Here is a 115,343-nt window from a genome sequence, read left to right on the forward strand (position 1 = left end):
TCGTCATTTCTCGCAAAAAGAGACTCCGCCCCGGCGGGGTCTCTTTTTTTATCGCGCCCGGGCAGACCTCGAAACTGGCGCGGTACTTTGTTAACAAATCAAACAAAATAAACCACCTGAAAGGGTTTTCATTGAGGTGAAAACCCTTTCACTCATGAAATTTTATTTCATTTTGGTAATTATTATTCTGTGGTTGTCTGGGATTAAGCCGATAAATGGCCGTAATCCCCTGAAATAAGAAAATGTTTTCAAAACTTTCTGGAAGGAAATACGTAATTGCATTTCAAAAATGCGAGTTGCGTCATGTGAGCTGTTTACCGCTTGGGATAATATTCACCTCGCACACAATGCTCTTACAGCGCGGAACTAAAACAAGGAAAGGCTCATGAAAATGAAATTGCTGTCATCCCTGATCGGTCTGGCCACTCTTGGCGTCGCTTGCTCTGCTACTGCTGCCATCGATGAAGGTCAGCTGACCATCTGGATCAACGGTGACAAGGGATACAACGGTCTGGCTGAAGTGGGTAAGAAGTTTGAAGCAGAAACCGGCATCAAGGTTACTGTGGCTCACCCGGATCAGGTTGAAGTGAAATTCCAGCAAGCCGCCGCCACTGGCAACGGCCCGGACATCTTCTTCTGGGCTCACGACCGTTACGGTGAGTGGGTCAAAGCCGGTTTGCTGGTTCCGGTAACGCCGAACGCTGCCACCAAAGGCAAATTTGAACCGCTGGCATGGGATGCCATGACTGTTGATGGCAAAACCTATGGCTACCCGGTTGCCATGGAAGCGGTCAGCCTGATCTATAACAAAGACCTGCTGCCAGAGCCGCCGAAAACCTTCGAAGAGATCGCCAAGATTGACGAGACTCTGAAGAAAAACGGCAAGCGCGCCATCATGTGGGCTTATGACACCCCGTACTTCAGCTATCCGCTGGTGGCTGCCAACGGTGGTTACGCCTTCAAGAAAACCGCTACCGGTTATGACGTCAAAGATACCGGCGTGAACAACGCAGGTGCCAAGATGGGCGTGGGCTACATCTCCGAGATGATCAAGTCCGGTCACCTGGAAAAAGGCATCGACTACGGTGTGATGGACGCCAAGTTCAACAAGGGCGAAGTGGCCATGATGATCAACGGTCCCTGGGCCTGGAGCAACCTGGACAAGAGCGGCATCAAGTACGGCGTAGCGCCGCTGCCGACCCTGAACGGCAAGCCGGCCAAAGCCTTCGTTGGCGTACTGGGTGCTACCATCAACGCCGCCAGCCCGAACAAGGATCTGGCTATCGAGTTCCTGGAAAACTACCTGCTGACCGATGCCGGTCTGGCGCCGGTTAACGCCGACAAGCCGCTGGGTGCCGTTGCGCTGAAATCCTTCCAGAAGACCCTGGAATCCGATCCGCACATCAAGGCCACCATGCTGAACGCCCAGGCTGGCGAGCCGATGCCATCCGTTCCCGAGATGAGCCGTTTCTGGTCTTCCTTCGAAACTGCCCTCAAGAACGTGACCTCCGGTCGTCAGGGTGTTGACGAAGCTCTGGATACCGCTGCCAAGCGTATCGTTCAGTAAGCACGCACTACCCGGGAGGCCGTCATGGCCTCCCACTCTCTCAAATCTCTCTTGGCGTTATAAAGGTTAATTGGCATGGAAGTAGTACCTTCTGTTGAGTCCTATGCCGGTCCGAAGGATAAGCACACCTGGCTTAAGTGGACCATAGCGGCCCTGGTTGCCATCCTCAACGGCTACGCAGCCGTGATGATGTACGCCAGTGGCGAGTGGGTATTCGCGCTGCTGGATCTGGTGGTGGTTTCCGTCGGTCTGTATGTCTTCATGAACAAGAAGACCTATGCCCATCGCTACATCTTTCCGGGTGTTGCGGGCATGGTTGTGTTTATCATCTTCCCTCTTGCCTACACCATTGGCATTGCCTTCACCAACTATTCGGGGTCCAACTTGCTCTCCGTGGAGCAGGCGCGGGACTACCACCTGAAGAAAACCTACAAGGTGGCGGGCGGTGAATTCGATTTTACCCTGCTGGATGGCGACAACGGCCAGTTCCAGCTGCTGCTGACACAGGATGATCAATCCTTTATCAGCCAACCTGTTTCCCTGATGACCAACAAGGCCCGTGAGCTGGCGTCCCGCGAGGGCCGTGTGCAGAACACCCAGCAAGTGGTCGAACTGCAGCCCTTCACTGGCGAAGCGGCCAGCAAGGCCGCACCGATCCGCGCCATTGTTGAGCATCGTACTCACCTGAGTGACCTTGATCTGGTGCTGCCGGATGGCGGTACCCACCTGACCCTGAGCAGCCTGCGCAAGTTTGCCGCCCAGAAGCAGCACTACACCCGTCTGATGGATGGTGCCGTGCTCAAGTCCGGCGTGGTGATCAAAGACAGCAACCTGCTGCGTGATACCCAGAATGGCGAACTGATGCTGCCCAATGGCGAGACCGGCTTCTATCAGTACATCGACGAACAGGGTCAGTTTGTCGGCAAGGGGATTGCTCCGGGCTTTGTGGTGAGCGTCGGTTGGAAGAACTTCGCGCGCATCGTCACCGATCCGGGCATCCAGTCACCCTTCCTGCAGATCTTCATCTGGACCGTGATCTTCTCAACCTGTTCTGTCGCCTTCACCCTGGCCATCGGCATGGTGCTGGCCTGTCTGGTGCAGTGGGAAGAGCTCAAGGGGCGCGGTTTCTATCGGGTCATGTTGATCCTGCCCTATGCGATCCCGGCGTTTATCTCCATCCTGGTGTTCAAGGGGTTGTTCAACCAGAACTTCGGTGAGATCAACATGTTCCTGGAAGCGGCGTTTGGCATCAAACCGGACTGGTATACCAACCCCTTCCTGGCCAAGGTGATGATCCTGATAGTCAACACCTGGCTCGGCTACCCCTACATGATGATCCTCTGCATGGGCCTGCTCAAAGCCATTCCGGAAGATCTCTATGAAGCGTCAGCCATGGACGGTGCCGGTCCGGTGCAGAACTTCTTCAAGATCACCGTGCCGCTGCTGATGAAGCCGCTGACACCGCTGTTGATTGCCTCGTTTGCCTTCAACTTCAACAACTTCGTGCTTATCCAGTTGTTGACCAACGGTGCGCCCGACATCATCGGCGCCAGCACCCCGGCCGGTACCACCGACTTGCTGGTGAGTTATACCTACCGGATTGCGTTCCAGGGATCGGGTGGTCAGGACTACGGTCTGGCCAGTGCCATCGCCACAGCCATCTTCCTCATCGTGGGTGCGCTGGCGCTGCTCAACCTGAAATTGTCCAAAGCCGACAAGCAGCTGTAAGGAGGCTTCAACATGGCAATCGTACAACCCAAATCAGTCAAATACCGGGTGTGGGCAACCCACCTGGTCATGTGGGGCTTCCTGGCGCTGATCATCTTCCCGTTGATCATGGTTATCGCCATCTCGTTCCGTAACGGTAACTTCGCGGTAGGGGAGATCATCCCCTCCAATCCGACGCTGGATCACTGGAAGCTGGCGCTGGGCATGTCCATCACCAACGCCGACGGCAGCATCACGCCGCCGCCGTTCCCGGTGCTGACCTGGTTGTGGAACTCCATCAAGATCGCCGGCATCACTGCCCTGATGATCGTGACGCTCTCCACCACCTGTGCCTACGCCTTTGCCCGCCTGCGTTTTCGTGGCAAGTCCACCATCCTGCAGGGCATGCTGATTTTCCAGATGTTCCCGGCAGTGCTGGCACTGGTAGCCATCTACGCGCTCTTTAACAAGATTGGTGACTACATCCCCTGGCTGGGTCTCAATACCCACGGTGGCCTGATCCTGGCGTACATGGGTGGTATCGCCCTCCACGTCTGGACCATCAAGGGCTACTTCGAGACCATCGACTCCTCCCTGGAGGAGGCGGCGGCCATCGACGGTGCGACCCCGTGGCAGGCATTCCGTCTGATCCTGTTGCCCCTGTCGGTGCCCATCCTGGCGGTAGTATTTATTCTGGCCTTTATCGGTTCCATTACCGAGGTGCCCATGGCCTCCATCCTGCTGCAGGATGTGAACAATCTGACCCTGGCGGTCGGGGCCCAGCAGTACCTCTATCCGCAGAACTATCTGTGGGGTGATTTCGCGGCGGCCGCAGTGCTCTCCGGTTTCCCCATCACAGTGGTGTTCCTGCTGGCACAGCGCTGGTTGGTTGGCGGTCTGACTGCTGGTGGTGTGAAAGGTTAAGTTTATGGCCGGGGGAGCTGACTCCCCCCGCTATCACGATTTGCAAAGATTCAAGAGCGGAGCTCGTCATGGCTGAAGTAGTACTCAACAACGTTCGCAAAAATTACGATCCGGCTGTTCACAAGGACACCCTGCGCAACATCAACCTCTCCATCAAGGAAGGCGAATTCATCGTCTTCGTCGGCCCGTCCGGCTGCGGTAAATCCACCCTGCTGCGGATGATCGCGGGTCTGGAAGACATCACCAGCGGTGAGCTGACCATCGGCGGTCGCTACATGAACGACGTGCCGCCGGTAGAGCGCAACGTCGGCATGGTGTTCCAGTCCTACGCCCTTTATCCGCATATGAACATCTACGAGAACATGGCCTTTGGTCTGAAGCTCAAGAAGATGGACAAGGAGAACATCCACAAGCGGGTGATGCGCGCCGCCGAGATCCTGGGTCTTGAGCCGCTGCTGGACAGAAAGCCCAAGGCGCTCTCCGGTGGTCAGCGTCAGCGTGTCGCCATCGGTCGCTCCATCGTGCAGCAGCCGCAGGTGTTCCTGTTTGACGAACCGCTCTCCAACCTGGATGCCGCGCTGCGGGTCAAGATGCGGATCGAGATCGCCAAGCTGCACAAAGAGCTTAACTCCACCATCATCTACGTGACCCACGATCAGGTGGAAGCGATGACCCTGGCCGACAAGATTGTTGTGCTGAGCCCGCTCAAGGCCGAAGCTGCCACCAACCTGGAGCAGTTCGGTTCACCGCTGGATCTCTACCACAACCCGGACAACAAGTTCGTGGCGGGCTTTATCGGCTCTCCCAAGATGAACTTCCTGGCGGGCGAGTTGCTGGAGATTGGCGAGCAGGAGTGCCTGGTCAAGCTGACCTCTGGCGATACCGTGCGTGCCCGGGTCGATGCCCGCAGTGGCGCTGTGGGTGACAAGGTGGAGCTGGGTATTCGCCCCGAGCATCTGATGCCGCTGGATCACCCCCATGCGCACAGCAAGGTGAGCGGGATCGTGCAGGTGGCCGAGCACCTGGGTGCCGAGTCTTTCGTTTATATGGATGTGGATGGTCACGACTTTACCGTCAAGGCCACCTCGGATGTGGATGTGGCGACCGGTCAGACCTACAGCGTGGGTATCCCGGCCGAAGCCTGCTACCTGTTCGATGCCAAGGAGCAGGCGTTCCCCCGTACTGCCAAATATATCCGTACCTGATTTTTTGTTGTGCTGGTTTTCCTTTCTTAATAATCAATGCCTTTTTGCCGGTCGTCAGACCGGCTTTTTATTGCCTGCGATCTGAACATGCAGATAGGCAAGGTAACCCGGTTCAGGCCTCGAGTTCGGCGGTAATATCGGGCACAAAGGTCTGGCTGGCCAGCGGCGGGCGCTCATACCCTTCGGTCTTGATGGGGGGAAGCTTGATAGGCTCGTAGTGGATCGCCTCGTAGGGCACCTTGCTCAGCAGATGTGCGATGCAGTTGAGGCGGGCACGGCGTTTGTCATCTGCCTCCACCACGAACCAGGGGCAATCCTCGGTGTCGGTGTAGGTGAACATGTCATCCTTGGCGCGGGAGTACTCCACCCAGCGTGACCGGGATTGCAAATCCATCGGGCTGAATTTCCAGCGCTTGATGGGGGTGTTGATCCGCTCCTTGAAGCGCTTCTCCTGCTCCTCGTCGCTGACCGAGAACCAGTATTTGATCAAGGTGATGCCGGAGCGGATCAGCATCCGCTCAAACTCGGGGCAGGCGCGCAGAAACTCGCGATACTCGGCGTCGCTGCAAAATCCAATCACCCGCTCGACTCCGGCCCGGTTGTACCAGGAGCGGTCAAACAGCACCATCTCGCCAGCGGCGGGCAGGTGGGCGACATAACGCTGAAAGTACCACTGGGAGCGCTCACGATCGGAGGGAGCGGGCAGCGCCGTGACCCGGCAGACCCGGGGGTTAAGCGGTTCGGTGATCGCCTTGATGACGCCCCCTTTACCGGCGGCGTCCCGTCCTTCGAACAGTACCACTACCTTTAACCCCTCCTGCTTGACCCACTCCTGCAGCTTGACCAGCTCCTCCTGCAGATGGGCAAGGTGGTGCTCGTAGCACTTCTTGTCCAGACGCGGCCGCTTCTTGCTCTTCTCCTTCGCCATAGGCTTCTCCTTTTGGCATCCTTTCATGGGTGACTTCTTTGAGTCACTGTCAGCTTGCACCAGGGAGGCGTCACCTGCCAAGGGGGACGTGATACACTGCCCGCCCATCGCTGGCAACAGGAGATAACATGAAGCATTTTATGGAGATAGCGGGCCGCCGGATGGCCTATCTGGATGAAGGACAAGGGCCGGTACTGCTGTTTGGTCACAGCTATCTGTGGGACAGCGCCATGTGGGCGCCGCAAATTGAGGCGCTCAAGGGCAGCTATCGCTGCATCGTTCCCGAGCTGTGGGGCCACGGTGATTCCGACCTGCTCCCCGAAGGTGGCTGCACCCTGGCGACGCTGGCGCGGGATCACCTGGCGCTGCTCGATGCCCTCGGGGTTGACGAGTTCGTACTGGTGGGCCTCTCCATCGGCGGCATGTGGGGGGTTGAGCTGGCGCGCATGGTGCCAAACCGCCTCAAGGGTCTGGTGCTGATGGACAGTTTTGTCGGCCTGGAACCGCAGATCACCTGCGAGCGCTACCTCGGCATGCTCGCTGCGATCGAGCAGCTTGGTTCAATTCCTGCACCCATCATCGAACAGGTGGCGCCTATCTTCTTTGCCAACCAGCCCGATGCCGACTTGCTGGCCGATTTCAAGGCGCGTCTGGCCGCCTGGCCAAACGAGAAGATTGCCGCCATGGTGGCGGTGGGCCGCAGCTTTGTGACCCGCGAAGATCGTATCGAGTGGCTGGAGGAGATCACCACTCCCGCACTGGTGATGACCGGCTGCGAAGACAAGGCCCGTCCGGTGCTGGAGGGCTATCTGATGGCCGAGGTGCTGGGTTGCCCGTTCAAGGAGATCCCGATGGCTGGCCATATCTCGTCGCTGGAAAATCCGGCCTTCGTCAATCAGCAGCTGGCCGGGTTTCTGGCGGCGCTGTAAGCCTGAATTGGCGGCCTGAGCAGGCTGTACTACCAGCCTGATGATGGCCGTGAAAAAGGGAGCCAAGGGCTCCCTTTTGTTTGGTCGTGTCTCACGGTTCAAGACTCATAACTGTTACCAGATATAGCCCAGCGCAAAACCCGCATAAAGTTCGCCATCGTGCTGGACGATGGGGCTGTTTTTGATGTCCCGATCATACCATTCGTAGTTCATGGCAAACATGCCAATCCAGTTGGGGCTGAAGCGGTAACTGGTGATGAGGGCCGTCATCGGGGAGAGGGTGGTACCGGTATCCCAAGCAGGCCGCTGGGCAGTCGCCTCGCTCTCGGAGATGCCGCCGAAATAGTAGTTGGCCATCTTGTCGCTGCGCAGCATCAGCCCCATCCCCGGCATGATCAGCAGGTTGTCACGCAGGATGGGGAAATCGGCCCACAGCAGCAGCTCCTGTCCCTTGCTGCGGCCGGTGACATCGCTGTTGGCCCGCAAGGTCAGCAGGGCATAGGGGGTGATGATGTTGCCACCGATCCCGCCTTCCAGCTGCCATTTTCGCTGCTCCATGCCAGTAAAGGCCGGAGAGTCCTCGGGATCCAGATTGCCAAAACGGACCCGGCCATAGCCGTAGAGGGCCACGTTCTCATCCTTGTGGAAGTAGTAGCGGGCCCGATCTCCCAGAAACATAAAGTCGTCGCCGAAGTAGATAAAGCCCGGGATGGCGTAGAGGGCGTTGTCCTGCGCTTCATAGCGGGCTTGTCCCCCGATGAGCGCCGCTCCGGCGACAAAGCCCTGTGGCACCGGGCTGGTAGGGCTGTCGCTGGTGAGCAGATCCATGGCGCCAAGATCGATATCGGCACGCGCTGGCATGGCGGCAGCGAGGAGCAGGGCCGTCAGCCCTGCCGCTCTGATTTGACGAAAAAAGGTCATGGACACTCCGTTGTCACGATTGCAGGAGAAGCAGGTTATTTTGCGGCACTGGGCATCTCTTCACGTTTTGGCCAGGCATTGATCACCGCCTTGACCAGGGTGGCGAGGGGAATGGCGAAGAAGACTCCCCAGAATCCCCACAAGCCGCCGAAGACCAGCACGGCAATGATGATGGCCACCGGATGGAGATTGACCGCTTCCGAGAAAAGCACCGGCACCAGCAGGTTGCCATCGAGGGCCTGAATGACCAGATAGGCCACCATCAGCCAGGCGAACTCCGGGGTGAGCCCCCACTGGAACAGGGCGACCATGGCGACCGGTACGGTCACCACGGCGGCGCCGATATAGGGGATCAGCACCGAGAAGCCGACCGCGACCGCCAGCAGCACCGAGTAGCGCAGTCCCATCAGGGCGAAGGGAACATAGGTGGCGATACCGACGATGAGGATCTCGATCACCTTGCCGCGGATGTAGTTGATGATCTGGTTGTTCATCTCGACCCACACCCGGTTGACCAGGGTGCGGTTGCGCGGCAGGAAGCGGCGCAGGCTACCCATCAGTACCCGCTTGTCTTTGAGCATAAAGAAGACCATCAGCGGCACCAGAATGAGGTAGATCATGATGGCGACCACGTTGACCAGCGAACTGAGGGAGGCGCTCACCAGATGCTCGCCGCCACTGAGGATGCGCTGGCGAATATTGTCGATGACGGTCTCCACCAGACTGACGTCGATGAGCTCGGGGTATTTGTCCGGCAGGGTGCGCACATAATCCTGAGCGTGGGTCAGCATAGCCGGCGCCTCTTTGGCCAGATTGATCCCCTGACTGACCAGCGTCGGGATAAGACCCAGCAAGGAGGCGACTGCTACCGCAATAAAGAGGATCAGAATGACGCTGGTGGCCAGGGTGCGCGACAGCCCCGCTTTTTGCAGCCGGGCGACCGGCCACTCCAGCAGATAGGCCATTACCAGCGCCACCAGCAGGGGGGCCAGCAGATCGCCAAACAGCCAGATGATGGTGAAGCAGAACACCAGCAACAGAAAAAGGGTAACGGCATCGGGATCGGAAAAACGGGTCTGATACCAGCGCTTCAATACTTCTAACATGACGGCATCCTTACATCACTGGGGCTCAAGATGGTTGTTTCGCCCCGACAACCAACTGCAAAGAGAGGGTTTTGTCCGCTTCTTGCTGCACCTCGACATGGTGGCCCTGACGGTGCAGATAGGCCGGAATATCCTGCCGGGAGCCCGCATCGGCCAGCCGGATGGTGACGGTTTGACCGCTTTTGGCCTCCCTTAACCAGAGCTTGAGCCGGATCAGCGGCTCGGGGCAGCGCCAGGGGGTCAGGTCGAGAATTTCCATGGGGGCTCCATCAGGCAGGTGGCCGCTATTATGGCCGTGATAAGAGCATGAAACAACGCTTGTAGCCCTTGATGGGCAAGGGTATTCTGCCGAGGCCCTTTCTGATGGAGATAGAGATAACGTGGCACGTTTTTCCCCCCTGATGGCATCGCTTCCCCTGCTGGCTTCCCTGATGGGCGCCACGTTTCATGCCGAGGCCAACAATCAGCTTCCCGACATCGGCACGGCCGGGGTTGCTGCCCTGCCCATCGAGCAGGAAGTGCGTTACGGCAACGCTTTTATGCGCTTTGCCCGTGCGGGTCTGCCGATCATCGATGATCCGGTGCTGAGCCAGTACATTGATGATCTGGGTCAGCGATTGCTGACCAACGCCGATGGGGTGCGTTTCCCGTTTACCTTCTTCCTCATCAATGATCCCAGCATTAACGCGGCCGCCTTCCTCGGCGGGCGAGTCAAGGTGCACACTGGTCTATTCCTCTACGCCGACAGCGAGAGCGAGCTCGCCTCGGTACTGGCCCACGAAATCACCCACGTGACCCAGCGCCATATCGCCCGTTATATGGAGGCGCAGGCGAGCAGCTCGGCGGTGACCCTGGCCGGTCTGGTGGGCTCCATCGCGCTGGCCGTGATCAACCCGACTGCCGGTATCGCCGCGCTGCAGACCACGCTGGGCCTCTCCATGCAGTCTGCCATCAACTACACCCGCGACAACGAATATGAAGCGGATCGCATCGGCATGAAGACCCTCTATGATGCCGGTTTCGACCCCATGGGGATGGCCAACTTCTTCCAGAAACTGGCTGCCGAATACCGTTACGCCAGCAAGCCGCCGGAAATGCTGCTCACTCACCCGCTGCCGGAGACCCGGATTAGCGAGGCCCGCGCTCGGGCGGGCAGCTATGGTCGCCGCGACTTGCCGCCCAGTCTCGACTTCTGGCTGGCCAAGGTGCGGATTCAGGTGCGTTTTGGTACCGATACCCCTCAGGGGCTGCTGAGCTACTTCGATAGCCGGATCCAGAAGGGGGATTACCCGCTCAAGGATGCCGCCATCTATGGCAAGGCACTGGCGCTGATCCAGCTCAAGCGCACTGACGAGGCGGATACCCTGATGCAGGAGCTGGCGGCCCGTCATCCGGAAGATCTCTTTATCGTCGATGCCCAGACCGACATCGATCTGGCCAAGGGGCGCAGTGCCCAGGCCATCGCGCGCCTCGAGAAGTTCCGCAGCCGGATGCCGGATAACGAAGTGGTGGTGGTCAATCTCGGCAACGCCTACCTCGAGAGCGGCAACTACAAGAAGTCCATCGCCATCCTCGACCCCTATGCCCGTGCCCATGAGGAGAACAATCTGGCCTGGAACCTGCTGGCCGATGCCTATCGCAAGGCGGGCAGAATGACCGAGCTGCATATGGCGCGGGCCGAGATGCTCGCACTGCGCGGGGATTATCAGGCGGCCATCGACGAGCTGATCGTGGCACGCGGTACCACCAGCGATCGGATGACCCTGGCTCGTCTGGAGGCGCGCATCACCGAGCTGGAGCGGGCCAAGAAGGATCTCGACAGCCTCAAGGGCTAACGAAACCTATCAAACAAGGGCGCACTATGGTGCGCCCTTGTTGTTTATGGCGGTGGCGTTGATGTCGGTGAGGTTGATGCTGGTGAGGTTGATAGAGCGACGGGCTAGTGACTCATGCTGCTGGCGGTCGCCTTGAGCATCTCGATCTGCTGCTGGTCGAGCTCACCGACCAGCGTCTGCTTGAGCTTGCCCTCGCTATCGAGCAGATAGCTGGTGGGCAGGCCGCTTGGGCGAGGGAAGGGGAGCCAGGCATCTTCATTGGCAATAAGGAGCGGCACCTTGATGTGATACTGCGCAGCCAGCTTGTCCAGCTCTGCTGGCGTGGTCGGGTCGTAGTTGATGGCCAGCACTGTGATCTGGCCCTCCGCTGCCAGCCTGTTGAGGCGCGGCATCTCCCGCAGGCAGGGAGCGCACCAGGGGGCGAAGTAGTTGACCAGGATCGGCTTGCCGGCAAAGTGGCGCAGGCTGACCGACTTCCCTGTTGCATCGGTAAATTCGGGGGCGGGTGTGCAGGCGCCCAGCAGGCCAGCCACAATCAGCCAACAAATTCGTTTCAATTCCTTTCCACTGCCGCTTACCCTGACCATCACTTTCCCCTACAATAGCGCCGTTTCTAATCCCATCTTGCGATTAATCAGGGAGTTACCATGAGCGAGACCCAAATCTACCACAATCCGCGCTGCTCCAAGAGTCGCGAAACCCTGGCCCTGCTGGAACAGCACGGGATCGCCCCTGATGTGGTGCTCTATCTGGAGCAGGCCCCGAGCGAAGATGAGATCCGCAACCTGCTCTCTCTGCTTGGTTTTAACGATCCCCGCCAGCTGATGCGCACCAAGGAGGAGCTCTACAAGGAGCTGGGATTGGCCGATGTCAGCGGTGATGCCCTCATCCGCGCCATGCACCAGCATCCCAAGCTGATCGAGCGCCCCATCGTCATCAAGAATGGTCAGGCCCGTATTGGTCGCCCGCCGGAGCAGGTGCTGGAGATCCTCAAGTGAGCACCCGCTTCGCACGTTGGCTGACTCTGGTCGGCTTCTTCGGCCTGCTGGGCTGGGTCATCCTCTGGCATCTGTGGCTGTCACCCCACCCGGACCTCAACCCCTGGCTGCTGCCGGTGATCTGGACGGTGCCGCTGCTCTTCCCTCTCAAGGGGATAGTGCAGGGCAATCCCTACACCCACGCCTGGGGCAACTTCGTGTTGATGCCCTATTTCCTCCACGCCCTCACCCTGATCACCACGGATGAGGGGGAGCGGTGGCTGGCGGTGGTGGAGCTGGTCTTCACCACTCTCGCCTTTGTCGGCACCATCTATTACGCCCGACTGCGTGGTCGGGAGCTGGGCTTAAGCATTCGCAAAAAGAAAGACGAAGCCAACTGATGACAAATGCCCCGCAAGGGGCTTTTTTTATGGGGAAGCTGCTTTATCCAGAGGGATCACTGTGCCCCTTGGGCTGCCCGATATTGGGCCAGCTGCTGCTGGCTAAAGTCCATCAGCTGGGGATAGAAGCGCAGAAATCCCGCCTCGCATGTTTGCCACTGCGACTCATCGAGGGTCAGCAGCGCCTCTCCCAGTTGTACCGGGCGGCGCAGTCGGCGGCCGATGCCATTTAGCGCTTGCCCCAGCCCCTCCCTGTGGCGGTAGGAGGCGATCCAGTTCTGCTCGGCCATCCGTTTGAGGGGGAGTGGCAGTCCATCCGGCAGGCGTGGGTGATCCGCCAATAGCTGCTCATAACTGCGTTGCAGGAAGCGGGGCAGGGGCTCGGTGCTGAACAGTCCCCAGTGCAGGCTCAGCCAGTGGTCGTAGATCATATCAACCACTATGCCGCCAAAGCGGCGCCAGGGGGCCTCGAAACAGGCGACGGCCGCCTTGTGCTCGGGGTGGCCGTCGGTGAAAGCGTCAATTTTGCGGTGCAACCAGATCCCCTCATCGAAGTGGGCGGCAAGCCCCGTGGGCAGCGTGCCTTTGACGAAATCGCCGAGCAGATTGCCGGTGAGGGAGCTTCGGGTATGGGCAGCCAGATGGAGATGGGCCAGAAAATTCATCGGTCGCTGTGGGTCTGTTATGGGATGGCAAGGTGCTTCGAGCCTAACGGATCCCGCCCGCCTTGACCATGATCGGGATTTTGCTACTGCCCTGCGGCTGCCTCTTGCCGGGCAAAATTCGGGCGTGCTAAGGTGATTGCCATCTTTGTCACAGGACGCGACAAACTACCATGATGCGCAAAGCCAGAGGCTTTTTTCTGGCCTTCTACTTTAAGCCTTTCTATCTCTCCGAGTGGTTCGACGAATAGATCGAACCTCTGGAGCAGTTCACTGACGCCCGCTCGGGCGTGATCTCACTCATCCAGATTTTGCCGCTTTTGGTCATCGCATGTATTCGCCTGCGATGCCTTGTCCGCGCCTGTGCGCTTTTTATGTAATGGAGTACTCATGATGAAGATCAGACTGACCCTCTCAGCCCTGTTTGTTGCCAGCCTGCTGGCCACCCCCGCCATGGCCAAGGAGTGGAAAACCGTGCGCTTCGGGGTGGAGGGGGCCTACCCGCCCTTCTCCTGGACCGATGCGTCGGGCGAGATCAAGGGGTTTGATATCGACCTCGCCAACGCCCTTTGTAAGCAGATGGCGGTCAAGTGCGAGTTGGTGGCGCAGGATTGGGACGGCATGATCCCGGCCCTGCTGTCGCGTAAATACGACGCAATCATCGCCGCCATGTCGATCACCGACGAGCGGCGCCAGAAGGTCGATTTCACCGAGAAATATGCCCATATTCCCAATCGCTTTGTGGCGGCCAAGGGGACAGAGCTGACGCTGACCCCGGAAGGCATGGCGGGCAAGCGCATCGGTGTGCAGCGTGCCACCACCCACGACAAGTACCTGACCGACAATTTTGGCTCGAATGTCACCATCGTCCGCTACGGCAATGCCGATGAGGCCTATCTCGATCTGAAAGCGGGTCGGGTGCTGGCCCTGTTGGCCGATGCCTCTGCCATTGAGCAGGGGCTCCTTGGCAAAGAGGGGGGCGACCAGTTCGACTATGTGGGGCCCGCCCTGACCGATCGCCAGTGGTTTGGTGATGGCATGGGGATCGCCGTGCGCAAGAGCGATAAGGAGCTCAAGGGCAAGCTGGACGAGGCGATCAAGGCCCTGCGTGCCAACGGCACCTATCAGCAGATCAACCAGAAGTACTTCAAGTACGATATATATGGTGGTTGACGGGGGGAGGGAGCTTGCTCCCTCTCTTTTCATTGGGCAAGCGACAATCGTGCAAGGAGGATCGCCATGTTGACCCTGATCGAGGGGGCCGAGATCTTCAGCCCCTCCCACCTTGGCCAGCAGGATCTGCTGGTGGCTGATGGCCGTATCGCCTGGATGGGCAAGGGGTTGACGGTGCCCACAAACTGGCCGCTGCATCGGGTCGATGGTCGTGGCCGCTATCTGGTACCCGGGCTGGTGGATCCGCTGGCCCATATCACCGGCGGTGGCGGTGAGGGGGGCTTTGCTTTTCGCACCCCGGAACTGGCGGCGAGCGAGGCGCTCAAGGCCGGCGTCACCACCCTGGTGGCGGCGCTTGGCACCGACAGCCTGACCCGCACTCCCGCGCAGGTGCTCGGCAAGGTGCGCGAGTTTCGCGCCGCCGGGGTGAGCGCTTTTATGTATACCGGCTCCTACCATCTGCCGGTCAAGACCCTGACCGGCACGGTGGAGTCGGACATCATCCTGATCCCCGAGGTATTGGGGGTGGGGGAGGTGGCCATCAGTGACCACAGATCCAGCGCGCCGACCCACGATGAGCTGGCCAGGCTTGCCAGCGAGGCGCGAGTAGCCGGGCTGCTTGCGGGCAAGAGCGGGATCAGCTTCTTTCATGTCGGGGATGGCAAGGGGGCATTGGCCCCCCTGAGGGCTCTTCGCGATGAGACCGATATTCCGCTGCGCCAGCTCTATCCCACTCACTGCAACCGCAACCCCTGGCTCTTTGCCGAGGCCATCGAGTGGGGCAAGGCGGGAGGTTGGGTCGACCTCACCACCTCGAGCTTTCCCGATCTGCTGGAGGATGGCGAGCGGCTTGCCGCCGATGCGTTTCTCGAGCTGCTGGCTGCCAACGTGCCTGCCGATCGCATCACCTTCAGCTCGGATGCCAACGCCAGCCTGCCGCGCTTTGATGGCGAAGGGCGGCTAATCGAGATGCGCTGTGGTCAGATTGTCAGCCTGTGGCTGCAGTGTGTGCGCGCGACCCGGCTCGGTGTCTCGCTGGAGAGGGCGTTGGCCGCGGTGACGAGCAATCCGGCACAGGCGCTGGGGCTTGGCAGCAAGGGGCGTATCGGGGTCGGGCAGGATGCGGATCTGCTGCTGGTGCACGACCGGACGTTTGCTATCGAAAGGGTGATGAGCGGCGGCCTGTGGCGCGAATAAGGCTGCGGGCAATATCGCAGCCAGTGCGAGTGCGTGGTTGCTCCAAACAGCAAAAGCCCGACAACAAGGTCGGGCTTTTTTATCTGCAATGTGGGAATCAGGCTTAGAGCGCCAGAAACCCGAGGATCAGGATGGGGCCGAGCAGGCTCAGGATAAAGCCGGAGACAATGGCCACCGGCACCACCTGAATGCCCCCTGATTTCTGGATGACCGGCAGGGTGAAGTCCAGCGCCGTGGCGCCGCCATAACCGATGGCTGCCGAGGGGTGGCGTCGCATCAGGACCGGGATGATCAGAATGGCGATAAGCTCACGCCCAAGATCGTTGATAAAGGCAGCAGAACCGAGCACCGGCCCCAGTTTGTCGGCCACCAGAATGCCGGAGAGCGAATACCAGCCGAAGCTCGAGCTCATCGCCAGACCATGGGCAAAGGGCATCCCCAGCAATTGGGCCGCTAGCAGGCTGCCCAGCCAGCTGCTGAGGATGACGGTGGCGGCGATTTTCATCCCCCAGGGGTTGAGCAGGATCTGGCGCAGCCGCATGCCGGAGTTGCGCATCTGCACCCCGATGAGAAACAGCAGCAGCATCAGGGCCCACTCACTCCACTTGTCGATGGGCAGTGCGCGCAGATCCACCAGTAGACCCAGCAGCACGCCGCCGAGCACCACAAAGCAGAGCTGCAGGGATTCCCACAACAGGTGCAACTTGCCCGGCATCTTGGCATCGCTCGCCTCGTGGGTCGGCGGCGTGCGTTTGTCGAGCCACCAGAGGGCCAGCAGGTTGCAGACCGTGATCGCGGTGAGCATCACCCCGGCGACCTTGAAGATCACCGCCAGATTGCTGCCCAGGTTCTCCACATAGGCAAGCCCGAGCCCCATCAGAAACAGAATGAGGTAGACCATCTTGCCCAGACTCTGGTTGACCAGCTTGATCAGTCGGGCAGAGGAGAGGGTAACCAGATAGCCGATTGCCAGTGGCAACAGGATCAGCAACACATTGAGCAGCATCGAGGCCTCGATCACAAAAACTGATAAAAACACCACCTTATCATTACTTATTGGCTCTGTGTCACATATCTATCGCTTTCATGGCCGAAAACAGCCCTTTTGGGGGCAGATTGTTACTTTTTTGCCACAACCTCTCTGTTTGATAAGGTGCTGTGCGAGCCCGAGTGCACCAATGAAATCAAGTTGATCCAATCGGGGGGCCGATATTTCGCTCGGCAAGGGGGTGCATAAAGCCATTTTGGTGCCGGTTTGGCACACATCACGCTTTTCTCTTGCCACTGATATGATTGGGGTATAAAAAGGCGGTATCGGAACAGCCATTGAAACGGCTGTTTATGCAAACAAAGTGCTGAAAAATACGCAAAGGGCGAATAAAAATAGAGCGAATCCCCTGAAGACCCTCGTTCTGTATTGTTTTTTCACTATCCGGGTGATATTTTCGCTGAAGGTTGCCATCGGTTAACTTTTTGTTAAATGGACGATGGTTGAGTCACGCCCCCTGCGGCGTCTAGGGACAGACAAGGTTGTAATGGATGAGCGACGTTGCCGCACTGGAAGTACGTGATCTGCACAAATATTTTGGCACCCACGAAGTGCTCAAGGGCATCGACATGACCGCCCACAAGGGGGATGTGATCTCCCTTATCGGCTCCTCGGGCTCGGGGAAGTCGACCTTTCTTCGCTGTATCAATCTGCTCGAAACCCCCTCATCCGGCACCGTCTCGCTCCATGGCGAGTTGATCCGGATGAAAACCAGCCGTGCAGGCGAGCGGTTGCCCGAGGATATGCGTCAGGTTGAGCGGATCCGCAGCCGACTGGCCATGGTGTTTCAAAGTTTCAATCTCTGGTCACACATGACCATCATGCAGAACATCATCGAAGTGCCAATCCAGGTGCTCAAGGTGCCTCGCGCCGAAGCACTGGCCAAGGCAGAGCAACTGCTCAACCGGGTTGGACTCTGGGAGCGGCGCGACTACTATCCCGGCCACCTCTCCGGTGGTCAGCAGCAGCGGGCCGCCATTGCCCGTGCGCTGGCGGTAGAGCCCGAGGTGATGTTGTTCGATGAACCCACCTCGGCGCTGGATCCCGAGCTGGTAGGGGAGGTGCTCGGCCTGATGCGTGAGCTGGCCGAAGAGGGGCGCACCATGCTGGTGGTGACCCACGAGATGTCGTTTGCCCGGGATGTATCTAACAAGGTGATGTTTCTGCATCAGGGGCGCGTGGAAGAGGAGGGCAACCCCAAGGAGATTTTCGCCCATCCCAAATCCGAGCGGTTCAAGCAATTCATCTCCTCCATCTACTGATGGCGGGATGCCTGGTTACCCAATCAACTGTTTTATCAAGGAGAGATACATGAACAAGCTGATGCTGGCGACAGCCGTAGTTACTGCCCTCGCGTCCGGTAGCCTGATGGCCAAGGAGTGGAAAGAGGTCCGGATCGGGGTTGAGGGTGCCTATCCCCCCTTCTCCTGGACCGAGCCCAGTGGCGAGGTGAAAGGTTTTGATATCGACATCGCCAACGCCCTGTGCGAAGAGATGAAAGTGAAGTGCACCCTGGTCAAGCAGGACTGGGACGGCATCATTCCGGCGCTGTTGTCGCGCAAGTTTGACGCCATCATCGCCACCATGGACATCACCGAAGAGCGCAAGAAGAAGGTGGACTTCACCCAGAAGTACCAGCACATTCCTGCCCGCTTTGCCGCCAAGAAGGGCACTGATGTGCAGCTCGACAAAGCCTTTATGGAAGGCAAGTCCGTCGCGGTGCAGCGTGCAACCTCCATGGATACCTTTATTACCGACAACTTCCCCAATGCCACCATCAAGCGTTACGGCACCGCCGATGAAGCCTATCTCGATCTGAAATCCGGTCGTGTGGACTATGTGCTGGCCGACTCTGCCGCCATCACCGACGGTCTGCTGAAGAAAGAGGGGGGTGATGCCTTCGAATTCGTCGGCCCGAAACTGACTGATCCCAAGTGGTTTGGCGAGGGTGCCGGTATTGCGGTGCGCAAGGCTGACAAGGATCTGAAAGAGAAATTCAACGCCGCCATTCTGGCGCTGCGTGCCAACGGCAAGTACAAGGAAATCAACGACAAGTACTTCGAGTTCGACGTTTACGGAGAGTAAAACAAAGAGACGTTTACGGCGAGTAAGTCCAAAGACGTCTACGGCAAGTAACGACAGGTTGATCCCGTCAGTAGTCATCGGGCCCGTCACCTCCCTGAGGGAGTTTACGGGCCCGCATTGATTGCAATGGAGCTGCACATATTTCATTCGGACTGCTATGGAGCCTTCTGGTTAGCAGGTACGTGAAGATTCAGTGGCGATGGAGCTGCATATGTTTGATTTGAAAGGATACGAAGCCTCGCTGCTGGAGGGCGCCTGGGTCACCCTGGAAGTGGCGCTGGCCTCCCTGCTGCTGGCGTTGCTGCTGGGGATGCTGGGGGCGCTGGCCAAACTCTCTCCCTACAAGTGGGCCCGGGCCATCGCCACCGGCTACACCACCATTATTCGCGGTATCCCCGATCTGGTGCTGATGATGCTGCTCTTCTTTGGCGGCCAGGTGCTGATCAACGGCATCTGCACCTGGGTCAACGAGACTTACAACAGCTGGTTGCTGGAGAGTAATCCCAATCAGGAGTGGGTCTCCCTGCTGCCGGACTATATCGACATCAGCCCCTTTGTGGCCGGTGTCGCGACCATCGGTTTTATCTTCGGCGCCTACATGACCGAGACCTTTCGCGGCGCCATTCTGGCAGTGGACAAAGGCGAACTGGAGGCCGCACGGGCCTTTGGCATGCGGGCAACCCAGGTGTTTGTGCGGATCCTCTTCCCCCAGATGATGCGCCACGCCCTGCCGGGGTTTGGCAACAACTGGCTGGTACTGCTGAAAACCACCGCGCTGGTCTCCATCATCGGCCTCGATGACATGGTGCGCAAAGCCTCGCTGGCGGCGGGCTCGACCCAGCAACCCTTCACCTTCTACATGGCGGTGGCGTTAATCTTCCTGATCTTCACCGCAGTCTCCACCTCGGCGCTCAAGTGGGCCGAGCGTCATTACGCCATCAAGACGAGGTAAGCCATGGATTTCTCAATCATTCTCAAAGAGTGGCCCACCTACTGGGAGGGGCTCTATACCACCGTCTGGCTGGTGGCCCTCTCTCTGCTCCTTGGGTTGATGCTGGCTGTGCCCATGGGCATCCTGCGCAATAGCCGCAACTGGCTGATCAAGGGGCCAATCTGGGCCTATATCTACTTCTTTCGCGGCACCCCGCTGCTGGTGCAGCTCTTTATCATCTACTACGGCGCCGCCCAGTGGGAGTGGCTGAAGAACAGTGCCGCCTGGTCGCTCTTCTCCGAAGCTTGGTTCTGTGCCCTGCTGGCCTTCACCCTCAATACCGCCGCTTATACCGCCGAGATCGTGCGCGGGGCGGTACACAATATGCCGCGCGGCCAGATTGAGGCAGCCAACGCCTTTGGCATGACCCGCTGGCAGACTCTGACCCGGATCATTTTGCCCAACTCGTTTCGCCGGGCACTGCCGGCTTACAGCAACGAGGTGATCTTCATGCTGCAAGGCTCGGCGGTGGCGGGCATCATCACCATCGTCGATCTGACCGGCGCGGCGCGGATCATCAACTCTCGCTACTACAGTCCGTTCGAGGCCTTTTTGACCGCAGGGCTGCTCTATATGCTGCTCACCTTTGTCATCGTCTGGCTGTTCAAAAAGTGGGAAGCGCGCTGGCACGCCCACCTGCGCCCGCGCAATGTGTAAGGGTTGACCTGCCAATATGAGCGAAAATGGCTCCGCCTGTTGCAGGCGGGGCCATTTTTTATCTTTATCCTCTGCCCGCCCGGTTTGCCAAATAGTGCCCGAGCAGGGAGAATGCAGCACTCCCGAGAGCCGCCAGTCGTTGGCTGTGAGCCTTATTCCCCAGTTCCCGAGGTTTTATGTACCGGATATTGTTTGAGCATCCCGCTTTCCTGGTTATCGACAAGCAGCCCGGCATCGGCATGCACGACGAGAAGGGCGACGGGGAGTCGGTCAATCCGGGGTTGGTCAATCGCGTGAAGGCCGATACCGGGCTCACCCTCTATCCGGTGCACCGACTCGACAAGATGACCTCCGGGCTGGTGCTGCTAGCCCGCACCCCAGAGGCGAACCGTGAGCTGAGCATGGCTTTTGCGGCCCGTGAGGTGAGCAAGCAGTATCTGGCGCTCTCCGATCGCAAACCCAAGAAGAAGCAGGGTTGGGTGAAGGGGGATATGCAAAAGGGGCGCGGTGGCAGCTGGATGCTGGTGCGTACTCTGGATAATCCTGCCATCAGCTGGTTTGATTCGGTATCGGTGCGCGAGGGGCTGCGGCTCTATCGCATCAAGCCCCAGACCGGCAAAACCCACCAGATCCGGGTTGCCCTCAAAAGTATCGGCGCCCCCATTCTCGGGGATGAGCGCTATGGCGGCACGCCAGGCGATCGCGGCTATCTGCACGCCTGGCGACTGAGTTTTACCCTGGCGGGCGAGCCGTTAGACTTTGTCTGTCCGCCCGATGTGGGGAGTGAATTTGTCACTCCCGAGCTGACCGCTGCGATTGCAGCCCTTGCGCCCTGATGCTTATGCGCCCAGCGTCTGACACCATGATCCATTCAGCGAAAGAGCGTGATCCTGACGGACGTGCACCACGCTGGATCCTGGCCGACTTTGACGACACCCTGGCTCCCGGCGACAGCCACGCCGGTCTGCTGCGCTATATCCTGCGCCGCCGGATCTGGCCGCTGTTGCTGTTGCCGGTGATTGCGCTGGGTGGTTTGGTCTATTTGTTGCCAAGTCAGCTACTACCCAGCCAGCGGCGGCGCGGTATCTCCCTTATCTGGTGGGCCATCACGTTGGGGCTTTCCCCTTTGGGCTGGCGCAAGCTGGTGCGTGCCTACTGCCGCACCAGGCCGGGGTTGTATCGCCAAGCTCGCGAGCTGCTGCAACGCGAGGGGGCGCGCTGCTGGGTGATCTCCGCCAGTCCCTGCGCGCTGGTGCGCGCCCAGCTCTATCAGCAACTGCCCGGCCAGTTGCCCCACCGGATCATTGGCTCGCAGATGCACTACCGTTTTGGCGGCCTGATGCCGCGCTTCTATTGCCACGGCCAGCACAAGCTGCTGCCGGAGATTTGCGCCCTCGATGCCGAGCTGGCCTTGAGTGACAGCCTGCACGATCTGCCGCTGCTGGGGTTGGGGAAAGAGGCGTGGTTGATCAATCCGACGCCTGTGCGACTGCAAAAGGCCCGGGCCCGCTTGCCCCATCTGATGGTCAAAAACTGGCAACTGTAATGCAAAGCTGACAGCCATGCGGGTCGTCACCGTTTGATCCGCAAGGCCGCAGCTTGAATGTCACAATCCATTTACATTCTTTGCTGCCAGCTGCGAAAAACTATCTGCAACCCGCCTCTTCTCTTCCTGCTACGTCCTGCTTCTAATGAAACAAGTTGTTAACACTTGCCGCACCGCTGGGTGCCGCAATCCGTTTTAACCGAATCAAGAGCAAGGAGCGCCCGATGAATGCCACCTCTTCCGCCACCCATACCATCAATCCGTTAGGCACAGACGGTTTCGAGTTTGTCGAGTACACAGCCCCCGATGCCAAGGGGATTGCCGCCCTCAAGAGCCTGTTTGTTTCGCTCGGGTTTGCCGAGGTCGCCAAGCACAAACACAAGCAGTGCTGGCTCTACCGGCAGGGGGATATCAATTTTGTGGTCAATGCCGAGCCTCACTCCCAGGCGGAGCAGTTTGCCAGCCTGCACGGGCCGAGCGTTTGCGGCATGGCATTTCGGGTGAGCGATGCGGGCAAAGCCCAGCAGTACGCCATCGCCAAGGGGGCCAAGCCCTTTGTCGGCAAGATTGGCCCGATGGAGCTCAATATTCCTGCCATCTACGGTATCGGCGAGAGTACGCTCTCCTTTGTCGACCGTTATGGCGACAAGGGCTCCATCTATGACGTGGATTTTGTCTTCTACCCCGACTGGCAGGCCCGGATGGCAGAGGTAGATGCCGGTCTTATGGAGATCGATCACCTGACCCACAACGTCCATCGCGGCAATATGGATGTCTGGTCCAACTTCTATGAGCGGATCGGCAACTTCCGCGAAATTCGCTACTTCGATATCGAGGGCAAGCTGACCGGGCTGCATTCGCGTGCCATGACCGCCCCCTGCGGCAAGATCCGCATCCCCATCAACGAGTCGGCGGATGACAAGTCCCAGATTGAGGAGTACCTGCGTCAGTACAAGGGGGAGGGGATCCAGCACATCGCCATGGCCTCCAGCGATATCTACCACACCATCCGTACCCTGCGCAGCCGCGGTACCGGCTTTATGCCGACCCCGGATACCTACTACGAGAAGGTGAACAGCCGGGTCGAGGGGCATCAGGAGGATCTGACGGCCCTCAAAGAGCTGCGCATCCTCATCGACGGCTCCCCCACCAAGGATGGCATCCTGTTGCAGATCTTCACCGATACCGTGATTGGCCCGGTTTTCTTCGAGATCATCCAGCGCAAGGGCAACGAAGGGTTTGGTGAGGGCAATTTCAAGGCTCTGTTTGAATCGATCGAGCTGGACCAGATCCGCCGCGGCGTGCTGGATGGCGGCGAGGATGAGAAGGGTGCCCGCAAAGAGGGAACGAACGATGCGTAACTGGATTAACTTCCCCCATCGGGAGGGGACCCACTCCCGGCAGGCCCATGCCGACCTGCCGGAGCAGGCCATCTATGAGCGCGAACTGGGGCGCAGCGGCTTTTTCGGTCCCGCCACCCACATGCACCACAAGCATGCCCCCACCGACTGGAGCAGTTGGGAGGGGCCGCTGCGGCCACGGCTGTTTGACCTCAATGCCCTGCAGGAGGAGGTGAGTTCCCTCTCCCCTTGGGTGGCTCCCGACATTCTCAGCAACCCCCACTGCCGCTATCGCATCTGGCGGCTCTCCGAGGCGATGCCGTTTCTGGTGCGCAACGCCGACGGCGACGAGCTGCTCTTTATCCACGAGGGGAGCGGTGAGTTCTTCTGCGACTACGGCCATCTGACTCTGCGGGACGGCGACTATGTGGTGATCCCCCGCGGCACCATGTGGCGCATCGAGCCGACGGCGCCCCTGTTCATCCTGATGATCGAGGCGACCAACGACAGCTATCAGCTGCCGGACAAGGGGCTGGTGGGCAATCACGCCATCTTCGACCCGGCGGCGCTGGATGTGCCCGCCATCAACGAGCGCTTTTTGGCCCAGCAGGATGAGAATCCCTGGTCGCTGCAGGTGAAGCGCCACGATCAGGTGTCGGTCATCACCTGGCCGTTCAACCCGCTGGATGCACAAGGGTGGCACGGCGACTTGTGCGTGGTGCGCCTCAACTGGCGGGATATCCGCCCGCTGATGAGCCACCGCTACCATTTGCCGCCGTCGGCCCATTCGACCTTTGTTGCGAGCCGCTTCGTGATCTGTACCTTCGTGCCGCGCCCCATCGAGAGCGATCCCGGGGCCCTCAAGGTGCCCTTTTATCACAGCAATGACGATTACGATGAAGTGCTCTTCTACCACGCCGGGGACTTCTTCAGCCGGGACAATATCGAGCGGGGCATGGTCACCTTCCATCCCGCCGGTTTCACCCACGGCCCCCATCCCAAGGCGTTTGCGGCGGGGCAGGCCTATGCCAAGAAGTTCACCGACGAGGTGGCGGTGATGCTCGATACCCGCGATGCGCTGAACGTCGGCAGTCTGTGCGAAGGGATCGAGAACACCCGGTATGTATCCAGCTGGCAGCGCCCGGACGCGGCTGCCGGCAAATAAGGAATCGCTTATGAAATTGGCAACATTGAACAATGGCAAGCGCGATGGCGCTTTGGTGGTGGTGAGCCGGGATCTGACCCGGGCGGTGCGGGTGAGTGACATTGCCCCGACTTTGCAGGCCGCCCTCGACGAGTGGGCCGAGGTTGCCCCCAGGCTGGAGGCTGTCTATCAGCAGCTTAACGAGGGCCGTGCGGTAGAGGCGTTCCCCTTTGATGAAGCGTCTTGCCTCTCTCCGCTGCCGCGAGCCTATCAGTGGGCCGATGGCAGCGCCTACGTCAACCATGTGGAGCTGGTGCGCAAGGCCCGCGGCGCCGAGATGCCGGAGAGCTTCTGGCACGATCCGCTGATGTATCAGGGGGGCTCCGACAGCTTTTTGGCTCCCCGTGGGCCGATTGTGATGGGATCGGAGGAGTGGGGGATCGATTTCGAGTCGGAAGTGGCCATCATAACCGACGACGTGCCGATGGGGGTAAGCCCGCAGGGAGCTGCCAGCCATGTCAAGCTACTGATGCTGGTCAACGACGTGAGCCTGCGCAACCTGATCCCGGGGGAGCTCGCCAAGGGCTTTGGCTTCTTCCAGTCCAAACCATCCAGCGCCTTCTCGCCGGTGGCCATCACCCCGGATGAGCTGGGCGATGGCTGGCGCGATGGCAAGGTGCTGCTGCCCCTGCGCACCCATCTGAACGGCGCCCTGTTTGGCGCACCGGATGCCGGGGTGGACATGACCTTCAACTTCTTCGAGTTGATTGCCCATGCGGCCAAGACCCGTCCCCTTGGTGCCGGTTGCATCATCGGCTCGGGCACCGTCTCCAACTACGATCGCAGCGCCGGTTCATCCTGCATCGCCGAGCGCCGCATGCTGGAAATTCTTGATTGTGATCAAGCTATAACCCCCTATTTGCAGTTTGGTGATAGAGTGTCGATCGCGATGGAGGATCGCTCTGGCCAAAACCTGTTTGGCACCATCTCTCAACAGGTGGTGCCAGCGAGCGGTCAGGGAGGTTGATGGCCAGCGCCGGTTGGCGGCAAGGATATTCGGGATATGTCCGGATCACGACGAGCCCTCAACCGGTGCCGGATACACAAGGAGGCAGGTGGTGAGCACCTGCCGGGCTTCGGGCCCAGATAAGATGCAGGGACAGATTATGTTGCAGTTGTTTGGCTATTGGCGTTCGTCGGCAAGTTTTCGGGTTCGGATCGTGTTGCAGCTCAAGGGGCTCGCCTACGAGCAGCATCCCATCAATTTGCGGCAAGGCGAGCAGAGCGAGAAGGCCTATCGCCGGATCAACCCCCAAGGGCTGGTGCCGTTTCTGGTGGATGGCGATGTGCAGATCGGTCAGTCGGTCGCCATCATGGAGTACCTTGACGAGACCTATCCCGCCTATTCTCTGATGCCCTCTTCCCCCGACGCACGGGCTCGAGTGCGCCAGATCGTCAACATGATCGCCTGTGATATTCACCCGCTCAACAATCTGCGGGTGCTCAACTATCTGGAAGAGCACTTCAGGGCCAACAACGAGCAGGAGGCCCGCTGGTATCGCCACTGGATTGACGAGACCTTCACCGCCCTCGAACAGCTGTTGATGACCACCGCCGGTGTCTACTGCGTCGGCAACGAAGTGACCCTGGCCGACTGCATGCTGGTGCCCCAGGTCTACAACGCCCGTCGCTACGACATGACCCTGGACGATTACCCCACCATCCGCCGCATCGTCGCCAACTGCGAACAGTTGCAAGCCTTTATCAAGGCGGCCCCCGCCAACCAGCCGGACGCGCAGTGACCTACTGACTTGAATCGCGGGATGGCATCAACACGCCATCCCGCGCGTTATATCTCCTCATTTCATTATTTCCCTTCTGTATGCGCCTTGCGTGCCTCGTGTTGACGGCTGAATGTCGCCAAGGATCCTGCACTTGTCACACTTATCAATATTTTGCATCGATTGAGTCTTTGTTGTTGGTGTTTTGGGCTGCCAGTCACACTTAAGTCAGTTGATTGGGCCTAGTATCGCCACGCCAGCGGAACAGCGGAAAGCAGAAATACGCACAGGTCGCCTATCAGGGGGCCTTGGCTACCTCCCTGGTTTCCACGGTTTATCCGCACTGCTCTTTTTCGTGTTTACGGTTTGATGGCCCACACTGTCCGGCCCGTGTCACTGCGCAGATCCCTTGTGACAGCGGCAGGTTGACTGGCGTGCCACCGCTTATTTGCAACCACTCTGTGCAACAAGGAGATCTCATGCATTCCTTCAAAAAGTGCGTCGTCGCACTCTCCATCAACCTTGCTCTCTTCTCGTCGGCGTTCGCCTGTACCACCTTACTGGTCGGCAGCGAGGCCAGCGCCGATGGCTCCATGATGGTGGCCCGCAGCGCTGACAGCGATGCCCTGAAAGCCCAGCATTTCGTGATCCATCCGGCCAAGCAGGGGCAGAGCGGTATGCACAGCTCCAAGGCTCACAACGGTGCCAATGATTTCAGCTATCCCTTGCCGAAAAACTCCCTGCGCTATACCACGGTACCGAACTGGAAGACCCAGCTGCACGGCGCCACCGGGTTCAACGAGAAGGGAGTCGGGGTGAGCGGCACCGAGTCCATTTTTGCCTCACCCGAAGCGCTCGCCTTTGACCCCTATGTGGAAGATAAGGGGATCACCGAGGATGACATTCCCGATGTGTTGCTCTCTCGGTCCACATCGGCCCGCGAGGCGATCTCGTTGCTGGGCAACATCATCGAAACCATAGGGGCAGGAGAGGGATTTGGCGTCGCCGTGGTGGATGATAACGAGCTCTGGTATCTGGAGACCGCCACCGGCCACCACTGGATGGCGCAGCGTCTGCCGAAAAATCACTATTTCGCTACCGGTAATCAGGGCCGCCTGCAGCAGTACGATCCCGCCAGTACCGACATGATGGGCTCGAAAAATCTGATCGAATTTGCCACCGAGAAGGGGCTCTACCATCCGCAAAAGGATGGGGCGTTCAACTTCTCGAAAGCCTATACCCGCGATGACGAGCGGGATCGCACCTATAACGATCCGCGAGTCTGGACCATCCAGCAGATGTTCAACCCCTCGCTCAAGCAGGCGGTGGATGCCGGTCGTCAGTTCCCGGTCACCCTCGCCCCCGAGAAGAAGATGACGCTGGAGGAGGTCAAGGCGGTGCTGCGCAATCACTATGACGGCACCGAGCACGATCCCTACAGCAAGGGGTTGAACGGTCAGGAGCCGTGGCGCCCCGTCAGTGTGTTCCGCACTTACGAGTCTCACGTGATGCAGGTTCGCCCCTGGATGCCGCGTGAGGTGGGGGAGGTGACCTATCTGGGCCTCGGCATGGCGGATCTGACCGCCTTCGTTCCCTACTACAGCGGTCTGGAAGCCTATCCGGCGCACTATGCCATGGGCAGTGACAAGGCCGACAGCGACTCCATCTACTGGAAATATCGCAAACTGCAGACCTTGGTGATGACCGATTACCCCAAATTGGCCCCCATGGTGAAGCAGGCGTACCAGAGCTGGGAGGCTAAGATCGCCAAAGAGCAGCAAGAGATGGAGGCCAACTATCTGAAAACGGTCAAGACCAACAAGGTTGCCGCCAACAGCATGCTCAATGACTTCAATCTGCGGGTGATGCAGGAGGCCGAAACGCTGACCGAAGATCTGACCAACCAGATCTTCACGGTGCGCACCCAGGATATTCAGGCCGATATCTTCTTCGCCAACAAGGCGAAAAAGGATTAACCGCGACGCACTCATCATGCAACAGGGGGGCTGCGGTCGGTTTGAGCCGCCGCCGGGCTGATCGGTTCCTCTGATCACTTTCCCACTATCGATGCCGGAGCCTGTACTCTGGCATTTTTCCTTTATGACATCCCGCCAATGTGTCTGGCCCGGGTAGTGGATTTCGCTACCCGATACGAAAGTAGAGTCTTTCATTCAGGTTTTTATTTCGCCTTTCAGCATATCGGTTACGTGATCAGCTACCCACTTTTGGTTATCTGAGAGCTTTTATGCGGTCTTTCTGTGTTATTTATCACTACCCATTGATTCGACTGTGATGGGCACTCTCTTTATCCATCTCATTTTTTCTCGTTAATCCAAGGCGTTATCGCTTCATCAGACGGCTGTTTGCAGAAAAAGGCGACCGCGCCGCCGGATCTCGTCACAGCATCATATCCGTCACTACTCACAGGACTACCGCAATGCATATTGTCGACAGATTTTTGGGATACACCGCCATCAATACCACCACCAATCGTGAAGCGGGCGCCGCCGGGGTAATGCCCTCCTCCCCGGGGCAGCGGGTACTGGCTGACAAGGTGGCAGAGGAGCTGATCGCCCTGGGGTTGACCGTGGAGGTGGCGGATAGCGCCATCCTGACCGCCATACTTCCTGCCAATGTGGCGGGGGATCTGCCCACCGTGGCCTTCTTTGCTCATCTCGATACCAGTGCTGAACACACCAACGACACCCATGCCCAAGTAGTGGCCTATGAAGGGGGCGATATCTGCCTCAATGCCGACCAGCAGATCACCCTGCGTCTGAGCGAGTTCCCCGAGCTGGCCAACTATGTCGGTGATCGGATCATCGTGACCGACGGCACCAGCCTGCTGGGGGCCGATGACAAGGCGGCCATCGCCGCCATCGTCAATGCGGTTGCCTATCTGCAGGCACATCCGGAGATCCCCCACGGCACCATCAAAATTGGTCTGGTACCTGACGAGGAGCAGGGATTGCGCGGGGCCAAGGCGTTCGATACCGAACGTTTTGGCGCTGACTTCGCCTATACCCTCGACTGCTGCGGCATTGGCGAGCTGGTCTATGAGAACTGGAATGCGGGGGATGCGGAGTTTGTCTTTCACGGTGCCTCGGCCCACCCCATGTCGGCCAAGGGCAAGCTGAAGAACTCGCTGCTGATGGCGCACAAGTTTATCGCCATGCTGCCGGGGGGCGAAGCGCCCGAATATACCGAGGGGCGCGAGGGTTACTACTGGGTCAAGCAGATGCAGGGCAACAGCGCCCAAACTGTGCTCAAGCTGGATGTGCGCGACTTCACTCAGGATGGGTATCAGCAACGAATGACCCTGCTCGACACCCTCGGCAAGAGCTGTCAGGCCCTGTGGGGTGAGCAGAGCGTGAGTTACCACTTGAGCGATCGCTACAGCAATGTCTTCAACAGCTTGCAGGGGGAGAACCGCTATCCCATAGAACTGGCGCTGGCCGCCTACGAGACCCTTGGGATCACCCCAAACCCCATCCCGATGCGCGGTGGTTATGATGGCGCCGTGCTCTCCCAGAAGGGATTGCCTTGCCCGAACCTCTTCACCGGTGCCCACAACTTTCACTCCATCTACGAGTACCTGCCGGTCAGCTCCCTCGAGGCGGCCAGTGCCGTGGTGATCGAGATAATCAAGCTCACCCACACCCGTTTCAGCCGCTAAGGAGTCGTCATGTATCAGGTAGTGATTGCAGTGCTGGTCATCGTGCTGGTGGCCAGACTGATCCTGAAAGGCTATCGGGCCGAGCCGGTGCTGTTTGCCGCCGGTCTGGTGCTGATGGTGGCAAGCCAGCTGGCAGGGTGGGGGAGTGTGCTACCCAAAGGGGTCGAGAGCACCGGGATTGCCCTGTTTGACCCCTTCGAGGTGATGCGGGATCTCTTCAGCTCCCGGGCGGCCGATCTTGGCTTGATGATCATGGCGCTGATGGGCTTTGCCCATTACATGGATCATATCGGTGCCAACGATGCGGTGGTGCGCATTGCGATTCGTCCGCTGCGCCGTTTGCGATCCCCCTATGTGTTGCTGTTCTTCTCCTACCTGCTGGCCAGCGTGCTACAACTGGCGATCCCCTCGGCGACCGGTCTGGCGGTGCTGTTGATGGCGACCCTTTTCCCCATCATGGTGGGGCTGGGCCTCTCTGCGGCCTCGTCAGCCGGGGTGATCGCCACCTCCCTCGGGGTGGCCTATACCCCGACCGCCATTGATGCCATCCGTGCAACCGATGCGGTGGGCATGGGCCACAACGTGATCGAGTATGTCTATACCTATCAGGGCCCTGCAGCGCTGGCGACAGTGCTGGTGGTGGGCTTGATGCACGTATTTTGGCAACGTCGTTGCGATCTGCAGGACGGACACCAGCATCAGGGCGCGGCTACGGCGGATGAGTCGGCGCAACAGGTCGGAGTTCCCGGCTTTTATGCCATTTTGCCGATGCTGCCCATCATCATGGCAGTGGGCTTCTCTTCCCTGTTTGTCGATCACATCAAGCTTAACGTCATCACCATAGTCATGATTTCGATGTTTATCAGCATGGTGGTGGAGGCAGCCAGAACCCGTGACATGAAGCAGGTGTGCGGCGGTTTCAGCCACTTCCTTAACGGCATGGGGTCAGCGTTCAGCAACGTGGTGGGGCTGCTGGTGGCGGCGGGGATCTTCGCCCACGGCATCAAGGTGCTGGGGGTGATCGATATCCTTATTGTCGGCGCCGAACATGTAGGTTTGCCCGCATTTGCCATGGCGATCGTCTTTGCGCTGGTCACCCTTGCGGCGGCCATCATTATGGGCTCCGGCAATGCGCCCTTCCTCGCCTTTGTCGAGCTGATCCCGCAGATCGCAGCCAGTATGGGGGTAAATACCGCTTCCATGATCCTGCCTATGCAGCAGGCGTCCCATATGGGGCGCGCCATGTCACCGGTATCCGGGGTGATAATTGCTGTCTCCAGTGGCGCCAAGCTGACGCCATTTACGGTGATCAAGCGCACCTCGGTTCCCCTGATGGTCGGTTTTGTCTTCCATACCCTGATCGTGGGGATCTTCTATCTGTAACTGCCCCTTCGGTTATCAGGAGATGAAATAACCAAAAGCCCTTCACCATGGTGAAGGGCTTTTTGCATCGCGTTATGTTGCTTGCCGTGGGGCGCGTCCAGCTAAAAACGGTACTCGATATGGAGGGTATGGCTGTCCAGCCCCGGGTTCTTGTCATACATATAGGCGTTGGACATGTGCTCATACTGATAGCCGATCAGCCAATTCTTGGTGATGGCGTAGCCGAGGCCGATACCCAGAGCGAACTGGAAGGGGCCGCCGTAATCCTTGTAGCCGTGGCCGCGAGTGCCAAATTGGTACTGATCGAGCCAGACCATTTCGCCGGGGAGCCAGGTCACCCAGTTACCCCATTGGCATTCGATACGGGCGCCGCCCCCCAGTCTGGCGGTCTCTTCATCTTCTACCTTGAGCGTACCGCCACGTACCCCCAGCCCAAATTGACAGCCTGAGTCTCCCCAGCGCCAGAACATGTGGTGGAACTTGGCGTCGGCGATGTTGATGTCGAGCTTTTCATTGCTGAAGGCCTTGCCAAGCTGCAGTACCACGATATTGTCATTCGCCATTGCAGACGGACTGGCGAGCAGTGCTGTCAGCAGGCCGATCCTTGATAGAGTGTTAGCGTCCATGCCCCCTCCCGATCCTTGCTGTCATCCTGGTGATCCTGTTGATCACCCTTCAGGCATAGTCAATCGACGCGCTCCCTGTCAATGCATGGTCACTCGGTAAAAAAAATTAAATATTTATGAAAAATCAACTATCTGCATGGCCTGATGTGATTTGGCGGGCGTGGCAATGGGGACATGAAAAAGCCCTTCACCATGGTGAAGGGCTTTTTGCTATCTGGCGTTAGCCGCTGGGGTCGCCCCGCTCTGGCTTAGTAGCCCTGTTGGTGCACGTCCATCACGGCGCGGCCAGATGGGTCTGCCATCTCCTTGAACTTGGCATCCCACTCAAGGGCTGTCGGAGTGGAGCAGGCGACCGACTTGCCGTAAGGCACGGTGCGGGCGGCGGCTTCCAGCGGGAAGTGCTCGTCGAAGATGGCGCGATAAAAATAGGCCTCCTTGGTGAGCGGGGTGTTGATGGGGAAGCGGAATGCCGCCGCCTCGAACATCTGATCCGTCACTTCGGTCTCGACCATCGCCTTCAGGCTGTCGATCCACGAATAACCTACGCCGTCGGAGAACTGCTCCTTCTGGCGCCACGCCACTTCGTGGGGTAACAGCTCCTCGAACGCTTCGCGCAGGATATGCTTCTCGATCTTGCCCTTGCCACACATCTTGTCGGCAGGTTGCAGGCGCATCGCCACGTCCATGAACTCCTTGTCGAGGAAGGGCACACGACCTTCCACACCCCAGGCGGCCATCGACTTGTTGGCACGCAGGCAGTCATAGAGGTGCAAAGAGGCGAGCTTGCGCACGTTCTCTTCGTGGAACTCTTTGGCGTTGGGCGCCTTGTGGAAGTAGAGGTAGCCACCGAACAGCTCGTCAGAGCCTTCGCCGGAGAGTACCATCTTGATCCCCATCGCCTTGATGTAACGGGCCATCAGGTACATGGGGGTGGAGGCACGGATGGTGGTGACGTCATAGGTCTCGAGGTGATAGATGACATCCGTCAGGGCATCCAGACCCTCCTGCACGGTGAAGTGGATCTGGTGGTGGATGGTGCCGAGGTGATCAGCCACCTTGCGGGCGGCGGCGAGATCCGGCGACCCTTCCAGACCGACGGCGAAGGAGTGCAGTTGCGGCCACCAGGCTTCGCTCTTACCATCGTCCTCGATGCGGCGCGCCGCATAGAGCTTGGTGATAGCGGAGATGACGGAGGAGTCCAGTCCGCCGGAGAGCAGCACGCCATAGGGCACGTCACACATCAGCTGGCGTTTGACCGCCGCTTCCAGCGCGGCTTTCAGCTCGGCCTTGTCGCTGACGTTGTGCTCGACCGCGCTGTATTCCATCCAGTCGCGCTTGTACCACTGTTTGAGCTCGCCATCCTTGCTCCACAGATAGTGTCCCGGCGGGAAGGTTTCGACGCTCTTGCAGACCGGCACCAGCGCCTTCATTTCGGAGGCGACATAGAAGTTGCCGTGCTCATCGCGACCGGTATAGAGGGGGATGATCCCCATGTGGTCGCGACCAATCAGGTAGGCATCCTGTTCGGCGTCATAAAGAATGAAGGCAAAGATGCCGTTGAGATCGTCGAGAAACGCCGGGCCCTTCTCCTTGTAGAGAGCGAGCAGCACTTCACAGTCGGATTTGGTCTGGAACTGGAAGTCGACCTTGAGGCTCTTCTCCAGCTCCTTGTGGTTGTAGATCTCGCCGTTGACGGCTAATACGTGAGTGCGCTCTGGGTTGTAGAGCGGCTGGGCGCCATTGCCCGGATCGACGATGGCCAGACGCTCATGCACCAGAATGGCTTTGTCTGAGCTGTAGACACCGGACCAGTCAGGCCCGCGGTGACGAAGTCGCTTGGACATCTCCAGCGCCGATTTGCGCAGGGCGACTGCATCGGACTTGATATCCAGAATGCCGAAAATTGAACACATTGGCGGTAATCCTCTTGATTTTTATATGAGCCCCCCACGTTTGGGCTCGAAATTCCATTTACATTCCTCGTCAGACACAATGCCTAGCGGAAAAACCTTTTGCAAGCGGGAAAACCGCAGAAAATCATGCCGTAAGCGTCAATCGGATCAACAGGATAAGGGCTGCTGCAACGGGGCAGGGTGACGTGAACGTCAAGCTGAGGCGGGTTCGAAGATCACATAGACCTTGCGACAGGGAGTGAGGGTCTCCCACTCGCCGACAAAGCCTGCCGGAATCACGAATTGATCGCCGGGTTTGAGGGCCCGCTGGCCGCCCTGACTGTCGTGGATCACCACATCCCCCTCTAGCAACTGGCAATACTCGTGCTCGGTGTAGTGGATGGCCCAGCGGCCCGGCTCGCAAGCCCAGAAGCCGATGTGAAACTGCTGGCTGGGATCGGAGTAGTGGTTCCACACCGTCTGACTCGGGTTGCCCGCTTTAATGCGTTCAGGGGCAGGCATTAGCGGGGTAGGGGCCGCCTCGTGGCGATCGAGCAAAATCCAGTCGTTGAGGGTCTTCATGGTGCCTCCTTGGCTGCGGCAGATAGGAAAGCGGGGCCATCCCGGCCCCGCGTTTGTTCGTTTTATTAAACGAGGTTGTGCATAACTTAAACGATGCGAATTCCCTTGCCAAGGGCTGCTGGCCGACGATTCAAAGCGGCTGCAAGCGGCGGATCACATGACGGGCAAAGCCGCTGCCCGCTTCGTTGTAGACGTTGAACACTGCATCCACCCCCTGCTCCTGCAGGGAGGCGATATCATCCTCGAAGCGGACGATGGCGGCTATCTTGCCGTTGAACCCGTGGCTGCGCAGCTTCTCGATGGCGTAGAGATTCCCCGAGTGGTGGGGCATCGCCAGCAGCACCAGATTGACCTGATTGGAGAGCAGCACCTTGTCCCAGAAGTCGGTATCGGTGGCATCCCCCTCGATGACGTTCATCCCCTGGGCGCGCAGGGTGGGCAGTTTCTCGCTGTCGTTCTCCACCCCGAGGATGACGTTGCCGTACTTGTTCTCCAGCTCGAAGTAGGCCCCCTGACCGATCCGTCCCATGCCGAGGATGATCACCTCGGCATCGCCCAATTCGATGGGTCTGTCTTCCGGATGGAGGTTGCTTGCCTGCAATCCCCGCAGCCAGTGGCCGATGCGGTGGTAAATGCGCTCGCTCTGGGCATTGAGCGGGGCGGAGATCATAAAGCTCGCCGCCAGTGCCAGCGAGACCGCCACCAGCCACTCGTGGGAGAGCCAGCCCGCCTTGGCGGCGATGGCCGCGACGATCAGGCCAAACTCCGAGAAGTTGGTGAGCGCCAGGGTCGAGAGCAGGGCGGTACGCACCCGCAGGTGAGCGCCGCTGTAGACCAGATAGTAGAGGACACTTTTGAGCGGCAGGGCCAGCACCAGCGCCAGTGCCAGCAGCATGGTGTCGTGGGTCGGCAGGCCGTTGAGGCCGATGGTGAGAAAGAAGCAGACCAGAAAGAGGTCTTTGAGGTTGAAGAGCGCCTTGGCAAGCCCTGCCGCTGCCGGATGAGAGGCGAGCATCATGCCAATGATGAGGGCGCCCAGATCCGGCTTGAGGCCAACCACTTCAAAACCGGCGGCTCCGACCACCAGTGCCAGAAAGACCCCGAACAGCACCTGCAGCTCGCCGTGACCGGCCCGCTCCAGCAGCTTGAACAGCAGCGGGCGCAGCAGCGGCAATCCCAGCACCCAGAGTGCCCAGATGCTGGGCCACTTGCCGCTGGAAAACGCCAAAAAGGCCACGGCGAACACATCCTGCATCACCAGCACACCGATGGCGATGCGGGCGTAGAGGGCGTTCATGTCGCTGCGATCTTCCAGCACCTTGACTGCGAAGACGGTGCTGGAGAAGGAGAGGGCGAAACCCAGCAGCAGCGCCAGTTTCCAGTCCAGCGAGAGGGCAAGTTCAAGCCCCAGTCCCTTGCAGACCAGCAGAACTACGGTAAAGAGCAGGGTGGAGAGCAGCAGATGCAGGCTGGTGGTGCCCCACACATCGCGCCGCATCAGGGTCTTGATATTGAGCTTGAGACCGATGGTGAACAGCAGCAGGGTGACGCCGAGATCGGCCACCTCGCTCAGGGCGGGGGTATTTTCATATCCCATGCCGTTGAGGATAAAACCGGCGGCCAGAAAGCCGAGCAGGGGGGGCAGGCCAATCAGATTGACTACCATGCCGCAGCCAAAAGCCACGGCGATCAGAATGGGTTCCATAACAGATCCTGCAAGGGCAGGAGAGACCAGCCCTGTTTAATGCATGGGTGGTGATTAGACGATATCGATGTCGACCACGGAGTCGAAAATATGGTTCGGGCGAAACGGCATGCGGTCGATATCGGCGACTTTGCTCACCCCGGAGAGCACCAGCACCGTCTCGAGACCGGCCTGAAAGCCCGCCAGAATGTCGGTGCGCAGGTTGTCGCCGATGATGATGGTATCGTCTGAGTGGGCCTCCATCCGGTTGAGCGCCGCACGGATGATCCAGGCGCTCGGTTTGCCGACATAGAACGGCTTCTTGCCGGTCATTCGCTCGATGGGGGCGCACAGGGCGCCGCAGGCCGGGTGCATCATGGGGCCGTGGGTATCGGGGTTGGTGGCGATAAAGCGGGCCCCCTGATCGACGAACTTGGCCCCCTGTTGCATCATGGTCCAGTTGTAGTTGCGGGTCTCGCCCACCACCACGAAGTCCGGGTCTATGTCGGTGATGGTAAAGCCGGCCTTGTAGAGCTCGTGGGTCAGCGCCCCTTCACCGATCACATACGCCTTTTTGCCATCCTGACGCTTGAGGAAGTCGGCGGTGCCCATGGCGGAGGTGTAGAAGCACTCCTCCGGCACTTCGATACCTGCGGAACGGAAGCGGTTTTGCAGATCCTTCTGGGTCTGGGCCGGGTAGTTGGTGAGGAACAAGAGCTTGCTGCCCTGCTCCAGCAGGCGATGGACGAAACGGTCGGCACCGGGGATGAGATCGTTATTGTGCAGGATGACACCGTCGATATCGCAGATGACGTTCTTCTTCATGAAAACTCCTTGTCAGGGCGCAGGCGAGCCGCCAATCGTTAAGATGTTCAATCATTTATGATTTTTGTGACGCCATTATAAGTCTGTTTGATGACAAGTCTCCCCTGTCTCGCCACTTCGGTGCACAATAAAGCTGCCGTCGGGTCAGTCTGGTGGAGGGGCTGACGCCGGATCACTTTGCTGATGGAGCCGTTGCTATGGACACCCCGATTTCCAAGCCAGTCACACCCGAACACCTCACCGCCGCGCAATTTATCGCCGGACTGCCGAAACTGGAGCTGCACCTGCATATCGAGGGCAGCCTCGAACCCGAGCTGATGTTTGAGCTGGGCCGCCGCAATAATGTGCCACTGCCCTGGCCCGATGTGGCCAGCGTGCGCGCCGCCTATGACTTTGACTGCCTGCAATCCTTTCTCGATCTCTACTATCGCGGCGCCAGCGTGCTGGTGACCGAGCAGGACTTCTTCGACCTCACCTGGGCCTATCTTGCGCGGTGCGCCGCCGACAAGGTGGTGCATGTGGAGATCTTCTTCGACCCGCAGACCCACACTGCCCGCGGTATCCCCTTTGCCACTGTGCTCGGTGGCATCGAGCGGGCGCTGCAGACCGGGGAGAAGGAGTTTGGTATCAGTTGGCGCCTTATCATGAGCTTCTTGCGCCACCTCAGTGAAGAGGAGGCGTTCGCTACGTTGGCAGAGGCTATGCCCCTCCTGTCGCGCATTCATGGCATCGGCCTCGACTCGGGGGAGAAGGGCAATCCGCCCAGCAAATTTGCCCGGATTTTTGCCAAATGCCGCGAGCTGGGGCTGCCGGTGGTGGCCCACGCCGGTGAAGAGGGGCCCGCTGACTACATCTGGCAGGCGATCAACGAGCTTCAGGTATGCCGTATCGATCACGGGGTGCGTTCGGCCGACGATCCCGAGCTGCTGCGCTATCTGGCCGATACCCGGCTGCCGCTCACCGTCTGCCCCCTCTCCAACACCCGGCTCAAGGTATTCGGCAATATTGCCCAGCACAATGTGTTACGGCTGCTGGAGCAGGGGCTCTGCGTCACCATCAACTCGGACGATCCCGCCTACTTTGGCGGCTATATGAACGCCAACTTTGTGGCGCTGGCAGATGGCCTTGGCGCGACCATGAGTCAGCTCTGTCGCTTGTCGCTCAATGCGGTGGAGGCGAGCTGGCTCTCTCTGGCCGACAAGGCGCGGCTGACCCGCGAGATCCGCAGTTATGCCGCGACTCACGGGGTGATCCTGCATTGAGTCAGGCGCCAATGAAGTCGAGATGACATGCACTATATAAAGAGAGGCCCGCCATTACTGGCGGGCCTCTCTTATTTCAAAGGCTGGTGTGGTTATCGGGAAAGGTCAGCGTTATACCACCCGCACCAGGAACTTCTCGCCCTGTCCTTCGCGCTTGAAGCGCTTGAGCAAGGTGGGCAGTGCCTCAAAGTCGCCGACCACCAGCGGCGGCAGGGTCAGCTCGCCGCTCGCCATCTGCACCATCATGGCGACACCGGCGGCGACCAGTCGGCTCCACTGCTTGTCGGTGCCAAAGGCGTGCTGGGCGCCCAGCGCAATCTCGTGCAATGAGTGGCAATGGCTAAAGGCGGGCAACGGATTGTGCGGGATGCGCCCGAGCACAGTCACCATGTGACCGTAGTAGCCCAGCGCGGGCAGCAGGCTCTCTGCCTGTTGGCTGGAGACCAGATCGATGATCCCCTCGAACGGCTCGTTGCCGTTGGCAGTCTGCAAGGTGGCCAGCCAGTCGGGATCCCGATAATCGGCCACCCCCTGCACACCTATCTGCTTGAGCCACTGATGGTGGCGTGAGCTGGCGCTGGCAAAGACCCGCGCACCTTGCTGGAGGGCGAGCTGCACAGCAAAGCGGCCGACGCTGCTACCAGCACCTGTGATGAGCAGCGCTTCCCCGTGCAGGCGCGGCAGCTTGGCCAGCGCCTGCCAGGCGGTGAGACCGGGACAGGGCAGGGCGGCGGCCGCCTCGTCACTCAGGGCATCGGGCACCGGCAGCAGGGCGCGGGCCGGTACTCTAGTGTGGCGGGCAAAGCTGCCGTGGTGGCGCAGGTCGGTGTGATAGGCGACCCGGGCACCGAGACGCAGATGGCTGACGTTGGCGCCGAGGGCCACGATAGTGCCCATGCCATCGACGCCGGGCACCTGACCATCCTGCCAGTGGGAGTGGCCATATTCGATCAGCTTCCAGTCCACCGGATTGAAGGCGATAACCCGATTGGCTACCAGTACCTCGTCAGGGGCGAGCGGTGCCAGGGGCAGATCGGCGAGGGTAAGCTGGGTCGGTTCTCCGGGGGCATGCCAGCACCAGGCTTGGGTGTGATTCATGATGACTCCTTGTGAAAGCGAGGGGAGAGAACAACGAGATCATTGCAACCGTGATTCGGTCAGTCATATCACTGTTGCTAATGCGCAACAATACGGCAGGCCCCAACCAGTGGGGCCTGCTTTACGTGGCCGGTTGGCCATTGGCAATCAGCTGCTGGTCGCTACGTCATCGGCCTGATAGACGGGGTAGTCGGTCAGCCCTTTCTCGCCGCCGCCAAACAGGGTGGCCGGATCGTGGGGGGCCAGCGGATAGCCGTGGCGCAGCCGGTTCGGCAGATCCGGGTTGGCGACGAAGGGGCGACCAAAGCCAATCATGTCGGCCCAGCCCGCTTCGAGGGCGGCGCGGGCGCGATCACCATCATATTTACCGGCGTAGATCAGGGTGTTGGGGAAGGCATCCCGCAGACCTTGCTTGAAGTTCTCCGGCATCAGGGGGGCATCGTCCCAGTCCGCCTCGGCAATGTGCAGGTAGGTGACATTGAGCTGGCCCAGCAGACGGGCGGCCGCCAGATAGGTCTCCTGCGGGTTGGCATCCACGGTGCCGTTGAGGGTGGTGAGCGGCGCAAGACGCACCCCGACACGTTCGGCCCCGATTTCGCTACTGACCGCCTCGGTCACCTCTTTGAGAAAGCGCAGCCGGTTTTCCAGCGATCCGCCATAACTGTCGGTGCGGGCGTTGGATTCGGAGTCGAGGAACTGGTTGATCAGATAACCGTTGGCGGCGTGCAGCTCGATGCCGTCAAAACCGGCGCTGATGGCGTTGCGAGCCGCTTGGCGGAACTGGCCCACCACCGCATCGATATCGGCCTGGGTCATGGCGCGCGGGGTGACGGTCTCGACAAAGCCCGGCGCATCGCTGCCGTTATCGACGAACACCTTGACGCCCACTGCGGGCAGGGCTGAAGCGGAGATGGGCTGGGCGCCGCCGATGTTGTCCGGATGGGTGACCCGGCCCACGTGCCAGAGCTGGGCGAAGATGCTGCCCCCCTTGGCGTGCACGGCATCGGTCACAAGCTTCCAGCCAGCGATCTGCTCGGCACTGTAGATCCCCGGCGTCCAGGCATAGCCCTTGCCCATGGGGTCGATTTGGGTGCCTTCGCTGATGATCAGGCCCGCCTCGGCGCGCTGGGCGTAGTAGCTGGCCATCATGGCGTTGGCCACATCACCGGGCTGACTGGCACGGGAGCGGGTCATGGGGGGCATGACGATGCGGTTGGCAAGGTGCAGCTGGCCGAGGCGCAGCGGGCAGAACAGGTGATCGTGGCTCATCTTGAGTTCCTCATGGTGGAAGTGAGGCCACTTTATGCCGCCATCTTGTTGTGAAAAAGAGGGGTAATTGCACAAGAGAATTGTGCTTGATGCAGCAATCAGTGCAAACCGCCGGGATAGAAGGCGTTGAGGCATAAAGTTGAAGCATAAAAAAGAGGGCCGTATGGCCCTCTTCAGTGTTCTGCTGGTGGCAGGCTCAAGCCGTGGCGGGCATCACTTTCACCCGCTCGATGCGCCGCTCGCTCACCTCGATCACCTCGAAGTTGAGTTGCTGCAGTTGCAACTGCTGGCCCGGGGTGGGCAGGGTGCCGAAGTGGGAGAGCAGCATGCCCGCCAGGGTTACGTATTCATCGCTCTCGCTTACCAGCCCCTCGTGCTCCAGCACCTGCTCCACATGGTGGATGTTGGTGCTGCCGTTGATCAGCCACCCTTCGCCATCGCGCACGATATCCGGGGTTTCGTCCTCATCCGGCAGCTCGCCGACGATGGCCTCCAGCAGATCGTGGGTGGTGACCAGCCCCTGGATCACGCCAAACTCGTCGGAGACCAGAATAAGGCTCCCTTTGGCTTTGCGCAGCTCCGCCAGCAGGCGGATCACGTTGATGGTCTGCGGCACGATAATGGGATCGTTCTGCTTGGCCAGTTCGCTCAAGGATTGCCCTTCGTTCAAGGCAAACAGCAGATCGCGCGCCTTGACCACTCCGATCACCTCGTCCAGATCCCCGTCACAGATAGGGAACAGGCTGTGGGGCTCGCGCTGCAGCAGGGCGCGGATCTCGTCGCTGGAGTCGTTGATATCGATCCAGGCCATCTCCGAGCGCGGGGTCATGATGGTGCGAATGGAGCGCTCGGCCAGCGACAGTACGCCGGTCACCATGTAGCGCTCCTCCTCGCCAAAGCTCACCGGCGCTACGGCAGGGGCATCCAGATCGTCATCCGGCTGATCCCGATAGGCCTTGCTGCCCATCAATTTGAAGATGGCGGCGGTGGTGCGCTCACGCAGGGGCAGCTTGGATTCGTGACGCATGGCACTGCGCTGGGCCAGCTGGTTGAAAAACTCGATCAGCACCGAGAAGCCGATGGCCGCGTAGAGGTAGCCCTTCGGAATATGGAAGCCAAAGCCCTCCGCCACCAGGCTGAAACCGATCATCAGCAGGAAGCTCAGGCAGAGCACCACCACGGTGGGGTGGGCGTTGACGAAGCGGGTCAGCGGCTTGGAAGCGAGCACCATCACCACCATGGCGATGGTCACGGCGGCCATCATCACGCCAAGGTGTTCTACCATGCCGACGGCAGTGATGATGGAGTCGAGCGAGAAGACCGCATCGAGCACCAGAATTTGGGCGATCACCACGCCGAAGCTGGCGTAGGCGCCGACCGGGCCATCATCCTGGGGTTTGGCTTCCAGCCGCTCGTGCAGCTCGGAGGTAGCCTTGAACAGCAGGAACAGGCCGCCCCCCATCAGGATCAGATCCCGACCGGAGAAGGGGTGATCCCACAGGTGCAAAATCGGGGTGGTCAGGGTGACCAGCCATGACATGACGCTCAGAAGTCCTAGTCGCATCAGCAGGGCCAGCGACAGGCCGATGACGCGCGCCTTGTCCCGTTGGGCGGGGGGCAGTTTTTTCACCAGAATGGCGATAAAGACCAGGTTGTCGATCCCCAGCACAATTTCCAGAATGATCAGGGTAAACAGACCGATCCAGATATGGGGATCCAGCAGCAATTCCATTGTGACGACCTCAATAAAAAAAGACAGAGCAAACAGTGATCACGGCGCACGATGGCCGCAGTAACAGCAAGGCAAAGGTGTTATTCAGAGGCGCTGATTAAGCAGAAAAAGATAGGCTTTGACAGAGAGAGACGAAGGGCAACTTCGGGGATTGTCCATGATGGGCAATAAAACCTCGGGTGAAAAATGAGCCCTGATGATAGCGGCTGGCGCCAATTTGGCAAGAGCAGCGTCAGCGAGGCGTGATGGGGTTGTGATGCGACAGGGGAGGCAGCGGTGCCGCTCTCCCCCGTGCGGTCGTTACAACCAGCGCTTTTCGCGGGTGAAACAGACCGAGAGCCAGGCATCCCCCAGGGTGTCGCCAAGGCGAGACCAGAGCTCCTGACGCAGGGCATCCTGACGTTCGACAGGCCACTCCTGACCCGGCGCCACCAGAATGTTCAATTCCAGATCGAAGCGACGACCGCTTTTGGCCAGATGGCTGTAGCACTCGATGCCGTGGCGCTGGCGCAGCGCCTCGATCTCCTGCTCGACTTGCCGTGGCACATCTCCCTTGGGGGCGATCTTCAGCACTTCCCGCAGGTTGCGACCGAGCACCTTGATGGGAATGAGGGTGGCACAGAGGGCCAGCAGCGAGACCAGCACCGGGTCTATGTAGCGGTTGTATTGGCCGTAGCCAATGGCATCAAGGCCAATGGCGACCACGAAACCGATAAGCAGGGTGGCGCTGAGCAGGGTATCCACCAGCCACTCTTTGGAGTCGACCCGCACCAGCTCGGAGTCTACCTGCTCGGCGACCTGGGCTTCGATACGATAGATGATGGCGCAGAAGAAGGTGGAGACGGCGGCATAGATGAGGGCGTGGCCAAGATCGATCTCCCGTCCTCCCTCTAGCAGGGTGGTGATGCCGCTATAGAGAGCGCCAAGGCAGAGCAGCAGAATAATGGCGCCATTGATGACGTTGGTGATGGGCTCGAAGTGGGCGTAGCCATACTGGAAGCGCGCATCGGAAGGGCGGGTAACGAGATAGGCGGTAACAAGACCGAGGCCCGTCATGCCCATGCTGAACAGGGTGAAGATACCATCGAGCATGATGGCGTTGGAACCGACGAAGAGGCCGTAGCCGATGCCGAAGATGGGAAAGGTGATACAACCGAACAGCGACAGGGTAAGCGCCTGTTTTTCGGTGGTGACCAGCGTACTGATAACATGGCTGTGGTGAGCCATAAAAGTCCTCCTTTCAAATGGTGAATATTGCCAAGCGCAAGCGGTTTTCTAGCTGATATACTGCCCGCTCACATGTGAGCGGACTGGCCTGACTGCCATTGACAGGCGGCTGGCCAGTCGTTGTCGCCGGCGTGCCGGCATCAAGCAAAGGATGGGAACAAGGATTCATGATCCCGAGACTCGATTACCAGGACAGTTTGTCACCCGCAACCCTGCAGTTTCTTGAGTTGCTAGAGCGCAGCGCATTTCGTGGTGATATCGAAAAGTCTTATGCAAGCCGGTTGGCGATGGCGACGGATAACAGCGTCTATCAGGTAGTACCTCAGGCGGTTCTCTATCCGCGCAGTGCGGACGACATAGCAGCAATGCTCAAGCTGGCCGCAGAGCCGGCGTTCGCCTCCCTGAGTTTTTTCCCTCGCGGTGGCGGTACCGGCACCAATGGTCAGTCATTGGGCGGCGGCATTATCGTCGATCTCTCCCGTTATATGAACCAGATCATGGAAATTAATCTGGATGAGGGGTGGGTGCGCGCCCAGGCCGGTGTGGTGAAAGACCAGCTCAACGCCTATCTCAAGCCCCACGGCTACTTCTTCTCGCCGGATCTCTCCACCTCCAACCGCGCCACCTTGGGGGGCATGATCAACACCGACGCCTCGGGGCAGGGGTCCCTCGTTTACGGCAAAACCTCGGATCACGTGCTGGGTCTCAAAGCGGTGCTGGAGAATGGCGACATCATGGCGACCGAGCCGCTGACCGGTGAGCGACTGGCCGATAAGCTGGCGCTGGAGAATCGGGAAGGGGAGATCTATCGCACCCTCTATCGCATCGGCAAGGAGCGCCGCACCGACATCGAGGCGACCTTCCCCAAGCTCAACCGCTTTCTGACCGGCTACGATCTCAAGCACCTCTATCAACCCGATACCGACACGCTGGATGTGAGCCGGGTGCTGTGCGGATCTGAAGGGTCTCTCGGCTTTATCACCGAAGCCAAACTCAACATCACACGCATTCCGCGCTATCGCACTCTCGTCAACGTCAAGTACGACAGCTTCCCCTCCGCCCTGCGCAACGCCCCCTTTATGGTGCAGGCCCAGGCGCTGTCGGTGGAGACGGTGGATTCCCGGGTGCTCGGGCTGGCCCGTGCCGACATCATCTGGCATTCGGTGAAAGAACTTATTCAGGATGTGCCCGGCAAGGATCTGCAGGGGCTCAACATCGTCGAGTTTGCCGATACCGATGAGGCAGAACACAAGGCCAAGGTAGCTGAGCTCTGTCGCCGTATCGACGGTCTGCTGGCCAAGGGTGAAGCCGGGATCATCGGCTATCAGGTGTGTGACCACCTGCCGAGCATCGAAACCATCTACACCATGCGCAAGAAGTCGGTGGGGCTACTGGGCAACGCCGAAGGGCGCAAGAAGCCGGTAGCCTTCACCGAAGATACCGCCGTGCCGCCAGAGTCGCTGGCCGATTTCATCATGGAGTTTCGCGCCCTGCTGGATGCCCACGGCCTCGACTACGGCATGTTCGGCCACGTCGATGCCGGTGTGCTGCACGTGCGCCCGGCGCTGGATTTGTGCGATCCCGAGCAGGAGGTGCTGCTGCGCCGCATCTCCGATCAGGTGGTGGCGCTCACCGCCAAATATGGCGGCTTGATGTGGGGGGAGCATGGCAAGGGCTTTCGTTCCGAATACAGCCCCGCCTTCTTTGGCGAGCTGTGGGAAGAGCTGCAGCGGGTCAAGGGGGCGTTCGACCCGACCAACCGCATCAACCCGGGCAAGATCTGTATCCCCTACGGTAGCGGCGCCGAGCTGGTGTCGGTGGATGGGCCCAAGCGCGGCAAGTATGACCGCCAGATCCCGCTCGCGGTGCGCTCCAGCTACACCCGCGCCATGGATTGCAACGGCAATGGTCTGTGCTTCACCTTCGAGACCGACTCGCCCATGTGTCCCTCGGTCAAGATCAGCCGTGATCGTCGCCACTCCCCCAAGGGGCGGGCGGGCCTGATGCGTGAATGGTTGCGTCAGCTGGCGGAGCAGGGCTTTGACCCGCTGGCGGAAGAGGTGGCGCTGCAATCCGGTGGTGTGCGCTTCAAACAGCTGGTGGACAAGGTGCGCAACAGCTGGGCCAAACAGCGCGGCGAGTATGACTTCTCCCACGAGGTGATGGAGGCGATGGCGGGCTGTCTGGCCTGCAAGGCGTGCACCAGCCAGTGCCCGATCAAGGTGGATGTGCCCGATTTTCGCGCCCGCTTTATGCAGCTCTACCACGGCCGCTACCTGCGTGCGCCGAAGGATTACTTCGTCGGCACCGTTGAAAGCTATGCGCCGCTGCTCGCCAAGGCGCCGAAGCTGGTCAACTTCTTCCTCGAAAAAGAGTGGGCCCAGAAGGCGACCGAGAAGAGCATCGGCATGGTCGATGTGCCGCTGCTCTCGGTGCCGACCCTGGCCGAGAGCCTGCACGACAACCGTGCCCGCTATTTTGATCTGCCGGGGTTGGAGCGGATGAGCGCCGAGCAGCGCAAGCAGGTGGTGCTCATCGTGCAGGACCCCTTCACCAGTTATTACGACGCCCCCGTGGTGCGCGACCTGGTGAAACTCGCCAGCAAGCTTGGGTTCCAGCCCTATCTGTTGCCCTTTAAACCCAACGGCAAGCCCCAGCATATCAAGGGGTTCCTGCGGGCCTTTGCCCGCACTGCTGCCAACAGCGCCCAGTTCCTCAACAAGGTGGCGGCGCTTGGCATTCCCATGGTGGGGGTGGATCCGGCCATGGTGCTCTGCTATCGCGACGAGTATGCCAAGGCGCTGGGGTCGGCTCGCGGTGATTTTCAGGTGTTGCTGCCACAGGAGTGGCTGCTCTCGCTGCCGGCAGATCAACTGCCTGCTAGCGCCAACAAGGCAAAGAGCGAGGAGGGGAGTGAGCCCTGGTATCTGTTTGCCCACTGCACCGAGAAGACCGCCAAGCCCTCCACTCACGGTGACTGGAGCACCCTGTTTGGCCGCTTCGGGGCCAGTTTGCAGCCGGTCTCTGTGGGGTGTTGCGGTATGGCGGGCACCTATGGTCACGACGTCAAACAGGTGGAGAACTCTAAGGGCATCTATGGGTTGAGCTGGGCCGAGCCACTCGCTCATCTGCCCAAGGGACGCTGTCTGGCGACCGGCTATTCGTGCCGCAGTCAGGTCAAGCGGATGGAGGGGGAAAAGCTCAAACATCCATTGCAAGCCCTGCTGGAGCTGCTCTGATGCTGACGTTTCCCAAGCGGTTTCGGGTGCCGAAGGCCTATCGGCATCCACGTTTCTTGCTGTTACCCGCCACTCCTGCTCAGGCGGTGGTGGAGTTTGTTGCCATGTTGCGCGAGCGCGAGCAGCTCCATCAGCTGTTTCGCCCGCACGATCTCTGGCCCTCAGCCAACTTCAGCCTGAGCCAGCACGAAGGAGATCTGGAGTGGCAGCAGTCGGAGTTTCTGGCCAAGCGCTCCTTTGCCTATGGCCTCTGGAGCCCAGATCGGGAGCCGCAATTTTGGGGCGGGGTTTATCTCTACCCCTCGGTGCTGCCGGAGGTAGAGGTGGAGCTCTTCTTCTGGAAGGTGGCCGAGGCGCCCATCACGGATGAGGAGTTGGAGATTCAGCTGCGCGACTGGCTCGCCAGGGTGTGGCAGTGGTCAGCCCCTCGCCTGCCGGGGCGAGATGTGCCTTGGTCCGAGTGGCCCGGCGTTACCTACCCCTGGTGACATCCCGCTCAAGGACATGATTGTGTAACACGCAGCGCTGGGCCGGGGCTGCGTTGTTACCAAGTTACCCGGTAACCAACAACTCACATAACCGAACCATGTTGCCGATGGAGGGAGTTTCACCCATATCGGTACGCATTCATCGCTTACATAAGGAGTCTGCTCGCAATGAGTCACGATATTGCGCCCATCTGGCGTAAACCCATGAGTCTGGAGGGGCTCAACGCCACTTCTCGCAACACCCTGATGGCCCACCTCGATATCGTCTACACCGCTTTTGGCGCCGATTGGCTGGAAGCGACCATGCCAGTGGATCACCGTACGCACCAGCCCCTTGGCATGCTCCATGGTGGCGCGTCCGTGGTGCTGGCGGAAACCTTGGGCTCGATTGCCGCCAACATGGCGGTCGGGCCAGATAGCTACTGTGTGGGGCTGGAGGTAAATGCCAACCATCTGCGAGCCAAACGGGAAGGGGTGGTGACCGGGCGTTGCACGCCGCTCCATCTGGGAGCAACGACCCAGGTGTGGCAGATTGAAATTCGGGACGAACGTGAGCGTGTATTGTGCACCAGCCGACTGACCATGGCGGTGCTCAAACACAAGCGGGGCAAGGACTCCAGCGAGGAGTGATCTGCAATAACGCACTATGAGTGCAAAATAAGCAAGCCATACTCGTCAGATCCCTCTATAATTGCCAACGTCTTGAGAGGCTTATCACATTTTTCAAGACAGCAGAACAAAGTGGCGCTATAATCGCCGCCTTTTTGCTATTCCGCGGTGTTAGCCGCCTGCCTTAATCTGGAAGAATCTATGTCTGATACCGAACAACTGCCCCTTTTTAGTGAGCTTGGACTGGCCGCGCCTGTATTGAAAGCGCTGCAGGACGTGGGCTATGAGCGCCCGTCACCGATCCAGGCCGCAGCAATTCCCCACCTGATGGCGGGACACGATCTGCTGGGGCAGGCGCAAACCGGTACAGGGAAGACCGCTGCTTTTGCCTTGCCTCTGTTGTCTCGTCTGGAAGCTGGTAACCGCAACACCCAGATCCTGGTGCTGGCGCCTACCCGCGAACTGGCGCTGCAAGTGGCTGAAGCGTGCCAACGCTACGCCCACCACATGCCTGATTTCCACGTACTGCCGATCTACGGTGGTGCCTCCTACGAAACCCAGACCCGCGCCCTGCGTCGCGGTGCCCAGGTTGTCGTCGGTACTCCGGGCCGCGTGATGGACCTGATCCGTCGCAAGAACCTGGACCTCTCCGGCCTGAAAGCACTGGTACTGGACGAAGCTGATGAAATGCTGCGTATGGGCTTCATCGACGACGTTGACTGGATCATGGAGCAGTGCCCGAGCACTCGTCAGGTTGCCCTGTTCTCTGCCACCATGCCGGAGCAGATCCGTCGCGTGGCCCAGAAGCACCTGAAGCAGCCCAAAGAGATCAAGATCGCCTCCAAGACTGCTACCGCTACCACTATTCGCCAGCGCTACTGGCAGGTAACCGGTCTGCACAAGCTGGACGCCATGACCCGTCTGCTGGAAGTGGAATCCTACGAAGCCCTGCTGGTGTTCGTGCGTACCAAGAACGCTGCCGAAGAGCTGGCTGGCAAGCTGGCCGCCCGTGGTCACGCCTGTGAAGCGCTGCACGGCGACATCCCGCAGAAACTGCGTGAGCGTACCGTCGACAAACTGCGTCAAGGCCAGCTGGATATCCTGATCGCCACCGACGTTGTCGCCCGTGGTCTGGACGTTGAGCGCATCACTCACGTAGTGAACTACGACATTCCGTACGACACCGAATCTTACGTTCACCGTATCGGTCGTACCGGTCGTGCTGGTCGTAAAGGCGAAGCCATCCTGTTCGTCGCTCCGCGCGAGCGTCGTATGCTGCGCGCCATCGAGCACGCAACCCGTCAGGCCATCGAGCCGATGAAGATGCCGAGCACCGAGGACATCAACCAGCATCGTCTGGCCAAGTTCAAAGAGCGCATCCGCGAAACCATGATGGGTGAAGAGCTCGAGATCTACCACAACCTGGTAAACGAGCTGATCGAAGAGGATTCTGCCGATCCGCTGGAGCTGGCTGCCGCACTGGCCAAGCTGGTACAGGGTGACCAACCGCTGCTACTGGATGACTCCATTCCGGATCCGCTGCTGAATGCTGGCAACGATCGTGGTGGCTTCGAGCGCCGTGACTTCAACGACCGTGGCGGTCGTGACTTCGGTGACCGTGGCGATCGTCCTGCCCGTCGCATGCCGTCCCTCGAACCGCGTCCGCTGAAAGACAACCCGGATGTGGAGATGGAGCGCTATCGCGTAGACGTGGGTGCCCATCACGGCGTCAAGCCGGGCCAGATCGTAGGCGCCATCGCCAACGAAGCGAACATCGAGAGCCGCTTCATCGGCAACATCGACATCGCTGATGACTTCTCCACCGTCGATCTGCCGAAAGGCATGACCGCCGATGTACTGGAAGTGATCAAGAAAGCCCGTGTTTGCCAGCGTCCGCTGCAAATCACCCGCTACACCGAAGTGCCGGCCGGTGGCAACACCAGCAGCCGTCCGCCCCGTGGTGATCGTCCGTTCCGTGGCGACCGTCCTTTCAACAAGGATCGCCGTCCCCAGGGTGACCGTCCGTTCAACAAGAGCGGGGAGCGCCGTGAAGGTGGCTTCAACAAAGATCGCAAATTCGGTGGCAAGCGTCGCGAAAGCTGATTGCTGATCCCGTTATGAAGAAGGCCGCTCATTGAGCGGCCTTTTTTTGTATCTGCGATAGGGACTGTACCGTCAGTTTGCCTTTGTGGGGTCATATTTCTGTTCCACAACCTAGGTCGAGAGCCAAAGGGACATGAATATTTTCCGATGCAGTTGTGACATTCGGAGCCTGGATGCCATGCTTTTGGTGGCATTCGGGTACAGCCTGATGCTGGTTGCCTGATGTGGTGAGCTGGTTGTAGCAACATTGTTTTGCATTGTGACTCTGCCGTTGCCATGTCGCTGGGCAGAGTGAAACCAATAAAACAAACAGTACGATACGGAGGTCTATCATGGGTGGATGGCTTGGCAGGATGCTGCTGTTATCCGGCTGTCTCGTTTCTGGCATGGTGTTGGCTGATGATCCCTTCCTCAAGATCAAGGGGGATGGCTGTTGCAATGGTAAAGGGGAGGTCGTGTTGACCCGGGCCGAGTTTGAGGCCTTACCTCAGACAGAGGTCAAGCCCCAGACCCCGTGGACCGAGGGGGATCACACCTATCGTGGCGTGCTGCTGCGAGACTTGGTCAAGATGTATGGTCTCAAGAGTGGGGAGGTCAAGGCGGTCGCCATCAATGACTACTGGGCGGCGGTGCCGCTGGAAGGTGGGGATAAATATGCGGTATTGCTGGCCGAGAAGCAGGATGGCAAGGCGTTGACCCTGCGCAACAAAGGGCCGCTCTGGATCATCTATCCCCTCTCTGATCATCCGGAGCTGGACAAGGAGCTCTATCACAGCCGGATGGTGTGGCAACTGACGGCGATTGAGAGCAAATAAGATGCTGCGCGGCAAGTTTCTGAGCTTGATCCTGATGGTGACTGCCTTTTTGGGGGTCGCCATCTGGTCGGTCTGGAACTATGACCGTGCATTCAATGCTGTGACTCGCTATACCCAGCTCTCCGCCTGGGCGTTGGCGCAGCTGGAGCTGGAAATCCGTGGCTTTGATGAGGCGCTCTCTCTCTATCGCACCGGTTCGACCAGTCAGAAAGAGATGAACAAGCGTTTTGATATTGCCTGGAACCGCCTTGTAGTGGTCAACTAAATCCGGACACTTGGTTAGGCCGAGTCTCGGCTTTTGCTGGCGGTATTCCGTCATTGTGTTGATGTGGACGCCGCCAGTTGTAGTAATCCATCAGGTAGTAACTGATATCCCGCTTTGCCTGCCGCAAGCTCATATATCCCATAGCCGGGAGCCACTCTGACTTCAGGCTTCTGAACAATCGCTCCATCGGGGCGTTATCCCAGCAGTTACCACGACGACTCATGCTCTGGGTCATGCGATAGCGCCACAGTCGTTGCCGAAATGCCAGACTGCCATATTGGCTGCCCTGGTCAGAGTGAAATAGCACACCGGATGGGCAACCCCGCTGCTGATAGGCCATCTCCAGTGCTTTGATTGCCAATTCTGCATCAGGTTTATCAGACATCGCCCAGCCCACGACCCGCCGGGTGTGCAGGTCAAGCACCGCTGCCAGGTAATGCCAACGACCACCTGCACAGACATAGCTGATATCACTACACCTGATTGGGTTGCGGAACATCAAATTCGCGGGCCAGCAGGTTGGGAATGTCCGGTCGTTCAGACTGTGCCACCTTATAGCGGTGTGCGCCCGGCAGTTTGGATGCCAGCCCGGCTTCCTTCATCAGGTTACGTACTTTGAATCGACCAATCTGATACCCCAACTCCCGCATCATCGACATCAAGGCGCGGCTGCCAGCCGAATCCCTGCTCGCTTTGAACAACCGGCGCAACTCACAGCGCTGTTGCATGCGCTCACGGTTAATCGCCCGCCTACGGGCCAGATAATCGTAAAAACAGGAAGTGGGCACATCGAAGGCGCAGCAGACCAGGGTGATGGGGGCTTGCTCCCTTAATCGGTCTATCAGCGCGTACGTGTGAACTCGTCCGCCATCAAGAGAGCAGTAGCCTTTTTTAGAATGTCCTTTTCACGTTCGAGCCGGTTGATACGGGCTTCCAGCTCTTGGATTTTCTGCTGTTCCGGTGTCAGTGCTTTGCTGATTGGGGTTGTGTCGCAGCGTTCGGATTGGAGCTGCTGAACCCAGCGGCGAAGAACGGTTTCACCGACATCCAGTGAACGGCTGGCTTCAGGGACAGAATATCCTTGGTCGAGCACCAAGGATGCGGCTTCGAGTTTGAATTCGGCAGTAAATGAGCGACGTAATCTTGTCATTGAACACCTCAGGTCATGGTGGCGACTGTACCACCTAAAATGGTGTCCGGGATGATTAGACCACTACACTTCCCGGTCAGATGCATCTCACTCGGCACCTCTCTGGCATAGCTTCCCCAGTCATCACTGGTTATAAAGCCTATCTGGAACGGAGAAAGCAGGCTCAGCAAGTGACGGCATGTCTCATCGTTGCGTGGGCCAAAGGTATATGCCACGACTCGTTTTCTCTTGGTATCAAAGGCATACCAAAGCCAATGTCGATGCTGTTTATTGCCGACATAGGCCCACTGTTCATCAAGTTCACAGATAAGCGCCACGTCATCGAGCACCACCTTTTCGGAGGTTACTTGCCTTGGGGTGAGTTTTTTAAGGCGCGTATGACGGTATACCAATCTTGAGCACGCGAGCAGTATCACGAACACCTGAGCCGTTGAACGCCTATCAACAATCTTGTCTTTGACGCCAGGCTTGCGGGCTTCATAGGTGTAGGTGAGCTGAAACACGTGCGGACAGACGGGGCAACGATAGCGAACATGGCCGGCAGGGGTCTTACCATGGCGATATACGTGGTCAGAGTTGCAACGAGGACAGTGAATGGTGATGGATGCCATGAAGCTGTCGGTCTCAAAAGAGTTCATCATATCAACTCAACCGATCGGATGCATCACCGGACTTTTTGCTGTTCTGCCATCGCTACTTTATCTATCGGAGCATCATGCAGGAGGTTGCGCTGGGTTAGCGAGCGGTACCTTTTCACCGTCACCACAAGCTAACGTGCTGTTGTTTATCTAGTCGAATACAACAAGAAGGCGACCATCAGGTCGCCTTCTTGTTGTGCATTGTGACGTGCAGAGTTCGCAGCCTGAAGGGCTATCAGAGCACCATGGCGGCAATCCAGCCGAAGATCACCAGCGGGATGTTGTAGTGAATAAAGGTGGGCACCACGCTGTCCCAGATATGGTCGTGCTGACCATCTGCGTTGAGGCCGGAGGTGGGGCCCAGCGTCGAGTCGGAGGCCGGTGAACCCGCATCCCCCAGCGCGCCTGCGGTACCAACCAGTGCGATGATCGCCATTGGTGAGAAGCCGAGCTGCAGACAGAGCGGCACATAGATGGTGGCGATGATGGGCACGGTGGAGAAGGAAGAACCGATCCCCATGGTGATGAGCAGACCCACCAGCAGCATCAGGAAGGCGGCGATCCCCTTGTGCTGACCGATGCCGGAGGCGACCACCTGAACCAGAGAGTCGACACCGTGAGTTGCCTTCATCACCGCGGCAAAACCGGCGGCAGAGATCATGATGAAGCCGATCAGCGACATCATCCGCACCCCCTGAGTGAAGGCATCCTGGCTTTCGCGAAACTTGATGACGCCGCCGCAGGTGAAGATGACAAAACCGGCTAGCGCACCCAGTACGATGCTGTTGGTCATCAGTTGCAGCCCCAGCGCTACGCCAATGGCCAGCAGAGCCACCCAGATGTGGGTGAGGTTGAGCTCGACCGCTTCGGGCTCGGCATCCAGGATCTTGGCCAGATCGTACTGGCGCGGTTTGCGATAGCTGATGAATACCGCAATCAGCAGGCCCAGTACCATACCGGCAACCGGAATGGCCATCGCCAGCGGGATCTGGCTGGTGGTGATGGGCACGCCGTTATCGATCAGGTTCTTGGCCAGAATATTGTTCAGGAAGATGCCACCAAAGCCGACCGGCAGCACCATATAGGTAGCTGTCAGACCAAAGGTGATGACACAGGCCACCTGACGACGGTCGATCTGCATCTGCGCCATCACATGCAGCAGCGGCGGGATCAGGATGGGAATAAAGGCGATGTGAACCGGGATCAGGTTCTGGGAGGAGATCGCCACGGCCAGCACGGAAGAGAGCAGCAGGGTTTTGACCCACATGATGCGGGTCGAGCTGGCATCCTTGCCCAACTGGTTGATCACCTTGCGGGCCAGCAGGTCGGTGATCCCGGAGCGGGAGATGGCAACCGCAAAGGCGCCCAGCATGGCGTAGGAGAGGGCAATCTCGGCGCCACCGCCCAGGCCACCGCTGAAGGTGGTGAGGGTATCGGTCAACGACAGCCCACCGACCAGGCCGCCAGCAATGGCCCCCAGCGCCAGCGAGACCACCACATTGATCCGCAGCAGACTGAGCACCAGCATCAGCCCGACTGCGATAACAACTGGATTCATTTGATTTCCTTATAGTTTGTTATTGCTGTCTGTCATGTGAAGGGGAGTTAGTTTGCGAAAAATGTGACAAATGTCGAGAAAAAAATCAGTCAAACCCCTCATATCGCAGCAGCATGTGGCACAAGGTTGCTCAACATGAGGGTTTGTGACCTGTTTGTCTCCGTGCATCCCGTACGCAGCGGTGGATAGTGACGTTGATAGCGATTTCCGGTGCGCTGAGCAATCAATCACGTCCCCAAAAAGCGAAGGCTGCCAGTGGCAGCCTTCATCCGTTTATTCTTGTCCCTCATCGTCGGCAGGGGCATCGGTTGTGTCATCATCCGGATGCGCTGGCGGCCAACCCCCCATGCTCTTCCAGCGATTAACGATATGACAGAACAGCTCTGTGGTGCGTTCGGTGTCATAGAGGGCTGAGTGCGCCTCTTTATTGTCAAACGGGATGCGGGCGCTCTGGCACGCTTTGGCCAGCACGGTCTGACCCAGCGCCAATCCGGAGAGAGCTGCGGTGTCGAAGGTCGCAAACGGGTGGAACGGATTACGCTTGAGGCCAGCCCGCTCGGCTGCCGCCATCACGAAGCCGTGATCGAAGGTGGCGTTGTGGGCCACTATGATGGCGCGGCCGCAATCCTGCTCCTTCATCCCCTTGCGGATCCCCTTGAAGATCTCGGTCAGCGCCTCTTTTTCCGAGACAGCGCCACGCAACGGGTTGTAGGGGTCGATGCCGGTGAACTCCAGCGCGGCCTTTTCCAGGTTGGCCCCTTCGAAAGGCTCGACATGAAAGTGGAATACCTGATCGGGAACGAGCCAGCCCTGCTCATCCATTTTCAGGGTGTAAGCCGCGATTTCGAGCAGGGCATCGGTCTTGGCGTTGAACCCGGCTGTTTCAACATCGATGACGACGGGGTAAAAACCACGGAAACGGCCCTTGAGGGTATGAACTGCGTCGGTCATGGGATCTCGGTCGGGATAAAATGAGGCGGCATTATGGCAAAAAAGCACAGGCTTGTCCCCCATCCCACGCAGTCGGCTGCGGCAAGGTGGCGCCGGATTCAATATCTGTGCAGCCACCAACGGGCGGCAATCAGCGCCGTGAGCGTGCCTAACAGGGCGCTGGCCAGCACATCCACCGGCCAATGCATTCCCATTACCATGCGCGACAGACCAACCCCCAGCGCCCACAACGGCAGCAGCCAGACGCCCGTGGGGGCTCGGGCCAGCCAGATAAGGCCAAAGAACTGGGCCAGGCTGATGGCGGCGATACTGTGGCCGGAGGGGAAGGCGTAGTTCACCTCGTCCTGCCAGTGGTGGCCGAGCCACTCTGGCAGGGCCAGCAACTGGCTGGCGGCGTGAACCTGTTCACTGCGCACATCGACGCTACTGGCGTAGAAGTGCTTGATGGCCGGGATCAGCGCCTGACTTTCAAGCCAGAGCAGATAGGGTCTGGGCTCTTCGGTCAGGTATTTGATCAGGCTTTTGAGCACCCAGTCGCTGGCGAGCAGGGCTGCCAGCGCGCATCCCAGCGCAATAAAGGGAGTCAGCTCCAGTTTCAGTTTGTAGCGGGTCAGCAACAGCAAGAGGGCGCCACTGACCCCGATCCCGGGAATATCGACCATGCGGGTGAGGGCGTATGACCACCATAACCAGCCTGATTGCAGGGAGCCGGTCAGAAAAGGCTGCCAGGGCAGGGTGGCGAGCAGCAGCAGGGGCAGGATCAACAGGGCAGTGAAGCCAAGCACCTGACTGCGGGTGAGTGAAGCGGTTGACATTGGGAGCGACGAAGCGTGTGGCGGCATGGTGGGTATGGGCGATCGCGAATAAAGAGGGGCATTGTGCCACCGTGACATGCCCGGACAAAGCCGAGCAGCACGTTTGTTACCTCTGCTTACACATTTGTGGCGACATCCTCTTTTTGAGCGGGCGGATGGAGCGGCTGCCGCGCAATGTGGTCCCGTTTCGCGCCGGATTGCATCACAGGCTGAAATCTCGGGCGGCTTTGCGCTAGAATGGCGCCCCCGTGGCGGTTGTGACCAAAGAGAGCCCGATGAAGATAGTCGTTGATGAGAATATGCCCCATGCCGTGGAGCTGTTTGCCGAATTTGGCGAGGTGATCGCCTTGCCCGGACGGCAGATGCAGGCCCACGATCTGCTGGATGCCGATGTGCTGCTGGTGCGTTCGGTCACCCGCGTAAACGGCGATTTGCTGGCGACCAGCCCCAAACTCGGGTTTGTCGGCACCGCCACCATAGGCACCGATCATGTGGACAAAGCCCTGCTGGCAAGCCGCAATATTCCCTTCTTCAGCGCCCCCGGTTGCAACAAGTATTCGGTGGGGGATTATGTGCTCTCCGCCCTGCTGGTGCTGGCGGAGCGTTACGAACTCGACCTCTCGGCCATGACGCTGGCGGTGATTGGCGCGGGCAATACCGGCGAGTGCGTGGCTGGCAAGGCCCAAGCGCTCGGCATGCGGGTACTGCGCTGCGATCCGCCCAGGGCGCGGGATAATCCTGATGCGGGCTTTGTCGATTATCAGACCGCCCTTGGCGCCGATATCGTCAGCTTCCACGTGCCCATCACCCGCGAAGGGCAGGATGCCACCTACCATCTGCTCGATGCCGAGCAGATTGCCGCCCGTCCTGCCGGGCAGATCCTGATCAATGCTTCCCGTGGCGAGGTGTGGGATAACCGGGCCCTGCTGGCACGCCAGCTGAGCGATAAGCCGTTGCGACTGGTGATGGATGTGTGGGAGAACGAGCCCGAGCCACTGGCTGCGCTGGTGCCCCATATCGAGATTGCCACCCCCCATATTGCCGGTTACAGCCTGGAGGGGAAGGCCCGCGGTACCTGGATGCTCTATCAGGCGCTCTGCCAGCAGTTGGGACGCCAGCCTCGTCAGGATTTGAGTAAGCTCCTGCCAGCCCCCGATGTGCAGGCGGTGGTGCCGGGCCGCGCACCGGATCAGGCGTTGATCAAGCAGCTGGTGCATCTGGTCTATGACGTGCGTCGCGATGATGCCCGTTTCCGGGCCCGACTCGGCTTGCCCGGTAGCTTTGACGAGCAGCGCAAACACTACCCCGAGCGCCGTGAACTATCCTCCCTGCAGATCGAGGGGGCGTTTGCCGACCAGGCGCTGGGCGAGCTGGGATTTGCGCTGTCACGCCCCTGAATCGGGGCCTAGGAGTTGGAAGATAACCGGAAGGGGTGAGCCGTACTGGCTACCTCGCCCCCATTTTTTTACTGAGCTGGCGCAGATGCTACTGCGCCAGCTCAGCCATATCAGGCAGCGTTATCTCGCAGTGCGGGAGCCTGCCGACCATGGTGCCACCCGGCGCCATTGCAGCATTATCAGAGGAGAACAGAATGAGCCAGCAGTTTAACGTAGCGGTATTGGGTGCCAGCGGCGCCGTGGGTCAGGCGATGATCGAGATCCTGGAAGAGCGCGAATTTCCGGTAGCGACCCTCTATCCGCTGGCTTCCAGCCGCAGCGCCGGTGATACCGTGCGCTTTGGCGGCAAGAACCTCGAGATCCTCGATGTGGAGGAGTTTGACTGGAGCCAGGTGCAGATCGCACTCTTCTCCGCCGGTGCCGAGGTCTCTGCCAAGTGGGCGCCGATTGCTGCCGAACACGGCTGCATCGTCATCGACAACACCTCCTGCTTCCGTTACGACGAAGATATCCCGCTGGTGATCCCGGAAGTGAACCCGGATGCGCTGGCCGATTTTCGCAATCGCAACATCATCGCCAACCCCAACTGCTCCACTATCCAGATGCTGGTGGCCCTGAAGCCGCTGCACGACGAAGTGGGCATTGCCCGCATCAACGTGGCCACCTATCAATCCGTGTCAGGCTCCGGCAAAGAGGGGGTCAGCGAGTTGGCGGGTCAGACCGCTCATCTGCTCAACGGTCGTCCGGTGGAACCGACCCTCTATCCGCAACAGATCGCCTTTAACCTGATCCCGCAGATCGACAGCTTCACTGACAACGGCTACACCCGTGAAGAGATGAAGATGGTATGGGAAACCCAGAAGATCCTCGGCGATGCCAGCATTGCCGTGAATCCGACTTGCGTGCGGGTGCCGGTCTTCTACGGCCACGCCGAGGCGGTACACGTCGAACTGCACCAGCCGCTCGATGCCGAACAGGTCAAGGATCTGCTGCGCAATGCGCCGGGTGTGACCCTGTTTGATGACGAAGGGGACTATCCGACCCCGGTGCGTGATGCAACCGGCAAGGATGAGGTGCTGGTGGGTCGGGTGCGCCAGGATATTTCTCATCCAAGTGGTATCAATATGTGGATCGTGGCCGATAACGTTCGTAAGGGCGCGGCAACCAACAGTGTACAGATTGCCGAGCTGCTGGTTCGCGACTATCTGTAAGGCTGGTCAGATGCCACAGATGCGCAGCAGGGAGTGCTGCGCATCCGGCCTGTGATCAAACCGGGGTGTGACCCATGCCGCACTCCGTCACTTCAAGATTCTGTTGCGATATCAACTGATTAAGTTTTTTCCTACACTCAGGGTCAAGTTGGGTGCTAAATGTGTCGGACTGCTGGCTTGCCAGGCGAGCCTGATTTATATTGAACCGACTGTTTTGGGGTAACTATCCAGATTTTTCAATGTGATAGGGCCGTCATACGAAGGAACGAATATGGGACATTCCCGCATAACATTGGCAACGCTACTCGCATTGGGTCTGCTGGGCACCGTCCAGGCTGAAGACTCGGCGCGGGAGCCTTTTTTTGTCGAGCTAAAAGGCCCTGACGAACCCGCACCTCCCGCCGTCAATTCCCAGCCGCTGGCGCAGCCGGTCGCCAGACCCGTCGCGCAACCGGTGCGTACAACCGCCCAGCCGGTGGTGCGTCAGGTCACTGCCAATGCCGGTAGCTATGGCCCTGTTCGTCCGACCGATACCCTCTGGAGCCTGGCGAGCAAATATCGCCCCTCCAATCGGGTCAGCGTCTACCAGACCATGGTGGCGATTTACGAGAAAAACCCCCGCAGTTTTGCCGATGGCAATATCAACCACATTCTGGTGGGATCCCGCATTCTGCTGCCGACCGCGGCCGAGGCGAGCGTCATCACTGATGCCGAGGCCCGCGCCAAGTTCCGTAGCGACAACGCCAGCTGGAAGGGGTTAAGCCCCAAATATCTGGCTGACAAGCAGGCCCATACAGCCAAGCCGGCTGCCGCCAAACCCGCGAAGGTGGAAGCCACCAAGACCGAGCCGGTGAAGGCTGCGCCTGCGCCGCTGCCAGTGGCGAAAGCCGCCCCCATTCCCGCCCCGGTGGTGGCACCGCAACCGGCTGCTGAAACCAAAGAAGTGGCCAAGCTGAGCGAGCCTGCGCCGAAAGAGGCGGTAGCACCTGCTCCTAGCGCTGCAGAAGGCACCACCCCGGCGCCTCTGCCTTCCGATCTGGATAAACCGGTGGGCAAACCGGCTACCGAGATGGCGCTGGCACTGGAAGATGCCAATGCCCAGCTCGGCCAGGTGACCGAGATGAACCACAGGCTCAAGCTGCGTCTGCAATCCCTGACCGAAGAGGTGGAGACCCTCAAGGCCCAGCTGCAGGATCAGACCGCGCTGCAAAAAGAGATTGCCGAGCTCAAGGCGCAACCGGTCCCGCCGGTGGCAGCCGAGCCTGAGCCTGAGAAAAACTGGTTGATGGATCTGCTCTCCTCACCGCTCAACCTCGCCATGATCATCCTGCTGCCGGTGCTGCTGGTATTGGCGCTGGTGACTCTGTGGCTGCGTGCCCGTGCTCGCCGCGAACTGGAAGAGCAGGAGAAGAGCCTCTCCGAATCCACCGCCATGATGATGGATCAGGAGCAGAGCGAGTTTGATGATCTGCTGAGCGTCGATGTGACCGACAACGAGCCGGTGCGCCCGGTGCCGGATCTCAACACCCCGGATGGCTTTATGCCGATGGAGCCTGACGAGCCGGCCGCCAAGCCGGATGTCGACTTGGTGTTCAGCGACGACGGTGAGATGGAGCTGCAGGGCTTTGAGCCCGAGCGGATGGCGGCCCAGCCAGCCAGTCGTGACCCGGATCTGGTGCCGGATCTCGATCTCTCGCTGGATGAGCCCATCGCGCTGGCCAACGAGCCCGCCATGGATCTGGCCAGCGAGTTCAATCCCAAGCCCAAGGCCGCTGACGAGATCATGAGCGAAGAGGAGCTGCAGGCAGCCTTGTTTGCCGAGCTGGATGCGGATCTCTCCGCCGACCTCGAGCCCGATTTGAGCTCCATCGACGAAGTCGGCGCCGCTGACGACGATCTGGCGAGCTTCGATCTCGGCGATTTCGACAGTGCCCTCGACGAGCCTGCTGCTGGCAAAGATGATAACGCCATTGATCTCAGTGCCGCAGAGGACGCTGACGAGAGTGCGGATGCCATGCTGGCCGAGCTCGGTCTTGAGCCTGTCAAGGCGAAAGAAGCGGAGCTGGATCTGGAGTGGGATCCCAACGAGCTGGCGCTCTCCGATTTCGAAGATGCGTTCGCCGAGGTGGAATCTCATCCGGCAGATCTCCAGCCCCGTGAGCAGGCACAGGAGAGTGGCTACGTCGAGATCGACAAGCTGCTGGCCGAAGCAGATGCCACCGCGCCGGAGCAGGAGCCTTATCAGGGCTTCTCGCTGGATGTGGGGCTCGATGGCTTCCCCGAGGTGCTGCCGGAATCCACCGGATTTGACGTGGATGCCGACGACGGCGGTGTGGGTGCCAAGCTGGATCTGGCTCGTGCCTACCTCGAGATTGACGACAAGGATAGCGCCCGCGAGCTGCTGCAAGAGGCGGCGGAGCAGGGCAGCGATCACCAGCGCGCCGAAGCCGAGAAGTTGCTCAAGCGGTTGGGCTAAAGGATTTCCCATCACGGGATCAGCAAAATGGGGGCAGCCAGCAGGCTGCCCCTCATATTTTGGCGATTTGCGATGGGGGATCATGGCCGTGCAGGCTCGCTATCCAGGCCAATTGCGCGTGTGGTGGGACTTTTCGGGCTGAGCGCGTATAATCCGCCCCGTTTCTTTCACTGCGTTTTCACAACAAGACAAGTTTATCCATGCGAATTGCCCTAGGTATTGAATATGACGGCAGCCGGTATTTCGGCTGGCAGCGTCAGCGTGAAGTGATCAGCGTGCAGGCTGAACTGGAGACGGCGCTGAGCCGGATCGCCAACCACCCTGTCTCCATCCAGTGTGCCGGACGCACCGATGCCGGTGTCCATGCGACCGGTCAGGTGATCCACTTCGATACCGAGGCGAACCGTGCCGAAGGGGCCTGGACCCTGGGGCTCAATTCCAACCTGCCGCCGGATATCGCCGTGCGCTGGGTCAAGCAGGTGGACGAGAGCTTCCACGCCCGCTTCAGCGCTACCGCCCGTCGCTACCGCTATGTCATCTACAACCACAACTACCGGCCGGCGATCCTCGGCAGTGGCGTCAGCCACTACCACGAGACCATCGATGCCGAGTTGATGCACCAAGCGGGCCAGAGCCTGCTGGGGGAGCACGACTTCAGCACCTTCCGTGCCGTCGCCTGCCAATCCAACACCCCGTGGCGCAATGTGACCCATCTGTGTGTCAGCCGCTCCGGCCCCTACATCGTGCTCGACATCAAGGCCAACGCCTTCCTGCACCATATGGTGCGCAACATCACCGGCTCCCTGCTGCTGGTGGGGCAGGGGCTCAAACCGGTGGAGTGGATTGCCGAGGTGCTGGCTGCCAAGGATCGCAATCTGGCCGGACCGACCGCCAAGGCCGGTGGCCTCTATCTGGTCGACGTGGATTACCCGGCCGAGTTTGCTCTGCCGCAGTTGCCGCTCGGCCCGCTGTGGCTGCCGGACTCGGCACCGGGTACGACCAGTTTTTAGTAACTGCGCCCGAAAAATTGTGGTTTAATGACCCGTCATTTGTTGCCATCGAGCTATTAAGTCATTGAACAATCTAGGCTCGATGCGTTTTGTCAGGCACAAAAGCATTAAGGAATTCCATGAGCTGGCTTGAGAAGATTCTTCCCAAGAGCAAGATCACTGCGCCCCGTCGTCACAACATTCCGGAAGGGGTGTGGACCAAGTGCAGTGCTTGTGAACAGGTGCTCTACCGGGCAGAGTTGGAGCGCAACCTCGAAGTGTGCCCCAAGTGTGATCATCATATGCGCATCAGCGCCCGCGCCCGTCTCGAGAGCTTCCTCGATGAGCAGGGTCGTACCGAGATCGGTGCCGAGCTGGAGCCGCAGGATGTACTGAAATTCAAGGATTCCAAGCGCTACAAGGATCGTTTGTCTGCCGCTCAGAAAGAGACGGCGGAGAAAGATGCGCTGGTGGTGATGAAAGGGACCCTCAAAGGGGTACCGGTTGTCGCCTGTTCGTTCGAATTCTCCTTCATGGGTGGCTCCATGGCCTCCGTGGTCGGTGCCCGCTTCGTGCGCGCCGTTGAGGAGTGCATCAAAGAAGGCCGTGGCCTGGTCTGCTTCTCCGCCTCTGGTGGTGCTCGCATGCAGGAAGCCCTCTTCTCCCTGATGCAGATGGCCAAGACCAGTGCTGCGCTGGACCGACTCACCAAGGCGGGCCTGCCCTATATCTCCGTGCTGACCGACCCCACCATGGGTGGCGTCTCTGCCAGTCTGGCGATGCTGGGTGACATCAACGTGGGCGAGCCCAAGGCGCTGATCGGCTTTGCCGGCCCGCGCGTTATCGAGCAGACCGTGCGCGAGAAACTGCCGGAAGGCTTCCAGCGCTCCGAGTTCCTGCTGGAAAAGGGTGCCATCGATATCATCATCGATCGCCGCGAAATGCGTAACCGTCTGGCCAGCCTGCTCGCCAAAATGCTGAATACTCACGTCATCGAAGAGTGAAGATGAGTTCAAACATGCAACAATCCCAAAGCCGGTCGCTTGTCGACTGGCTTTCTTATTTGGAGCAGATCCATCCGGTCAATATCGACATGGGGCTGGATCGGGTCGGTGCTGTCGCTCGGCGTATGGGGCTTACCCAGCTGCCGTTCAAAGTGATCACGGTGGCGGGCACCAACGGCAAGGGCTCCAGCTGTGCCATGGCGGCCAGCATTCTGATGGCCGCAGGCTATAAGGTCGGCGTCTACTCCTCGCCCCATCTGCTGCGCTTTACCGAGCGGGTGCGGGTCAACGGGCAAGAGCTGCCCGACAGCGATCACTGCGCCGCTTTTGCCGAGGTGGAAGCGGCCCGCGGCGAGATTGCCCTTACCTTCTTCGAGTTCGCCACCCTGGCTGGCTTGTGGCTCTTCTGCCGCGCCGCCCCCGATGTGCTGCTGCTGGAAGTGGGGCTGGGTGGTCGGCTCGACGCCACCAACGTGGTTGAGTCCGATGTGGCGATGATCACCTCCATTGCCCTCGATCACTGCGACTGGCTGGGTGATACCCGCGAAGCGGTAGCGGTGGAGAAGGCGGGGGTCTATCGCACCGGTAAACCCGCCATCAGCGGTGAGCCCAATCCGCCAGCGACTATTGCGAGCGAAGCACAGCGTCTTGGCGCCAACCTGCGTCAGGTCGGTATCGATTTTCGTGGCGATGAGCACGAGAGCGGTTGGGATTATCACGGCCTCAACCAGTGGCGGGATCTGCCAAAACCGGCGCTACCGCTGATGAACGCGGTGACCGTGCTGGCGGCGCTGGAATCCCTCGGCTTGCCGCTGCCGGAGTCCGCCATTCGTGACGGGCTTGCCAATGCCCGGCTGGCTGGCCGGATGCAGCAGTTGCAAAGTGCGCCGCTGGTGATCGTCGATGTAGCCCACAACCCCCATTCGGCGGCCTATCTGGCAGCGCAATTGCGCAAGATGCCCTGCGCGGGTGTGCGCCGCGCCGTGGTCGGCATGCTCAAAGACAAGGACATGGCGGGATCCCTTGCCGAACTCGATGGTCTGATCGGCGAGTGGTATCTGGCCAGCCTCACCGGCCCGCGCGCCGCCACCGCTGCGCAACTGGCTGCGGCGTTGGGGGAGGGCAAGGGGCCTGCCAGAGAGTTTGATGATGTCAGCGCCGCTTATCAGGCAGCGTTGGCCGCATCGAGTCCGGACGATATGGTCATTGTGTTTGGTTCGTTTTACACTGTCGCCGACATTCTGGCGGGTGTCGCCGTCTAGGCCACACCCCGGTTCCCCGGTCTTCGGGCGGGGAGCCAAATCGCATATTGAGTTACGTAAAGGTAGGATTCAACTTGGCCTCGAAGTTTCAAAACCGTCTGGTGGGCACCGTCATCCTGGTGGCCCTGGTTGTTATTTTCCTGCCGGACTTGCTGGATGGTCACAAGCTGGCACAAAAGGAGGAGGCCTTTGCCAAGATCCCGCTGCGCCCTGAGCTGGAGCCTGCCAAGCCTGCGCTGCAGGTCTCGGCAGCCAGCAGCCTGCCAGCCGATCATCTGGCCAGCCAGCAACAGGCCTCTGCGGCACAGCAGTGGCAAGTGGAAGAGGTGGCTGACCCCATGACCCTCGCCGGTCAGGGCAACGGCGGGCAGCCGGCGACAACCCCTGCCGCACCGGCACCGGTTCAGCCGCAACAGAATGCCCAACCCAAGCCACAGCCCAAGCCGGAAGTGGTGGCCAAAAAACCGGTCGAACCGCCAAAGCCAGCACCCAAGCCGACGCCAGCCAAACCGGTTGAAGTGGCCAAGGCGCCCGCACCGACCAAGCCGCAGGCGGGTCAGATCAAGTCCCTCGACGATCTGATTGAAAGCAAGATGACCCAGCCGACCACACCCGCGCCTGCTGCGGCACCGGCCCAGGGTAGCTGGATCCTTCAGCTTGGCGCCTTCAAGAACGTCGACAGCGTCAACGCGCTGGTGAGCAAGCTGCGGGCGGCGGGCTACTCTGCCCACACTTCGCCGCGCACACCGGTGCAGGGTCAGCTCAACCGTGTCTTTATCGGGCCGGATGTCTCCAAGGCCAAACTGCAAGGGATGCAGGGGCGGATCTCCCAGATGACCGGTCTCAGTGGCTCGGTGGTCTCTTACAATCCGTGACGGCTTGCCGTTGGCAATGGCCCTCTGAAACAAACACCGCGCCCCGTGCGCGGTGTTTTTTTATCTGGCTGTCGTGATTTTTAAGGACGGCGTCGTACAGACCACCACCCGGTTGGGATTTTCGGGCAGTTGGGGTAGTCTGAGCCCTTATGCTACTCACAGGAGTTCAAGATGATCCTCTCGACGACCCCCACGCTGGAAGGCAAAACCATTCGTGAATACCGCGGCATCGTGGTTGGCGAAGCCATTCTCGGCGCCAACATTTTCAAGGATCTCTTCGCCGGGATCCGTGACATCATCGGCGGCCGCTCCGGCGCCTATGAAAAAGAGCTGGCCCGTGCACGCGAGATCGCCTTCGATGAGCTGAAAGAGCGCGCAGCGGCCCTTGGTGCCAACGCAGTGGTCGGCATCGATATCGACTACGAGGTGGTGGGGCAAAATGGCAGCATGCTGATGGTCAGCATCAGTGGCACCGCCGTGGTGGTCTGATCGGGCTCCAGCGTCTTCATGGGCAATGAGCCGATAACCGGGTTATCGACTTTTTTATTGCCTGTCTGATACGTGGCGGCTGGCGGGGTTGTCACTCAACCTATTGATTTTAAATATTTATATTTATTAATAATTCCACTGACCGGTTTTATTTTTTTTAACTGGGTAGCCCGAGAGGGTCAAGCTAGAGTGCCGCCATCAGGAACGACACCGCTCACGGACGAGGTTATCTTCTTTTGAAGGCGTATCACTATGAATCAAAAACCTGCTCTGCTGACCCTTGTCATGTTGGCCATGACCGCTCATGCCGGCAGTGCCCTCGCGGCGCTGCCCAATTTCAGCGCCACTTGTCCCACCGATATCCGGGTCAAGTCACAAGGGGGCAACGTCTTTATCAATGGCAAGAAGGCGACCCTGAAAACACTGGCGCCCGCCGCCTATTCGGCCACAAACGGCAAGGTGGTCATCGGGATCACCTTCGATCTGCCCGCCAGCGAACCCACCCTGGATTACGTCATCAAGCATGATCGCCGGGCCCACGGCTTTTGCACCGTGCACGCCTGGTCGGCGGGCAAGGCCGCCGCACTGCCGATGGCCAAGGGGGACTCGCCCTATCAGGGCAAGTGGATCGCCAAAAACCGCGAGACAGGCGCCACGGTGGCCAATATTCAGGTGGATGGCAAGGAGCAGGTGTGGGTCAACGGAGTCAAGGTGAAGGCGAAACGGGCCGATGGCGCGCTGCAGTTTCGTCAGGGCACCATCCTCTACACCTTGCAGGGGGATCCGCGTATTCGCGATGAGAGCGACTGGAATGACAGCGATGTTCAGAATACCGGCCCCATCCGGCTCGAGTAACAGACACGCCGTGCCACGGCTTGGTCATTGATGCAAAAAACAGAGAGCGGCATGGCCGCTCTCTGTTTTGTTGTCTCTATTGGGTGATAGCCGTGCGGGGTTAGATGCCGTGGATGGCGTTGGCTTCCCCATACCAGTCCAGCTTGTCGGCCAGAGTGACCACCGAGCCGATGATGATGAGGCTCGGGCTCTTCACCTGACGGGCCAGTTCGGCCAACTGCTGCAGCTCGCCGCGCACAACCCGCTGACTGAGCTGGGTGCCTTGCTCTACCAGCGCCACCGGGGTGTGACCGGGCATACCGTGGGTTTGCAGCGCATCCTGAATGCGGGCGGCGTGGGCCAGCCCCATGTAGAACACCAGAGTCTGGCGGGGGGCCGCCAGCGCCGACCACTCCTGGGCGATATTGCCCTCCTTGTCGTGACCGGTGATGAACTGCACCCGCTGGGCATGATCGCGGTGGGTGAGGGGAATGCCGCTGTAGGCGGCGCAGCCCGATGCGGCGGTGATGCCCGGCACTACCGAGAAGGGGATGCCCGCCTCGGCCAGGGTTTCCAGCTCCTCGCCGCCCCGGCCAAAGATAAAGGGATCGCCCCCTTTGAGCCTGACCACCTGTTTGCCCAGCTGCGCCTGCTCCAGCAACAGCTGGTTGATCGCCTGCTGGGGCACACAGTGGCGGCCCGCCTCCTTGCCAACAAAGATCCGCTCGGCATCCCGGCGAACAAGCGCCAATACCTCCTGCGACACCAGCCGGTCATAGACCACCACATCCGCCTGTTGCAGCTGCTGCAAGCCGTTCAGGGTGAGCAGCCCCGCATCGCCGGGGCCGGCGCCCACCAGGGTGACGCTTCCCTTGCTCTGCGGTTGCTCATCGAGCAGCTCGGCGACGCTCTGCTCGGCAGCCTGCTGCTGGCCGCGGGCCAGTTGGCGGGCGAGGCGATCGTGGCTAAAGAGCCGCTCCCAGAAGCGACGGCGGGCCAGCTTGTCAGGAATGGCCTTGACCCGCTCGCGCAGCTTGCCCGCCAGCGCAGCGAGCTGGCCGAGGTGTTGCGGCAGCAACGCTTCAAGTTTTTCCCGCAGCTGGCGGCTTAGAACCGGCGCCGCGCCTGCGCTGGAGATGGCCACCATCAGCGGCGAGCGGTCAATGATCGCGGGCATGATGGCGCTGCAGTGGGCCGGGGAGTCCACCACATTGCAGAAGATCTGGCGCAGGTTCGCCTCATGAAAGACCTGCTGGTTGACCTCTTGCTGGTTGGTGGCGGCGATCACCAGCCACTTACCATCGAGCAGCTCTGGGTGAAAGTCGGCGGCGCAGACGGTCAGCAGTCCCTGCTCGGCCCAGCTCATCAGCAGGGGTTCCAGATGGGGGGCATTGATGGTGATCTTCGCCTTGGCATCGAGCAGCAGGCGCGCCTTGCGCACCGCCACCTCACCGCCGCCGACGATCAGGACCGGCTTGTTTTGCAGCTGACAGAAGAGAGGGAGAAAGTCCATAACAGGCTCCGGATGCTGGCCCGCTCGCAATGCCGCGCCGGGCGAGATAGCAGGGCACGCCGTGACGTACCCCGGATGGTCGGGGGAAAGATCCCCCGACGGGAATAAAAAAGGGGAAGGGTGATCTACGCTCGGGCCAACGACAGATCCCCACCGGTGTCGGCCACTTGATCACGCTTCCCCAAACGAGGTTTTTCCTATTGCACCGCTTTGACGTGCATGTTGGCGACGTACTGATCTTCGGCCCAGAAGATGCGGTCAGCGACCATGGCTTCCGGGTTGAGGGTGACGCCGCGCAGCACCCGCTCCTTGAACTTGTGATAACCGGCCCGGTCGATAAGGTGACCCATGTGCAGGTAGATGGGTTTGCCATCCAGCATCTCGGCCTCGAACTCGAACAGGTTCTTGATCACCGCGTGCAGCACCTCTTCGGTCACCCAGTTGAGGAACAGCTTGCCGGTACGGGGAGTCTTCTTGCTGGTGCGCCCCCCCAGCTTGACCATGTAGAGCTGCTTGGGATCCCGCTGCCAGGCCAGGGTCGGGCAGGCCAGCACGCACTCGCCACAGCCGATGCACTTGCTCTCCTCCTTTACCGCCTTGCCATGCTTGATGGCGAGGCAATCCACTGCGTGGTGGCTGCATGCCTTGACGCAGGCGCCGCAGCCGATGCAGCGCTCGGCATTGAAGTGGATCTTGGCGATGCCGAGGATGCCGAAGTCGGCCATGTTGGCCTTGGCGCAGTCGTTGGGACAACCGGCGATCACCATCTTGAGGTGATAGGGGTTGGGGTAGAGGTGTTTCTCCATCCGCTGGGCCAGCCCGGTGCAGTCGATATTGCCCTTCTGGCAGATGGTGTTGCCCTGACAGGCAACGATGTTGCGCCCGCCGATGGTCTGGTAACCGGCTTGAGTGTCCTCTACCTCGATGCCGCAGGTCTCCACCTCGATCTCCCTGATAAAGGGTTCGAGGGCGGCGTTGACCTTGTCCATGTCCTGATACTTGATGCCGGGCATCGCCAGCTTCTGGCGGGTGGTGAGGTGGATCAGGCCGTTGCCATACTGTTCGGCGATCTGCTGGGCCACCGCCAGCAGGTGGGCGGGCATGATCCCGCCGGGAATGCGTACGCTGATCATCGCTTCGCCGCGCACCTTGGAGAGGCGGTATTCGTTCTTGGCGCGGGCCTTGATGATGTCGATATCGAGACTCATGGTGTTCTCCCTCAGTCGATCAGATGCTGGGCCTGGTCAAAACGAAAGACCGGTCCATCCACGCAGATATAGGTGTCGCCCATCCGGCAGTGGCCACACTTGCCCACGGCGCAGGCCATGCGGCGTTCGTAGTCGACCCAGATGCGATCCTTGGGGATGCCCCGCTCGAGGAAGGCGAGCACCACGAAGCGGATCATGATGGGGGGGCCGACCACGATTACCTGGATATCCTCTTTGTCTGCGAGATCCAGCTGGTCGATGTAGTCAGTGACCCGACCGATGCGAAACTGCTCGCTCTCCTTGCCCTCGTCCAGGGTGACGATGAGGTTCTGCTGCTCGGCCCAGAGCGGCATCTCGTGGCGATAGAGCACCGCCTGCTCGTTCTTGAAGCCGAGGATCATGTCGAGGGATTTCACCTCTTCCGGGTGTTTGCTGAAGCGGCGCAGCAGCCCCTTGACCGGCGCGACGCCGGTACCGCCCGCCACCACGATGAGGTGCTGGTTGCGGTAGGTCTCCAGCGGATAGCCGTTGCCGTGGACGCCGCGCATCCACACCTTGTCGCCCACATCGAGGGCAAACAGCGCATCGGTCACCTTGCCGACCTTGCGGATCAACAGATCCACATAGCCATCGCCATAGTCGGAGACCGAGATGGGCGCTTCGCCGACGGTGGGCAGGGAGAGCTCCACAAACTGGCCGTAGTGGACATCAAAGTCTCGGGAGACCCGAAAGTTCCACTCCAGCTCGGTGTGGCGCTCGATGGCCAGAATGGTGTAGGCCTTGGGCAGCAGGCGGTTTTCGACCACGTCCTGCTGCGGTTCTGCTGTTGCGGTTTGCTGGCACTGGCACATATCAGTTCGCCCCCTGCGCGTTGTCGGCTGCGATGGTCTGTTCGACCACATCGGTCATCTTGTTGATGATGTTGCTAAAGGAGATGTAGTGAGGGCAGCGATCGTCGCAGCGGCCGCAGCCGACGCACATGTGCTCCTCTCCCTGACGGGCCTTGTAGTCGTTGACCTTGTGCAGGGCGCGATAACGCAGGCGCTCGCCATGCTTGGCGCGAAAACCGTGGCCACCGGCCATGTCGCTGAAGCCATCCACCATGCAGCTGGCCCATTGGCGACGGCGCTCGCCCTGCTTGGGGTTCTCCGCATAAGTGAGGTCATGCACGCTGTAGCAGCTGCAGGTCGGGCAGGAGGTGGTACAGCGGCCGCAGCCGATGCAGCGGCTGTCGTACTCGGCCCAGACCGGATGGGCGGTGAGGATCTGGCGGATCCGCTGGGGGTCGTCACAAATGCTGTCCGGGGTGCGCACCTTGACCGGGTTGCTCTGGACAAATTCCGGGGTGAAGTCGTCGGATTCACCCAGTTCGGCAAAGTAGCCGAGCAGCTCGGGATCCTTCACCTCGATGCGGGCACCCTCATCGCTCAGACGAATGGCGGCGGCGTAGTCCTGGGTCTCGTTGCTGCCCATGGAGACGCAGAAGCAGTTCTCGAAGCTCTCGCGGCACTCCAGCAGTACCAGCTTGAGCTTGCTGCGCAGCCGGGCGTAGTAGACGTCGCTGTTCTGGCCATTTTTCAGGTAGACCTGATCCAGCCTGCGCAGGGCGTGGATATCACAGCTGCGCAAGAACAGCAGGGTGGGCTTGGCCTCCACCTTGGATTCGCGCAGCTCCAGATTGTCGAAGTGGAACAGGGTCTGGGTGATGGGGAGCACCACCTCTTTTGGGGAGAAGTGGGACTTCTCCTGCCACACCAGATCGGCCGGATGACGGATGCTGTGGTAGGTGACGTTGTCGGTGTCGGAGAAGCGGCCGCCCCGATATTCGGCCGCGGGCGCCATGATCCGGTAATCGGGCAGCAGCCGCTCGAACAGCTGCGCCAGCGCGGGATGGGTGAGAAGAAACGACATAAATAAACACCTTGTATGAGGGTGAGATGCCCTGGCATAGGGATGAGGCGCAAGCCGCTAAGAGTGTCTGGCACCGGTTCTGGCCGCGCTTGCCTCGCCACGGTCTGTTTTTATGACTCATGTTGCTCAACTGACCCGATTGTTATTGTGTTGGCGGAGCGAGCGTCACGGCAGGTCGGGTCATGCCTGTAAAACCCTTATCAATTGAGCAGGGCGGCCTGATAGCCTGCGCACTTGCCCATCACGTATCCCATCTCCAGCTTGTTGATATCGCGGGTGAAACGGGAGACGGGGAAGTAGTCGGCCGGGGCGATCACCTCGATCTGGCAGTCATCCGGCGGATTGGCGATAAAATCGAGCGCCTCGTTGTAGCTGCGATCCCGCTGCTCCAGCGCCTGTGCCAGTGCGGGGCGGGTCTTGAGCAGAGTGCGGATCATCCAGGGGAAGGGCATCGGCTTGAGCCGATAGCCAAGGGGCTCGGAGAGGATCACAGTCAGGTGACGGGCACCGCGGCGGTAGGCCTCGATCACCGGGATGGAGTCGGCCACCCCCCCATCTGTCATCGGCACCCCGTGCACCTCCGGGTATTCGTGGGAGGCGAGGGGAATGGCGCAGCTGGCGGGCAGCACCTCGTTCATGTTCTCCGGCTTGACCCGGATGTACTCCGCCTTGCCGGTCAGGGTATTGGTCACCACCGCATAGAAGGGGATGCCGGTCTCCCGGTAGGCGTGAATGTCGAGGGGATACTTGCGACAGCTGGTGTTCCACAGCCAGTGGATATCCACCAGATTGCCCCCCTTGGCAAAGCGCAGGGGATCCATAAACTGCTGGCTGCATGCCAGTTTGGTCAGGATCTCGTGGCTGCGGCCATGCTGGCTGGCGAGATAAGCCAGCAAGTTGGTGGCCCCCGCCGAGACACCGATGGCGAAGTCAAAGGGGCGATAGTCATGCTCGATAAACGCATCCAGCACGCCGCTGGCAAATATGCCGCGCATGGCGCCGCCTTCTACAACCAATGCGCTGGGGGATGCGTTTTTGTTCATGACAGGCACCTCATTGATAAGTCAGAGAGAAAAAGTGGGAAAGAGAACGTTCGGGCTGTCAGGCCGACCATTCTGACAACCAACCGGGGTTGGCCATCGCAATGAGGTCATTCTAGGAAGGGGATAGTGTTTAGAATATCTGTTAATAATGAATTAAGTGTTTTGTATTTCTAAACGACGGTGATAAACCCGTTGTGATCAAAGGGGTTGTGTAGGAGTCTCAACGACTCTGTGATGGCTGGATATTGGCAAGGATGAGTGTGTCATGACGTTATTGGTTCCCCCGCTGCTCCGACGTGGCGATACCATCGCTTTTTTCTCCCCCTCCAGCGCGGCGACCGCCAGGGCTCCCAACCGTTTTGCCCGCGCAAAAGCCTTTCTTGAGGGGCGGGGCTTTAGGCTCAAGGCGGGCAGCCTCACCGGCCAGCAGGATCACTGGCGCTCCGGCTCCATCGCCGCGCGGGCCGAGGAGTTCAACGCCCTTATTCGCGACCCAGAAGTACGCTGCATCATGTCGGTGATTGGCGGCAGCAACTCCAACTCCCTGCTCCCTTATCTCGATTTTGATGCGCTGAGGCGCGATCCCAAGATCATCGTTGGCTACTCCGATGTGACGGCCCTGCTGCTTGGCATCCACGCCCAAACTGGCCTGGTTACCTTTTATGGCCCGGCGCTGGTGGCCTCCTTTGGCGAGTTGCCGCCGCTGGTGGATGAGACGCTGGCCAGTTTTTTGCAGATTGCATCGGCCGACGAAGCTGGCGTCCCCTGCACGCTGCCCACCCCGGTGCTGTGGAGCGATGAACGGCTCGATTGGGAAAGCCAGACCCGGGCCAAGCGCTGCCAGCCCAATCGGCTGATCTCGGTGGGTTCAGGCCGGGTTGAGGGACGGCTGATTGGCGGCAACCTCAACACCATGGCGGGGATCTGGGGCTCCCCCTATATGCCGCCCATCGAGCACGGCGACATTCTGCTGCTGGAGGACAGCCTGAAATCTGCCGAGACGGTGGAGCGCTCCTTTGCCCACCTCAAGCTGTGCGGGATATTTGATAGGATCGGCGGGCTTATCCTCGGCAAGCACGAGTTGTTCAACGATCAGGGTAGCGGCAAGCGCCCCCTCGATATCCTGCTGGAGGTGGTGGGGGAGCCGAACTTCCCCATTCTGGCGGAGTTTGACTGCGCCCATACCCACCCCATGCTGACGCTGCCGCTGGGTATCGAGGTGGCGCTCGATCTCGACCGCCAGCAGCTCACCTTGCTGCAGCCCTGGTGGCGAGCAGAATGAGGGCGAAATGAATGTCCAACAACAAGGCCGCGGATGCGGCCTTGTCTGTTTTTGTGGGGAGGGATCAGGGCAGGGCATCGGGTCGGAAGCTGGCGCGGATCTGCGGCACCAGGCTTGATGGGTCGAATCCTTTCTCTTCTCCCAGCACCGGATGGAGCAGGGGTTTCTCTTCGATGGGGGTGATATCCCCCGCCAGCAGCTGTCGGGTGGCCTGACCCATCTGGTAGAGCTGGCGCACCGGCGCAAACTGGGTCGCCAGATTGAGGGGATCATCGGCGCGGGTGAAGGCCATCATGGGGATCTGGTAGGTGGCATCGCGCGCCGGCTTGTCACCGTGAATGCCCTTGCCGGCGGACATCAAAAACGGCTGGTGATCGCCAAAGGCCACCACCAGATAGCGCTTGCCTGACTGGTCGAGGGTCTTGAGCAGCCGCTCCAGCGAGGCCATGGCATCCACCACCCCGGTGTAGTAGGTGTTGAGCAGCTGGGTGTCACTCTCGCTCTGGTTCGGGCAGGCGCCGCTGCGCTCCTGCCCCTGATAGCGGGGGCCATCGAAGGGGCCGTGCCCCTGCATGGTGACCGCATAGGCAAACAGCGGTTTGTCATCCTGTTCGCTGCGCTTGAGCAGGTGGTCGATCAGCGCATCATCGGAGATATAGAGTCCCTTGTGCTCAAGGGTGGTGAAGCGGGTGTCGAACCAGCGCTCCTCATAGCCGAGCGCCGGGATCGCCTTGGCGCGGCCCCAGAATTTTTCCACATAAGGGTGGGCGAACAGGGTCTGGTAGCCGCTCTGTCTGGCGCTCTGGGCCAGCCCCGGCACCTGTTGCGAGAGGTAGTAGTAGGGCACCACCCCCTGCTTGAGCAAGCCCACCGGCAGGCCGGTGTTCATCTCGAACTCCGCCAGTACCGTCATGCCGCCGGTGGTGGGGGAGTGGATGGTTTTTTGCCACTGCTGCACGCTGGCGGGCAGGGAGAGGGTGGGAGCCGGGGCGCAGATCCGCCCCTTCCAGTCGAGCCAGAGCGACTCATATTGCAGCACGATCACCAGATCCCAGCGCGGCGCTATGCTCTGGGGCGGATAGCTCAGCTGCGGGGCCAGCTCGTTGATCTGCAAGGGGTAGCGAAACACGCTGCCACTTTGCAGCATCTCGTCCACCAGATTGAACAGATAGAGGCCGGGGCCGGAGCGGATGATGTCCCTGTGGTAGTTGACCGCGCGATCCACGTAGCGAATGTTGGCCCCCAGCAGCTTGTTGCCGGTCTGGGTGGCAAAGACGCACAGGGCAAAAAAGGCAACGGTGGCGGCGACTGTGCGTAGCACCCAGCGTGACAGGGCAAAGCGCCAGCAGAGAGACAGTGCCAGCAACACGGTGAAGATGGGCAGGATGGGGTGCTGGTCGAGCAGGATCCGCAGCAGCGCCAGCAGGTTGCCAAAATCGTCCCCGCCGAGCGGCACGCAGTAGATGGCGATCTTCATAAAGTTGGCGAGCAGGCCTATACCGGAAAGCGCGGTAAAGACCAGCCCCATATAGAGGTTGAAGCCCGCCAGCGCGCAGAGGCTCCAGCCCAGCACCATGCTGCCCCAGGCCAGATAGTAGTGCTCTGGGCGAAAGCCTGACCAGAGCAGAAACTCCCCCAGCTTGAATACCACGAAGCCGTGCAGCAGCACGAAGGTGAGGTTGCCGAGCAGCAGGCTGCCGATGATCCGCCAGCGCAGGCTGCGGCGCAGCTTTGGCAGCACCGTCTTGAGCACGGCGGCGCTCAGGGCCAGTACCAGCGTCAGGCTCACCACCAGATAGGTGAGGTTGAAGCCCTGCTCCGGCAGGGTTTGCAGGATCTGGCTGAAATCGCCGCTCTCGGGGCGATCCTTGAGCAGCAGACCGATGCGCAACTGATAGCGGCTATCAAGGGCATCGTCCGGGGCCCGCAGGGTGCTGTTGAGATCCAGGGTGCAGCGGTTATTGCGGCATACCTGACGTTTATCCACCGCTTGACTGAGCTGGTCAATCCGCTCCCCCTTGTCGTTGAGCAGCTCCACCCGCACCTTGTCCCCTGCTTGCAGCGGCCCTCGCAACTGCCACTGGCTGCGCACCACCAGATAGAGGCCGCGGCTGTCGCTTTTATAGAGCAGGGCGTGGCGGGTGAGGGTAGCCAGCGGATTGTCGGCGGGGCCCAGCACCAGCGGCTGGGCACGGCCCAGCCAGCTACCGGGATTGATCAGCGGCAACAACAGGGTCAGCAGCAGCAATCCGCCCAGCAGGGCAAGCAGCAGAGAGGGCAGACTCAGGACGTGGGGGCGGCCTGAGGAGGGGCGATTCATATAAGCTCATCCTTTGAGCGAGTGAGGGAGAGATCGTTCATCCGCATAGAGTTTGACCCGATGGTGCGGGCCTTGCTTCAGCTTGTCAATTTAATGACCACTTAATGAATATTTGGTTACAGCTCGACCTTGCAAATTGTGATCCCGATCGAGGGGTTGTTCGGAATATGTGATGAAAGCGTCATCATGGGGTTTTGCCGCTGGCTTGGGAGGGGTCTGCTGTTTAGTCTCTCGATAGCGACTGGAGGTACATGTATGAATCCCAAAGTGATGGCACGTCAGGCCAGATTGCTGCGCATGCTGGAGAGCAAGGAAGAGATCCGGATCGGACGCGAGCGCGACTGCCCGCTGCCGCTGGCCCAACTGGTCAAGCTGAAGGATAGCCATCCGGCTGTGGTCAAGGTCTATCGCCACGGTCTCACCGCCGAGGTGTTTCACCTCAAGGTGGAGGGGCATCACTGGTGCCTCAAGCGGCGCCGTCAGGATTCACTGGTGGCCAACCTCGATGGCAAGACTGCCTTTCTGACCGAGTTGGAGCGGCGGCGCGAAATCGAGGCGCTGCGCGAGCTGCATCCTACTGTCCTCTCCCACGTGGTCTGCACCAGCTTCGGCTCGGCGCGGGCCGGTGTGCTGGTCTCCCCCTGGTTGCGGGGCGTGCCGGTCCATCAGCTCAACGAACGCAATCTGGCCCAGATGCTGGAGGTGCAGGGTGAGCTGGCCCGCTGGGGCTGGTTTGACTGGGACCCGAGCCCGGGCAACCTGCTCGATGACGGCGAGCAGATCTGCGTGTTCGACTTTGGCTATATGTGGACCTTCGATCCCCGCTTTGAATACAACTCCAATGGTCTGGTCGACCCGCAGTTCCATGTGCCGGAACGGTTGGAGACCCGTACCCTCTCCGGACTCTGGCTCGATGAGGCCGATCCTTTGCCGCAATTTCGCTACTGGCGCGAGCTTTGTCTGAAATGGGTGAAACGGGAGATCCACCACCTGATCCGCGAAGGGGCCAGCGCGCCCGTGCTGGCCCGCCTGCACGCCCTGCAAGGGGAGTGGAGCGCCGCGCTGGCGAGCGACGAGGCGGTGGTCGCCAACTGGTGGCGGGACATGTATCGCAGCCACCGGCTCGATGTGGCCGATGATCTGAGCGGCCAGAGCTGCGGCCCGCTCACCCTGCGTCGCCTCGACTGGTTGATGCAGGCGGTGACGGATCACTATCCGCTGCTGGTGGACAATCTCTCGCCTCAGGAGACGGAGCTGGGCCAGACCGGGCTGCTGGCCCGCTTGCAGCAGCTGCGTCGGGAGGCAGTGGCCTGCCAGTTGCCTGCCACCAGCCTTGCCTGAGCCGATACCTTTGCGGAATACAAATAAACAGGGCGCCTTGCTGGCGCCCTGTTGCGTGTTCGAAATTGCCTAGCGGTGAGGGTCAGTCCAGCAACTCCTGATGGAGGCGGTTGACGATATTGCCCGCCTCGCTCTCCTTGACCAGGAAGCAGAGGTTGTGGGCGCTGGCGCCGTAGCAGATCATCCGGATGTTGTGCTCGCGCAGGGCGTCAAAGACCTGACTGCCCACGCCGTTCACTTCGCTCATCCGGTTGCCGATGAGCGCCACCAGTGCCAGACCGGTTTCCACCTCCACCTTGCAGAGTTGCCCCAGTTCGGCCAGTACCTTGTCGCTCAGGATCGGTTCGCCGTTGCTCTGGCTGCCGGTGTGATCCAGCGTCAGTGACACGCTCACCTCCGACGTGGTGATGAGATCGACCGAGATACGGTGACGGGCCAGAATGCCGAACACTTCGGCCAAAAAGCCGTAGGCGTGGAACATGTTGAGGCTGTGCAGGGTCACCAGCACCTGCTGGCGGCGCAGGGCGACGGCGCGAAACAGCGGGCTTGAATCTGTGCTGGCGCGGATCCAGGTACCACCGGCGGCAGGATCCTTGGCGGAGCCGACAAACACCGGAATATTCTGGCGCACCGCCGGTTGCAATGTGGCGGGGTGCAGCACCTTGGCACCGAAGGTGGCCATCTCGGCCGCCTCGACAAAGCTGATTTCGGGAATGGGGCGGGCGCGGGTGACGAGGCGCGGATCCGTGGTGTAGATGCCGGGCACATCGGTCCAGATCTCGATACTGGCGGCATCGAGCGCTTCGGCGAGCAGGGCCGCGCTGTAGTCAGAGCCGCCGCGCCCCAGCGTGGTGGTGCGGCCATCGCCATCGGCACCGATAAAGCCCTGGGTGATGATAAGGCTGTCGCCAAGCTGCGGGCCCAGCGTCTGCTGGCAGAGGGTACGGGTGGTGGCCAGATCGACGGTGGCCTTGCCAAAGCGGCTGTCGGTGCGCATCAGCTGGCGCACATCCTGCCAGTGGGCCTTGACGCCGCGCTGGCGCAGCAGCTCGGTAAAGAGGCGGGTAGACATCAGCTCGCCGCAGGCGATGAGGCGATCGGCCAGCTCCGCATCGGTATGCTGGTGGGCTTGCTGGGCCATGAGGCGGATCTCGTCCAGCTGGCCATGAATGAGGGCGCTCACATCAACAGGGTTGCCGAGAGCGGCCAGAATGGCCTGCTGGATCCCGGCCAGTTTGGCCAGCTGCTCGTCGCGGCCCGCCTCGTCCAGCTCCCCTTGTGCCAGAGCGACCAGCAGGTTGGTGACACCGGCACTGGCGCTCAGTACCACCACCCGGGTGGCGGGATTGGCCAGCACGATGTCGGCGCAGTGATTCATGGCCGGGAAGTTGGCGACACTGGTTCCGCCAAACTTGGCGACATTGATCGGGCTCATTGCTTACTCCTGTCTTATTTTAAGATTCCGGTTCCATCGGGCAAAAAAGAGAGGAGGAGGCTGAAAATGGCAGGAATGAACGAAGCTATCCCGGCCAGAAGCACTCCACCTGCAGAGCCCATCCCGTACCGCCCCTTACAGGGCGCGGTGGGGGATGATCACTACCGATGACAACCCGGGGGATTCAGCCCCCGCAGCCGACGTTGAGGTTACCAGTCTCCTCACTCGTCTCGGCGCTGCTCCCCCTGACCCAAGTTCACCGGACGCTGGCGTCCTCCCTTGGGCTGCCTGGGCAGCGCTCCTCTTCTGGCTCCACCAGGGCGGTGGAGTGCATTTAGAAATAACCTGCGTTGGATTGCACTGTCAATCGAGTTTGTGAAAAAGTTCAAATTGTCGGCTAACTCAACACAGAATCAATGGCTTAGGCAATGGTCTTTGACAAAACCTTGGAACGGCGCTGCCAGTTGTAGAGACGCTGGCGCGCCACCGGCAGATCTTCCACTTCCAGCGGATCGAAGCCCCGCTCCCGGAACCAGTGGATGGAGCGGGTGGTGAGCACGAACAGGCGGCGAATGCCGAGCCGCTTGGCCCGCTCGGCCACCTTGGCCACCAGCTGATCCCCCCGGTTGGAGTTGCGATAGTCGGGGTGGATGGCGACGCAGGCCATCTCCGCCATCGCCTCCTCCATAAAGCAGTAGAGGGCCGCGCAGCCGATGATGAGACCATCGCGCTCGATGATGGTGAACTTGTCGATCTCCATCTCCAGCTGCTCGCGGGAGCGGCGCACCAGAATGCCTTCCTCCTCCAGCGGGCGAATGAGATCCAGAATGCCGCCGATATCCTCGATGGTAGCGGCGCGGGCCTGTTCGGCACTTTCCCGCACGATCTGGGTGCCGAGGCCGTCGCGGCTGAACAGCTCCTGCAGCATGGCGCCATCATCCTGATAGCTCACCAGATGGGAGCGGGGCACGCCGCCACGGCAGGAGGCAATGGCCGCACGCAGGTAGCGGGCAGTGCCGGACATCTCTTCGCCCGCTTGCTCCAGCTCCACCAGCAGCTCTTCGGCCTGCTCGGGGAAGAGCTCGGAGATGGCTTCGCCGCGTCTGTCCATTACCCCCTGGGTGCTGCTAAAGCAGATGAGTTTGTCCGCCTTGAGGTCGACCGCCACCCGGCGAGCCACCTCTTCCGAGCTCAGGTTAAAGCTCTCGCCGGTAACAGAGCAGCCGATGGGGGAGATGAGCACCAGACTCTTCTGATCGAGCTGGCGGGTGATCCCCTCCACGTCGATGCGGCGCACCCGGCCGCTGTGGCAAAAGTCGATGCCATCATCCACCCCCAGCGGCTGGGCGGTGACGAAGTTGCCGCTCACAACGCTGATCCGCGCCCCCTGCATGGGGGTATTGGCGAGCCCCATGGAGAGCTGGGCGGTGATGTCATATTGCAGGCCGCCACACACCTGTTTGATGATGGTAAAACTCTCGTCATCGGTGACCCGGATCCGCTTGTGATACTGGGCCTCGATACCGGCGCGGGCCAGCGCCTCATCGTTTTGCGGACGTGAACCAAACACCAGCACCAGGCGTATGCCCAGTGTCTGCAGCAGGGCGATATCGCTGACGATATTGGCGAAGTTGGGGTGGCAGATGGCTTCTCCCCCCATCATCAGCACAAAGGTGGCACCCCGATGCACATTGACATAGGGGGTGGATTGCCGGAAGGCATTGACCAGACTGGGTTCGCGTTCACGCACTTGATATTTCTTCCATAAAAAAACAGCGATTGGCTCAATATATGAAAATTAATTCACAAATCAAGACTAAATATTGATTTTGGCCGTTTCTGGTCTACGAGGGGCGGCTTGGCCGTGCGGATCGGGAAAGAGGGACGGACGGTGCAGATGGCCGCCGGAGCGAGCGGGGAGGGGCCCGCCGGTTGATCCGGCGCGATAAACTGCTATCTTCGATGCTCCTTTTCGTCAGCTGTGTGATTTCACAGGGTTTTATACAAGGACAGAATTCATGGAACAGATTATTTCACCGGCAGATGCCCTGCCGGGACGACGCGAAGCGATGGTGATTGGTCAGCAGCATGCGGTGAATGGCAACCCGACCCAGGGTCCCTGGCCCGAGAACATGGAGATCGCCTGGTTTGGCATGGGCTGTTTCTGGGGCGTTGAGCGCCTATTCTGGCAGCAGCCGGGCGTCTACTCCACCGCGGCAGGTTATCAGGGCGGCGTGACCCAGAATCCCACCTACAAAGAGGTGTGCAGCGGGCTGACTGGTCATGCCGAGACGGTGCAGGTGGTGTTTGATCCGGCGGTGATCAGCTACGGCGACCTGCTCAGACTGTTCTGGGAGCAGCACGATCCGGCGCAGGGGATGCGTCAGGGCGGGGACATTGGCACCCAGTATCGCTCGGTGATCTTCTATGGCGACGAGAGCCAGCAGATCATTGCCCAGCAGAGCATGGCGGCCTACCAGCAGGCGATGGCGGCAAGCGGCGACAGCCGTGCCATCACCACCCGCATTCTGCCGCTGGCGCCCTTCTACTACGCCGAGGATTACCATCAGCAATATCTGGAGAAAAATCCGGATGGTTACTGCGGATTGGGTGGCATTGGAGTCTGTTTGCCACCCAGCCTGAACCGCTGAACAGGTTTGTAGTCGATTTCTTAATAAAAGTGAAAATAAATGGTCGGAGGAGGGAACTTATTGCGACCAGTCGGGACTAACTAGGTAGCGTCCAGGGATCGGATGCAAAGTCCAGACACATTTCTTGCCTTGATAACCGCCTGATGAATGAACGCACTGGCGGGTTGAAAATGATAGCAAGCAGGGCTGCCCACCAAGGCGGCCCTTTTCCTTATCTGCTGCTTTGAAATCTTGCGTTGGGCGGGAGAGCCGGACGGCAGATCAGCCGATGGCGCTGTCGAACAGGTTCTTGATGAGATCGATAAACTCGATGAGGAAGGTTTTCTGTTCCGGGGTCGGGGCGCGCAGCCAGACGGCGGAGAGCACCTCTTCCAGGTCGGCGACCACGGCGTCGGCCTCCTGCATGATGGCGAAACGCACCTTGGGATCGAGCTGGGGGTTTTGCTCGCAAATGGCCATCAGGTTGCTGGCAACACGGCCACTGACCAGATCTTCGATGGTCTCTTCACCATCGTTCTGCTGCTGGGATTCAAACAATCCCAAACTCTCCACCAGATACTCGATCAGCGAGATATAGCCTTCACTTTCTACCACCATGGTTGCTGCCTCAATACAGTAACAATACGAAAATTAAGCGTATTTTAGTGGCTTGCCCTAGCTTGGCAAGCAGCAGTGCAGGCGATGGCGCGTAAAACTGACTCCGCCCCGCTCTACGCACTCCAGCCCGGTCAACGTAAAGCCATGTCGTAAAAATAGCTCATAACTGAAGGCGCTGGCCTCGGTGGTGATGAGGGTCATACCGAGCCCTCTGGCCCCTGCGAGCGCAGTGGTGAGCAGCAGATTGCCCAGTCCCTGGCGCTGATGGTCGGCGCTGACATAGAGCAGACTGAGGTGGCCATCGGGGCTCAGGGTGACAAAACCGAGGGGCACATTTGCCTGCTCCGCTACCCAGCCGTGGTGCTCGCGCAGCTGGCTGACAAAGCCCGGATGATGTGAACCGAGGGCCCACTGCTCCACCTGTTCGGCGCTGTAGTGCTCGGGGCCGCTGCGTCGCACCGCCTGCTCAAACAAGGCTACGAGGGCGGGGATATGTGCCTCACCAAGGGGGACAATACAAAGTGCTGGACTAAGTGCTGGCGTCATAAGGTTGGATCGTCAGTGGGGGAGAGGGGGCGCGGCGCCTGTGGCCGTTTGGCTTTGGGCAGACCCGCGACAACCCGCTCATAGGAGTGGTGCACCCAGCCCTGCCACAGATCATCTGGCAAGGTGCTGTTCAGGGTTACTGTGTTCCAGTGTTGCTTGTTCATATGCCAGCCCGGTTTGACCTCGGGGTGGATCTCGCGCAGCAGCAACGCCAGCTCGGGCTCGCATTTGAGGTTGATGGTCAGCGGCTCGGCCTGCCAATCCACCAGCGCGAACATCTTGCCCGCGATGCGGTAGACCAGGATCTCCGGGCCAAACGGGGTATCTTCGGTGGCGCCCGGCAGGGAGAGCAGAAAGTGGCGCAAACGGGTCAAATCCATGGAAAGTTCTCGCGCAAGGGGTGATCCGGGTCATGTCAGGCGCATATCTATCGGCGGGCCTGTTCTGTTAATATGCGCGCAGCCGAGTATACCCCCCATCACCAAGGGAGCCTATTGGATGTTGTATCACAAGACTTTCGAACTGGGTCCCGAGCGGGATTGGGTGGTGTTTGTCCACGGCGCCGGTGGCAGCTCCTCCATCTGGTTCAAACAGCTGCGCGCCTATCGCGAACACTTCAATGTATTGCTGCTGGATTTGCGCGGCCACGGCCAGTCCCACCAGCTGCAACAGGTGGTCAAGGGCCACTACAGCTTTCGGGAAGTGACCGAAGATATCGTTCGGCTGCTCGATCATCTCGATATCCGCCGCGCCCACTTTGTCGGCATCTCCCTTGGTACCATCCTTATTCGCCATCTGGCCGAGCTCTGCCCGGAGCGGGTCAAGAGCATGGTACTGGGGGGCGCCATTTTGCGGCTCGATATCCGCTCGCGGGTGCTGGTGCAACTGGGCCGACTCGGCCAGCACTTCCTGCCCTATATGTGGCTCTATCGGCTGTTTGCCTTCATCATCATGCCGCGCCAGCACCATCAGGAGTCGCGCAACCTCTTTGTGCGCGAGGCTCGCAAGCTCTGCCAGAAAGAGTTCAAACGCTGGTTCCGCCTCGCCACCGAGGTCAACCCGCTGATGCGTTACTTCCGCGAACGCTCCCTGCCCATACCCACCCTCTATGTGATGGGGGAGGAGGATCATATGTTTCTGGCGCCAGTGCGCGAACAGGTGGCCCGCGATGCCAGCTCCTCACTGGCGGTGATCGAACAGTGCGGCCATGTCTGCAATGTGGAGCAGCCGGAGCAGTTTAATCGCCGTACCCTGGCGTTTATTCAATCGTTGGGGAGCGGGAGGAAATAACTAGTTATCTCGAATTGTTACTCAGAGCTGGAGATATTCGAGTAAAGATTTTTTTGTGGTGTATTCTCTATCGGTTAGGATGTGGTGTGCCTACTCGCCGAATAAACGATCTTAATCTGATAATTGAAAGAAACCCCGGAATAAAATTTTTTGCCGGGGTTTTATAATGTTAATGTCAATTGAATATGCACTTCTTTGACGTTTAGGTAACTAACTGTTAAGGTAAGTCCTCACCGCCTTTATATAAGGCACCATTACAACGCTTTATTCGTAAATAACCGTATCGGCAACCTTTTATTGCGCCGTATTTTTCAATGGCTGCAATGGTATAGTTAGAGCATGAAGGCGTGTAAATGCACCGTCTATTATGAAGATGGCGTAAATGTTTCTGATAAAATCGAACAGCCAATATTGCCATTATCTTCATAACTCTTTCTCAAAAACACAGACTAACCAAGCTCCTTTTCCACCCCCACAGCCAGCGACGGTAACTTCTCTAAAATCACTAGAATGTAAACGCCATCCACTTTCGGCATATTGATTAAGGAAAGCTTGAAATTGTTCACAGCGTTTAGAGTCCCATCCATTATCTTTCGCACCACAACCTGATACGGTAGGGATAAATGTATCAACTTTATATGTGAAAGGCATAATAACTCCTGAGTTCAACAAAGTACGGGTTTTCTAAAGATTAAGTTAGATTGTTTTTGTATCAAGGAGCGCGTTATAAATGTGCTGCCCATAATCAACATAAACAGATGCACTCACAAAATACGGTCTTTAAAGATTAATTCCTATATCTACCTTTTATATGTTGATGGTAGTATTGACCAACTGAACGTGCAGTTACAAAAGACCTAAAAATATGTTCTGGAACGCTATAAAACGTATATACAGGATTGCTATCTTCGAAATCAATAAACATTTGCATAGACTCTGCATTGTAACCAACGCGACGAATTGCAGTTGAATTTACATGTATCCATTCAGTCATATTTTTATCCTTTTAATTTATTATCGGCTCTAGGTTGGATTGTTATTAACTTAATGACTTTCATGTTTTTAATAACAAGCTATAGCTAATTTAGGCGGACTGGTTGCACTGCCGCAATTAGAGCTGGAACATCAATATTATTTAGCTTTCCATCCTTTAGCTTTTTATGTAGATATGGCCCGAATTTTTGCGTTACATAAATGTTGTCCATCCAGCGACGGAATTCTCCAAGAGCATCTACAGGGTAAATCCATGCCATCGGATCTTTTTGAGGAAAATCAATAGGGAAGTTATGACGGTGTTTTATTCTATCACCATATTTATGATTTAGCGCATGATCACTCCAGTGCTTTCCCCATGCGATACCAACGCTAATGTCAGGCATTGTTTTGCTGTCAAACGGCATACCGTTTCTAATGCTGGAAATTATTAAGTTAGCAATTTCAGAGAACACACTAAAATAACCAGATGGCAACTCATTGAGAGTTATCCTCTCATGAAATACTTTCCAGTAATGTGGTATTGCATCTTCAGGGTTATAACCTGTGTGTTCATATATAAATGTGCGAAGTGTTAATTTTGCAAGGCTACGGTAGTTACGTTTTGCTTGTTCTTGAGGTATTTGTGAGTCGAAAGCATAATACTCAAGGATTGCCATGCAATTTGTATCATTAATAGCATGGTAAGTTTTTCCATCAACAGTAATTGGCACATAAAGATTATTTGGATCACCTCCCTGCTCTAGAATTAGTCTCTCTATAGCTTGGCCACGAGGCTTAGTGCGCAAGTCAATTTGCCAGTCTTTTACTAGAGTAATAATAACACTCGGAGCTACACCACAAAGTGTAGCCAAACCTCTTGCGCCAAGGTAAGGGGTTCCATCATTCATAACTCCCATTTCAATACCATCAGGAGCTGTATGCCTGACAGAAGATAGTTGAAGTTTATATTGCTCCATGGATTCCTCTTTTTAGTATCATTCTATGAATGAATATGTTTATTTAAATTTCAGATGATGACGTTAAACATTGTGATGATATTTTCCTATCAGCCAAAAGATTACTGCTGCATGAATTTTCAGCCTTTGGCATGCTGTTTTTAACCCAATTAAGGCGGGCCAATCCATACGCTTTTCCTAGCTGCCTTTGGAACCTTGAGTGCCGGATGAGAAAGATATCAAACGATGACTAATTTAAGTGAGCAAAAAGTTAGTTATCGCTCGGATTTTGAAAGGTTTTTTGACGAGGATCAGACTAGAGCCAAATTGGCTGCGGGTTGAACGGGGGAGGGTTGTTCGATAAACAAACAGAAAAGGCATCCTTGACGACTGATGCCAAGTGACAGGGGGGGCTGGGCAAAATCACTGTGATGCCCTGTTATCAGGGCGATTTGTTTTTAGGTCATCGATCAGACCGGCCACGTTTGTCGAGGGTGTTCAGTAGCCGGTCATCTCCAGATAGCCAACTCCCTTGGCATCCCCCGAGACAGAGACAGCTCCCTCCCAGTAGTCAAAGCGACCTGTCATTGCCTGATTGGGCTGACGGGCTTTGATGGTGAGGCTCATTCCGGCGGCGTTTAGCTGCCACTCGACGGGGTAATCCTGCCCCTTGGGGCCGCGCCAGGTGTTGCCCGGCGTAAGGTGAATCGCGTCGGGGGCGAGCACCCGGCTGCTGCCATCGTGCTCAATCAAAATACCGTAACGATTTTCTGGTTCTGCGCGGCCTGCCTTGGTGCGCAGGCGAAACAGCATCAGCTCGCGGCCATCGGCCAGTTGCAGCGAAAACCAGTCCCAGCCCGATTGCCATTCGGCCAATACCGAGCTGCTCCACTCGTGATCAAACCACCCTTGTCCGGTGACGGTGCGGGTTTCGCCATCACGAGTCAGGGTGCCGCGAAGAGTGAGGCGCGGGTAGGAGTAGTAAAAGGAGGCGTTGCCCGGGCTCTTCTCGCTGTAACCGGCCTTGCCTTGCAGCACCAGCGGCTTGGCGGCAGTGACGGTGAGGTTCAGCTCGCCAATCTTGCTCTGCACCTTGAGGGTGGCGGGGAACAGCGCGGCCCCTTGGGAGGCAAGCCGCCACTCCCTGAGCCAATATTGGCCACCGCTGGCCCCCGCCAGTCCCGGCCCCTGCCGACTGGCCCGTTCATCTTGCTGGTGGCTACCACGGTCGAGATCCGTGATGGCAAACTGGGCCAGCCAGAGCTGGGGGGTTAGCCAGGGGTTGCTGGTGCGGAGTTCTTGTTCGATCCCTTGCCGAAACAGGGTCCACTGCATGCCATATTCGCGCCCCTGCTCATCCTTGAGATTGCCGGTGAGATACCACCACTCGGAGCGGTAATCGGGGTGAGCTGCGTGCTCCTCCGGCAATTGGATGGTTTGCCCCGGCAGCACCTTTTTAAAGCTGTCGTTGCCACCCCCGAGCAGGGCGCCCAGATCGCTGGCAGCGATAGTCCCGCTATAGAGCGTCCAGAGCATACCCAGCGCCAGCGGCCACCCTTTGATCTGTTTCATACCACTTTCCTTGCCGCATACCAGGAGGCCAGTGCCCCACATACCGGTGCCAGTAACAGGGCGGTGACCGCATGAAGGGGGGCGGCCTCGAAGGCGAGGCGCCAGCCAAAGGCGCGGGGGTTGACCACCTCGATCAGCACCCAGGCGAGGCCATAGCCCACCGGCAGGGCCAGCAGGGCGGTAAGCAGCCCCAATCCCGCCCCTTGCCACACCAGCAGCTGGCGGCAGTGGCGGGGGCTCAAGCCCAGACTCTGCAAGGTCTGCAGCTCGCCACGGCGCGCCAGCCCCAGCACCATAAAAGCCGAGCCAATCCCGACAAAGGCGATGCCGAGGATCAGCAGTTTCAATAGCTCGGTCACCACAAAGGTCTGGTCAAACACCTTGAGCGCCGCGCTGTGGATGGCGGGGGCGGAGAGCAGATTGAGCTGCTCGCCAAAGCGCTCGCGCAGACGGTCGGCCAGTTGCTCGGGGTCGTTGCTAAAGAGGGCGAGGGATTGCACCGCCCCCGCCTCGAAGGCGTGCAGGATCTGTCCCTTGTCGCTGCCGTAATCCTGATAGACGCCGGTGACGGTGAACTGCCTTGGCCCCTGCTCGCCGCTGATCGCCAATGTCTGGCCCACCTTGACCCCGAGGCGCACCGTCAGGGGTTCGCTCGCCAGCACTTCGTCGGGGCGGGTGGGCCAGCGTCCGGCCAGCAGCGGATAGGCCGCTTTAAGCTGGAGAATAAAGTCCATCTGCGCCCACTCGATGGGCTGCCCCTGCCAGCCGGCTGGGTGCACCGAGCGGCGCGAGGCGGCGCTCACCAGCGGATTGGCGAGCAGGGTCTTAAGGGTCGCTTCGCTCAAGGTGCCCTTGTTGCCCGCCACCCCCTTGGGGGCGGTGACATAGAGATCGGCGGCCAGACGCTGGCCGAGCCAGATCTCCACGCTTGAGCGAAAGCTCGACACCATGACCCCGATGCCGATGGCCGCCGCGATGGCCAGCTGCAATGCCATCACCGCGATGGCGGTGCGGTCGAGATGATAGAGGGTCTCGGCCACCCCGAGCCGGGCGGTGAGGGGGCCGCCCGCACGCCGTCGCAGCCAGCCAAGCAGGCCGCGCAGGGCATCGGGCAGCCAGAGTGCCATGGCCAGCAGCCAGCCGCCGGCGATAAAGAGGGCGCCAGTGAGACCCGTTTGCGGTAGCCACAGGCACAGAGCGCACAGCAGCAGGATGGCGATGGCCAGCACGCGCCGTCGCCACGGGTGAGCGGGGGGACGGCTGCTTCCCGCTCGCAGTTCGAGGGGGGATTGGCGCAGCAGTTGCCACCAGCCGGGCAGGTTGGCAGCCAGCGTGCCGAGCAGCCCGATCAACAGCGCCTTGAGCAGGCTCACAGGGGAGAGGCGAAGCAGATCGATGGGGTTGGGCCCATAGAGATCGGCCAGCGCCTGGGTCAGTTGCCCCATCAGGGCGAGAGCCAACAGGCTCCCCAGCAGCACCCCGAGCAGGGTGCCCACCGTGGCGAGAATAAGCAGCTCCAGAATGAGCCAGCGCAGTACCCGGCTCGGCCCCATCCCCAGAATGATCAACTGGGCCAGCTGGGGGCGGCGCACGCTCTGGACAAATCGCTGGGCGTTGAACACCAGAAACAATCCCACCGCCATGGCGAGCAATGAGAGCGCCGTCAGGTTAAGGGCCAGTGCATCGCCAAGCTGGCTGGCATCGAGCGCCGGACTGATGGGCTCAAGCCACAAGGGCTGGTTCGGGTAACGGGTGTGCAGAGTGGCCTGCAGGGTACGAGCCTCAGCGTCACTTAGCTTGAAGACGATGCGATCGAGCCGACCCGCTTTATCCAGCAGCGGTTGGGCGAGGCCGATGTCGGTTATCAGCAGCCGCTCCATGGGCACGGCGCCCGGTTCGAAGGTGCCCGCTAGGGTCAGGGTCAGGGTTCGGGCGCTGGCGCCCAGCACAAAGCGTCGGCTCTGGCCCGCTTGCCAGCCAAGGCGCTCCGCTTCGGGGGCCGACAGCCAGACGCTGTCGGCGCGGTTGAGGGAAAAGTCGGGCTCGCTTGCGGGTTGGGCGCCAAACAGCTGGCGCAGGAGGCCGGTGTTGAAGAGATCCATTCCCAGCAGTTGAAAGCTGCGCCCCTGCTCATCTTTGAGCCAGCCATGGAGCTGGGGCATGGCATCGAGGGCGGGCTGGCTGGTCACCAGCTGCACGTGAAGCTGCTCATCCAGCCCGCCAGCAGGGGCCAGCCGGTAGTTGGCTTCTCCTGCCAGCTGGCTGCGGGCGGCGACGAAGTTGGTGCGGGCACTGTGGTTGAGCAGCTCGATGGCCACCACCAGTGACACCCCCAATACCAGCCCGGCCAGACTCATCAACAGCAGCCAGGGGTGGCTGCGATAGAGGCGCAGCAGCGCTTTGAGTGGCAGCATCAGCGTGTCTCCGGCTGGCGCAGTTGCCGCTTAGTCATGATGGGGTCTCTTGAGCTCGATAAGTTGCCCCCCTTCAAGGCGCAGCACTCTGTCGGCCAGGGCGGCATAGGCGGGGTTGTGGCTCACCAGCAGCAAGCCAGCGCCGGTATCGCGCACCGCCGCCACCATCAGCGCCATCACCTGTTCGGCATTGTGCTCATCGAGGCTGCCGGTGGGCTCGTCGGCGAGCAGCCACTGGGGCTGATGGATAAGGGCGCGGGCCAGCGCCACCCGCTGTCGCTGGCCGCCGGAGAGCTGCTCCGGCCAGGCATGGCGCTTGTGGCTCATATCGAGCCGGTGCAGCAACTGGTCAATCCTTGTCTCATCCGGTGGCATACCGTTGATGGCGAGCGGCAGGGCCAGATTCTCGACCACGTTGAGGGTCGGCAGCAGGTTGAAATCCTGATAGACGATACCGAAATGGCGACCCCGCAGGCGCGCCCGCTCGTCGGGGGATCGGTTGTCGATCCGGGTCTCCCCCTGCCAGACCTCCCCTTCGTCCGGTGCAATCAGCCCGGCGATCAGATTGAGCAGGGTCGACTTGCCGCAGCCGCTTTGGCCCAGCAGCAGGGTGATCTCGCCAGCAGGGAGGGCGAGATCGAGATGGTGGAACAGCGGCAGTCGTTCACTGCCGTTATCGAAGCTCTTGCAGAGGTTGCGCAGGGTCAGCATGGGATAACCGTTTGATGGTCAATGGCTTTCATCATGCTTGGTACGCTAGCACGGCCAGCAATGATCAACACCCCTTACGGTTGATCAAGAGTGCCAGTTAGTGATCAAGGCGGCAAAAGAGCAGTGGATCCTCGCTGGATCCCGCTTGCCCGAGGTGGTTAGAATAGGGGCTTCCATGGGTCACAGGATGAGCAAGGATGTTACACAAGCAAGTCAGTTTTATCATCGATAGCAAGGGCAACAAGCAGGCTGCCGTCGTCCCCATCGAGATCTACAACGAGCTGATGACCCTGCAAAAGGCACTCTCCGACAACCGGCCGGGGGAGCGCGAGCTCTACCACTTCAACGGCAAGGGGGCCGAGGCCCACGGTTATCCGGTTGGCAAGCGGCAAAATCCCGGCTTTATGGTGCTGGCCGGTTCCACCGCCAATGGCGAGGATGCCGCCTCCCTGCGTGAAGCGGTGATCGAGCTGCGTCACGAACTGCTGGAGAAGGGGGTCATAGTGCCCCGTAGTCAGGGCGGCTTTGTCTTTACCGCCGATCAGCTGTTCAATAGTCCGAGTCTGGCCGCCAGTCTGGTGGCGGGCAATAACCGCAGCGGTCTGGATGCCTGGCAAAACAGCGCAGGCTATACCCTCAAGCAGTCGGGTTTTGGCAAGAAATAATCCCGCGTTTCGGCAGCAAACCAATTAAGCGTTAATTGACCTGGATGAATTTTTCTTTTCATCCAGGTGCTAGCATGATTGCCAGATGGTTCTAAAAGGAAGAGACCATGTCTGCGCTCACCCCTGTTATTTTGCTGCTTTCCCTGTTTATCCCTCCCGCCCATGCCAGTAGTGGCCCTGTTTTGTTGACATCCTCCGCCATCGGACTTTTTTGTGTCGGATTGTTTGTGTTGGCCTACGCCCTGGTGATGGCTGAAGAGTATCTGCAACTGCGCAAGTCCAAACCCGTGCTGGTGGCCGCCGGGGTGATCTGGATCCTGATCGGTATCGCCTATGCACAGCAGGGGATGAGTCCGGCGGCCGAGCAGGCATTTCGCCATACCCTGCTGGAATATGCCGAGTTGATGCTGTTCCTGCTGGTGGCGATGACCTATATCAACGCCATGGAGGACCGGCGGCTGTTCGATGCTCTGCGCGCCTGGCTGGTGCGATCCGGCTTTCACTTGCGCACCCTGTTCTGGTTGACCGGCGGGCTTGCCTTCTGTATTTCGCCGGTGGCAGACAACCTGACCACTGCGCTCTTGATGTGCGCCGTGGTGTTGAAGGTGGCCAACGGTGATCGGCGTTTTGTCAATCTTGCCTGCATCAACATAGTGATCGCCGCCAACGCCGGAGGGGCGTTCAGTCCCTTTGGTGATATCACCACCCTGATGGTGTGGCAGGCGGGCAAGGTGCAATTTGGCCAGTTCTTCACCCTGCTGATCCCCTCTCTGCTCAATTTTCTGGTGCCGGCCATCCTGATGAGCCTGATGGTGCCGCGCCATGTGCCGGAGGCTGATAACGAGGTGGTCGATCTCAAGCGGGGAGCCCGCCGCATCGTCGCACTGTTCTTGCTGACCATCATCACGGCAGTGCTATGCCACAGCTTTCTCCATCTGCCGCCTGTGCTCGGTATGATGCTGGGACTCGGTTATCTGCAGTTTTTCGGGTTTTATCTGCGCAAGTCGCTGCCGCGATCCCTTGCCCGCAAGCGTGCGCTCTATGAACGCAATGGTGATGAGGTGCGGTTGCGCAGTCTGGGTTCTGTGGTGCCATTTGACGTGTTCAACAAGGTGGCCAAGGCGGAGTGGGATACCCTGCTCTTCTTCTACGGGGTGGTGATGTGTGTCGGTGGGCTGGGCTTTATGGGCTATCTGGAGCTGGTGTCACACTGGCTGTATGACGCTGGGGATCCCACCATGGCCAATATATTCATCGGGGTCTTGTCCTCCGTCATCGACAACATTCCCGTGATGTTTGCCGTGCTGTCGATGAACCCGGATATGGCGCTGGGACAGTGGCTGCTGGTGACCCTGACCGCCGGAGTGGGCGGCAGCCTGCTCTCCATCGGCTCTGCGGCCGGGGTGGCCCTGATGGGACAGGCCCACGGCATGTATACCTTTTTTGGCCACCTGAAGTGGCTGCCTGCCATCTTGCTCGGTTATCTGGTGAGCATAGGGGCGCACCTCTGGCTCAACAGTGCCCAGTTCTGAACGCCTGGCCGCCAGTACGAAAGAGGCTTCCGTTGACGGAAGCCTCTTTCGTTTTCCTGACAGGAGGGAGGGGGATCAATCGCCTCGCTTGCCGGTCAGCAGCCAGTAACTCAGGGTGGAGCCCACGCAGCAGCAGGCGATGGCGATGGCCATGGGCAGCGGCGAGTGGGGCGGATTGAGGTTGACCAGAATGCCGACCAGGGCGCCGATGCCAAAGCGCAGGGTGCCCGCCAGTGCCGATGCGGTGCCCGCAGATTGGGGGAAGTGGCCCATCAGGCCGGTCATGGCGTTGGCGCCCACCAGACTGATATGGCCGACAAACAGCACCACCGGAATGACGATGCCCCACAGGCCGCCGGTCTGGCTCCAGGCGTTGTAGACCAGCAGGGCGCCCGCGCAGGGCAGCACCAGCAGGCCGTATTGCAGCATCCGCTCGGCGCCCACCCCTTTCACCAGTCGGCTGTTGACGAAGGTGACCACCATCATCAGCAGAATATTGAGGCCAAACAGCCAGCCGTAGTGCTCGGTCGGCACCTTGAAATACTCGATATAGACGTAAGGGGAGCCGCTTAAGAAAGCGAACATGCCGGAGCTGGAGAGGGAGCCGCACAGCACGTAACCCATGGCGCCGCGATGGGAGAGCACACCCCAGTAGTTCTTGAGGATCTGGCCGATCTTGAGCGGCTGACGGTGCTCGGGTTTCAGGGTCTCCTCGATTTTCCACTGCATCACCAGACAGATCAGCAGGCTGATCCCCACCAGCAGCCAGAAGATCACCCGCCAGCTGGCATGGGCACTGATGTAACCCCCCACCACGGGTGCCACCAGCGGCGCCAGGGTCATCACCAGAATGACGAATGACATGGCGCGGGAAAAGGCATCCTTCTCAAACAGATCGCGCAGCAGGGCATTGACCACCACAGAGCCCGCCGCACCGCCCGCTGCCTGCAACATCCGATAGGCCAGCAATTCAGGTAGGGAGTCCGCCATGGCGCAACCCACCGAGGCGATGGCAAACATCACCAGCCCCGCCAGGATCACCGGCTTGCGGCCATAGCTGTCGGCCAGCGGGCCGTAGAAGAGCTGGCCGATGGCAAAGCCGCCCAGAAAGGCGCTGATGGTGAGCTGGGCGCCGTCGATGCTGGTGGCCAGATCCCGGGCGATGGCCGGAATGGCGGGCAGATACATATCCACCGCCAACGGGGTCAGACCCGCCAGGGCGCCCAGCAGGATAAACAGGAAACGGGGGAGAGGGCGGCAGCCTGAGCTGTTGGCGATTGGGGCATAGGGTGTCCAGTTGATGCGAAACGTCGGGTTGAAAAGCGCGAAAAAAGCAGTCTATCAGTTTTGTCGCGGCTATGGATCCGGTATGGCGAGCCAGAGTCCTGGCTCGGCGGCAAAGCGTGGGGCAAACCAGTGCTGGCGCACCGCAGTGGGCATTTCGCTCGCGGCGATGGGGCGGCGACTGAGGCGGCAGGCTCCCTGAGAGAGCGCCAGCGCCGCATCCCCCTTGTACCAGCCATCGGTGACGGCCAAGGCTGTGGTTTCCCGCAGCAGTCTCACTCCCCACTGGGTCACCAGCGCCGGGCACGCTGTTTCTGCCAGCCTTGCCGCCTGCACCATGGCAGGCGGACGGGGCAGGGTGAAGGTCGTGCCGAGCAGCAGCAATCCGGCGACCGCGACCACTCCCTCGCCACGGCGCGGCAGCCAACCTGCCAGCAGCACAATACCGAGCAGGGTGATGGGGGCCAGATGGCGGGGATTGTCGGGATTCTGGCCAAACAGGGTCCAGAGCAGCAGGGCGAGCCAATAGAGCGTCCAGAGTGGGGGGAGGGCGGCAGGGTGGTTTTTTGATCTTTGCCAAAGCGGCAGTACCAGCATCGCCCCGACAGCCAAGGGCCAAAGCGGGGTGAGCTGATCGTTGAAGGTGCTCACCCAGCTCAGCAGTCGATCGCCGTGAGCCGCTGCCGTGTTGCCCCACAGGGTAAAGTGACCATCGGTAAAGCGCCGCCCCTCGCTGAAATAGGCCCAGCCATCGGCCTGCCAGACAAAGAGCAAGCTGATAAGCCCAACCAGTGCGATGGGAAGCACAAACCTGACGCGCGTGCCTTGCTGCGCCATCCCGAGCCACAGGGGCAGCAACGCCAGCACAAAATAGGAGGGGCGCAGCGCCAGCATAAGGCCCAGCAGTAGACCCGCCAGCGCTATCTTGCGCTGTTGCAAAGCCAAGAGCGCGCCGAGCCAGGCGGCGAGCGCCGGCCCGTCCGAAAGGCCGGAGAGCGCCAGCGTCGGGGTGAGCGGCAGGGCCAATAGCAGCAGCCAGACGGGTGCCAGCAGGCTTGGCCGTTGCCACAGTTTTACCGCCAGCAAGGCGGCGAGCGGCGCCAGCAAACTGCTACCGAGCAGACTTGCCCACTGCACCGCGCGGGCCGGGTCGTCCACCAGCAGATTCATCAGCCGCGCCAGCCAGATAAAGGCGGGGTAGCCCGGAAAGTGGGGGGAGAACTCCAGCACGCTAAAGCGTGTCACTCCGTGGGCGAAATTGAGGGCATCATCGGAATCGAGCGCCACTGGGAAGGCTAGCAGCCAGCCGAGCCAGGCCAGTTGCAGCAGAATAAGCAGCCAAATGGTGGTGGAGCAGGGGGAAGGCCAACGCCGATACGTTGCCTTCCCCCTCATCCCCAGCCCTTCTCCCGCAAGGGGAGAAGGGGGCAAACCGGCGTCCGGGTGCATTTATCGGCTGGCCGTGCGTAGGGTGGGTAGAGCGCAGCGAAACCCACCGTTTGTCACAGCGAGATGGCGCAATGATTGGCAGGTTGCCATCAAAGCGGTGCCAGCACGGCCATCAGCGCTTTTTCTGCATCGCTAAAGGCAGCGGCATCGGCAGGCTTGGCGCCCACCCCGAACACCCCCGGGTTGCCGATGGCATCGAGCACCTTGGCCAGCGCCTGTTCGGCTGCCTTGCGATCCCCTTCATTGAGGGAGGGAAGGATCAAGTCGAGGAAGCGCTTGCTCTTGACCACCAGCACCTTGGCGGTCTGGTAGTCGCCAAGATTCTGGCTGGCCCCTTCGAGGCGGCGCTCGATCTCCGCCTTGTAGGCGCGGTTGAGCAGGGCGGCGGTTGCTGCGGCATCTTGGGCCTTGATGGCGGCGGCCAGCGGCCCTTGCAGCTCCACCTTGTGGTGCTGCTCCAGATAGGTCAGTTCGTCGGCAATCTCGCTCAAGGTGGCGCTGGCATCCTTGCCGCCAGTGGCGGCGCCAAGCAGCGCTTCGCGGGCGTCGATCAGCGGCTCCTTGCCGGCGGCGGCATAGGAGTAAGCCTGTGCCTGCCCGCTCAGGGCCAGCAGCAGGGTGAGGGCGAGTAAACCCGGGCGGATGGTCATCCTGTTCTCCTTACTTATGCCAATGGCGCGGCCATCAGGCCACGCTCTGGGTTTCAATCACGGTGTTTTCGTTGCGATGGTTAAAGATGGCGTGGCGTCTGTCCACCCCGTCGATCACCATGTCGGCCGCCATCATCCCCATCTCCATGGCGGTATCGGTGAAGATGTAGCGGAATGTCCCCTGACGGCCGGTCATGATGAGGTTGCCAATCGGCATCAGCGTCTTGATGGCTTCGTTGCGGCGTGCCTGATAGCCGAGATCCATCAGCGGATAGGCGTATTCGCTGCGGGCTTCGAAGGTCTCATCGCCAAGCTTGGCGGTATCGACACCGAGGCTCGCCAGATCGGCGGTAACCCGACCGCGCAGATCAGAGAGCGGCGCCTGCCAGGTGGCATCCCCCGGATTGCAGGGGATCTCCAGCATCACCGAGGTCTGGCCCTGGGGCGCCATAAAGGGGCTGCGGCGGCGCGGCTCCTGCAGGCGGGTGGCCAGAATATGGGGGTCGGAGAGGTACTGCCAGGTGTTGTCCGACAGGTTTTCCTGTTTGAGGGGCATATTGACGAAACGAAGCGACCGGTAGTGCAGATCGCACGGCAAGCCAAGATGCTGGCAGGTGAGCGGCAGCGGCAGGGTGGAGATCACCTGATCAAAGTTCTCGCTCTGCTCAACGTTATCTTGTTTCCAATACACCCGTTCGATACGGCCATCAGCCTGCTCAAGGCGGGTGATGGTAGCGCCAGTTTTCAGCTCCACCCCTTCGGCTACCAGTCGCTCGCCCAGAGTGGTGAAGATCTGGCCGAAGCCATATTTCGGGTAGCGGTATTTGCGGGCATAGGTGCGCACCGAGATACTGCCGTTGCGTCTTGGCAACAGGCGGCGGGCCACGTCTTTGAGATCGATCAGGCTGATGCGCTGACCGGCCCAGTCGGCGGAGAGCTTGTCCGGGTTGATGCCCCACAGCTTGCCGGTGTAGCCCTCGAAAAACTGACGGTAGAGGGTGCGGCCGAAGTGACTCTGGATCCACTCGGCAAAGCTCGCCTTGGCAAAATCATCCGGCTTCTTGCTAAAGGGCAACAGCAGCAAGTCTTTTACCGCACCGGCCATCAGGGCCAGCGGCGCCGTCTTGAGCAGGTTGGGCAGGTTCAAGGGGTAGTCATAGGTGCGCCCGCCAAAGCGGATCACGCTCTTGCGCTCGGCGTGGAGCAGATCGTCACCCATCAGCTCGTCGATAAAGGCGAGCAGCTCGGGGTTCTTGGTGATAAAGCGGTGGCCGCCGTAGTCGAAGCGATACTCCCCATCACGCCCCTTGAAAGTCTGGGTGGCGCACATGCCGCCGACCACCGGCTCCTGCTCGAACAGGGTGACGGCAAAACCGGCGCGGCGCAGGCGCCAGGCCGCCATCAAACCGGCGGGGCCAGCGCCCAGCACTGCAATGCTTTTCTTGTTGTTATCGCTCATGACCTATTCCGAAACTGCTTGATAGATAAGGGAACCGCGCCAAGGCGCGGCTCCCGAATGGTGTTGTTACCCCGTGGCCTTGTTGCTACAGGGCATGTTTGCTCAGCCCTTGCCAGTCGCGGCACTTACCTGCGGGCGGTAGCTGCGCTGCCAGAGGGTAACGAAGATCGCCAGATAGAGGGCCCAGGTCAGCAGCTGCAAGCCAGCGGGTGAGGCATTGTAGCCAAATAGGGCGCGCAGGAAGGTACCAAATACCCCCTGATCGTCGAGAATGTGGCTGATGTCGAACACCGGCGTGGTCCAGAAGGTGATGATCTCTGCCGCCTGCAACATGTTGACGGCAGATGAGAGCAAGCCTGCGGCGATGATGATGATAAGCAGCCCAGTCCAGCGGAAGAAGGGAGCCAGCGCCACCTTGCGGGTGGAGCGCAGCAGTCCCCACACCAGCGCGATGGAGACCAGCAGCCCCGCCAGCGCGCCCATCAGGCCGGATTGCAGATCCACCCCTTGACCGGAGTAGAGCAGGGCGGAGAAGAAGAGCACGGTTTCAAACCCTTCGCGCATCACAGCAAGGAAGGCAAGCAGCACCAGACCAAACAGGTTGCCGCCATCGATGGCCGCATCGATGCGCGCCGTCATGGCCCCTACCTGGGATTTGGCCTGCTTCTGCATCCAGACTGCCATATAGGTGAGCACCAAGGTGGCAAAGATGAGGATCCCCGCCATCAACAGGTGGTTGTAGCGCTCGCTCTCGAACTGGCTCACCACCACCTGGAACAGGAAGGCGACCACAAGGGAGGCGATAAGGCCAAGCGCCACCCCCAGATAGATGAACTTGTTGTAGCGGCTCGCCCCCAGCTTGGCGAGGTAGGAGAGGCAGATGCCGACCAGCAGGAAGGCTTCCAGCCCCTCGCGCAGGGTAATCAGAAAACTTGCAAACATCAGGATTGAGGCTCCGTAGCGGGCGTGACGGGGAGAGGCTGCAAGGTAAGTTGCAACCGATTTAGTTGTAGACGCGTGAGCAGCACTATAGGTGGCTCCGGCAAGCTGGGCTCGGCGGCGCGCACCGCATCATTGACCCACTTGGGGTAGGTGCGGAAATTGAGTTTGATATCGGCCTTGAAGGGCCCTTGGGCATCTGCGGGTAGCGGCCAGGCTTCATCCCGCCAGCCATCGGCCGGAATGCGGGTATCTTCCAGCAGTTTGGCGTAGCGCCAGAACTTGAGCCCCACCGGCTTGCCCTCGGCATCGCCGAACACTTTTCTGAACAGCCGCGCATCTTCAGGGACGGCGCCATCCACCGGCTGGCCGCTGGCAAGCACCACCTTGCCGGTGGCGTCGGTGACGGTCAGCTCCAGCCAGAGTTCACGAAAATCGGCCACCCCGGTGGGCAGGGCATGGCCTGCGCCGGTATTGGCGACCCGCACCACCAACTGCTGACTATCGGCAGCAGGTTCGATACGGGCGGAGAGGGTCGCGCTGGAGCGCAGCAGGGCCAGACTCTCCTGCTCGAGTTCAGGGTTGCGCAGCCCCACCAGCTGGTGCTGGGCGCCGGTAAAGTTGTGGCGATAGAGCCGGGCTTTCATGGTGCCGTTTTCGGTGGACTGGCCCGCCACCGGCGCACCGCCATTGCCCGGCTCCGGGTTCATATGGCAGTCGATGCAGGTGCGCCGCTTGGCGGGATCCTCGGCCTTGGCGAAGCTGGACTTTTCCCACTCGTCCCAGGTGTTGACGATATTGGCGCCGGTGCCCGGGGCAAACTCGTTGTGGCACGACTTGCACAGGGCCGCGTCGCGGTAGAAATCCTTCTGATAGGAGGCTTTGTGGGCCGCCGGACGGGCGTTGATCTGCCGCTCGGCCAGCCAATGCTGGAGGCTGCCGCCCGCGGCATCCTCGAACACATAGCTCTCGCGGTCTTTCAAATTCACGGTAAAGGCGCTGTTGCCGCCCGCGTCTTCTACCTTGGTGATGCGATGACAGAGCACACAGCCGGTCCCTTCCTCCACCACAGGTTCGCCCGCTTTGTGAGCGGCAATCAGCGAGGCGCCACCCTGCTCGAACATGTGGGAGCCCTTGGGCAGATCCAGCTGGCCGGTCATCACCTGCTGGGGCATGTGGCAGCCCTGACACCATTGGCCAAACGCTTCTCCTTCGGTTTCGCGGGCCAGCGCCTGCACCACCTTGTAGTAGGGGTGGGAGTTGCCCATCAGCCGGTGGTTGCTCTCGCTCCAATCCTTGAACGCTTGGCTGTGGCAGTTCTGGCAGGAGGCGGAGTTGAGCCACTCTTTCGGGTGAGTGGTCGGCGCCTTGGCGGGATCCGTGCGCGGGGCATCGAGTCGCAGCCAGTTGGCGAGATAGGGGAGGTTGCCATCGGCGGTGACGAAGGCGTGCAGATCCTCCATCATCGCTTTCACTTCCGGCTGGGGCCTTGTGGGGTCAACTGCCTCGGCCCCATCTCGGGTGTCATGGCCCATGCCGCCCTGGGTCTGCTGGGCCATGCGCAGGTATTCGCCGACAAAATCCCCCGCCACCATGTTGGTGAGGTTGGCGTGGCCGTTGATGGCGTTGTCGCCGCTCTTCTGGCGATGGGCCGCCATCAGATAGCGGTTGGTGAAGTTGAACCCATCCAGATGGCAGGAGTTGCAGCTCATCCAGTTGTCCCCCGCCATGGGGAAGCGTGAGTTGGACGCTGTGTTACCAAGATGGAACAGCCGCTCGCCGCGCTGAAGTGGCTCGGGGCGCGGATCCGTCTCTACCAGCTTGGCGAAGTGGGGCACATCAACCGTTACTCGGGCAAACGGGCCGCTGCCGCCACTATTGAGGCGGGTAAGATCCTGCCCCATGGCGTTGTGCACCAGAATATGGTCGCCATCGATCAGCAGATCCCGCGGATTCTGGCCCGGTAGGTGACGCAAGAGCTGGGTCGCCTTGGCGCCCCCCTGAAACTTCTTGCGGCGGTGGCGGTTGTTGTTGGATTTGCCGCTGCGAGAGAGGTCGAACACCAGCAGATCTTCCGAGCCCGCCAGGGTCAGATAGACCCGTTTACCATCGGCGGCAAAGCGAGCTGCGAACGGGTTGGAGACGATCTGGCTGCGGTTGCCGACGCTTGGCAGATTGATCTGCAAAAAGAGCTGTTTTCTTTCATCGACCCGCTCTTTCTCCTCATCGAGATCGATGATGGAGACGGCCGGAAAGACGGTGCTCTGAAACTGGAAGGGGTGGCTGAAGCTCCACAGCACATGAGGCAACCAGGCCTCGCTGCCATCGGGGGAGAGGGCGATGCCATCGAGCAGGCGCGGCAGGCCCTGGGAGTCGCTCGGCGTGTCGCTATGGGTCTCGGCCAGGGTAATGAGCTTGGGCTTGGGAAGCGAAGAGCCCTTGGCGCTATTGCCGAGTTTGGCGAGATCATAGATGGCGAGCTGGCCGGTCATGGCGTGGGTCAGCAGCAGGCGATCGTCGTTGGTCAAGGCCAGCCCGCGCGGGGTCTCGGCGGTTTCTGCTTCCAGCTGGAGGTTGCCGGCGGTGTCATAGGCCTGCAGGTGAGCGGATTCGAACAGCGTGACCCAGAACCACTGCCGTTTGGCATCGAAGATGACCCCGTAGGGGCGATGACCGGTGGGGATCGCCTTTTCCAGATCGAGATCATCATCCAGCAGCAACAGGCGATCACCGCTGTAGTCGGTGACCAGCAGAGTGCCATCATCGGCACGGGCCAGCTGGCGTAGATCGCCCCCCAGCTGCACCTCTTTGAGCCGCTTGCCGCTATCGCGCTCAAGCAGGGTGACGGAACCTGCGCTCAGGTTGGCGGTGACGAGGCGCGGGGCGCTTCCCTCTTCATAAGCCAGCATCCCTGAACTCATCTGCTGGGCAAACGCAAAGGGGCTGGCCAGCAGCAGGACGAGTGCCAACAGGGGTGACAAACATGCACAAAGAGATGACTTCAACATGGGATCAGGAGCGCCATTTCAAGATGGTCCAGCGCCAGGCGTGGCGCAGCACCAGAGGAGTTAACGCCAACGCGCTCAGCCAGTGGGCCCAGCTGGCGAGGTTGCCCATGGCATCGCCCGGAGTGCCGTGCAGCACCAGCAGCAGGCCGCTGGCCAGACAGATCAGCAGCAGGGCTTCAATAATCCGCCCCGTGGTGCGTAAAAAGGGTTTGTTACTGCGGTTCAACAAGCTGCGATGGGAGAACCAGAAGGCGCCAAACAGCAGCGGAAACAGGGTGAGCGAGAGCATCACATGCAAGAACAGATTCCAGCGTGCCAGCGACCAGAGCGGGGTCAGCGGCTCCCACAGCAGCAGGCCGGAGAAGAACATCAGATAGAGGGTGCCCTCGGCGGCCTGATGGTGGTAGGCCAGCCACTGCCAGAATTGTCGGGGTGAGAGAGAAAGGCTTGTCATAAAGGCTCCAGCACCCGGGCGGGGCAGCCCGGGGGGAGCAAGTTTATAACGCAGTAAGAGTAATGAAAAGTGTTATCAATTGTATTGCTGGTGAATCAAGGCTGAACAAGCACAGTGATCAAGCTCGACTATTTATGCTCCGCCATCCGCTCGGTCACCGCATAGATGAGCGCGGCCAGCGAGAAGGCGAGAAACACCACCACGGACCACTTCATATCGACTTCATTGATGATGCCATCTTCGAGAAACGCCTTGAGCACCTCCACTCCGGCAATGGTCACCAGTGAGTTGATGACGATGAGCTTGAGGGAGGCAAAGTTGATCTTGCTAAGCCAGTTGCTGCTAAGGGAGGCACGCTGCTCTTCCGTCTGGATAAATTGCACATAGCCACAGATGGCGACCAGGATCAGCATCTGGGCCACCAGTATAAAGTCCACCAGGGTCAGCACGCCGGTAATGAGGTCCAGATAGGGGATCTCGAAAATGTTTACAGAAAGCTGATAGAGCTGCATGGCAAACTTCACCATTAGCAATACCACGCAGATGAGAATGCCAATGTAGAAGGGGAACATCATCAATCTGCTGCCATTGAGCATGAAATTGAATCGACGCATAAAAACTCCAAGGTAAGGGAAGCTGGGTGATTATGACCTGAATTGAGGCTATTGGCAGCGACGTGTCGTCAAGTCACCAAGCTTTCACTATCACCTATTGCAGTACCGGCACAGCTGGTGCTGCAAGTCGTGAAGATCTATCCCGGTAGCATGGGGGGGCTACCAGTTTGGTTCATAACTCCAGCTCGATTATGGGGATCTCCCAACGTTCGCTGCGCATCTTGGGTTGATACTCATCCTTTTCCTGCTCTTTACGCCGCTCTACCAAGGCGATCACTCTGGCTTCGCGGATTGTATTCACATCGAATTTCCAGGTTTCTTCTCCCTGTAGGGAGAGGCGAGCGATCTTGTGACTGCGGTGATAGACATGGAGCCTGTCCTGTTTGTCGGGGGCAATGCGTACGGCATCGCCTACTTTCAACGCTCTCAGTTCGTTGTGAATAGTCTGGCCTTCATCACTGTGACCTGCATATCCCAACACCAGTTGCGACATACCCATCATGGCGAAACGACGTTGTCTGTCCGGTCGGGTTGCGTTAGGTCTCTGCACGTAGCAGTGGGAGGCGATCAGTGGAATATGGGGATTACGTTGATCGTGGCGAGCCATGAGAACCAGCCTTTCGATAGCACGTGTCATCCCCACATAGAAGAGGCGCCGCTCTTCTTCCAGGTTACTGGTCGATAGCTCCGCCGCGCGTTGCCAGCCGCCGTCGAGAAGTATCACATGGCGATACTCCTCCCCCTTAACCCCATGCACCGTACTTAACAACACTCCTTTACCGAAGCGGATCTGGCGTTTTTGCTCGCTCAAATACTCGTAGAGGAACATCAGGAAGTGGTGGGCAGAAAGAGCATGCTCTCCCTGGCTGGCTTGCCACTGAGCAATCAGATCGTGCAGTAGCTCCTCCCAACGGTTGGCCAGTGAGAGTGGAGGGAGAGGGGCTGCAAGTTGCTCCGCTGTCAGCAGGGCATGACCTTGCTGTTGTAGCCAATTCTGATAGCGCAAGATTTCACGGCAGCGATGCACAGGAAAACCGTTCTCTTTATCCAGAGTAAAACGACAGGGAATATCAGCATCTGCAAGTGCCGAGCGTACCCAGGCCAGTTCCTCCTTCTCTAGCCCATTACGGGCCAGCACGGCGATAGATTCCAGCGGGCAAGTGGGAGTCTTCTCACGGATAAGCGAGATATGTCTCACGACCTCGGCTGCCTGTTGGGCTGCATCCTGGCACTGCTGGATGATGACGCGACCCTGTGCTGTCTCCATCCCCTCCCAGTGCCCCCCAGCCACTTCCATCTTGCGCCTGTCGTCGATCTCGATGGGATGTGTACGCTTCATGCGATCCTGGTTGTGCTCAATCAGGCGGTTGGAGGTCTCGATGATGTGGGCGGTGGAACGATAGTTCCAGGTCAGGAAGTGTGTCTGGGCGTTGTAGTCTTGCTCAAAGCGGCGAATAAAGCTGACGTTCGCGTCGCGAAAGGCGTAGATCGATTGGTCATCATCACCCACAGCCATCAGATGCAGTCGGGCCTCCTCATCCTCTTCGCTTTTACCAACCAGTGCCGCGATAAGCTGGTATTGTTGTTCATCAATGTCCTGATACTCGTCGACGAGCAGAAATTGCAGCCCACCGAGCAGCTTTTCCCGCTGCTCTTCCAATTCGAGACCGAGCTGGTTCTGCTCTCCCCGGAGCAGCTTGATTGCGTCATCAATGATGGTGGTAAAGTCGATATCGTCGGATGTCCGGTTTTGCACCGCATTGCCTGTCAGACTCATTGCGAGACCGTGAAAGGTGAATACCGAGACCCGTGCTCCGTCACGCCCCAGCAACTCGGTCAGGCGTCGGCGCAGGGACATCGCCGCATTATGGTTGTAACAGAGCAACATGATCCGCGATGGGGAGATTTGCTTGACCCGCATCAGATAGGCGCAGCGGTGGATAATCACCTTGCTCTTGCCTGAACCCGGGCCTGCCAGTACCAGCAAGTTTTGCTCGGGCGGAGCCTGAACGATCTGCTCCTGGGCACGGTTGTGAAGATCTTCGACAATGCGCTTCCAAGAGTGTTCGCTGGTCGCCAGCTCCAGGATTTTGTTGCGCCCTTTGAAGTAGTGACCGAGGAACTTGTCAGCTTCCATGGTGAAGTAGTCTGTCACCAGCTTTTTGGCTTTCTTGAAGTGCTCCAGGCTGATGCGGGCGTATTCATTCATCACATGGATCTGAATCACCTTCTGGCGATAGTGATGCTCAAGCGGCTGATAGTCTGCCTTGTTGTATTGTTGCTGCCGCTCAGCGGTCAGCGTGAGGGTCATAGCGCTTCGGAACACGGCAAGGCCATTTTGCAGCACGATGGCGTGTTGCTCATGCAGGTAGAGAAGTGCCCGCTCTGCCCCTTTGAGCAACCACTCCTGCTGGCTGCTTGCCTCCCGCTTGTTCATGAGCTGAGCCACATCCATGTCTTCTCGCAGGTATTTGACCAGTTGCTCCAGAGCAAACGACAGCATCACCTGGCGCTGGACACTCTCTTCGCTGCTTGCCAACAGGGTGTAGAGAAAATCGAGGGTGGCGCCTGTGACTCGATGGCGTTGATCAATTGTCTGCTCAATCTGGGACCAGGTTCGGTTGAAGGTGAGTTGGTAAAGATCCCGAGAGAGATATTTGACATCAATGGAGCCTTTCTCGCCCCCCGAGCGACCATCCTGGGCCCAGCTGGTCAGCAAATTGCGCAGCAAGCCAGGGTTACACCGCTCATGCCCCAGATCTTTGATGGCCTGATTGACCAGTCGAATGTTAAAGATCAGCCCTTGCCCTGTATCAGGTTCGGGTTCTTTTTCACGCAAGGTGTCCAGCATCGCCTTTTCAATGCTGTGTACTTGCCCGCAGAGCACCCGGGCATTGTCTCTTCCTTTGGGGCGAAGCCAAGTAGTCAGTAACATCCCCTGAGAGAGAAGACCGACATCCGCCATCTGGGTGAGTACCCGCATCACTTCGCTGGCCTGAACACCACTTCCCTTGTCTGCCATGTATTGGCCTGCCTCTTCGGCGATGGTATCGGCACTGAGGCCATCATCGTCGGCAGCACTCATCAGCGCCTGGATAACCGCTTGCCATATGGCTTTGGCCTTGGGGGCCAGTTTCAGACTCTCTACCCTTTTCATCGCCTCCTCGGTGGAGGCAAACAGGGGACGACCCTGAAATACCTGAGTGATGTTGTCACTGCGTTCCAGATAGCCCGCTCGTTCGAGCCAGGCAATAGCTGTCTTGACTTTGGTATCCGCATTGCTGTCATCGGCAGCGAAGCTGGTTTCTACCTCTGGCTGGTTGATGAGCTCTGCACTGGTGGCGACCAGTGGCGAGTTGTTATCCTGCTTGCCTCCTTTGCTGGCCCTGAGTCTTATTCCGCGCAGGATCTGTTTGATATCGCGCAGGCTGACTTCACTCATGGCCTCGAGCTGGAACTGTTTCTCGATATCCTGTTCATCAAACAGCAGTACGCAGTGAGCTTGTGCTGTATCGCGTCCCGCTCGTCCCGCTTCCTGTAGATAGTTTTCGAGGGAGCCGGGGATATCGGCATGGATCACCAAACGCACATCATCCTTGTCGATCCCCATCCCGAAGGCGTTAGTCGCGCAGATGACTCGGATCTCGCCATTGATAAATTGTTCGAGAGTCGCTTTTTTCTGTGCACTGTCCATTCGGGCGTAAAAGCGCGAGACAGGGAGGGATTGTTGCTGACCGAGGAAATCGGCCAGCTCGTCCACGCTGTGCTTGGTTGCGCAGTAGATAACGCAGGAACCGGGCTTTTCCTCACCGAAGAACTGCTCGAGCAGGTTAAGGATATGGCCCTGTTTATTGAGACCGGGGCACTCAACGACGGCATATTCGAGGTTGGTACGTTCAACCCCGCCTTCCAGTCTGAGAAGAGGTCGGGGCTGTTTGTCGAGAAACTGGGCGCAAATATCCTCAATCACATCCGGTTTGGCGGTCGCGGTATAGCAGAAGACAGGAGGCATGGGGACCTGCTGTTCCTTGGCAATTGTGGCGATGGCCTTGGCGCAGTAGAGATAGTCAGGGCGAAAATCATGTCCCCATTTCGACAGGCAGTGCGCTTCGTCAAATACCCAGCCACCGATTTGACGTTGTCGTATTGCTTGTTTGACTGTGCGGTTGCGCAACTGCTCGGGGGAGATATAGAGCAAGGCGATATCCCCCATGCGGATCTGTTCAAGAATCGCGCCTCGCTCTGGTAGCGTCAGCAGCCCCGAGATAGCGGCAACCCCTTCAATACCGGCCTTGTGTTTAAGGTTGTCCACTTGATCTTTCATCAGTGCCTGCAGGGGGGATATCACGACCGTGAGAGCACCGCTTCGCTGGTTACGCACCAGTGCCGGGAGCTGGTAGCAGAGCGACTTGCCACCGCTGGTTGGGAGTATGCCGAGCAGTGCGACGCCAGCCATGGCTTCCTCGATCAAGGTCTTCTGCAATGGTGTCCCATCAGGCAGGTTGCGAAAGTTATCGAGCTCGAAGATTCGCTGCAGATGGCGGCGTGCGTCGTGGTTCTCCTGACAATAGCTGCAGTCAGCATGACCGCAGTGACGTTCACGAATTGTGTGAATGATTTCTGCGGTCTGGGGGAAGCGGCGCCAAATCCAGGGAGGCAACACGGAGTTCCCGCCGGACACGGGCAACCAGGCGCAGGCATAAGCCAATGGTAACAACAGCATGGGTTGACGCAGGGCATCACCAATCACCCGGTTGAGCTGATTGGGGCACGCTTTCTCATGGGCAATGCTCTTGATGAGAGTTGGTAGCTCCGAGACCCGCACTGGCGGGCGGCCTGTCAGTCTGGCAAACACCAGTGACAGACCCTGAGTGTTAAATTGCGCCATGACTCCCTGGTCGAACAGATATTGATAAAGCTGCAATTGGGACAGGGGTAAGGCTTGCAGTGCTATCAGCTGTTCCGAGAAGATCTGCAATGCGAGCCTTGCATCCGCGACCGGATCATTGAGGGTATCCCGAACCAGTTTGTAATCCTTGACCAAGCGGTGATAGGGGTTTTTGGGAAAGGCAAGGGGAGATAGATAGAGGGTATCTATTACCGGCTTTTCGAGAAGTAACTGAGGGCGTACAGCCTGTTTGGCCAACCAGGGGAGATCAAAATCGAGAATATTGTGACCAAGGATCACATCCGCCCCTTGTGCCAGCGCATTTAACTCCTTGAGTGCGAGATCCTGCGGGCCCTTGAGATTGAATTCGCGACCAGCCAGGAGCGCCCCCAGATGGCGGAGTTTTTCGTCCCGGGTCAGTTCAAGGTCAAAGGAAAGAATCTTGTCATCCCCAAACAGGGTCACGACATCAGTCGAGTTCATTAATAGCCATCTCCATCTGGCGTTGACCTCTCATGGCGATAATAAGTGCCAAGAGATCAGTGAGTTGGCCGAATATTACCCGAAATGTTGAATGGTGGCATCATTCAGAGTCCTCTGGCCGGGGTTCTTTTGGCGGACACCCGGTTTTGTAAATGCCGCTGCCCGATTAATCGTTCATGTTGGGAAAGTGTCGTTCTGGCCATGGCCAACTAACTGATCTTGTGAGATTATTTTGCTTCCTTCTCCGTTCGGAACGCATTGTGTCCCTCGACTACTACCAGTGCCATGCCACCGAATTGACGACTCGTTACCAACAGGTATCTGCGCGCGCCGTTCACGGCGACTGGCTCACACTGCTGGAGCCTTGGCTCCTTGCGGCACCGCGCAGGTTACTCGATGTAGGGGCCGGCAGTGGTCGTGATGCCGCGTTTTTAGCCGAGCTCCATCAGGGCAATATGGTGGTCGCTGTCGAGCCATGTCAGGCACTTGCTGCGCAGGGGCAATGTCATACCTATGAGGCTGCGGTGGCGTGGGTCAATGACGCTATGCCTGCTCTCTCTGGCGTGACCGGTACTTTTGATCTGATTTTGCTCAGTGCTGTCTGGATGCATCTACCCCCGAAGTCTCGTCCCTTGGCTCTGGCACGTCTCCATGAGCTGCTCTCACCAGATGGTTATCTGGTACTGAGTCTGCGCCTGGTTATCTCGGAGCAGGAGATGCGGGAGCGAGCCATGTATCCGGTAGCTGTCGATGAAGTGGAGCGGCTTGCATTGGCGGAGGGGATGACACTGCTCCATGTGTCAGAACCACAGGGGGATGCCTTGGCGCGTACCGGGTTGAGTTGGCAGAGTCTGATCCTTGGGGGCGAGCATGCACGCCTCTCCTGATCAGCAACTCGCCTTTATTGCTTATTTGCAACGCATCTTTACCGAAGGCGATTTTGTTGCCACTTACAAGTGCGCCTTGCTCCACGGGATTGCAGATATCGCGATTGAGCGCAGCAGCGAGACCCATGATCTGACTGCGGCGCGCACCATTACGCTGGACGAACTGGCCACCAAGTTTGTGGAGCTCTATTGGCAGCACAGTCTGCCCTACTCGGCGACGGGAGAAACGGCCACCTTGCTCAAACAGAGCAGCGGTCGTCAGGCCATCATGCTGACGGAGTTGTCCCGGTTGCGTGAAGAGGGTGTCCGCTCGGTAACTGCACTGCGTCGTCACGACGCCTGGCGGCCTCTTCTTGCCCGAGTTCGGCGCATCCTTGTTGAGGGGCCCTTGTGGCGTCTGCAGATCCTGGGTGGGCGAGAGGAGTGCCACCTCTATCCTCATCAAAGGGGCGCGGATCATATCTGCCTGAACCCCGGTATACTCTACTGTCTCCACCGCTTTTACGATCTGGTGGTCTCCCTCTCCCGACAGCATTGGTTACAGCTTATCTGCGACATCAAGGGTAATCAGCCACTGATTGGCCCCAGTGTGGGGTTGGAGAATTTTCTATTTGGTTCAAGCCGTCAGGCGCTGGGGCGAGTAGGAGAGGTATTGAGGGACTTGCAGGGGGGAACCTGTTTTTACTGTAACAAGGCGATACACGGGAGTGGTGAGGTAGACCATTTCATCCCCTGGCGTCGTTATCCAATCGATTTGGGCCACAACTTCGTACTGGCACACGCCAACTGTAACCGGAGCAAACGGGATTTTCTTGCCGCTCCCGAGCACAGGGATGCTTGGTACGAGCAGAATATCCTGACTCACGGGGCGTACCTCACGGACGAGCTGGCCCCTCTGGTGAGCGTCGATGCCGAGCGTTCTACTGCCATCGCTACTTGGGCCTATCAGCAAGCACTCCGTGAACATGCTCGGTTGTGGCGTGGTATTGACCTGTTTGTGGACGTGACAGCCCCCAGTGTGGGGATGAGTAATCCAGGCTTCTCTAGACTCTTCTGAGGCAGATACGAAAAAGCCCAGCCAAAAGGGTGGGCTTTAGAATTTGGCTCCCTCGACAGGACTTGAACCTGTGACATACGGATTAACAGTCCGCCGTTCTACCGACTGAACTACGAGGGAAAAGTGGCTCCTCCTACTGGACTTGAACCAGTGACATACGGATTAACAGTCCGCCGTTCTACCGACTGAACTAAGGAGGAATTGCCTGTCTCGTTAAGACGGGGCGAATATTAATGACCAGGGAGACGGGTGTCAACCCGCGAATTTCCCGAAAACCGGATTTTCGGACTGTTTGCCCAAAAGTTGTGCTTTGCGGTTTATTTTCAGCACAATCAGTCTCTTGCCATCACCGCCCCCAACCGACGCAGGGGTTATTGGCTCGGTTCGCATCAACCTGATGATGACAGCATGATGTCGCGAACGTGCTGGCAAGCCAATAAGACTCAAGTGGTTATCTTTGCGGCTAAATGGGGCAGAGCAATCGTCAACATCGGCGATTTGGCGGCAAATAGGCCAAATAATGGGTGAGCGCGCGTTTCATTGATCCTGCCCATCGAAAAAATGGCCCGTCTGGAGTAAGGTTACGCAGGATACCATCGCCGCGTCGACAGCCCTGCCGGCCCTTGATGATGATCGGGCGCCGGATCTCTCCGGCCTTTATCTCCCTCTTCTGGTATTACGATATACATGCACAAGCAAGCCTCTTTAAATAGCGTGAAGCTCGCCATAGCCTTACGCCAGTCCTGTATTGATGAACCCTACAGCATGGCCCGCTTCGGCCGTGATCTTATCGCCGGTGTGACGGTGGGCATCATCGCCATCCCGCTCGCCATGGCACTGGCCATCGCCAGCGGTGTACCGCCGCAACACGGTCTCTATACCGCCATCATCGCTGGTATCGTGATCGCCGTGACCGGTGGCTCCCGCTACTCCATCTCCGGCCCGACCGCTGCCTTTGTGGTGATCCTCTATCCGGTTGCGCAGCAGTTCGGGGTTGGCGGTCTGTTGATGGCGACGCTCATCTCCGGACTTTTTCTGGTGGCGATGGGGATGGCCCGTCTTGGCCGCCTTATCGAGTACATTCCCCCGTCAGTGACGCTGGGCTTTACCGGTGGTATCGCCATCGTGATCGCCACCTTGCAGATCAAGGACTTCTTTGGACTGAGCGTGCCCGAGATGCCGGAAACCTATCTGGGCAAGGTCGAGGCGCTGACCGCCGCCCTGCCAAGTTGGCAGTGGGGCGATACCCTGGTGGGGGTCGCAACGCTGGCCGTGCTGCTGCTCTGGCCGCGCCTGCGTCTGCCGGTGCCCGGCCACTTGCCCGCGGTGCTGGTCGGGGTGGGTCTGGGTTTTGGCCTCCATTACTTTGGGGTGGACGTGGCCACCATCGGCAGCAAGTTCAGCTATACCCTGGCCGATGGCACCCAGGGGATGGGGATCCCGCCCATCGCGCCAACCCTGGTGATGCCCTGGGCCTTGCCCGGACCGGATGGCTTGCCGGTTGAATGGAACCTGGCGGCTGTTGAGCGGCTGCTGCCTGCCGCCTTCTCCATGGCGATGCTGGGGGCGATCGAGTCGCTGCTCTGCGCCGTGGTGCTCGATGGCATGACCGGTCGCAAACACAGCTCCAACGCCGAGCTGGTGGGGCAGGGGCTTGGCAACATCTTCGCCCCCTTCTTTGGCGGCATTACCGCTACCGCCGCCATCGCTCGCTCTGCCGCTAACGTGCGTGCAGGCGCTACGTCCCCCGTCTCGGGGATCGTCCATGCGCTGGTGGTGCTGGCCGCCATTCTGGTGCTGGCCCCCTGGCTCTCCTGGTTGCCGCTCTCGGCCATGGCTGCCTTGTTGCTCATCGTGGCCTGGAACATGAGTGAAGCGCACAAGGTGGTGGAGCTGATCCGCCGCGCGCCCAAATCCGATGTGCTGGTGCTGCTGGTCTGCCTGTCGCTCACCGTTATCTTCGACATGGTCATCGCCATCACCTTCGGGGTGATCCTGGCATCCCTGCTCTTTATGCGCGAAATCGCCAAGATGACCAAACTGCACGATTTGGCCGAGCACAAGCGCTATGCCCATGAGGTGCCGAACAATGGCCTGCTCTACAAGATCAACGGCCCGCTCTTCTTCGCAGCGGCCGAACGGGTCTTTGCCGAGCTGGAATCACAAGTGAAAGGGCACAAGGTGCTGGTGTTGCAGATGGAGGCGGTTTCCATCCTCGATGCGGGCGGCCTGTCTGCCTTCCTCCACTTTGGCAAGCAGATGGTTAAAGCCGGTGTCGAGTTGCGGGTGGCCGAGTTGCAGTTCCAACCGCTCAAGACCCTGGCCCGTGCCAAGGTGCGGCCGCAGCCCGGCAAGCTGGAATTTTACGGCTCGCTGGAAGAAGCGCTCAAAGGTGAACATTTGCACGAAGCGGCAGTAAATTGATTGAAAGGGATACGAAACGGCATATTTTTGGTCACTTGGTTCGGATATTGAGCAAACGAACGCAAAAAGTAAAAAATTGCATTGACCAAAAGCCATCGTATCCCTTACATTACGCCCCGTCGCCGCGGCATGGTCCGCCAGCGAATGTGCAGCTCAAGCACATAAAGCAGTGAGCAAAAATTTGGTGAGGTGTCCGAGTGGCTGAAGGAGCACGCCTGGAAAGTGTGTATACGGCAACGTATCGAGGGTTCGAATCCCTCCCTCACCGCCAAATATAGCCAGTTGAATTTCAAGGGTTTTTTCATTTCTAGGCTTACGTGATTTTTTCCTGGATCAACTGGGTGGAACAATCATGTATCTGAGTAAAAATGCCTCCGGCACCTACTACACTCGTCTCCCGCTGTCTAAGTCACTACGTGACCGTGGCTTGCCCTTCGCTATCCGTACTTCCCTTTGCACCAAAGATCGTCAGCTCGCCGTAGACCGCAACCTAGCAGTGGCAGCTCGTACTCGTGCACTTATCGCGGCTCCCCCTGCCGATACTACACCCCGCAGTTTCTATCGCTGGATCCGCGCCGATCTAGACGCTTTCAAAGCTGCGGGATTTGCTGCATCTCTTACGCCCTCCCAATCCATTGCTTCCCCCATCGAGTCCTCGACTAGCCCCGCCAAGGTGTAGTGGTCAACTAAATCCGGACACTTGGTTAGGCCGAGTCTCGGCTTTTGCTGGCGGTATTCCATCATTGTGTTGATGTGGACGCCGCCAGTTGTAGTAATCCATCAGGTAGTAACTGATATCCCGCTTTGCCTGCCGCAAGCTCATATATCCCATAGCCGGGAGCCACTCTGACTTCAGGCTTCTGAACAACCGTTCCATCGGGGCGTTCCCAGCAGTTGCCACGCCGACTCATGCTCTGGGTCATGCGATAGCGCCACAGTCGTTGCCGAAATGCCCTACTGCCATATTGGCTGCCCTGGTCGGAGTGAAACAACACACCAGAGGGGCAACCCCGCTGCTGATAGGCCATCTCCAATGCTTTGATGGCCAGTGCTGCATCAGGCTTGTCAGACATCGCCCAGCCCACGACCCGCCTGGTATGAAGGTCGAGCACTGCGGCCAGGTAATGCCAACAACCTCCGACCCAGACGTAGGTAATATCACCACACCACACCACACCACACCTGATTGGGTTGCGGAACATCAAATTCACGGACCAGCAGATTGGGAATATCCGGTCGTTCAGACTGTGCCACCTTATAGCGGTGTGCGCCCGGCTGTTTGGATACCAGCCCGGCCTCCTTCATCAGGTTACGTACTTTGAATCGACCAATCTGATACCCCAACTCCCGCATCATCGACATCAAGGCACGGCTGCCAGCCGAATCCCTGCTCTCTTTGAACAAACGGCGCAACTCAGAGCGCTGTTGCATGCGCTCACGGTTAATCGTCCGCCTGCGGGCCAGATAATCGTAAAAACAGGAGGTGGGAACATCGAAAGCGCAGCAGACCAGAGTGATGGGGGCTTGCTCTCTTAATTGGTCTATCAGCGCGTACGTGTGAACTCGTCCGCCATCAAGAGAGCAGTAGCCTTTTTTAGAATGTCCTTCTCACGTTCGAGCCGGTTGATGCGGGCTTCCAGCTCCTGAATTTTTTGCTGCTCCGGAGTCAGTGCTTTTCCGATGGGGGTTGTACCACAGCGTTCGGATTGCAGTTGCTGAACCCAGCAGCGCAGTACGGTTTCACCGACATCCAGTGAACGGCTGGCTTCAGGGACAGAATATTCTTGGTCGAGCACCAGGGATGCGGCTTCGAGTTTGAATTCGGCAGTAAATGAGCGACGTAATCTTGTCATTGAACACCTCAGGTCATGGTGGCGTGTACCACCTAAAATGGTGTCCGGGATGATTAGACCACTACAGTCTTAAAAAGTGGCAATGCAGAATAGTCGATGATTTGCTGCTGCGAATTTGACGCTCACACCACATGCACTGCCAGATTGAAAAGCCCTGATGTTTCCATCAGGGCTTTTTGCTATCCGCGTTTTTAGCGGGCTCTGTGGGCAAGCCGATGGCGATGGGCGGCGGGCTCGGGTATAGTCCTGCGCCAATGGCGTTATCCTGTTTTGCTGACCCGTCGTGGCCCTGGTGGTGGCGAGGGGCAGGCCCGTGTAAGGAGTGTTATGAAGTTCAGTCCCCTGCTCGACGAGATGATGAAAGCCCTGCAGGTGCTGCCGGGGGTGGGGCCCAAGTCTGCCCAGCGGATGGCCTTTACCCTGCTCGAGCGTGAGCGCAGCGGCGGTTTGCGGCTGGCCCAGTTGCTCTCCCGCGCCCTGACCGAGATTGGTCATTGCAGCCACTGCCGCACCTTTACCGAGAACGATCGCTGCGATATCTGCGCCAATCCCAAGCGGGAAGAGAACGGCCTGCTCTGCGTGGTGGAGAGCCCGGCGGACGTTGCCGCCATCGAGCAGACCGGCCAGTTTTCCGGTCGTTACTTTGTGCTGATGGGCCATCTTTCCCCGCTCGATGGTATTGGCCCGGAGGAGTTGGGGCTCGATATTCTGGAGCGCCGCTTGAAAGATGAGGCGATCAGCGAACTGATCCTCGCCACCAACCCCACCATCGAGGGGGATGCCACCGCTTGGTATATCGCCGATATGGCCCGTGCCGCCGGGGTGGAGGTGAGCCGCATCGCCCATGGCGTGCCGGTGGGGGGCGAGCTGGAGCTGGTGGATGGCACCACGCTCTCCCACTCCCTGATGGGGCGTCAGCGTCTCAAATAAGGGGGCGGTATAGGGCTGTATCTTTGCGGCTTGATCAGAAAATCGGCAGTTGAATGGAAAAAGGGGGTGAATGAGCAGGATTGCACATTCGCCCCCTTGATATTTGGATCCCTGTCCCCATCTAGGTTAGGCGTATGTTCAACCCGATGTTTCTGAGGATTGGTCCATGACCCAAAGTGTTCATGCCGAAACCCACGGCTTTCAAACTGAAGTCAAACAACTGCTGAGCCTGATGGCTCACAGCCTCTACTCCAACAAAGAAGTATTCCTGCGCGAGCTGATCTCCAACGCATCCGATGCGGCGGACAAGCTGCGCTTCAAGGCGCTTTCCGATGCCTCTTTGTTCGAAAACGACGGCCAGTTGCGTGTGCGCCTGGTGGTGGACAAAGAGAAGCGTACCCTGACCATCTCTGATAACGGGATCGGTATGACCCGTGATCAGGTGATCGAGCAC

The 115,343-nt window shown here is 59.3% G+C and carries 97 protein-coding genes, 3 tRNA genes, 3 pseudogenes and 1 riboswitch (1 of these 104 running past the window's edge); of the genes and pseudogenes, 52 read left to right on the forward strand and 51 right to left on the reverse strand.

From position 1 onward, the window contains the following. Window positions 1–385: 385 nt before the first annotated feature. The 4 genes from malE (at window position 386) to ACTG2S_RS09900 (ending at window position 5,403) form a co-directional block, all read left to right on the forward strand. Window positions 386–1,567 (forward strand): maltose/maltodextrin ABC transporter substrate-binding protein MalE, encoded by a 1,182-nt coding sequence (gene malE / locus ACTG2S_RS09885; RefSeq protein WP_439982408.1) that lies wholly within the window; start codon window positions 386–388, stop codon window positions 1,565–1,567. Window positions 1,568–1,642: 75 nt separating this feature from the next. Then, a complete protein-coding gene (malF, locus tag ACTG2S_RS09890; RefSeq protein WP_064341998.1) occupies window positions 1,643–3,295 on the forward strand; it encodes a maltose ABC transporter permease MalF in 1,653 nt (550 codons plus the stop codon). Window positions 3,296–3,307: 12 nt separating this feature from the next. After that, window positions 3,308–4,198: a maltose ABC transporter permease MalG gene (gene malG / locus ACTG2S_RS09895; RefSeq protein WP_005333868.1), complete on the forward strand. Its 891-nt coding sequence runs from the start codon at window positions 3,308–3,310 to the stop codon at window positions 4,196–4,198. Between the two features lie 68 nt (window positions 4,199–4,266). Beyond that, entirely contained in the window at window positions 4,267–5,403 is a 1,137-nt protein-coding gene (locus ACTG2S_RS09900) for an ABC transporter ATP-binding protein (RefSeq protein WP_005333867.1), read from the forward strand. Window positions 5,404–5,515: 112 nt separating this feature from the next. Here ACTG2S_RS09900 and ppk2 read toward each other — a convergent pair whose 3' ends face one another. Continuing rightward, window positions 5,516–6,331 carry a polyphosphate kinase 2 gene (gene ppk2, locus ACTG2S_RS09905; RefSeq protein ID WP_439982411.1) on the reverse strand — a complete coding sequence of 272 codons (816 nt, stop codon included), beginning with the start codon at window positions 6,329–6,331 and terminating at the stop codon, window positions 5,516–5,518. 128 nt (window positions 6,332–6,459) lie between these two features. Here ppk2 and ACTG2S_RS09910 point away from each other — a divergent pair, with 128 nt between their 5' ends. Next, on the forward strand, window positions 6,460–7,260 hold the full coding sequence (locus ACTG2S_RS09910) for an alpha/beta fold hydrolase (RefSeq protein WP_274160390.1): 801 nt from the start codon (window positions 6,460–6,462) through the stop codon (window positions 7,258–7,260). 114 nt (window positions 7,261–7,374) lie between these two features. Here ACTG2S_RS09910 and ACTG2S_RS09915 read toward each other — a convergent pair whose 3' ends face one another. From ACTG2S_RS09915 to ACTG2S_RS09925, 3 genes are read right to left on the reverse strand one after another with little or no spacing between them, the layout of a single operon-like run. Further along, on the reverse strand, window positions 7,375–8,181 hold the full coding sequence (locus ACTG2S_RS09915) for a MipA/OmpV family protein (RefSeq protein ID WP_274160391.1): 807 nt from the start codon (window positions 8,179–8,181) through the stop codon (window positions 7,375–7,377). Between the two features lie 35 nt (window positions 8,182–8,216). After that, a complete protein-coding gene (locus ACTG2S_RS09920; protein ID WP_005352935.1) occupies window positions 8,217–9,287 on the reverse strand; it encodes an AI-2E family transporter in 1,071 nt (356 codons plus the stop codon). A gap of 25 nt (window positions 9,288–9,312) precedes the next feature. Further along, complete coding sequence (locus ACTG2S_RS09925; RefSeq protein WP_069529159.1) at window positions 9,313–9,546, reverse strand: sulfurtransferase TusA family protein; 234 nt, start codon at window positions 9,544–9,546, stop codon at window positions 9,313–9,315. 121 nt (window positions 9,547–9,667) lie between these two features. On the opposite strand from ACTG2S_RS09925, the gene ACTG2S_RS09930 reads away from it, so the two are divergent. After that, complete coding sequence (locus ACTG2S_RS09930; protein ID WP_005333848.1) at window positions 9,668–11,122, forward strand: beta-barrel assembly-enhancing protease; 1,455 nt, start codon at window positions 9,668–9,670, stop codon at window positions 11,120–11,122. A 104-nt stretch (window positions 11,123–11,226) separates the two neighbouring features. Here the strand turns inward: ACTG2S_RS09930 and ACTG2S_RS09935 are convergent, their stop codons facing one another. Then, complete coding sequence (locus tag ACTG2S_RS09935; protein ID WP_265776368.1) at window positions 11,227–11,709, reverse strand: TlpA family protein disulfide reductase; 483 nt, start codon at window positions 11,707–11,709, stop codon at window positions 11,227–11,229. 60 nt (window positions 11,710–11,769) lie between these two features. Here ACTG2S_RS09935 and arsC point away from each other — a divergent pair, with 60 nt between their 5' ends. Together arsC and ACTG2S_RS09945 are read left to right on the forward strand one after the other, a co-directional pair. Further along, window positions 11,770–12,120 (forward strand): arsenate reductase (glutaredoxin), encoded by a 351-nt coding sequence (gene arsC / locus ACTG2S_RS09940; protein ID WP_128835936.1) that lies wholly within the window; start codon window positions 11,770–11,772, stop codon window positions 12,118–12,120. Then, window positions 12,117–12,500 (forward strand): DUF2069 domain-containing protein, encoded by a 384-nt coding sequence (locus tag ACTG2S_RS09945; RefSeq protein ID WP_005333836.1) that lies wholly within the window; start codon window positions 12,117–12,119, stop codon window positions 12,498–12,500. Before arsC ends, ACTG2S_RS09945 begins: the two co-directional genes overlap by 4 nt. 56 nt (window positions 12,501–12,556) lie before the next feature. Here ACTG2S_RS09945 and ACTG2S_RS09950 read toward each other — a convergent pair whose 3' ends face one another. After that, window positions 12,557–13,165 (reverse strand): ACP phosphodiesterase, encoded by a 609-nt coding sequence (locus ACTG2S_RS09950; RefSeq protein WP_019445363.1) that lies wholly within the window; start codon window positions 13,163–13,165, stop codon window positions 12,557–12,559. A gap of 387 nt (window positions 13,166–13,552) precedes the next feature. Here ACTG2S_RS09950 and ACTG2S_RS09955 point away from each other — a divergent pair, with 387 nt between their 5' ends. Together ACTG2S_RS09955 and iadA are read left to right on the forward strand one after the other, a co-directional pair. Next, a complete protein-coding gene (locus tag ACTG2S_RS09955; RefSeq protein ID WP_376890803.1) occupies window positions 13,553–14,335 on the forward strand; it encodes an ABC transporter substrate-binding protein in 783 nt (260 codons plus the stop codon). 66 nt (window positions 14,336–14,401) lie between these two features. Continuing rightward, window positions 14,402–15,532, forward strand: coding sequence for a beta-aspartyl-peptidase (gene iadA / locus ACTG2S_RS09960; protein WP_274160392.1), 1,131 nt, complete (start codon window positions 14,402–14,404; stop codon window positions 15,530–15,532). A 103-nt stretch (window positions 15,533–15,635) separates the two neighbouring features. On the opposite strand, the gene ACTG2S_RS09965 is transcribed toward iadA, so the two are convergent. Beyond that, a complete protein-coding gene (locus ACTG2S_RS09965; protein ID WP_274160435.1) occupies window positions 15,636–16,538 on the reverse strand; it encodes a lysine exporter LysO family protein in 903 nt (300 codons plus the stop codon). A 533-nt stretch (window positions 16,539–17,071) separates the two neighbouring features. On the opposite strand from ACTG2S_RS09965, the gene ACTG2S_RS09970 reads away from it, so the two are divergent. From ACTG2S_RS09970 to dcuC, 13 genes are all read left to right on the forward strand, one after another. Beyond that, window positions 17,072–17,842 (forward strand): ABC transporter ATP-binding protein, encoded by a 771-nt coding sequence (locus ACTG2S_RS09970; protein WP_005337310.1) that lies wholly within the window; start codon window positions 17,072–17,074, stop codon window positions 17,840–17,842. A 49-nt stretch (window positions 17,843–17,891) separates the two neighbouring features. Continuing rightward, window positions 17,892–18,665 (forward strand): ABC transporter substrate-binding protein, encoded by a 774-nt coding sequence (locus ACTG2S_RS09975; RefSeq protein ID WP_005337307.1) that lies wholly within the window; start codon window positions 17,892–17,894, stop codon window positions 18,663–18,665. Window positions 18,666–18,876: 211 nt separating this feature from the next. Next, the gene (locus ACTG2S_RS09980; protein WP_005352911.1) at window positions 18,877–19,617 is read left to right on the forward strand and encodes an ABC transporter permease; all 741 of its coding nucleotides are present in this window, start codon (window positions 18,877–18,879) and stop codon (window positions 19,615–19,617) included. Between the two features lie 3 nt (window positions 19,618–19,620). Continuing rightward, window positions 19,621–20,313 (forward strand): ABC transporter permease, encoded by a 693-nt coding sequence (locus tag ACTG2S_RS09985; RefSeq protein ID WP_058053806.1) that lies wholly within the window; start codon window positions 19,621–19,623, stop codon window positions 20,311–20,313. 176 nt (window positions 20,314–20,489) lie between these two features. Continuing rightward, entirely contained in the window at window positions 20,490–21,149 is a 660-nt protein-coding gene (locus ACTG2S_RS09990) for a TIGR01621 family pseudouridine synthase (RefSeq protein ID WP_274160393.1), read from the forward strand. A gap of 26 nt (window positions 21,150–21,175) precedes the next feature. Next, complete coding sequence (locus ACTG2S_RS09995) at window positions 21,176–21,859, forward strand: HAD family hydrolase (protein WP_274160394.1); 684 nt, start codon at window positions 21,176–21,178, stop codon at window positions 21,857–21,859. A gap of 224 nt (window positions 21,860–22,083) precedes the next feature. Then, window positions 22,084–23,220 (forward strand): 4-hydroxyphenylpyruvate dioxygenase, encoded by a 1,137-nt coding sequence (gene hppD, locus ACTG2S_RS10000; protein ID WP_274160395.1) that lies wholly within the window; start codon window positions 22,084–22,086, stop codon window positions 23,218–23,220. Next, a complete protein-coding gene (locus ACTG2S_RS10005; protein WP_110302312.1) occupies window positions 23,213–24,364 on the forward strand; it encodes a homogentisate 1,2-dioxygenase in 1,152 nt (383 codons plus the stop codon). The genes hppD and ACTG2S_RS10005 overlap by 8 nt, the downstream gene beginning before the upstream one ends. 10 nt (window positions 24,365–24,374) lie before the next feature. Next, window positions 24,375–25,370 (forward strand): fumarylacetoacetate hydrolase family protein, encoded by a 996-nt coding sequence (locus tag ACTG2S_RS10010; protein ID WP_439982417.1) that lies wholly within the window; start codon window positions 24,375–24,377, stop codon window positions 25,368–25,370. Window positions 25,371–25,509: 139 nt separating this feature from the next. Then, the gene (maiA, locus tag ACTG2S_RS10015) at window positions 25,510–26,145 is read left to right on the forward strand and encodes a maleylacetoacetate isomerase (protein ID WP_005361400.1); all 636 of its coding nucleotides are present in this window, start codon (window positions 25,510–25,512) and stop codon (window positions 26,143–26,145) included. Between the two features lie 458 nt (window positions 26,146–26,603). Further along, entirely contained in the window at window positions 26,604–28,100 is a 1,497-nt protein-coding gene (locus ACTG2S_RS10020) for a C69 family dipeptidase (protein WP_274160397.1), read from the forward strand. Window positions 28,101–28,561: 461 nt separating this feature from the next. Continuing rightward, window positions 28,562–29,800: a peptidase T gene (gene pepT / locus ACTG2S_RS10025; protein ID WP_201945419.1), complete on the forward strand. Its 1,239-nt coding sequence runs from the start codon at window positions 28,562–28,564 to the stop codon at window positions 29,798–29,800. A gap of 9 nt (window positions 29,801–29,809) precedes the next feature. Then, a complete protein-coding gene (gene dcuC, locus ACTG2S_RS10030) occupies window positions 29,810–31,183 on the forward strand; it encodes a C4-dicarboxylate transporter DcuC (RefSeq protein ID WP_201945418.1) in 1,374 nt (457 codons plus the stop codon). Between the two features lie 101 nt (window positions 31,184–31,284). Here dcuC and ACTG2S_RS10035 read toward each other — a convergent pair whose 3' ends face one another. The 5 genes from ACTG2S_RS10035 to ACTG2S_RS10055 form a co-directional block, all read right to left on the reverse strand. Continuing rightward, window positions 31,285–31,809: an acyloxyacyl hydrolase gene (locus ACTG2S_RS10035; protein WP_201945415.1), complete on the reverse strand. Its 525-nt coding sequence runs from the start codon at window positions 31,807–31,809 to the stop codon at window positions 31,285–31,287. Window positions 31,810–32,057: 248 nt separating this feature from the next. After that, the gene (gene asnB / locus ACTG2S_RS10040) at window positions 32,058–33,722 is read right to left on the reverse strand and encodes an asparagine synthase B (protein ID WP_274160398.1); all 1,665 of its coding nucleotides are present in this window, start codon (window positions 33,720–33,722) and stop codon (window positions 32,058–32,060) included. Between the two features lie 192 nt (window positions 33,723–33,914). Then, window positions 33,915–34,283, reverse strand: a complete 369-nt coding sequence (locus tag ACTG2S_RS10045; RefSeq protein WP_274160399.1) for a cupin domain-containing protein — start codon at window positions 34,281–34,283, stop codon at window positions 33,915–33,917. 130 nt (window positions 34,284–34,413) lie between these two features. Next, window positions 34,414–35,988, reverse strand: a complete 1,575-nt coding sequence (locus tag ACTG2S_RS10050) for a cation:proton antiporter family protein (RefSeq protein WP_005337288.1) — start codon at window positions 35,986–35,988, stop codon at window positions 34,414–34,416. A gap of 54 nt (window positions 35,989–36,042) precedes the next feature. Further along, window positions 36,043–36,792, reverse strand: a complete 750-nt coding sequence (locus tag ACTG2S_RS10055; RefSeq protein ID WP_005337281.1) for an HAD-IIA family hydrolase — start codon at window positions 36,790–36,792, stop codon at window positions 36,043–36,045. A gap of 197 nt (window positions 36,793–36,989) precedes the next feature. Between ACTG2S_RS10055 and ACTG2S_RS10060 the strand changes: the two genes are divergently transcribed. Beyond that, window positions 36,990–38,054: an adenosine deaminase gene (locus tag ACTG2S_RS10060; RefSeq protein ID WP_439982420.1), complete on the forward strand. Its 1,065-nt coding sequence runs from the start codon at window positions 36,990–36,992 to the stop codon at window positions 38,052–38,054. Window positions 38,055–38,165: 111 nt separating this feature from the next. Here the strand turns inward: ACTG2S_RS10060 and ACTG2S_RS10065 are convergent, their stop codons facing one another. The 4 genes from ACTG2S_RS10065 to ACTG2S_RS10080 all read right to left on the reverse strand — a co-directional run bounded on the left by ACTG2S_RS10065 (window position 38,166) and on the right by ACTG2S_RS10080 (window position 43,380). Next, entirely contained in the window at window positions 38,166–39,152 is a 987-nt protein-coding gene (locus ACTG2S_RS10065) for a zinc-binding dehydrogenase (RefSeq protein ID WP_439982422.1), read from the reverse strand. A 147-nt stretch (window positions 39,153–39,299) separates the two neighbouring features. Continuing rightward, window positions 39,300–40,421: an alkene reductase gene (locus tag ACTG2S_RS10070; protein WP_439982425.1), complete on the reverse strand. Its 1,122-nt coding sequence runs from the start codon at window positions 40,419–40,421 to the stop codon at window positions 39,300–39,302. Between the two features lie 196 nt (window positions 40,422–40,617). Next, window positions 40,618–42,153: a TerC family protein gene (locus ACTG2S_RS10075; protein ID WP_439982427.1), complete on the reverse strand. Its 1,536-nt coding sequence runs from the start codon at window positions 42,151–42,153 to the stop codon at window positions 40,618–40,620. Window positions 42,154–42,453: 300 nt separating this feature from the next. After that, window positions 42,454–43,380, reverse strand: coding sequence for a cation diffusion facilitator family transporter (locus tag ACTG2S_RS10080; RefSeq protein ID WP_439982432.1), 927 nt, complete (start codon window positions 43,378–43,380; stop codon window positions 42,454–42,456). A 167-nt stretch (window positions 43,381–43,547) separates the two neighbouring features. Between ACTG2S_RS10080 and ydiJ the strand changes: the two genes are divergently transcribed. The 6 genes and pseudogenes from ydiJ to ACTG2S_RS10110 form a co-directional block, all read left to right on the forward strand. Further along, window positions 43,548–46,619, forward strand: a complete 3,072-nt coding sequence (gene ydiJ / locus ACTG2S_RS10085; RefSeq protein ID WP_439982434.1) for a D-2-hydroxyglutarate dehydrogenase YdiJ — start codon at window positions 43,548–43,550, stop codon at window positions 46,617–46,619. Then, window positions 46,619–47,107: a hypothetical protein gene (locus tag ACTG2S_RS10090; protein ID WP_274160405.1), complete on the forward strand. Its 489-nt coding sequence runs from the start codon at window positions 46,619–46,621 to the stop codon at window positions 47,105–47,107. Before ydiJ ends, ACTG2S_RS10090 begins: the two co-directional genes overlap by 1 nt. A 168-nt stretch (window positions 47,108–47,275) precedes the next feature. Further along, window positions 47,276–47,737: a hotdog fold thioesterase gene (locus tag ACTG2S_RS10095; protein WP_257690299.1), complete on the forward strand. Its 462-nt coding sequence runs from the start codon at window positions 47,276–47,278 to the stop codon at window positions 47,735–47,737. A 180-nt stretch (window positions 47,738–47,917) separates the two neighbouring features. Then, on the forward strand, window positions 47,918–49,819 hold the full coding sequence (locus ACTG2S_RS10100) for a DEAD/DEAH box helicase (protein ID WP_005337260.1): 1,902 nt from the start codon (window positions 47,918–47,920) through the stop codon (window positions 49,817–49,819). Between the two features lie 332 nt (window positions 49,820–50,151). Further along, window positions 50,152–50,634, forward strand: a complete 483-nt coding sequence (locus ACTG2S_RS10105) for a molybdopterin-binding oxidoreductase (RefSeq protein ID WP_274160406.1) — start codon at window positions 50,152–50,154, stop codon at window positions 50,632–50,634. 1 nt (window position 50,635) lies between these two features. After that, window positions 50,636–50,890, forward strand: a pseudogene (locus tag ACTG2S_RS10110) (putative bifunctional diguanylate cyclase/phosphodiesterase); the annotation flags it as partial. A 1-nt stretch (window position 50,891) separates the two neighbouring features. Here the strand turns inward: ACTG2S_RS10110 and ACTG2S_RS10115 are convergent. The 5 genes and pseudogenes from ACTG2S_RS10115 to ACTG2S_RS10135 form a co-directional block, all read right to left on the reverse strand. Further along, a pseudogene (locus ACTG2S_RS10115) lies at window positions 50,892–52,049 on the reverse strand (IS3 family transposase). An 8-nt stretch (window positions 52,050–52,057) separates the two neighbouring features. Beyond that, window positions 52,058–52,690 carry an IS1 family transposase gene (locus tag ACTG2S_RS10120; protein ID WP_274160407.1) on the reverse strand — a complete coding sequence of 211 codons (633 nt, stop codon included), beginning with the start codon at window positions 52,688–52,690 and terminating at the stop codon, window positions 52,058–52,060. A 232-nt stretch (window positions 52,691–52,922) separates the two neighbouring features. Beyond that, window positions 52,923–54,245: a Na+/H+ antiporter family protein gene (locus ACTG2S_RS10125; RefSeq protein ID WP_005361308.1), complete on the reverse strand. Its 1,323-nt coding sequence runs from the start codon at window positions 54,243–54,245 to the stop codon at window positions 52,923–52,925. A 273-nt stretch (window positions 54,246–54,518) separates the two neighbouring features. After that, complete coding sequence (gene rnt / locus ACTG2S_RS10130; protein ID WP_005333780.1) at window positions 54,519–55,196, reverse strand: ribonuclease T; 678 nt, start codon at window positions 55,194–55,196, stop codon at window positions 54,519–54,521. Between the two features lie 98 nt (window positions 55,197–55,294). Then, window positions 55,295–56,038, reverse strand: coding sequence for a phosphatase PAP2 family protein (locus tag ACTG2S_RS10135; RefSeq protein WP_274160408.1), 744 nt, complete (start codon window positions 56,036–56,038; stop codon window positions 55,295–55,297). A 248-nt stretch (window positions 56,039–56,286) separates the two neighbouring features. Between ACTG2S_RS10135 and ACTG2S_RS10140 the strand changes: the two genes are divergently transcribed. The 9 genes from ACTG2S_RS10140 to ACTG2S_RS10180 all read left to right on the forward strand — a co-directional run bounded on the left by ACTG2S_RS10140 (window position 56,287) and on the right by ACTG2S_RS10180 (window position 66,569). After that, the gene (locus ACTG2S_RS10140) at window positions 56,287–57,408 is read left to right on the forward strand and encodes a 4-phosphoerythronate dehydrogenase (RefSeq protein ID WP_274160409.1); all 1,122 of its coding nucleotides are present in this window, start codon (window positions 56,287–56,289) and stop codon (window positions 57,406–57,408) included. 194 nt (window positions 57,409–57,602) lie between these two features. Beyond that, complete coding sequence (locus ACTG2S_RS10145; RefSeq protein ID WP_005344937.1) at window positions 57,603–58,619, forward strand: aspartate-semialdehyde dehydrogenase; 1,017 nt, start codon at window positions 57,603–57,605, stop codon at window positions 58,617–58,619. Window positions 58,620–58,890: 271 nt separating this feature from the next. Then, the gene (locus ACTG2S_RS10150) at window positions 58,891–61,095 is read left to right on the forward strand and encodes a FimV/HubP family polar landmark protein (RefSeq protein WP_274160410.1); all 2,205 of its coding nucleotides are present in this window, start codon (window positions 58,891–58,893) and stop codon (window positions 61,093–61,095) included. A gap of 200 nt (window positions 61,096–61,295) precedes the next feature. Continuing rightward, window positions 61,296–62,105, forward strand: a complete 810-nt coding sequence (gene truA / locus ACTG2S_RS10155; RefSeq protein WP_040066446.1) for a tRNA pseudouridine(38-40) synthase TruA — start codon at window positions 61,296–61,298, stop codon at window positions 62,103–62,105. 119 nt (window positions 62,106–62,224) lie between these two features. Further along, window positions 62,225–63,088 (forward strand): acetyl-CoA carboxylase, carboxyltransferase subunit beta, encoded by an 864-nt coding sequence (accD, locus tag ACTG2S_RS10160; protein WP_005333765.1) that lies wholly within the window; start codon window positions 62,225–62,227, stop codon window positions 63,086–63,088. A gap of 2 nt (window positions 63,089–63,090) precedes the next feature. Beyond that, a complete protein-coding gene (folC, locus tag ACTG2S_RS10165; RefSeq protein ID WP_201950525.1) occupies window positions 63,091–64,350 on the forward strand; it encodes a bifunctional tetrahydrofolate synthase/dihydrofolate synthase in 1,260 nt (419 codons plus the stop codon). A 74-nt stretch (window positions 64,351–64,424) separates the two neighbouring features. Continuing rightward, window positions 64,425–65,225 carry a cell division protein DedD gene (gene dedD / locus ACTG2S_RS10170; protein ID WP_110303917.1) on the forward strand — a complete coding sequence of 267 codons (801 nt, stop codon included), beginning with the start codon at window positions 64,425–64,427 and terminating at the stop codon, window positions 65,223–65,225. A 171-nt stretch (window positions 65,226–65,396) separates the two neighbouring features. Then, complete coding sequence (locus tag ACTG2S_RS10175) at window positions 65,397–65,714, forward strand: heavy metal-binding domain-containing protein (RefSeq protein WP_005333757.1); 318 nt, start codon at window positions 65,397–65,399, stop codon at window positions 65,712–65,714. A 252-nt stretch (window positions 65,715–65,966) separates the two neighbouring features. Further along, a complete protein-coding gene (locus ACTG2S_RS10180) occupies window positions 65,967–66,569 on the forward strand; it encodes a hypothetical protein (RefSeq protein ID WP_088869211.1) in 603 nt (200 codons plus the stop codon). A 100-nt stretch (window positions 66,570–66,669) separates the two neighbouring features. Here the strand turns inward: ACTG2S_RS10180 and cysG are convergent, their stop codons facing one another. The 5 genes from cysG to ACTG2S_RS10205 form a co-directional block, all read right to left on the reverse strand. Then, on the reverse strand, window positions 66,670–68,061 hold the full coding sequence (gene cysG, locus ACTG2S_RS10185; RefSeq protein WP_274160413.1) for a siroheme synthase CysG: 1,392 nt from the start codon (window positions 68,059–68,061) through the stop codon (window positions 66,670–66,672). A 197-nt stretch (window positions 68,062–68,258) separates the two neighbouring features. Next, window positions 68,259–69,269, reverse strand: coding sequence for a sulfite reductase subunit C (gene asrC, locus ACTG2S_RS10190; RefSeq protein WP_123173271.1), 1,011 nt, complete (start codon window positions 69,267–69,269; stop codon window positions 68,259–68,261). Between the two features lie 11 nt (window positions 69,270–69,280). Further along, a complete protein-coding gene (gene asrB, locus ACTG2S_RS10195; RefSeq protein WP_439982440.1) occupies window positions 69,281–70,120 on the reverse strand; it encodes an anaerobic sulfite reductase subunit AsrB in 840 nt (279 codons plus the stop codon). A 1-nt stretch (window position 70,121) separates the two neighbouring features. Further along, complete coding sequence (asrA, locus tag ACTG2S_RS10200; RefSeq protein ID WP_075113046.1) at window positions 70,122–71,180, reverse strand: anaerobic sulfite reductase subunit AsrA; 1,059 nt, start codon at window positions 71,178–71,180, stop codon at window positions 70,122–70,124. Window positions 71,181–71,380: 200 nt separating this feature from the next. Next, complete coding sequence (locus tag ACTG2S_RS10205; protein WP_042080448.1) at window positions 71,381–72,223, reverse strand: patatin-like phospholipase family protein; 843 nt, start codon at window positions 72,221–72,223, stop codon at window positions 71,381–71,383. Between the two features lie 265 nt (window positions 72,224–72,488). Here ACTG2S_RS10205 and ACTG2S_RS10210 point away from each other — a divergent pair, with 265 nt between their 5' ends. After that, window positions 72,489–73,505, forward strand: coding sequence for a S66 family peptidase (locus ACTG2S_RS10210; protein ID WP_274160414.1), 1,017 nt, complete (start codon window positions 72,489–72,491; stop codon window positions 73,503–73,505). Between the two features lie 64 nt (window positions 73,506–73,569). Here ACTG2S_RS10210 and ACTG2S_RS10215 read toward each other — a convergent pair whose 3' ends face one another. After that, complete coding sequence (locus ACTG2S_RS10215; protein WP_439982443.1) at window positions 73,570–75,825, reverse strand: LTA synthase family protein; 2,256 nt, start codon at window positions 75,823–75,825, stop codon at window positions 73,570–73,572. Window positions 75,826–76,080: 255 nt separating this feature from the next. On the opposite strand from ACTG2S_RS10215, the gene ACTG2S_RS10220 reads away from it, so the two are divergent. Continuing rightward, on the forward strand, window positions 76,081–77,166 hold the full coding sequence (locus ACTG2S_RS10220; protein ID WP_274160416.1) for a hypothetical protein: 1,086 nt from the start codon (window positions 76,081–76,083) through the stop codon (window positions 77,164–77,166). Window positions 77,167–77,248: 82 nt separating this feature from the next. Here ACTG2S_RS10220 and lysC read toward each other — a convergent pair whose 3' ends face one another. Both lysC and argA read right to left on the reverse strand, forming a co-directional pair. Then, entirely contained in the window at window positions 77,249–78,601 is a 1,353-nt protein-coding gene (lysC, locus tag ACTG2S_RS10225; RefSeq protein ID WP_274160417.1) for a lysine-sensitive aspartokinase 3, read from the reverse strand. A 90-nt stretch (window positions 78,602–78,691) separates the two neighbouring features. Beyond that, window positions 78,692–78,915: riboswitch (Lysine riboswitch) on the reverse strand. Window positions 78,916–79,022: 107 nt separating this feature from the next. Further along, entirely contained in the window at window positions 79,023–80,351 is a 1,329-nt protein-coding gene (argA, locus tag ACTG2S_RS10230; protein ID WP_005345063.1) for an amino-acid N-acetyltransferase, read from the reverse strand. 268 nt (window positions 80,352–80,619) lie between these two features. Here argA and msrA point away from each other — a divergent pair, with 268 nt between their 5' ends. Continuing rightward, entirely contained in the window at window positions 80,620–81,252 is a 633-nt protein-coding gene (gene msrA / locus ACTG2S_RS10235; protein WP_005352745.1) for a peptide-methionine (S)-S-oxide reductase MsrA, read from the forward strand. A 261-nt stretch (window positions 81,253–81,513) separates the two neighbouring features. Here msrA and ACTG2S_RS10240 read toward each other — a convergent pair whose 3' ends face one another. The 3 genes from ACTG2S_RS10240 to ACTG2S_RS10250 are packed head-to-tail and all read right to left on the reverse strand — an operon-like array spanning window position 81,514 to window position 82,775. Beyond that, window positions 81,514–81,849 (reverse strand): DUF3802 family protein, encoded by a 336-nt coding sequence (locus tag ACTG2S_RS10240; protein WP_005333735.1) that lies wholly within the window; start codon window positions 81,847–81,849, stop codon window positions 81,514–81,516. A gap of 57 nt (window positions 81,850–81,906) precedes the next feature. Then, on the reverse strand, window positions 81,907–82,395 hold the full coding sequence (locus ACTG2S_RS10245; protein WP_439982446.1) for a GNAT family N-acetyltransferase: 489 nt from the start codon (window positions 82,393–82,395) through the stop codon (window positions 81,907–81,909). Next, a complete protein-coding gene (locus ACTG2S_RS10250; protein WP_069555061.1) occupies window positions 82,392–82,775 on the reverse strand; it encodes an MmcQ/YjbR family DNA-binding protein in 384 nt (127 codons plus the stop codon). The genes ACTG2S_RS10245 and ACTG2S_RS10250 overlap by 4 nt, the downstream gene beginning before the upstream one ends. A 118-nt stretch (window positions 82,776–82,893) precedes the next feature. Between ACTG2S_RS10250 and ACTG2S_RS10255 the strand changes: the two genes are divergently transcribed. Further along, window positions 82,894–83,685: an alpha/beta fold hydrolase gene (locus ACTG2S_RS10255; protein WP_040066426.1), complete on the forward strand. Its 792-nt coding sequence runs from the start codon at window positions 82,894–82,896 to the stop codon at window positions 83,683–83,685. Window positions 83,686–83,902: 217 nt separating this feature from the next. On the opposite strand, the gene yidD is transcribed toward ACTG2S_RS10255, so the two are convergent. From yidD to ACTG2S_RS10290, 7 genes are all read right to left on the reverse strand, one after another. Then, window positions 83,903–84,112, reverse strand: coding sequence for a membrane protein insertion efficiency factor YidD (gene yidD, locus ACTG2S_RS10260; RefSeq protein WP_439982447.1), 210 nt, complete (start codon window positions 84,110–84,112; stop codon window positions 83,903–83,905). After that, window positions 84,109–84,336 carry a DUF4177 domain-containing protein gene (locus ACTG2S_RS10265; protein WP_129503841.1) on the reverse strand — a complete coding sequence of 76 codons (228 nt, stop codon included), beginning with the start codon at window positions 84,334–84,336 and terminating at the stop codon, window positions 84,109–84,111. The genes yidD and ACTG2S_RS10265 overlap by 4 nt, the downstream gene beginning before the upstream one ends. A gap of 136 nt (window positions 84,337–84,472) precedes the next feature. Continuing rightward, complete coding sequence (locus ACTG2S_RS10270; protein WP_317102167.1) at window positions 84,473–84,679, reverse strand: KTSC domain-containing protein; 207 nt, start codon at window positions 84,677–84,679, stop codon at window positions 84,473–84,475. A gap of 85 nt (window positions 84,680–84,764) precedes the next feature. Next, window positions 84,765–85,637, reverse strand: coding sequence for a hypothetical protein (locus tag ACTG2S_RS10275; protein WP_407956819.1), 873 nt, complete (start codon window positions 85,635–85,637; stop codon window positions 84,765–84,767). Between the two features lie 477 nt (window positions 85,638–86,114). Next, window positions 86,115–87,188 (reverse strand): lipocalin-like domain-containing protein, encoded by a 1,074-nt coding sequence (locus ACTG2S_RS10280; RefSeq protein ID WP_439982450.1) that lies wholly within the window; start codon window positions 87,186–87,188, stop codon window positions 86,115–86,117. Continuing rightward, a complete protein-coding gene (locus ACTG2S_RS10285) occupies window positions 87,185–89,602 on the reverse strand; it encodes an FtsX-like permease family protein (protein ID WP_439982452.1) in 2,418 nt (805 codons plus the stop codon). Before ACTG2S_RS10285 ends, ACTG2S_RS10280 begins: the two co-directional genes overlap by 4 nt. 30 nt (window positions 89,603–89,632) lie before the next feature. Continuing rightward, window positions 89,633–90,313, reverse strand: coding sequence for an ABC transporter ATP-binding protein (locus ACTG2S_RS10290; protein WP_274160421.1), 681 nt, complete (start codon window positions 90,311–90,313; stop codon window positions 89,633–89,635). A 197-nt stretch (window positions 90,314–90,510) separates the two neighbouring features. Here ACTG2S_RS10290 and ACTG2S_RS10295 point away from each other — a divergent pair, with 197 nt between their 5' ends. Further along, window positions 90,511–90,978 carry a DUF4357 domain-containing protein gene (locus ACTG2S_RS10295; protein ID WP_005333716.1) on the forward strand — a complete coding sequence of 156 codons (468 nt, stop codon included), beginning with the start codon at window positions 90,511–90,513 and terminating at the stop codon, window positions 90,976–90,978. 107 nt (window positions 90,979–91,085) lie between these two features. Then, window positions 91,086–92,510 (forward strand): sodium:proton antiporter NhaD, encoded by a 1,425-nt coding sequence (gene nhaD, locus ACTG2S_RS10300; RefSeq protein ID WP_274160422.1) that lies wholly within the window; start codon window positions 91,086–91,088, stop codon window positions 92,508–92,510. Window positions 92,511–92,585: 75 nt separating this feature from the next. Here nhaD and ACTG2S_RS10305 read toward each other — a convergent pair whose 3' ends face one another. The 9 genes from ACTG2S_RS10305 to ACTG2S_RS10345 all read right to left on the reverse strand — a co-directional run bounded on the left by ACTG2S_RS10305 (window position 92,586) and on the right by ACTG2S_RS10345 (window position 107,738). Further along, complete coding sequence (locus ACTG2S_RS10305; RefSeq protein WP_439982457.1) at window positions 92,586–93,698, reverse strand: Bcr/CflA family multidrug efflux MFS transporter; 1,113 nt, start codon at window positions 93,696–93,698, stop codon at window positions 92,586–92,588. A gap of 168 nt (window positions 93,699–93,866) precedes the next feature. Further along, window positions 93,867–95,132: a hypothetical protein gene (locus tag ACTG2S_RS10310; protein ID WP_274160437.1), complete on the reverse strand. Its 1,266-nt coding sequence runs from the start codon at window positions 95,130–95,132 to the stop codon at window positions 93,867–93,869. A 200-nt stretch (window positions 95,133–95,332) separates the two neighbouring features. Next, a complete protein-coding gene (locus ACTG2S_RS10315; protein WP_274160424.1) occupies window positions 95,333–95,893 on the reverse strand; it encodes a hypothetical protein in 561 nt (186 codons plus the stop codon). Between the two features lie 34 nt (window positions 95,894–95,927). Further along, window positions 95,928–97,352 carry an NAD(P)/FAD-dependent oxidoreductase gene (locus ACTG2S_RS10320; RefSeq protein ID WP_274160425.1) on the reverse strand — a complete coding sequence of 475 codons (1,425 nt, stop codon included), beginning with the start codon at window positions 97,350–97,352 and terminating at the stop codon, window positions 95,928–95,930. A gap of 102 nt (window positions 97,353–97,454) precedes the next feature. Further along, the gene (locus ACTG2S_RS10325; protein WP_274160426.1) at window positions 97,455–98,294 is read right to left on the reverse strand and encodes an FTR1 family iron permease; all 840 of its coding nucleotides are present in this window, start codon (window positions 98,292–98,294) and stop codon (window positions 97,455–97,457) included. After that, window positions 98,294–101,299 (reverse strand): YncE family protein, encoded by a 3,006-nt coding sequence (locus ACTG2S_RS10330; RefSeq protein ID WP_274160427.1) that lies wholly within the window; start codon window positions 101,297–101,299, stop codon window positions 98,294–98,296. Before ACTG2S_RS10330 ends, ACTG2S_RS10325 begins: the two co-directional genes overlap by 1 nt. A 4-nt stretch (window positions 101,300–101,303) precedes the next feature. After that, window positions 101,304–101,753, reverse strand: a complete 450-nt coding sequence (locus ACTG2S_RS10335) for a hypothetical protein (protein WP_274160428.1) — start codon at window positions 101,751–101,753, stop codon at window positions 101,304–101,306. Window positions 101,754–101,881: 128 nt separating this feature from the next. Next, the gene (locus tag ACTG2S_RS10340) at window positions 101,882–102,367 is read right to left on the reverse strand and encodes a YqhA family protein (RefSeq protein ID WP_005333692.1); all 486 of its coding nucleotides are present in this window, start codon (window positions 102,365–102,367) and stop codon (window positions 101,882–101,884) included. A 172-nt stretch (window positions 102,368–102,539) separates the two neighbouring features. Beyond that, the gene (locus ACTG2S_RS10345) at window positions 102,540–107,738 is read right to left on the reverse strand and encodes a RecQ family ATP-dependent DNA helicase (protein WP_439982460.1); all 5,199 of its coding nucleotides are present in this window, start codon (window positions 107,736–107,738) and stop codon (window positions 102,540–102,542) included. A 260-nt stretch (window positions 107,739–107,998) separates the two neighbouring features. Between ACTG2S_RS10345 and ACTG2S_RS10350 the strand changes: the two genes are divergently transcribed. Next, window positions 107,999–108,625: a class I SAM-dependent methyltransferase gene (locus ACTG2S_RS10350; RefSeq protein WP_274160430.1), complete on the forward strand. Its 627-nt coding sequence runs from the start codon at window positions 107,999–108,001 to the stop codon at window positions 108,623–108,625. Next, the gene (locus ACTG2S_RS10355) at window positions 108,609–109,682 is read left to right on the forward strand and encodes an HNH endonuclease (RefSeq protein ID WP_274160431.1); all 1,074 of its coding nucleotides are present in this window, start codon (window positions 108,609–108,611) and stop codon (window positions 109,680–109,682) included. The genes ACTG2S_RS10350 and ACTG2S_RS10355 overlap by 17 nt, the downstream gene beginning before the upstream one ends. A 44-nt stretch (window positions 109,683–109,726) precedes the next feature. Here the strand turns inward: ACTG2S_RS10355 and ACTG2S_RS10360 are convergent. Continuing rightward, window positions 109,727–109,802, reverse strand: a tRNA-Asn gene (locus tag ACTG2S_RS10360). A gap of 4 nt (window positions 109,803–109,806) precedes the next feature. Continuing rightward, a tRNA-Asn gene (locus ACTG2S_RS10365) sits at window positions 109,807–109,882 on the reverse strand. A 49-nt stretch (window positions 109,883–109,931) separates the two neighbouring features. Here ACTG2S_RS10365 and ACTG2S_RS10370 point away from each other — a divergent pair. From ACTG2S_RS10370 to ACTG2S_RS10380, 3 genes are all read left to right on the forward strand, one after another. Next, window positions 109,932–110,210 carry a hypothetical protein gene (locus ACTG2S_RS10370; RefSeq protein WP_240533571.1) on the forward strand — a complete coding sequence of 93 codons (279 nt, stop codon included), beginning with the start codon at window positions 109,932–109,934 and terminating at the stop codon, window positions 110,208–110,210. 159 nt (window positions 110,211–110,369) lie between these two features. Further along, window positions 110,370–112,106 (forward strand): C4-dicarboxylic acid transporter DauA, encoded by a 1,737-nt coding sequence (dauA, locus tag ACTG2S_RS10375; protein WP_274160432.1) that lies wholly within the window; start codon window positions 110,370–110,372, stop codon window positions 112,104–112,106. Window positions 112,107–112,289: 183 nt separating this feature from the next. Then, window positions 112,290–112,377 (forward strand) — tRNA-Ser (locus tag ACTG2S_RS10380). A gap of 411 nt (window positions 112,378–112,788) precedes the next feature. On the opposite strand, the pseudogene ACTG2S_RS10385 reads toward ACTG2S_RS10380, so the two are convergent. Further along, a pseudogene (locus ACTG2S_RS10385) lies at window positions 112,789–113,959 on the reverse strand (IS3 family transposase). A gap of 327 nt (window positions 113,960–114,286) precedes the next feature. Between ACTG2S_RS10385 and recR the strand changes: the two are divergent. Both recR and htpG read left to right on the forward strand, forming a co-directional pair. Next, entirely contained in the window at window positions 114,287–114,889 is a 603-nt protein-coding gene (gene recR / locus ACTG2S_RS10390) for a recombination mediator RecR (RefSeq protein WP_005346280.1), read from the forward strand. Between the two features lie 166 nt (window positions 114,890–115,055). Next, a protein-coding gene (gene htpG / locus ACTG2S_RS10395; RefSeq protein ID WP_439982464.1) for a molecular chaperone HtpG crosses the window boundary here: on the forward strand, window positions 115,056–115,343 show its start. It continues 1,626 nt past the right edge of the window; the window shows 288 of its 1,914 coding nt (coding positions 1–288); it begins with the start codon at window positions 115,056–115,058; the stop codon falls past the right edge of the window.

It is taken from the genome of Aeromonas sp. 82P, from assembly GCF_051919365.1.
GTDB lineage: Bacteria > Pseudomonadota > Gammaproteobacteria > Enterobacterales > Aeromonadaceae > Aeromonas > Aeromonas veronii.

Bases quoted from the DNA above. Each gene is read 5' to 3' on its own strand.
- malE (WP_439982408.1), top strand. From the start codon at position 386: ATGAAAATGAAATTGCTGTCATCCCTGATCGGTCTGGCCACTCTTGGC.
- malF (WP_064341998.1), top strand. From the start codon at position 1,643: ATGGAAGTAGTACCTTCTGTTGAGTCCTATGCCGGTCCGAAGGATAAG.
- malG (WP_005333868.1), top strand. From the start codon at position 3,308: ATGGCAATCGTACAACCCAAATCAGTCAAATACCGGGTGTGGGCAACC.
- ACTG2S_RS09900 (WP_005333867.1), top strand. From the start codon at position 4,267: ATGGCTGAAGTAGTACTCAACAACGTTCGCAAAAATTACGATCCGGCT.
- ppk2 (WP_439982411.1), bottom strand. From the start codon at position 6,331: ATGGCGAAGGAGAAGAGCAAGAAGCGGCCGCGTCTGGACAAGAAGTGC.
- ACTG2S_RS09910 (WP_274160390.1), top strand. From the start codon at position 6,460: ATGAAGCATTTTATGGAGATAGCGGGCCGCCGGATGGCCTATCTGGAT.
- ACTG2S_RS09915 (WP_274160391.1), bottom strand. From the start codon at position 8,181: ATGACCTTTTTTCGTCAAATCAGAGCGGCAGGGCTGACGGCCCTGCTC.
- ACTG2S_RS09920 (WP_005352935.1), bottom strand. From the start codon at position 9,287: ATGTTAGAAGTATTGAAGCGCTGGTATCAGACCCGTTTTTCCGATCCC.
- ACTG2S_RS09925 (WP_069529159.1), bottom strand. From the start codon at position 9,546: ATGGAAATTCTCGACCTGACCCCCTGGCGCTGCCCCGAGCCGCTGATC.
- ACTG2S_RS09935 (WP_265776368.1), bottom strand. From the start codon at position 11,709: ATGGTCAGGGTAAGCGGCAGTGGAAAGGAATTGAAACGAATTTGTTGG.
- arsC (WP_128835936.1), top strand. From the start codon at position 11,770: ATGAGCGAGACCCAAATCTACCACAATCCGCGCTGCTCCAAGAGTCGC.
- ACTG2S_RS09950 (WP_019445363.1), bottom strand. From the start codon at position 13,165: ATGAATTTTCTGGCCCATCTCCATCTGGCTGCCCATACCCGAAGCTCC.
- ACTG2S_RS09955 (WP_376890803.1), top strand. From the start codon at position 13,553: ATGATGAAGATCAGACTGACCCTCTCAGCCCTGTTTGTTGCCAGCCTG.
- iadA (WP_274160392.1), top strand. From the start codon at position 14,402: ATGTTGACCCTGATCGAGGGGGCCGAGATCTTCAGCCCCTCCCACCTT.
- ACTG2S_RS09965 (WP_274160435.1), bottom strand. From the start codon at position 16,538: ATGCTGCTCAATGTGTTGCTGATCCTGTTGCCACTGGCAATCGGCTAT.
- ACTG2S_RS09970 (WP_005337310.1), top strand. From the start codon at position 17,072: ATGAGCGACGTTGCCGCACTGGAAGTACGTGATCTGCACAAATATTTT.
- ACTG2S_RS09975 (WP_005337307.1), top strand. From the start codon at position 17,892: ATGAACAAGCTGATGCTGGCGACAGCCGTAGTTACTGCCCTCGCGTCC.
- ACTG2S_RS09980 (WP_005352911.1), top strand. From the start codon at position 18,877: ATGTTTGATTTGAAAGGATACGAAGCCTCGCTGCTGGAGGGCGCCTGG.
- ACTG2S_RS09985 (WP_058053806.1), top strand. From the start codon at position 19,621: ATGGATTTCTCAATCATTCTCAAAGAGTGGCCCACCTACTGGGAGGGG.
- ACTG2S_RS09990 (WP_274160393.1), top strand. From the start codon at position 20,490: ATGTACCGGATATTGTTTGAGCATCCCGCTTTCCTGGTTATCGACAAG.
- ACTG2S_RS09995 (WP_274160394.1), top strand. From the start codon at position 21,176: ATGATCCATTCAGCGAAAGAGCGTGATCCTGACGGACGTGCACCACGC.
- hppD (WP_274160395.1), top strand. From the start codon at position 22,084: ATGAATGCCACCTCTTCCGCCACCCATACCATCAATCCGTTAGGCACA.
- ACTG2S_RS10005 (WP_110302312.1), top strand. From the start codon at position 23,213: ATGCGTAACTGGATTAACTTCCCCCATCGGGAGGGGACCCACTCCCGG.
- ACTG2S_RS10010 (WP_439982417.1), top strand. From the start codon at position 24,375: ATGAAATTGGCAACATTGAACAATGGCAAGCGCGATGGCGCTTTGGTG.
- maiA (WP_005361400.1), top strand. From the start codon at position 25,510: ATGTTGCAGTTGTTTGGCTATTGGCGTTCGTCGGCAAGTTTTCGGGTT.
- ACTG2S_RS10020 (WP_274160397.1), top strand. From the start codon at position 26,604: ATGCATTCCTTCAAAAAGTGCGTCGTCGCACTCTCCATCAACCTTGCT.
- pepT (WP_201945419.1), top strand. From the start codon at position 28,562: ATGCATATTGTCGACAGATTTTTGGGATACACCGCCATCAATACCACC.
- dcuC (WP_201945418.1), top strand. From the start codon at position 29,810: ATGTATCAGGTAGTGATTGCAGTGCTGGTCATCGTGCTGGTGGCCAGA.
- ACTG2S_RS10035 (WP_201945415.1), bottom strand. From the start codon at position 31,809: ATGGACGCTAACACTCTATCAAGGATCGGCCTGCTGACAGCACTGCTC.
- asnB (WP_274160398.1), bottom strand. From the start codon at position 33,722: ATGTGTTCAATTTTCGGCATTCTGGATATCAAGTCCGATGCAGTCGCC.
- ACTG2S_RS10045 (WP_274160399.1), bottom strand. From the start codon at position 34,283: ATGAAGACCCTCAACGACTGGATTTTGCTCGATCGCCACGAGGCGGCC.
- ACTG2S_RS10050 (WP_005337288.1), bottom strand. From the start codon at position 35,988: ATGGAACCCATTCTGATCGCCGTGGCTTTTGGCTGCGGCATGGTAGTC.
- ACTG2S_RS10055 (WP_005337281.1), bottom strand. From the start codon at position 36,792: ATGAAGAAGAACGTCATCTGCGATATCGACGGTGTCATCCTGCACAAT.
- ACTG2S_RS10060 (WP_439982420.1), top strand. From the start codon at position 36,990: ATGGACACCCCGATTTCCAAGCCAGTCACACCCGAACACCTCACCGCC.
- ACTG2S_RS10065 (WP_439982422.1), bottom strand. From the start codon at position 39,152: ATGAATCACACCCAAGCCTGGTGCTGGCATGCCCCCGGAGAACCGACC.
- ACTG2S_RS10070 (WP_439982425.1), bottom strand. From the start codon at position 40,421: ATGAGCCACGATCACCTGTTCTGCCCGCTGCGCCTCGGCCAGCTGCAC.
- ACTG2S_RS10075 (WP_439982427.1), bottom strand. From the start codon at position 42,153: ATGGAATTGCTGCTGGATCCCCATATCTGGATCGGTCTGTTTACCCTG.
- ACTG2S_RS10080 (WP_439982432.1), bottom strand. From the start codon at position 43,380: ATGGCTCACCACAGCCATGTTATCAGTACGCTGGTCACCACCGAAAAA.
- ydiJ (WP_439982434.1), top strand. From the start codon at position 43,548: ATGATCCCGAGACTCGATTACCAGGACAGTTTGTCACCCGCAACCCTG.
- ACTG2S_RS10090 (WP_274160405.1), top strand. From the start codon at position 46,619: ATGCTGACGTTTCCCAAGCGGTTTCGGGTGCCGAAGGCCTATCGGCAT.
- ACTG2S_RS10095 (WP_257690299.1), top strand. From the start codon at position 47,276: ATGAGTCACGATATTGCGCCCATCTGGCGTAAACCCATGAGTCTGGAG.
- ACTG2S_RS10100 (WP_005337260.1), top strand. From the start codon at position 47,918: ATGTCTGATACCGAACAACTGCCCCTTTTTAGTGAGCTTGGACTGGCC.
- ACTG2S_RS10105 (WP_274160406.1), top strand. From the start codon at position 50,152: ATGGGTGGATGGCTTGGCAGGATGCTGCTGTTATCCGGCTGTCTCGTT.
- ACTG2S_RS10120 (WP_274160407.1), bottom strand. From the start codon at position 52,690: ATGATGAACTCTTTTGAGACCGACAGCTTCATGGCATCCATCACCATT.
- ACTG2S_RS10125 (WP_005361308.1), bottom strand. From the start codon at position 54,245: ATGAATCCAGTTGTTATCGCAGTCGGGCTGATGCTGGTGCTCAGTCTG.
- rnt (WP_005333780.1), bottom strand. From the start codon at position 55,196: ATGACCGACGCAGTTCATACCCTCAAGGGCCGTTTCCGTGGTTTTTAC.
- ACTG2S_RS10135 (WP_274160408.1), bottom strand. From the start codon at position 56,038: ATGCCGCCACACGCTTCGTCGCTCCCAATGTCAACCGCTTCACTCACC.
- ACTG2S_RS10140 (WP_274160409.1), top strand. From the start codon at position 56,287: ATGAAGATAGTCGTTGATGAGAATATGCCCCATGCCGTGGAGCTGTTT.
- ACTG2S_RS10145 (WP_005344937.1), top strand. From the start codon at position 57,603: ATGAGCCAGCAGTTTAACGTAGCGGTATTGGGTGCCAGCGGCGCCGTG.
- ACTG2S_RS10150 (WP_274160410.1), top strand. From the start codon at position 58,891: ATGGGACATTCCCGCATAACATTGGCAACGCTACTCGCATTGGGTCTG.
- truA (WP_040066446.1), top strand. From the start codon at position 61,296: ATGCGAATTGCCCTAGGTATTGAATATGACGGCAGCCGGTATTTCGGC.
- accD (WP_005333765.1), top strand. From the start codon at position 62,225: ATGAGCTGGCTTGAGAAGATTCTTCCCAAGAGCAAGATCACTGCGCCC.
- folC (WP_201950525.1), top strand. From the start codon at position 63,091: ATGAGTTCAAACATGCAACAATCCCAAAGCCGGTCGCTTGTCGACTGG.
- ACTG2S_RS10175 (WP_005333757.1), top strand. From the start codon at position 65,397: ATGATCCTCTCGACGACCCCCACGCTGGAAGGCAAAACCATTCGTGAA.
- ACTG2S_RS10180 (WP_088869211.1), top strand. From the start codon at position 65,967: ATGAATCAAAAACCTGCTCTGCTGACCCTTGTCATGTTGGCCATGACC.
- cysG (WP_274160413.1), bottom strand. From the start codon at position 68,061: ATGGACTTTCTCCCTCTCTTCTGTCAGCTGCAAAACAAGCCGGTCCTG.
- asrC (WP_123173271.1), bottom strand. From the start codon at position 69,269: ATGAGTCTCGATATCGACATCATCAAGGCCCGCGCCAAGAACGAATAC.
- asrB (WP_439982440.1), bottom strand. From the start codon at position 70,120: ATGTGCCAGTGCCAGCAAACCGCAACAGCAGAACCGCAGCAGGACGTG.
- asrA (WP_075113046.1), bottom strand. From the start codon at position 71,180: ATGTCGTTTCTTCTCACCCATCCCGCGCTGGCGCAGCTGTTCGAGCGG.
- ACTG2S_RS10205 (WP_042080448.1), bottom strand. From the start codon at position 72,223: ATGAACAAAAACGCATCCCCCAGCGCATTGGTTGTAGAAGGCGGCGCC.
- ACTG2S_RS10210 (WP_274160414.1), top strand. From the start codon at position 72,489: ATGACGTTATTGGTTCCCCCGCTGCTCCGACGTGGCGATACCATCGCT.
- ACTG2S_RS10215 (WP_439982443.1), bottom strand. From the start codon at position 75,825: ATGAATCGCCCCTCCTCAGGCCGCCCCCACGTCCTGAGTCTGCCCTCT.
- ACTG2S_RS10220 (WP_274160416.1), top strand. From the start codon at position 76,081: ATGAATCCCAAAGTGATGGCACGTCAGGCCAGATTGCTGCGCATGCTG.
- lysC (WP_274160417.1), bottom strand. From the start codon at position 78,601: ATGAGCCCGATCAATGTCGCCAAGTTTGGCGGAACCAGTGTCGCCAAC.
- msrA (WP_005352745.1), top strand. From the start codon at position 80,620: ATGGAACAGATTATTTCACCGGCAGATGCCCTGCCGGGACGACGCGAA.
- ACTG2S_RS10240 (WP_005333735.1), bottom strand. From the start codon at position 81,849: ATGGTGGTAGAAAGTGAAGGCTATATCTCGCTGATCGAGTATCTGGTG.
- ACTG2S_RS10245 (WP_439982446.1), bottom strand. From the start codon at position 82,395: ATGACGCCAGCACTTAGTCCAGCACTTTGTATTGTCCCCCTTGGTGAG.
- ACTG2S_RS10250 (WP_069555061.1), bottom strand. From the start codon at position 82,775: ATGGATTTGACCCGTTTGCGCCACTTTCTGCTCTCCCTGCCGGGCGCC.
- ACTG2S_RS10255 (WP_040066426.1), top strand. From the start codon at position 82,894: ATGTTGTATCACAAGACTTTCGAACTGGGTCCCGAGCGGGATTGGGTG.
- yidD (WP_439982447.1), bottom strand. From the start codon at position 84,112: ATGAAGATAATGGCAATATTGGCTGTTCGATTTTATCAGAAACATTTA.
- ACTG2S_RS10265 (WP_129503841.1), bottom strand. From the start codon at position 84,336: ATGCCTTTCACATATAAAGTTGATACATTTATCCCTACCGTATCAGGT.
- ACTG2S_RS10270 (WP_317102167.1), bottom strand. From the start codon at position 84,679: ATGACTGAATGGATACATGTAAATTCAACTGCAATTCGTCGCGTTGGT.
- ACTG2S_RS10275 (WP_407956819.1), bottom strand. From the start codon at position 85,637: ATGGAGCAATATAAACTTCAACTATCTTCTGTCAGGCATACAGCTCCT.
- ACTG2S_RS10280 (WP_439982450.1), bottom strand. From the start codon at position 87,188: ATGAAACAGATCAAAGGGTGGCCGCTGGCGCTGGGTATGCTCTGGACG.
- ACTG2S_RS10285 (WP_439982452.1), bottom strand. From the start codon at position 89,602: ATGCTGCCACTCAAAGCGCTGCTGCGCCTCTATCGCAGCCACCCCTGG.
- ACTG2S_RS10290 (WP_274160421.1), bottom strand. From the start codon at position 90,313: ATGCTGACCCTGCGCAACCTCTGCAAGAGCTTCGATAACGGCAGTGAA.
- ACTG2S_RS10295 (WP_005333716.1), top strand. From the start codon at position 90,511: ATGTTACACAAGCAAGTCAGTTTTATCATCGATAGCAAGGGCAACAAG.
- nhaD (WP_274160422.1), top strand. From the start codon at position 91,086: ATGTCTGCGCTCACCCCTGTTATTTTGCTGCTTTCCCTGTTTATCCCT.
- ACTG2S_RS10305 (WP_439982457.1), bottom strand. From the start codon at position 93,698: ATGTATCTGCCCGCCATTCCGGCCATCGCCCGGGATCTGGCCACCAGC.
- ACTG2S_RS10315 (WP_274160424.1), bottom strand. From the start codon at position 95,893: ATGACCATCCGCCCGGGTTTACTCGCCCTCACCCTGCTGCTGGCCCTG.
- ACTG2S_RS10320 (WP_274160425.1), bottom strand. From the start codon at position 97,352: ATGAGCGATAACAACAAGAAAAGCATTGCAGTGCTGGGCGCTGGCCCC.
- ACTG2S_RS10325 (WP_274160426.1), bottom strand. From the start codon at position 98,294: ATGTTTGCAAGTTTTCTGATTACCCTGCGCGAGGGGCTGGAAGCCTTC.
- ACTG2S_RS10330 (WP_274160427.1), bottom strand. From the start codon at position 101,299: ATGTTGAAGTCATCTCTTTGTGCATGTTTGTCACCCCTGTTGGCACTC.
- ACTG2S_RS10335 (WP_274160428.1), bottom strand. From the start codon at position 101,753: ATGACAAGCCTTTCTCTCTCACCCCGACAATTCTGGCAGTGGCTGGCC.
- ACTG2S_RS10340 (WP_005333692.1), bottom strand. From the start codon at position 102,367: ATGCGTCGATTCAATTTCATGCTCAATGGCAGCAGATTGATGATGTTC.
- ACTG2S_RS10345 (WP_439982460.1), bottom strand. From the start codon at position 107,738: ATGAACTCGACTGATGTCGTGACCCTGTTTGGGGATGACAAGATTCTT.
- ACTG2S_RS10355 (WP_274160431.1), top strand. From the start codon at position 108,609: ATGCACGCCTCTCCTGATCAGCAACTCGCCTTTATTGCTTATTTGCAA.
- dauA (WP_274160432.1), top strand. From the start codon at position 110,370: ATGCACAAGCAAGCCTCTTTAAATAGCGTGAAGCTCGCCATAGCCTTA.
- recR (WP_005346280.1), top strand. From the start codon at position 114,287: ATGAAGTTCAGTCCCCTGCTCGACGAGATGATGAAAGCCCTGCAGGTG.